Here is a 112251-nt window from a genome sequence, read left to right as displayed (position 1 = left end):
CGGCCATGCAGGACAGATTACTTGCTGGTGATCCCCGTAAACTGGTCGGAGTTAAGGAGGGTCGATCGCCCATGGGTAGTGCCGACGAGCGCCGCTTTCAGGTGCTGCGCGCGATCGTCGCCGACTTTGTCGCCACCAAAGAACCGATCGGTTCGAAGTCGCTGGTCGACCGTCACAACCTGGGCGTCTCGTCCGCGACCGTCCGCAACGACATGGCCGTGCTCGAGGCCGAGGGCTACATCACCCAGCCGCACACCAGCTCCGGCCGGGTGCCGACGGAGAAGGGCTACCGCGAGTTCGTCGACCGCCTCGACGACGTCAAGCCGATGTCCATCGCCGAGCGACGCGCCATTCAGGGATTCCTGGAGTCGGGGGTCGACCTCGACGACGTGCTGCGCCGGGCGGTGCGACTGCTCGCCCAGCTGACCCGGCAGGTCGCCGTCGTCCAATATCCGACGCTGTCGACCTCGACCGTGCGGCACCTCGAAGTGATCGCGCTGACCCCGGCCCGGCTCCTGATGGTGGTGATCACCGACACCGGCCGGGTGGACCAGCGGGTCGTCGAACTCGGCGACGTCATCGACGACCACCAGCTGTCCCAGCTGCGCGAAATGCTCGGCGCGGCGCTGGACGGCAAGAAGCTGTCCGCTGCGTCGGTGGCGGTCGCGGACCTGGCGTCTCAGCTGGACGGCAGGGGCGGGCAGTCCAAGAGCCTCAGCGACGCCGTCGGCCGCTCGGCGACGGTGCTGCTGGAGTCGCTGGTCGAGCACACCGAGGAGCGGTTGCTGCTGGGCGGCACCGCCAATCTGACCCGCAACACCGCCGACTTCGGTGGCTCGCTGCGCTCCATCCTCGAAGCGCTCGAGGAGCAGGTCGTAGTGCTGCGGTTGCTGGCCGCGCAACAGGACGTCGGCAAGGTCACCGTTCGCATCGGCCACGAGACCGAGGCCGAGCAGATGATGGGCACCTCGGTGGTCTCGACCACCTACGGCACGCTCGACACCGTCTACGGCGGCATGGGTGTGCTGGGGCCCACTCGAATGGACTATCCGGGAACGATGGCTAGTGTCGCTGCCGTTGCTCTCTACATCGGCGAAGTGCTGGGTACACGATGAGCCCGCACACCAGGCACAATTCATAAGACGGCCGTTGCGAACGGCAAATCTGGGAAGGTCAAGCGTGGCACGCGACTATTACGGTCTGCTCGGCGTGGGCAAGAACGCGAGCGATACGGAGCTCAAGCGCGCGTATCGCAAGCTGGCCCGCGAGCTGCACCCCGACGTCAACCCCGACGAGGGCGCGCAGGCGAAGTTCAAGGAGATCAGCGTCGCCTACGAGGTGCTCTCCGACCCGGAGAAGCGGCGCATCGTCGACCTCGGCGGTGATCCGCTGGAGAACGCGGCCGCCGGCGGTGGCGGTTTCGGCGGTTTCGGCGGCCTGGGTGACGTTTTCGAGGCGTTCTTCGGGGGCGGCACGACGTCCCGGGGACCGGTCGGCCGGGTTCGCCCAGGTTCGGACTCGCTGCTGCGGATGCGGCTGGATCTGACCGAGTGCGCGACCGGGGTCAGCAAGCAGGTCACCGTCGACACCGCGGTGCTGTGCGACCGCTGCCAGGGCAAGGGCACCAACGGCAACTCGACGCCGGTGTCCTGCGACACCTGCGGCGGACGTGGCGAGGTGCAGACCGTGCAGCGGTCGCTGCTGGGTCAGGTGCTGACGGCGCGACCATGTCCGACCTGCCGTGGCGTCGGCGAGGTCATCCCCGATCCCTGCCACCAGTGCGGCGGCGACGGACGGGTGCAGGCCCGCCGCGAGATCACCGTGAAGATCCCCGCGGGCGTCGGCGACGGCATGCGGGTGCGGCTGGCCGCCCAGGGCGAAGTGGGCCCCGGCGGCGGCCCGGCCGGCGACTTGTACGTCGAGATTCACGAGCAGTCGCACGACATCTTCGTGCGCGACGGTGACGACCTGCACTGCACGATCTCGGTGCCGATGGTCGACGCGGCGCTCGGGACGACCGTGACCGTGGACGCGATCCTCGACGGCCTCACCGAGATCACCATCCCGGCGGGCACCCAGCCGAGTTCGGTGACCACCCGGCGCGGGCACGGCATGCCGCACCTGCGCTCCGGCGTTCGCGGCGACTTGCACGTGCATGTCGAGGTCGTGGTTCCCGATCGGCTCGACCACTCCGACGCCGACCTGCTGCGCGAGTTCAAGAGCCGCCGCACCCGCGACGTCACCGAGGTGAGGTCGACCCACACCACTGGCAACCACAACGGCGGCGGCTTGTTCAGCCGGCTGCGCGAAACATTCACCGGGCGCTAATTGCCCGGCCTGTTCTACATCGACGAATTGCCCGCCGGCGGTGAGCTGGCCGTGGTCGACGGCGACGAGGGTTTCCACGCCGCCACCGTGCGCCGCATCCGGGTGGGCGAAGAACTGATCCTCGGTGACGGCGCCGGCAGCGTCGGCCGCTGCGTGGTCGAGGAGACCGACCGCGACGGGCTGCGCGCCCGCGTGGTCGAGCGCTGGCAGGTGCCGCCCGCCCGGCCGCCGGTGACCGTTGTTCAGGCGCTACCCAAATCAGACCGCTCGGAGTTGGCGATCGAGTTGGCCACCGAGGCCGGCGTCGACGCGCTGGTGGCGTGGCGGGCGGCGCGGTGCGTGGCCCGCTGGGACGGCGCCCGGGCCGCCAAAGGGCTACGGCGTTGGCGGGCGGTGGCCCGCGCCGCCGCGCAGCAGTCGCGGCGCGCCCACATTCCGACCGTCGACGGGCTGCTGAGCACCGCCGACCTGGTTGCGCGGATCGGCGAGGCGGCGGCGTCGGGTGGCGTAGCACTGGCGCTGCACGAGTCGGCCGAGCGCCCGCTGACCGAGCTGAACCTGGGGGAGGCGACGTCGGTGCTGCTGGTCGTCGGCCCCGAGGGTGGCATCGCTCCCGACGAGCTCACGGCCTTCGTCGAGGCCGGCGCCGCGGCCGTGCGGCTCGGCCCGACCGTGCTGCGTACCTCGACCGCGGCGGCCGTTGCGCTGGGTGCGCTGGGCGTGCTGACACCGCGCTGGGCGAGCCCCGACAACGGTTGACTCACAACCGCTTCCGCAGGGCAGCGACGCCGTCGCCACTGAGCCGGGCGAGTGCCCACGGCCGACCGGCCAACACGGACGCCAGGTGGGCGGCGGCGCCGGCCACGCTGGGTCCGCCGTGTCCATGGCGCCAATCCACGTCGGTGGCGTGCAGCGCGAGACCGCGGGCGCGCGCCGCCGCGGGCACGAACGGATTGGGCACGCGCACTTGGGTTTCCAGGACCTCGGTGAGCGCTTCCGGGCCGACGGTGGGCTCCAGTCCGAGCGGCAACAGGATGTCCAGCTCGTGGATCACGTGGTCGCCGAGCAACAGTCGCGGCGGAAACACCCGGCCGATTCCGCGTGGTTGCTCGATCAACGCGGCGAAGTCGTCGATCAGTGCCGCCGGTGACCGTCGCGCGGCCACACCGCGGGCCAGCGCGGCGTTGCAGCGGTCGAACGAGCCGCGGTGCCTGATCAGGTCTGCGGCGAGCGTGCCGGGTGACACCTGACAGCCCACGATCAGATGGCCCAGCACGTCGCGGTTGCTCCATTCGGCGCACAGGCTCTGGCGCGACCAGTCGCGATCCGACAACGCGCGGGCGACCTCGAGGAACCGAAGGTCGTTGTCACGCAGCCTTTCACGCGTGGTCGACATCGAGATGCCTACGCAGGAATGCGGTCTGGTCGGTCAACAACTGATCGAGCAGCGGCGGGTGGTACACCTCGAAATGGTCGCCGTCGTAGTGGCGTGCCTCGCCGCGCGGCGCGCTGCGCGCGACGTCCTCGGCGTGCCGGGGGTCCATCAGTGTTTCCCGCTGCGACACGCACACCAGCAGCGGTGCGGCGATCGCGTGCGCCGAGCGTTTGGCGCTCGTGACGGCGATGCCCACGGCGTTGGCCGCGGCAACGCGGTTGTCGAAGCTGCCACCCGGGTCGACCGTCGAGTTCCAGCCGTCCTGCGCGCCGGCCACCGTCACGGCGGCGAGGCTTCCCGGAGGTCCGACGATCGGCACATAGCGGCGTCCGCGCCGCAGTCCGGCGCGGATGGCGTCGTCGAGGATCGCCGGCGTCAGCCTGACCATCGCGGCCGGGCCGAGTCGGCGGAGGGTGGCGGGGCCCGACACGATCGGGCATTGCACGACCACCGCCGCGAGGTCCGTCCGGGTTGCCGCCACCCGCAGCACGTGCATTGCGCCCAGGCTGGTTCCCCAAAGCGCCACCCGGTCGCGGTCGACGTTCGGCAGCGTCCGTGCGAAGTCGATCGCCGCGACGATGTCCCTGCGGTGGCGGCGCAGGCTGAGCCGCTGACGGGGGAGGCCATCCGATTCGCCGAGATTGCGGTAGTCGAAGCTGAGCGTCGCGATCCCGGCCGCGGCGAAGTGCTGCTCGTAGCGGCCGAGTGCCATGGTGTGGTTGGCGCCGAAGCCGTGGGCGAGCACGGTGGCGGGGTGTGGTCCCGGACCGCTTGGCAGCGTCAGCCAGGCCGCGCATCGCTGGCCGGCTGAACCGAACGAGGTCGGGGTTGTCGTGAGATGTGGCATGTCGTCTCCTAGATACGTACGATGTACGTGTTCTAGCTGACGTACGCTGTACGTGTCAAGCGCTGGGAAGGGAAGTCGTGCGGGCTCGGTTCACCGTCGGGGAGATCGCGGACCACGCCTTGGCGATTGTCGATCGCGACGGCTTGGGCGGGTTGAGCATGCGGACCCTGGCCCGCGCGCTGGGCACCGGGCCGATGACGCTCTACAACTACGTCGAGGATCGCGGCCAACTCGAGGCGCTGGTCGCGGAGGCGGTCATCGCCGGGGTGGAACTGCCTGAGCCGTCGCACGATTGGGCCGAGGACGTGCGCGCCGTCGCGACCGCCATCTGGGAGGCCGTGCGCCGGCACCCCAACGTCGTGCCGCTGGTGCTGACCCGGCGAACGATGTCGGCGACGAGTTATGCGCCGGCGGAGCGACTGGTCGAGGCGCTGACCCGCGGTGGGCTCGAGGGCGTCGACCTGCTGGCGGCCTTCCGCGCGGTCCTTGCGCTGGTCATGGGCAGCGCCCAGGTGGAGTTGGCCGGCCCGCTGGCCGGGCCGCATCGCGACGTCGAACAGGCGGCGGTGGCGGCGACGATCGGCCGGCTCGCCGGCGACGAGCACCCACGGCTGGCAACGCTCGCGCAGACCAGTCAGCGGTCCACCGCGATCGACGACTTCCGTCGCGCCCTCGACATGCTGCTGGCGGGCGTGGGGAACCGCTAAGCATTGGGTTCGTTCACCCACCGGCGGTAGACTCGGCCCCTAACCCGCTGGCTACACCGCAGAAAGCAGGCTTCAGAACACACGTGACGCCCCGCGAAACCAACGCTGCCGGCCCGTCCACGTCCTCGGTTCGCAGCAGCATCGACGTTCCGCCCGACCTCGTCATGGGCCTGCTCGGCTCGGCCGACGGCAACCTGCGCGCCCTCGAACGCCTCCTCGCCGCCGACCTGCACGTGCGAGGCAACGCGGTGACCATCACCGGTCAGCCCGCCGACGTCGCCCTCGGCGAACGCGTGGTCTCCGAGCTCGTCGCGATCGTCGCCGGCGGCCAAGCGCTCACCCCGGAGGGCGTGCGGCACAGCGTCGCCATGCTCGTCGGCACCGGCAACGAGTCGCCGGCGGAAGTGCTGACGCTGGACATCCTGTCGCGCCGCGGCAAGACGATCCGGCCCAAGACGCTCAACCAGAAGCGCTACGTCGACGCGATCGACGACCACACCATCGTGTTCGGCATCGGCCCCGCCGGCACCGGCAAGACCTACCTGGCGATGGCGAAGGCCGTCAACGCGCTGCAGACCAAGCAGGTCACCCGCATCATCTTGACCCGGCCGGCCGTAGAAGCCGGTGAGCGCCTTGGCTTTCTGCCCGGGACGCTGAGCGAGAAGATCGACCCGTACCTGCGTCCGCTCTACGACGCGCTACACGACATGATGGACCCGGACCTGATTCCGAAGCTGATGCAGTCGGGCATCATCGAGGTCGCGCCGCTGGCGTACATGCGAGGTAGAACGTTGAATGACGCGTTCATCATTCTCGACGAGGCACAGAACACGACCGCCGAGCAGATGAAGATGTTCCTCACCCGGCTCGGGTTCGGCTCGAAAATCGTTGTCACCGGCGACATTACGCAGGTCGACCTGCCGGGCAACAGCCGTTCGGGCCTGCGCGCCGCGGTCGACATCCTCGACGGCATCGACGACATCCACATCTCGGAGTTGACCAGCGCCGACGTGGTGCGGCATCGGTTGGTCGGCGAGATCGTCGACGCCTACGCGCGTCACGAACAGCCCGGGTTGACGATGAACCGGGCCGCGCGGCGCGGCACCGGCCGCCGGTGACGCGCCCGTGACACGCGCCGGCGACGATGCAGAGCGCAGCGATGAGGAGGAGCGGCGCTAATGACAATCGAGGTTGCCAACGAATCCGGATTCGACGTGTCCGAATCCGAATTGATCAGCGTCGCAAAGTTTGTCATCACGCAGATGGAGGTCAACCCGGCCGCCGAGTTGTCCATGGTGCTGCTGGACACCGCGGCGATGGCCGACCTGCACATGCGCTGGATGGACCTGCCGGGGCCGACGGACGTGATGAGCTTCCCGATGGACGAGCTCGAACCCGGCGGGCGCCCGGACGCGCCGGAGCCCGGCCCGGCCATGCTCGGCGACATCGTGCTGTGCCCGGAGTTCGCCGCCGAGCAGGCAGCCGCCGCCGGGCATTCGCTCGGACATGAGTTGGCGCTGTTGACGATTCACGGCGTGCTGCACTTACTCGGTTACGACCACGCCGAGCCGGACGAGGAAAAAGAGATGTTCGGGCTGCAGCGTCGCCTACTCGAGGAATGGGTCGCCGACCAGGTGCAGGTCTACCGCCAGCAGCGGCAGCAGGATCGCGATGAGCGATTGCTCGACAAATCAAGGTATTTCGACAATTGAACAACTCCGCTTCGCTGCTCGGCGCGATCCTGCTGATCTCCCTGGGTAGCGTGTTCGCGGCCATCGACGCGGCGATCAGCACGGTGTCGATGGCGCGGGTGCAGGAGATGGTTCGCGACGAGCGGCCCGGCGCGGTGCGGCTGGCCAAGGTGATGACCGACCGGCCCCGTTACATCAACCTCGTCGTGCTGCTGCGCATCGTCTGCGAGATCAGCGCGACGGTGCTGCTGGCGCAGTTCTTCTACCGGCAGGTGAGCCGCGACTGGGGATTGTTCTACGCCGCGGTGGTCATGGTGGTGACCAGTTTCGTGGTCATCGGTGTCGGTCCGCGCACCCTCGGTCGCCAGAACGCCTATTCGATCTCGCTGGTGTCGGCGCTTCCGCTGCAAGCGATTTCGGTGCTGCTGACGCCGATCAGCCGCGTGCTGGTGGTGCTCGGAAACATGCTGACACCCGGCCGCGGCTTCCGCAACGGCCCATTCGCCTCCGAGATCGAGTTGCGTGAGGTCGTGGATTTGGCGCAGCAACGCGGCGTGGTCGCCGCCGACGAGCGGCGGATGATCCAGTCGGTGTTCGAGCTCGGCGATACGCCGGCCCGCGAGGTGATGGTGCCGCGCACCGAGATGATCTGGATCGAGAGCGACAAATCCGCCGCCGAGGCGACGTCAGTGGCGGTGCGCAGCGGGCACTCCCGCATCCCGGTCATCGGGGAGAACGTCGACGACATAGTCGGCGTCGTGTACCTGAAAGACTGTGTGCAACAGGCGTATTACTCGTCGGCGAACGGCCGCGACACCGCCGTCGCCGACGTGATGCGACCGGCGGTGTTCGTCCCGGACTCCAAGCCGCTGGATGAGTTACTGCGCGAAATGCAGCGCGATCGCAACCACATGACGCTGCTCGTCGACGAATACGGCGCGATCGCCGGCCTGGTGACCATCGAGGACGTGCTGGAGGAGATCGTCGGCGAGATCGCCGACGAGTACGACGCCGCCGAAGTTGCACCAGTGGAAGACTTGGGCGACAACCGATTCCGGGTATCGGCCCGGCTGCCGATCGAAGACGTCGGCGAACTGTACGACGTGGAATTCGAGGAGGATCTCGACGTGGATACGGTCGGCGGACTGCTGGCTCTGGAACTGGGCCGGGTTCCGCTGCCCGGCTCCGAGGTCGAGTCGCACGGTCTGCTGCTGCACGCGGAGGGCGGACCCGACCACCGTGGCCGGGTCCGGATCGGCACTGTCCTGGTGAGCCGGGTCGAGACCATCGGGGCCGGGCGTGACTGAATTCCATTCCGGCTTCGTCTGTTTCGTCGGCCGGCCCAACACCGGCAAGTCCACGCTGACCAATGCTCTCGTCGGGTCGAAGGTGGCGATCACCTCGAACCGTCCGCAAACCACCCGGCACACCATCCGCGGCATCGTGCACCGCGACGACTTCCAGATCATCCTGGTCGACACCCCGGGGCTGCACAGGCCGCGCACCCTGCTCGGCAAGCGGCTCAACGACCTGGTCCGCGACACCTACAGCGAGGTCGACGCGATCGGCTTGTGCATTCCGGCCGACGAGGCGATCGGCCCGGGGGACCGCTGGATCGTCGAGCAGATCCGATCTACCGCTCCCCGAACGACATTGGTGGCGATCGTCACCAAGATCGACACGGTTTCCAAGGACAAGCTGGCCGCGCAGTTGTTCGCGGTCAGCGAGCTGGTGGGCGCCGCCGCCGAGGTCGTCCCGGTCTCCGCGACCACCGGTGAACAGGTCGACGTGTTGACCAGCGTGCTGGCCGCCGCGCTGCCCGAAGGCCCGCCGTACTACCCGGACGGCGAACTCACCGACGAGCCCGAGGAAACCCTGATGGCCGAGTTCATCCGGGAGGCCGCCCTGGAAGGCGTGCGCGACGAACTACCGCACTCGCTGGCCGTGGTGATCGACGAGGTCATTCCGCGTGAGGGACGCGACGATCTGATTGACGTGCATGCCCTGCTCTACGTCGAGCGGGACAGCCAGAAGGGCATCGTGATCGGCAAGGGCGGAGCCCGGTTGCGGGAAGTGGGCACCGTCGCCCGCGGCCAGATCGAGAAGCTGCTCGGCACCAAGGTGTACCTGGAGCTGCGGGTCAAGGTCGCCAAGAACTGGCAACGCGACCCGAAACAGCTTGGGCGACTCGGCTTTTAGCTGCTTACCGCTTCGGTCTCGGCGTCCCACCAGACGGCGGGCTGCTTGGCCGCCCAGCCGCCGAGCGCCTCGAGTTCGGCGGCCAGCGACACCAGCAGCGGTTCGCTGTTGGCCGGTCCCATCAGCTGCACGCCGATCGGCAGGCCCTCGGAGGTGAAGCCCGCCGGCACGTTGATCGACGGCCAGCCCAACACGTTCCACGGCCACGTCACCGGGCAGGCGGCAATCATCGCGCGGTCGGTGCCGAAGCCGCCGAGCTTGTCGAAGGCGTCCACGCGTGGGGGAGGCAGCGCGGTCGTCGGCGCCACCACCACGTCGACGATGCGGAAGATCGAGCCCACCCGGCGCTGGTTGGCGGCCTCGCTTGCCCGCGCGGCGCGCAGGATCTGCTGCGACAGCAGCCGGCCCATCCGCATGTTGGACAGCGTCCGGTGGTCGAATTCGACGCCATCACCCAGCCGCTCGGCCCAGTCCAGCAGTCCGGAAGTGGAGCGCGACAAGAAGTTCCACGACAACCGCAACCCGTAGTCGGGATTGCCGTCGACCACGGTGTGGCCCAGCAGCCCGAGCTGATCGCCGACCGAGTCCAGGGCCGACTCGATCTCCGGGTCCAGCCGCGCCGGAAACGCGGTGAACGGAAAGCGGGTCGACAACGCGATGCGGAGGGAACCAGGCGCGATGCCGACGTGGTCGGACACCGTCACCGGTGGCGGCTTGTGCAGATCGCCCTCGACGTTGCCGGACGCGGCGTCGAGCACCAGGGCCGCGTCGGCGACCGTGCGGGCCAGCACACCGTTGACCGTGATGCCGTTGAACGCCTCGCGTAGCGGCCACGTCGAGATGCGACCACGCTGGGGCTTGATGCCGACGAGATGGTTCCACGCCGCCGGAATGCGCACACTGCCCGCGCCGTCGGAGCCGATCGCGGCGGTCACCAGACCGGCGGCCACGGCGGCAGCGCTGCCGCCCGACGAGCCGCCCGGTGTGTGCCGCCGTGACCACGGATTGCGGGTATGGCCAAAGCCCGGGCCGCTGGTGAACGGCCACTGACCCAACTCGCAGGTGTTGGTCTTGCCGACGATCACCGCGCCCGCGGCTTTGAGCCGTCGCACCACCTCGGCGTCCTGGGTCGCAGGCGCGACATAGCCAGACGTGCCGAAGTAGGTGGCGACGCCCGCTATGTCAGTGTCGTCCTTGACCGCGATCGGCACGCCCAGCAACGGCAAGTCGTCGCCGTCGGCGCGTCGCCGGTCGGCCGCCGCGGCGTCGGCCAGCGCCGATTCGGTGAGCACCACGCGAAAGGCGTTCAGCGTCGACTGACTCGCTTCGATGGCGCGCAGCGACCGGCGTACCAGCTCGTCAGAGGTCACTTCGCCGCTGGCCAACTGGTACAGCTGGTCGGTCAGCGTGGGAAAGCGGCGATCGTGGGAGTTACTCATCGGTACCGACATTATCGGCGCGCGTCCGGGGCGCCGTCGCAACCTGGTGCCAAACTGATACCCATGCGGCTGTACCGGGACCGGGCGGTCGTGCTGCGCCAGCACAAGCTCGGCGAAGCCGACCGGATTGTCACCTTGCTCACCCGCGACCACGGGCTGGTTCGCGCGGTGGCCAAGGGCGTTCGCCGCACCCGCAGCAAGTTCGGCGCGCGGCTCGAGCCGTTCGCGCACATCGACGTCCAGCTGCACCCGGGCCGCAACCTCGACATCGTCACGCAGGTGGTCTCGCTCGACGCGTTCGCCACCGACATCGTCAGCGACTACGGCCGCTACACCAGCGCGTGCGCGATGCTCGAGACCGCCGAGCGGCTCGCCGGTGAGGAGCACGCGCCCGTTCCGGAGCTGCACCGCCTCACGGTCGGGGCGCTGCGGGCGGTCGCCGACGGCAGCCGGCCCCGCGAGTTGGTGCTGGACGCATACCTGCTGCGGGCCATGAGCATTGCCGGCTGGGCGCCCGCGCTGACCGAATGCGCGCGCTGCGCCACGCCCGGCCCGCACCGGGCCTTCCACGTCGCCGCGGGCGGCAGCGTGTGCAGCTACTGCCGCCCGGCCGGTGCGACGACGCCGCCGTTGGGTGTGCTGGATCTGATGGCCGCGCTGCGCGACGGCGACTGGGAAGCCGCGGAGGTGGTGGCGCCGTCGGCCCGCAGCCACGTCAGCGGATTGGTGGCCGCTCACCTGCAATGGCATCTGGAACGGCAGTTGCGCACGTTGCCGTTGGTCGAGCGGATCCGACGGGTGGACGTGATCGACCAGAGTCTGCTCGACCGACGGGTCGCCCTGGTCAGGCAGGATGTGGCGCATGAGGGCTGAGCGCAGACGGAAGTCCGACTTCCCGCAGCTCGCCCCGGCACCCGACGACTACCCGGTGTTCCCGGACACCTCAAAATGGCCGGTGGATTTCCCGGTGCTGCCACCCGCGCCGGGTGGCGGACCGCGCCGGCCGCCGCAGCACATCTCCAAGGCGGTCGCACCGGCTATCCCGGCGGATCAGCTACCCAATCATGTCGCGATCGTGATGGACGGCAACGGGCGCTGGGCCACCCAACGCGGTCTGCCCCGGGTCGAGGGCCACAAGATGGGCGAGGCCGTCGTCATCGACATCGTCTGCGGTGCAATCGAACTGGGCATCAAGTGGCTGAGCCTGTATGCGTTCTCCACCGAGAATTGGAAGCGGTCGCCCGACGAGGTCCGTTTCCTGATGGGCTTCAACCGCGACGTGGTGAGCCGTCGCCGGGTGAACCTCAACGAGATGGGCGTGAAGATCCGCTGGGTCGGATCGCGACCGCGGTTGTGGCGCAGCGTCATTCACGAACTGGCGCTCGCCGAGGAACTGACCCTCAAGAACGACGTCATCACCGTGAACTATTGCGTCAACTACGGTGGCCGCACCGAAATCGCCGAAGCAGCACGAGAAATCGCGCGTGCTGCGGCCGCGGGCAAGCTGAACCCGGACCGGGTCAACGAGGCGACCATCGCCCGGCATCTGCAGCGCCCGGACATTCCCGATGTGGACCTGCTGCTGCGCACCTCCGGGGAGCAGCGCACCAGTAATTTCATGCTCTGGCAGGCCGCCTACGCGGAGTACGTTTTTCAGGACACCCTTTGGCCTGACTACGACCGCCGCAACCTGTGGGCGGCCTGCGAGGAGTATGCGTTGCGGAATCGACGATTCGGAACGGCGTGATGCCGTCGCTGCAAGAGCGTCTGCTCGCGGTGCTGTCCGAGGTGCTGCCCGTCGACGCGGAAACAGACGGCGCGTTGACCGTCCACCATGGCGGGACGATTGCCTCGCTGCGGGTGGTGCCCATCAACGACGACCTGGAATTGGTGTCGCTGACGCAGATGGTGGCATGGGATCTGGTGTCGAACAAGAAGATCCGTGACACCGTCGCGGAGCAGGCACGCGGCACACTGCTGGGATCGGTCAACCTGGTCGCGAAGGCCAAGTCCGCCGACGTGATACTGCGCTACAACTTTCCCGGGAACGGGCTCAACGACGAAGGCCTGCGCACGCTGGTCCTGATGGTGCTCGACAAGGGTGCCGAAATCCGCGGGGCGGTCACCGCGTGACCGCGAGGATCGTGGCTGTGGTGATTGCCGTGCTGATGATGGCGGGCTGTAGCGGATCGCCCTCGAAGGGCGTTGCCGTTCGGGCGCCTTCGAGCCAGCGCGAAGCACCGGCACCGCCGGCACCGGCGCCCCGGCTGGAAGGGCCTTACTCTGTCGTCGCGGGTGAATCGGGCACGCCGCCCGACACCTGGGTTTTCACGTCGTGCGGCGACGGCTGTGCCCAGGTCGAAATGGGCGGGTCCGGGTCCAGCCAGCGGGCGACGGCGCGCTATGTCGAGAAGAACTGGGCCATGGACGTGCATTCCACCCGGGCGCTCCAATGTGGCGACGGCACATTTGTGCCGGGGACGGCGCACTACAGCTGGAATCCCGACACTCTCAAGGGTCGGTACTGGTCGACCGCCGACAGCAGCAGTCCATGTGGGTACGAGCAGTCGCTCGACACCTATCCCGTGCCGCTGACCCTGACATGGGCCGGCCCGCCACGAGCCGGCGCTTAACTGCAGTCCGAGCAGGTGCCGTAGATCTCGATGGTGTGACTGACGTCGGAAAAGCCGTGCTTGCTGGCGATATCGGCCGCCCACGTCTCGACCTCGCGGTCGCCCACCTCGACGGTCGCCCCGCAACTGCGGCACACCAGGTGATGGTGATGGTGGTCCGAGCAGCGCCGATACACCGATTCGCCGGTGTCGTTGCGCAACGTGTCGAGTAGCCCGGCGGTGGCCATCGACTGCAGCGTGCGATACACCGTGGTGAGGCCGATGTTCTCGCCACGCTGACGCAGCTCGTCGTGCAACTCCTGCGCAGAGCGAAACTCGTCGAGGGTGTCCAGCAGGCCCGCGATCGCCGCGCGCTGCCGGGTCGCCCGCACGCCCGCGCCCGAACCGGTGGTGGTCACTTGTCCTCCCCGGCGTGCGCAACGGCGTCGACCACGATGTGCGCCAGGTGGTGGTCGGCCAGGCCGTAGAGCACCTCGCGCCCGGACCGCTCACCGGCGACCACGCCCGCGGCCTTGAGGATCTTCAGATGCTGGCTCACCAGCGGCTGCGGGACGCCGAGCGCGTCGACCAGCTCATGCACGCAGCGCTGGGACACGTTCAACTGCAGCACGATTGCGATGCGCACCGGCGCGGCCAGCGCGCGCAGCAGCTCGCCGGCAGCGTCCAGGATCTCTCGCGGCGGCGGCGCCGGCAGTTCCGCCGAGTCGCCGTGCTGGTGCTCGCCGACGAGTTCGTCGCCGTCGGCTGCGGTGGAGGGGGAGACAGACATGCTGCCTCCACTGTCACATGCACAACCACGCATGTCAAAGAGCGCCGGGTGGATCGCTACGATGACGGATCGTCCCGCCATTTAAATCAACACCGTCTCAACAACAGGAGTCCTCACCTCGTGGCGTCCGTCATCGACACCGTCGTCAACCTCGCCAAACGGCGAGGCCTGGTCTATCCCGCCGGCGAAATCTACGGCGGAACCAAATCGGCGTGGGACTACGGACCGCTGGGTGTTGAGCTCAAAGAGAACATCAAGCGGCAGTGGTGGCGCTCGGTCGTGACCGGCCGTGACGACGTCGTCGGCCTGGACTCCTCGATCATCCTGCCGCGCGCGGTGTGGGTGGCCTCGGGCCACGTCGAGGTCTTCAACGACCCGCTCGTCGAGTGCCTGAACTGCCACAAGCGCCACCGGCAGGACCACATGCAGGAGGCCTACGCCCTGAAGAAGGGCGGCGATCCGGATTCAGTGTCGATGAGTGAGATCGTCTGCCCCGACTGCGGCACCAAGGGCCGGTGGACCGAGCCGCGCGACTTCAACATGATGCTCAAGACGTATCTCGGCCCGATCGAGACCGAAGAGGGTCTGCACTACCTGCGGCCGGAAACCGCGCAGGGCATCTTCGTGAACTTCGCCAACGTGGTGACGACGTCGCGGCGCAAGCCGCCGTTCGGTATCGGCCAGATCGGCAAGAGCTTTCGCAACGAGATCACCCCGGGCAACTTCATCTTCCGCACCCGCGAGTTCGAGCAGATGGAGATGGAGTTCTTCGTCGAGCCGTCGACGGCCAAGGAGTGGCACCAGTACTGGATCGACACCCGCAAGGAGTGGTACGTCGACCTCGGCATCGACCCGGAGAACCTGCGGCTCTACGAGCACGCCCCGGAGAAGCTGTCGCACTACTCCGACCGCACCGTCGACATCGAGTACAAGTTCGGCTTCTCCGGCAACCCGTGGGGGGAGCTCGAAGGCATCGCCAACCGCACCGACTTCGACTTGTCCACGCACTCAAAGCATTCCGGCGTCGACCTGTCGTACTACGACCAGGCCAACGACACCCGCTACACGCCGTACGTGATCGAGCCCGCAGCCGGGCTGACCCGGTCGTTCATGGCGTTCCTGGTCGACGCGTACCACGAGGACGAGGCGCCGAACGCCAAGGGCGGCGTGGACAAGCGGACGGTCCTGCGCCTCGACCCGCGACTGGCGCCGATCAAGGCCGCGGTGCTGCCGCTCTCGCGCCACGCCGACCTCAGCCCCAAGGCCCGCGACCTCGCGCAGGAGTTGCGCAAGTCCTGGAATGTCGACTTCGACGACGCCGGCGCGATCGGCCGGCGCTACCGCCGCCAGGACGAGGTGGGCACTCCGTACTGCGTCACGCTGGACTTCGACTCGCTCGAAGACCACGCCGTCACGATCCGGGAACGCGATGCCATGACCCAGGAGCGGGTGGCCATCGGCGGGGTCGTCGACTACCTGAGCAGCCGACTTCGGGGCTGTTGAACCGATTTTTCCGGAATTCTGGACTTATTGCTCATTCGTTTAATACCATCGTTAAGTCGACGCGGCGGCTCACTAGGGCGTGGTGGGCTGCCGCGTCCACCATTTCGGGGCTGAGGCGGTTGCTCAGAACCGGCCGCCGCCACCCATGAAGCCGCCGTCGGACGAACCCGAGCCGCCGAATGAGGTTGGGCCCCAGCCTCCGCCGCCCCAACCGCCACCGAATCCGCCGCGCATGGCGTCACCGAGCATGTCGCCGATGATGATGCCGCCCATCATCGCGCCGGTCTGATCGCCGCCCCCATAGCGCGAGGTGTAAGCCATCTGCGCCGACTGGACGTCGGACTCGGCCAGCGACTGAGCTTGAGCCGCCAGCGACGCGGCGCTGTTGGCGTGGGTGATCGCCGCGTTGAGGTCGGTCTCCTTGGCGTCCTGAGCCGCGTCGATCTGGCGGCTCGCCTCGGCCAGCCGGGTGCGCGCCTCGGGCCCGATGCTGCCGCGGCGGTTGTCGATGTACTCCGACACCGCATGCACCCGCGACTGAGCCGTGAACAGCGCCTGCTCCAGCGTCCGGGTGAGCCGCTCGGCGGTCGCCTGCTCCTCGGCGACGGTGGCCAGCAGCCGATCCAGGTCCGCGTTGGCCTTGGTCAGCGCAGTGAAGGTCGCGAGCGGGTCGGCGGACCCGCCGGCCTGCGCCGCGTCGAGCGCCCGCGATGCCGCGTTGCGGGCGCCGGCGAGATCACGCAGGTGCGGCGCCTTGGATTTCTGCGCGCTCTGCAATGTGTTGCCCGCGTGCTCGATGCCGGCTTTGATGTCGGCGATCAGCGAGGGCAGGGTGGCGACGGCGTGCCGGATGTCGTTGGCGGCGCTGTCGACCGCGTCGAGCAGCGAACGGGCTTGTCCCAGAGACGATTCCGCGGCGTGTACCGCGTCGACGAGGGCGCTCTGTTCGCCGCTGACCGGTTTGGCCGCCTTCTCGCGGGCCCGGGTGAGGCTCTGCTCGGCGAACGCCAGCCGGTCCTTGGCGGTGGCAACGTTGGTGGCCACCGAAGCCAGTGCGGCGGAGTCGAATTCGTTGTGCAGCTCGGTCATCCGCTGACCGGCCGGTTCGATGCGGGCGGTCAGGTCGACCACCTGCTGGGTCAGTGCGTCAAGCCGTGACGGCGCGTTGACCACCAGATCGCGCATCTCCTCGAAGTCCTCGCGCTGCGACTCCAGCTCCCGGTCGGCCCGCGCGGCGGAGACGATCACTTCCGTGAGCAGTTCGCGACGGCGTTGCCGGGTCTCGGGAATGGCGTCGTCAAGTTGCTGGCGCACGGTGAATGCCTGAGCCAGAGCGGCTTTGGCGGCGTCGACGGCCTGAGTGAAGGGCTGGGTGCGTTGCTCGCCGAACTCCTCGATGGTCAGCGCCAACTCGTTGGCACTGGTGCGCACCGCGTTGTCGACGTCGACCACCTTCCACCGCGACAGGTCGTCGAGTGCGCCCAGGGACAGGCTCGCCAACGCCGCAGGGTCGGTGGCATCGACCCGTTTGGCCGCGGCGAGTTCGGCGGCCCGCCGCCGACGGCGCCGCCAGCGGATCACCACGTACAGCACAATTACCGCGAACAGAATGACGCCCAGCCCGATCAGCAGCGGCGCCGAATTCGCCGGCCGCGGACCCTTGTCGAGACCGTTGGCCGCCGCGACCGCGGCGCCGCTCCAGTCGCCGCGTCGCAACGCGGGCTCGATCTGGTTGCGTCGCAAGTCGTCGACCTGTTCAGCGTCGATCGTCTTGACCCTCTTGGGAATCCGGAACGCGTATGAGTGGTCGACGGTCGCCACCGCCAGGATCGCGTCGAAGTCACCGAGATCGCTGGCGGAGCGGGTGCTGTCCGCCCAGCTGACGGCGGGCTGGCCGGAAAAGGTGTCGACGAACACCACCCACAGCTGAATGCGCTTATCGGAGTACAGCTTGCCGCTGGCCGATTCGATCGCGGCGCGACCGGCGGGGTTGAGGGCGCCGACGTTGTCGGTGATGTAGCCCGACAGTCGCAGCGGCGGCTGGGCGACGGCGGACGGCGCGACGACGAGGGCGGTGATCAGCATCGCCGTGAACACGGCGACCGAGCGGCGGAGGGTGCTCACGGGAGACAATCTAGCCCCGCGACGACACCGTTCCCAGAGCAATCGGTTTCACTGGCAGACTGTGCGTCGATGACGCAGCAAGACCCCTACGACGACCTCGACCGCGAACGGGTCGTGCCCGAGGCGCCGAAGACCGCGGGCTTGCCGGGCACCGGAGGCCAACTCCGCACGGACTTTGCCCGCGACCGCGCCCGCGTGCTGCACTGCGCCGCGCTGCGCCGGCTCGCGGACAAGACACAGGTGGTCGGGCCGCGCGAGGGCGACACCCCGCGCACGCGGCTGACTCACTCACTCGAGGTCGCCCAGATCGGACGCGGGATGGCGATCGGTCTGGGCTGCGATCCTGACCTGGTCGACATGGCCGGCCTGGCCCACGACATCGGGCACCCGCCCTACGGGCACAACGGCGAGCAGGCCCTCGATGAATTCGCCACGGAGTACGGCGGCTTCGAAGGCAACGCGCAGAACTTCCGCATCCTGACCAGTCTGGAGCCGAAAGTCATTGACCGGCAAGGACATAGCGCGGGATTGAACCTGACCCGGGCGGCCCTGGACGCGGTCACCAAATATCCGTGGCCCCGCGAGCAGCATCGCCGCAAGTTCGGCTTCTACGACGCCGACCGCGCCACCGCCGACTGGATGCGCGACGGCGCGCCTGCGGAACAGCCCTGCCTGGAAGCCCAGGTGATGGACTGGGCCGACGACGTGGCCTATTCGGTCCACGACGTCGAGGACGGCGTGGTCTCCGGCCGGATCGACCTCCGGGTGCTGGCCGACGACGACGAAGCCGCGGCGCTGGCCCATCTCGGGGAGCGTGATTTCGCCGGCGTGCGCGCCGACGACCTGTCCGCCGCCGCGCTTCGCCTGGCGGAGCTGCCGATGGTCGCTGCCGTCGGCAAGTACGACGCGACGCTGACGGCGGCGGTCTCGCTGAAACGGATGACTAGCGAGATGGTCGGCCGGTTCGCGTCGGCGGCGATCGCGGCCACCCGCGCCGAGGCCGGACCCGGGCCGCTGGCCCGCTATCAGGCGACCCTGTCGGTGCCCGAGGTGGTGCGCGCCGAGGTGGCCCTGCTGAAAACCCTTGCGCTGCAGTTCATCATGTCCGACCCGCGGCACCAGGAGGTGCAGGCTCGGCAACGGGAATGCATCCATCGGGTGGCCCGGGCGCTGCTGGCCGGCGCGCCCGGCACCCTCGACCCGATCTTCGTGCCGGCCTTCAATGCGGCCGCAGACGACGGCGGGCGGCTGCGGGTGATCGTCGACCAGATCGCGTCGTACACCGAGGGGCGGCTCGAGCGCATCGCAGCGGCCCAGGGATAGACCGGCGGACTACGCTCGATCCTCATGGTCAAGCCTTCGCTCGCACTCGCCGCACTGTCCGTCATCGCGCTCAGTGGTTGTAGCCCGCATCAGGACCCGTCCACCGCGACATCGTCGAGTGCCCCGGCGCCGATCACCCATTCCTCGAGCGCACCGGCGCCCGGCGGCCAGACCCTCAGCGCGCAACTGCACACCGCGGACGGCAAGGAGGTGGCCACCGCCACCTTCGACTTCGCCAACGGCTACGCCACCGTCACCGTCAAGACGACCGCCGAGCACATCCTGGCGCCGGGTTTCCACAAGATGCACATCCACGACGTCGGCAAGTGCGAGCCCAACTCGAGCGACCCGATGGAACCGGGCAAGACCGGCGACTTCTTGTCTGCGGGCATGCACTTCCAGGCGCCGGGCCACACTGGCGAGCCGATGAGCGGCGACCTGACCTCGCTCGAGGTGCGGCAGGACGGCTCGGCCTACCTGGTGACCACCACCGACGCGTTCACCCGCGACGACCTGCTGGCCGGCAACAAGACCTCGATCCTGCTGCACGGACCCGAGGGCAGCCCCGACGCCGAGAAGCGGTTCGCCTGCGGAGTGATCGGCACCGGCTAACCGGGGACCGCTCTACACTGGCCCGATGGCCGGCCGCATCTCCGATCGCGATATCGCCGCCATCCGCGAACGCGTCCGCATCGAGGACGTCGTCGGCGACTACGTCCAACTGCGCAGGGCCGGCGCGGATTCGATGAAGGGGCTCTGCCCGTTCCACGACGAGAAGTCGCCGTCGTTCCACGTGCGGCCCAACCACGGCCACTTCCACTGCTTCGGCTGCGGCGAGGGCGGCGACGTGTACGCCTTTGTGCAGAAGATCGAGCACGTCAGCTTCGTCGAGGCCGTCGAGGTGCTGGCCGACCGGATCGGGCACACGATCACCTACACCGGCGCCGCGGCCACCAACGTGCAGCGCGACCGCGGAAGTCGCAGCCGGCTGATCGCGGCCAACGCCGAGGCGCAGGCGTTCTACGCGGCCGCGCTGGAGTCGCCGGAGGCGCAGCAGGCCCGCACCTACCTCAAGGAGCGAAACTTCGACGGCGACGCCGCCCGCCGCTTCGGCTGCGGGTTTGCCCCGTCGGGCTGGGACACCCTGACAAAGCACTTGCTGCGCAAAGGTTTTGAGTTCAAGGAGCTCGAGGCCGCGGGCCTGTCGCGCGAAGGCCGTCGTGGTCCGATGGACCGCTTCCACCGGCGGCTGCTGTGGCCCATCCGATCGTCGGCCGGCGAGGTGATCGGGTTCGGCGCGCGTCGGTTGTTCGACGACGACCAGATGGAAGCCAAGTACGTCAACACGCCAGAGACGTTGCTGTACAAGAAGTCGTCGGTGTTGTTCGGCATCGACCTGGCCAAGCGCGACATCGCCAAGGGGCACCAGGCCGTCGTCGTGGAGGGCTACACCGACGTGATGGCGATGCATCTGGCCGGGGTCACCACCGCGGTGGCATCCTGTGGTACCGCGTTCGGCGAGGAGCACCTCTCGATGCTGCGCCGACTCATGATGGACGACAACTTCTTTCGCGGCGAGCTCATCTACGTCTTCGACGGTGACGAGGCAGGCAAGGCGGCCGCGCTCAAGGCGTTCTCCGGCGAGCAGCAGTTGGCCGGCCAGTCGTTCGTCGCGGTCGCGGCCGACGGTATGGACCCGTGCGACCTGCGGCTGAAATCCGGTGACGGCTCGCTGCGCGATCTGGTGGCGCGACGAACTCCGTTGTTCGAGTTCGCGATTCGGACCACGCTGAGCGACATCGATCTGGACAACGCCGAGGGCCGGGTCTCGGCGCTGCGGCGGTGCGTGCCGATCGTCGCGCAGATCAAGGACCCGACGCTGCGGGACGAGTACGCCCGACAACTCGCGGGCTGGGTCGGCTGGGACGACGTCGCGCAGGTCATCGGCCGGGTGCGCGAAGAAGCGAAAAGCCCGACGGCGCAAGGGCGTAACAAGCCCCGTCGCCCCGCCGCGCAGGCTGATCCCGGTGCCAAACCGGCTGTGCCGCGGCCCAATCCGAAGGACCCCACGCTGTGGCCGCAGCGGGAGGCGCTCAAGTCCGCGCTGCAGTACCCGGCGCTGGCGGGGCCGGTGTTCGACCAGCTCACCGTCGAGAGCTTCACCCATCCCGGCTACGCCGCGGTGTGTACCGCGATCGAGGCGGCCGGTGGCACCGCGACCGGTATCGGCGGCGCGGAGTGGCTGGACGCGGTGCGGCAGAAGGCACCGTCGCCCGCGGCGGCCGGGCTGGTCAACGAACTCGGCGTCGAGACCATCCGGGTCGAGGACGACGAGAAGTTGCCGCGCTATATCGCCGGCGTGCTGGCCCGCCTGCAGGAAGTCTGGATCGGCCGGCAGATCGCCGACGTGAAATCCAGGCTGCAGCGGATGTCACCGGTGGAGCAGGGCGATGAGTACCACGCGCTGTTCGGCGACCTGGTGGCGATGGAGGCCTACCGGCGCAGCCTGCTCGAGCAGGCCAGCGGCGACGACCTCACCGCCTAGGAGCGATGCTGTTCGCGCTCGATCACGCTCGTCTTGTCGTCGATCTCGGTCAGGGTCACCATCCGCGAGTCGGGCGAGACCTTGTTCGCGATTCTGCGGCGGCTTCCGTCGATCACCGACTTGGCGGCGGGGCTACTGGTCAGCGCTCGGTAGGTGCCGACGATCTGCTCGTAGCGACGCCGACCGGCCTTGGTGCCCAACACATAGCCCAGTCCCAGCGCGACGACGTAGCGGATCAAAACGGTCCCTTCTTCAGGATCGGTCGGTGTGCGTCCATCCTGCCCCATGACGGCGAATGGCCGCCGCCCGGCGGGCGAACGGTCTGGTTGGGCGTGCGGACAGCGGTACGCTAGAGTCATCACTCGGTCCGCGCCGTGTTCGCGGGCACCAAGCAGTCCCCTGTAGCTCAATTGGCAGAGCATTCGGCTGTTAACCGGAGGGTTGGTGGTTCGAGTCCACCCGGGGGAGCAAGCCTTTCTAGTGGCCCATTCCGCCGAAAAGTCCCTTGCTCTGCGACTTGTCCTGGGCGCTGGACCGGGTGAGGTAATCGGGACAGTAGGCGCTGGATGCCAGCGCCGCGAACTTCATCGCACCGCCGGAGTTCAGACCCGGGTTGAGCATGCTCAGCTTGCTGACGACGTCTTGTTCGGACGTGCCCGAGTTCATCAGATCGCAGGCCATCCGGCCGGCTGCGATAGCAGCCGAGCCGTCCCGAAACGTCATGCCCGCCTTGGTGAGCGAGTCGACGAACCGGGCATCCGCGGCGGGGTCCGGCGGAATCGTGGTGTTGGACTGGTCGGGCGGATCGGCAACTGCCGGCGCGGCACATCCGATGGCAATGGCGGTACTGGCCAGGGCAAAAAGCAATCGCATCGATTCATTCTCTTCCAGATCGGCAGGGTTGTCCTGTTGAGTCGTCGGGCCGAGGGGTTGGATGGGGCTTGTGACGACTGCGGACACCACCGTCGGGTGGGACGACGGCGCGATTCGGGCCATCGATCAGCGCGCGCTGCCGCACGATCTGCGCTGGTTACGGCTCGCAACCGTCGACGACCTGGTCGACGCCATCACGACCCTGGCCATCCGCGGCGCCCCGGCGCTCGGGGTGGCCGGCGCCTTGGGGGTGGCGCTGGCGGCCTTCACCCACGCCGATGACGCCGAGAAGGCGACGGCAGAGGCCCGGCGCATCGCCTCGGCCCGGCCCACCGCGGTCAACCTGGCCTGGGGCGTCGACCGGGCGCTGGCCGCGCTGCCGGCCGGCCCGGACGCCGTGCTGGCCGAAGCCCAGCGGATGCTGGCCGAAGACGGGGCGGCCAACCGGCGATCCGCCGCCCATACCGCCGACCTGGTGTCGCTGTTGTGCCCGGACCGCCCGCTGCGGGTGCTCACGCACTGCAACAGTGGTCGACTGGCCGCCACCACCGTCGGCACGGCGCTGGGCGCGGTGATGGAACTGAATGCCCGCGGCAAGATCGCCGAGGTGTTGGTCGACGAGACCCGGCCACTCCTCCAGGGTGCCCGGCTGACCACCTGGGAACTGGCCGAGGCCGGCATCCCGTACCGGCTGATCATTGATTCCGCCGCGGCTTGGGCGATGGCCACCGAAGAGGTCGACTGTGTCATGGTCGGCGCCGACCGCATCGCCGCCGACGGCTCGGTCGCGAACAAGATCGGCACCTACCCACTGGCGATCGCCGCGCGCCGGCACGGGATTCCGGTCATCGTCGTCGCGCCCGAGTCGACCCGCGATCCGACTACCGCGACCGGACTCGACATCGTCGTCGAGCAGCGCGCTGCCGACGAGATCACCCATGTCGGCGGCGTCGCCACCGCTCCGCACGGCTCTGCGGTGTTCAATCCCGCGTTCGACGTCACGCCGCCCGACCTCATCACGGCCATCGTGACCGAGAACGGTGTGATCGGCGAGGTCAATACCGCTGCGGGACAACGGATAACCAGGAACTTCTTGAACTCACGGTGATTTCAAATTGCTGGTGGAGGCCGCCGCCGGGAAACTTGAATCCATGATCTTCACGCAGCACTACCTGGACTGCCTGTCGCAAGGCTCGTACCTGATCGGCGACGAGAGCACCGGCCGTGCGGTCGTGGTCGATCCGCGCCGCGACACCGACGTCTACCTGGCCGAGGCCGCCGAGCACGGTCTGACGATAGAGCGGGTCATCGAGACGCACATCCACGCCGACTTTCTGACCGGCCATCTGGAACTCGCCGAGGCCACCGGCGCGACGATCAGCTATGGAGACAAAGCCACGGTGGACTTTCCTGTCGACCCGCTGCACGACGGTCAGCGAATCTCGTTGGGCGAGGTCACGTTAGAGGTCCGTGCGACACCCGGCCACACGCCGGAGTCGATCTCGGTCGTGGTCTATGAATACCCCGACGACGAGGTGCCCTACGGAGTGCTCACCGGCGACACGCTGTTCGTCGGTGACGTGGGGCGCCCGGATCTGCTTTCCGGCGAGGGCCTTTCGTCGGAGGAACTGGCGCGCGAGCTGTACACCTCGCTACACGAGCAGCTCTTGACGCTGCCCGACGCGACCCGGGTCTTCCCCGCGCACGGCGCCGGATCGGCATGCGGCAAGCAAATGTCGAGCGAGACCAGTTCGACGATCGGTGAACAGCGCCGCGACAACTACGCACTGCAATTCTCCGACGTCGACGAGTTCGTCGCTTCGATCACCGAGGGTCAAGCGCCGCAACCGCGCTACTTCGAGTACGACTCGGTGCGCAACCGCGAGCAGCGCCCGTTGCTCGATGACAGTGCGCCGCCGCTGCTGAGCGTCGACGAGGTCCGCAGGTATGCCGCGGCCGGGGCGGTCCTGCTCGACACCCGCGAGGCGGCGGAATACACCCGAGGTCACATGAGCGGCGCCGTCAACATCGGACTCGATGGCCGCTTCGCCGAAGGCGCGGGCCAGGTCTTCCCGCCCGATCGCGACATCGTCCTGGTCGGCGACGCGTCGCTGGCCCAGGAATCTCGAATCCGGCTGGCGCGGGTCGGTTTCGACCGGGTGGTCGGCCAATTGGAAGACCTGCCAGGCATTTTCACGCACTCGCCGCACCTGGTCGAGACTGCGGCACGATTCACGCCCGAGCAGTTGGCCGAATTGGGCAACGACGAACCCGACCTGCAGATCGTCGACGTCCGCAACCCGGGGGAGACCGAGGACGGCGTAGTGCCCGGCGCACAGGAGATTCCGCTGCCCACGTTGACCGAGTCGCTCGACAACCTCGATCCCTCTGCGCCGGTTATCACCTACTGCGCCAGCGGATACCGCTCGCTGATCGCGGCCAGCCTGCTGCGCGCCGCGGGTTTCCAGAACGTGGGAGACCTGCTTGGTGGCTACAGCGCCTGGGACGACGCGGGCCTAGTGATCAGATAGAGAAGTCTTCGCCGTGCCACACGCCGGCTTCGGGCGGACGGATGATGCCCTCGGTCTGCGGCGTGTCGGCCTCTTCTTCGAGCTTGGCCACCCGGGTGAGAAGTGACTGCAGGCTGACGCCGACGAGGTCGGGCATCATCGAGTCGTCCCCGGTGCCCGGCTTGGCGCGGCTGATGGCCTGCCCTGGTACGCCGATGACCACGGCGCCGGACGGAACCTCTTTGACAACAACGGCATTCGCGCCGATGCGGCTGTCGTCGCCGACTTTGATGGCGCCGAGAATCTTGGCGCCCGCGCCGATCGTCACGCGGTCGCCGATCGTGGGATGCCGCTTGCCGGTGTCTTTTCCACTGCCGCCGAGTGTGACGCCGTGGTAGATCGTCACGTCGTCGCCCACCTCGGCGGTCTCACCGATGACCACACCGGTGGCGTGGTCGATGAACAGCCCGGTGCCCAGCGTCGCCCCCGGGTGGACGTCGACACCGGTGAAGATCCGGGTGACCTCGCCAAGCGTGCGGGCGGCCACCTTCGCGCCGCGACCCCACAGCCAATGGCTGACTCGGTGGCCCCAAATGGCATGCACCCCTGGGTAAGCGAAGACGACTTGCAGCGTGCTGGGGTTCGCGGGATCGCGTTCCCTCGCCGCCCGAATGTCGTCCCGGAACGCGTCGAGCATCGCTAGTCCGCCAGTTCGGAGAACAGCACTGTGCTCAAATACCGTTCGCCGTTGGAGGGCAGGATCACCACGACCAGCTTGCCTTTGTTCTCCGGCCGGCGAGCGACTTCCAACGCCGCCACCACGGCCGCACCCGAGGAGATACCGACCAGTAGTCCTTCTTCGGAGGCCAGCCGGCGGGCCATGGCCAGGGCGTGCTCGTTGCCGACCTGGATGACCTCGTCGACCACGCTCTCGTCGTAGACCGGCGGGACGAACCCGGCGCCGATGCCCTGAATCGGGTGCGGCCCCTTCTGACCGCCGGACAGCACCGGCGATGCCGACGGCTCGACGGCGATGAACTGCGCCTCCGGCTTGCGCTCCTTGATCACCTGCGCGACACCGCTGATCGTGCCGCCAGTACCGACGCCCGACACGAAAAAGTCGACCTTGCCGTCGGTTTGGCTCCACACCTCTTCGGCGGTGGTGGCGCGGTGGACCGCCGGATTGGCCGGATTCTCGAACTGCTGCGGGATGAAGTACCGCTGATCGCTCTTGGCCAGTTCCTCGGCCTTGGCGATAGCACCGGGCATGCCCTCTTTGCCTGGAGTCAAGACGAGCTCGGCGCCGTACGCGCGCAACAGAATTCGCCGCTCGACGCTCATGGTGTCCGGCATGGTCAGCACGAGCTTGTAGCCGCGCGCCGCCGCCACCATCGCCAGCGCGATACCGGTGTTGCCGCTGGTCGGTTCCAGGATGATGGTGTCGGGTTTGATCAACCCCGCTTCTTCGGCGGCGTCCAGCATCGCGACCCCGATGCGGTCTTTGACGCTGCCCCCGGGATTGAAGTACTCCAGCTTGGCCACGACATCGGCCACCGCACCTTCGGTGACCCGACGGAGGCGGACCAGCGGCGTGTGTCCGACTAGCTGCGTGACGTCTTCGGCAATGCTCATTGAGATTCGCTCCAACGGTCGCGGATCAAAGTTCGTCGGCCTCCCAGCTTATGTCGAACTCTATGGCTGTCTCGGTGGGGATGGCTAGCGCGACCGGGGTGAAGCGGTGCGCCGCCGGGTCCAACGCCACGCCGGTCAGCACACGTCCGTGCAGATCGGCGGGAGTTTTGGCGGTCAGGGTCACGCCCGAGGAACCCGGAACCCGGCGCACGTAGAAGTCGGTGTGCGGCGCGACCGATTCGACGGGGAATCCGTCCGCGCAGACCAGGTGATGATCCTCCGGGGCGGTGAGCGAGAGTCGCGTCGTCACCTGGAATGGACCGATCAGATCGGCATCGGCGACGGCGTCACTATCGACGAGTGCTGGCTCGCCACCGGTCTGTTGGGCCGCCCGGGCCGCCGCCGCCGACCCGGCGAGCAGGTAGTTGTACAGGTGCACAACCTTGTCGGAGTTGCGGTAGTGCCGCGAGCCCGTCAGCCAGAAGCTGACGTGGTCGATGCGCGGGGCGCCGGCCTCGGACGTGGCGATCAGCCGGTAGTAGCGGTAGCCGCGTCCGCCGCGGCCGTGGCTGCTGGCCGACAGCGTGCTGCCCTCGCCCAGCGTCCGCTGGTAGCGGCCGGCTTCGGCTCCGGTCGTCAGAAGAGAACCCGAAACATCATGCCAGACAAGCCCGTTCGATGATTTTTGCAGGCGGAGCTCCGCGCTGGAGCGCGACCAGACCGAGTAGCCGCCCAGCTGCGGCTCACCGTCGAATTCGAACGTCGTGACCCCGGCCGCGCGCCGCACGGCGACCGGCACGTTGAGCGGACGGGTCTCCAGGGCTAGCCCGTTGGTCAGGAACCAGATCGCGGCCTGGGTGGCGGCGATCGCCTCGTGCTCGCTGATGTTGGCCGCCCCGATCGGGTAGCCGGCCTCGCGCACCCGGCGGCTGAGCTCGCCGATGGGCAACAGCGGGTAGGAATGCCGCAGGATCCAGTCGACCTCAGCTTCTTTGCCCGACACTCGTAGGTGGGGGAGTTCCGACCAGGTGCCCGGCTCGTACCGCGACGGGTAGTTCGGCGCGACGCCGGTGAAGTCCAGGGAGTAAGCCGGCACGTTGGGGTTGAGCCGGATCAGATCGGTGCGCGCCGAGGTGCCGTCGGTGAACAGGACCTTTTCCACGGTGTGGGAGTAGGTGCCACCGCGGTAGCGGGTCAGACGCGACAGTTCGGTGGCCGGCCGGACCGAGGTGCGGCGGGCGGTCGCTATCCGTTCCGCTGTGCGGTGGTGGGAGAACAGAATCGTCATTGTTGCCAGAGCTTCCTGAAAGACTTTGTTGCGGTGCGCAATGCGATTCCTCCGAACAAGCGGAGGTCATCGACCCGGGGGAAGCGCGAAGATTTCTACAGCGTCAGAAGGGCGTCAGGAAATCAACGACAACAACAGCAACAACAGTGCACGACGAAGCAGCGCGAGGGGATGAAGCGCAGCGGTGCGGGGTGTTGCATAGCACCACTATAGGTGATGTGTCGCAGGCAGGTTTGTTTCGCTCAGCCAGGCTGTAAACCTGGTCGGTCGGTTTTACACTTGCCTAGGCTCGGCGGTCGGGTGATCGCACCCCGGTCGGCGACGATCTCCACTCACGTCCGCTGCAGAATTCGGCCACGCACGGAAGGACCACGATGACGTCCGCTCAGAATGAGTCTCAGGCACTCGGCGATCTCGCCGCCAGGCAGCTTGCCAATGCCACCAAGACCGTTCCCCAGCTCTCTACGGTCACCCCGCGGTGGTTGCTCCACCTGCTCAGCTGGGTGCCGGTCGAGGCCGGTATCTACCGGGTCAACCGGGTGGTCAACCCCGATCAGGTCGCGATTCACGCCGAGGAGGGCTCGGGTGTCGAGGGTCCGCTGCCCGAGACCTACGTCGACTACGAGACCAGCCCGCGCGAGTACACGCTGCGCACGATCTCGACCCTGCTCGACATCCACACCCGGGTGTCCGACCTCTACTCCAGCCCGCACGACCAGGTCGCCCAGCAGCTACGGCTGACCATCGAGACGATCAAGGAGCGCCAGGAGTTCGAGCTGGTCAACAGCCCCGAATACGGTCTCCTCGCCCAGGCGACGCCCGAGCAGACGATCCAGACGCTGACCGGACCGCCCACCCCCGACGACCTCGACGCGCTGATCACCAAGGTGTGGAAGACGCCGAGCTTCATCCTGACCCACCCGCTGGGCGTGGCGGCATTCGGCCGCGAGGCCACCCGTCGCGGTGTGCCCCCGGTGGTCGTCAGCCTGTTCGGCGCGCAGTTCATCACGTGGCGCGGCATCCCGATCATCCCGTCGGACAAGGTGCCGGTGGAGAAGGGCAAGACCAAGTTCATCCTGGTCCGCACCGGTGAGGAGCGCCAAGGCGTGGTCGGTCTGTTCCAGCCGGGCCTGGTCGGCGAGCAGGCGCCGGGCCTGTCGGTGCGGTTCACCGGCATCAACGAGTCGGCGATCGCCCGCTATCTGGTGACGCTGTACACCTCCCTGGCCGTGCTGACCGACGACGCGCTGGCCGTCCTCGATGGCGTCGCCGTGGACCGCTTCCATGAGTACAAGTGAGCACCGCGCGGTAGACGCCGAAAGCGACTTGCCACTCAGCTCCGCGGAACTGTCGGCGCTGGCCAGCCAGCTGTACGCGGCCAGCATCCGGCCGGCTTTTGACACCCCGCCGCAATCGGCGCCCGTCGCCCCGCGGGGCAGCGCGCCCGACACCACGACGGCTGCCGCGGCAGGTCAGACGGCGGCCGGCTCCGCGGATCGGTATCCGGTGCCGGTTCCGCTGCTCGGCGTCTCCGACGTCTACCTTCCGGCCCCGACGTCGCCGGAGCCGGAGCCCCCGCCGCAGGCGGTTCCGGTGGCCCCGCGGGGCAACGTGCCGGACCTCACCGCGTTCGCGGTGCCCACCACGGGCATCGTCCCGACGCTGCCGGGCGTACTGGCGGGTGGCGTGCCTTCGGTTCCGGTCGCTCCGCGCGGTTCGGCGCCGTCCTGGCCGACCGGCGCGCCGTCGGTTCCGGATTTGGGGTTGCTCACCGGTGTGCCCGGCACGTCGGATGCGCCGATCGGCCTGCCCTCCGATGAGGGCAGTTACCAATTTCTCACCGCCAATGACCAGGTCCCGCAGCTCACTGACGACCACGAGATTTTCGACGTCAACGCGGTGCGGGCGGACTTCCCCATCCTCAAGGAAGTGATCAACGGCAAGCCGCTGATCTGGTTCGACAACGCCGCCACCACGCAGAAGCCGCAGGTGGTCATCGACCGTCTGGTGAAGTTCTACTCGCACGAGAACTCGAACATCCACCGCGCCGCACACGAGTTGGCGGCCCGGGCTACCGACGCCTACGAGGAGGCGCGCGACACCATCGCCGACTTCATCGGGGCGCCGAGTTCGGAGAACATCGTGTTCACCCGCGGCACCACCGAGGCGATCAACTTGGTGGCGCACGCATGGGGGAGTAAGCACCTGCAGCCGGGTGACGAGATAGTCATCACCCACCTGGAGCATCACGCGAACATCGTTCCGTGGCAGCTGATTTCGCAGAAGACCGGGGCGATCCTGAAGGTTGCCCCGATCGACGACGCGGGCAATCTGCTGCTGAGCGAGTTCGAACACCTGCTGGGCCCCCGGACCAAACTGGTTGCGGCCAGCCAGGTTTCGAATGCCCTGGGCACCGTGGTGCCGGTCGACAAGATCGTCGAGCTGGGTCACCGCTACGGCGCGCGGGTGCTGATCGATGGTGCTCAGTCGATACAGCACATCCCCACCGACGTCGCGGCGCTCGGTGCGGATTTCTACGTATTCTCCGGTCACAAGATCTACGGGCCCACCGGAATCGGTGCGCTGTACGGGACTGAGGAAGCGCTGACCGAGACGCCGCCGTGGCAGGGCGGTGGTCACATGATCGCCGACGTCACCCTGGAGCGGTCGCTGTATCAGGGTCCGCCGATCAAGTTCGAGGCCGGCACCGGCAACATCGCCGATGCCGTCGGGCTCACCGAGGCACTGCGTTACGTGCAGCGGCTGGGCATCGAGCGCATCGCGGCCTACGAGCATGAACTGCTCGAGTACGCGACGCCGCGGCTCGCAGACATCCCCGGGGTACGTCTGGTCGGCACCGCAGAGGAGAAGGCCAGCGTGCTGTCGTTCGTGCTGGCCGGCCACGAACCGCTCGAGGTGGGCAAGGCGCTGAACGCCGAGGGGATCGCGGTCCGCGCGGGGCACCACTGCGCGCAACCCGCCCTGCGGCGGCTGGGTCTGGAGGCGACGGTGCGGCCGTCGTTCTCCTTCTACAACACCCACGACGAGATCGACGTCTTCCTGCGGGCGGTGCGACGGATCGCCGAGGGCGGCACAAACGTCGGCTGATTCCGTTCCGACCGGCCCGGCACTGTTCATCAGGTGCCGGGCCTGTCGGCATCAGGGGCGTCTTACCAGCTCAAAGCGGCTTTTCCGGCATATGAGCCTGCCGGTCTCACATTTCTTCTGATTGATTCGAAATCTCCCCCACGGAGCCGAATATCCGTAAGTTTCCGTCGTGGTCTATGCGTGCAGTCGGTCCACGGCATCGCCGTCGTGCACCTGCACGCGCGCGCACCCACTGACAGCCGGGTGACCCGAAACTTTCCCGAAGCCAGAGGAGCGCGATGAGTTGCATCGAGAGTCTGCGAATCGAGCAAACTCGATGAGCTTCACAATCATCGCGGATGCAATGGTTGACGTGCGCTCATCGACCCCCGTCAATGAGGCAATGGTCGTCGAGCAAACTGAGGCGTGGTTCACGTCACAGCGGCGGATCGGGTAAGTCGTTGGCGCAACGATCTCCAGGACCGACGGTAGCGGGCCTCGACTGGTCAAGGCCGGCTTCGGCGATGGGCGACTTCGTCGTACTCGCCGGCGAGACGTTCGCGGCTATGTTCCGCCGACCGTTCGCCGTCCGCGAGCTGATCGACCAGATCTGGTTCGTGGCGCGAGTATCCATCGTTCCCACCCTGGTGCTGTCGGTTCCGTACACCGTGCTGATCGTGTTCACGCTGAACATCGTGCTGATCGAGGTCGGGGCGGGTGACCTGTCCGGCGCCGGGGCCGCGCTGGCCTCGGTGACCCAGGTGGGACCGGTCGTGACGGCGATCGTGGTGTCGGGCGCCGGCGCCACCGCCATGTGCGCGGACCTCGGTGCGAGGACCATCCGCGAGGAGATCGACGCGATGAAGGTCATCGGCGTCAACCCGATCCATGCCCTGGTGGTGCCGCGGGTCATCGCCGCGACTTTCGTTGCGCTGCTGCTGTATTCGGCGGTGGCGGTGGTCGGCCTGACGGGCAGCTACTTCTTCGTCGTCTACGTGCAGCACGTCACCCCGGGAGCGTTCATCTTCGGGATGACCCTGCTGACCGGCCTGCCACAGGTGATCGTGTCGCTCGTCAAGGCGCTGCTGTTCGGCCTCTCGGCCGGTCTGATCGCCTGCTACAAAGGGCTTTCCGTTGGCGGCGGACCGATCGCGGTGGGGAACGCCGTCAACGAGACCGTGGTGTTCGCCTTCATGGCGCTGTTCCTGATCAACATCCTGTGCACCGCGTTCGGCGTGAAGGTGTCGCCATGACCACCACGGAAGACGAGCGCTACATTCCGGGGGCCGACATCGCCGGGCGCGTCGTCGATTCCATCCGGACCCTGGGGGCGCAGACCGCGTTCGTCGGCAACGCGCTCGGCTCCACCGTCGACGCGGTCCGGCGCTATCCGGGCGAGGTGCTGCGGCTGATCGCCGTCCTGGGCATGGGCACCGGCGCGCTCGCCGTCATCGGCGGCACGGTGGTCATCGTCGGATTCCTGACCCTGACCACCGGCGCGCTGATCGCAGTGCAGGGCTACAACACCCTGTCGAACGTCGGAATCGAAGCTCTCACAGGGTTTTTGGGTGCGTTCCTCAACGTCCGCTTCATCGTGCCTGCGACCGCCGGGGTAGCGCTGGCCGCGACCATCGGCGCCGGCGCGACCGCGCAGCTCGGGGCCATGCGCATCAACGAGGAGATCGACGCGCTGGAGGCGATGGCCATCCGCCCGATCACCTACCTGGCGTCCACCCGCATCGTTGCCGGGGTCGCCGCGGTCATCCCGATCTACACCACCGCCATGCTGATGGGATTCCTGGCGACGCGATTCGGAACGACCGTTGTCTACGGGCAGTCGCGCGGCGTGTACGACCACTACTTCACGTCGTTCCTGCATCCCACCGATCTGCTCTGGTCGTTCACCGAGGCGCTGTCGATGGCGGCGGTGGTGATGGCGATCCACACGTACTACGGCTACAACGCGACCGGCGGGCCTGCCGGGGTGGGCGAAGCGGTGGGTCGCGCCGTGCGTTCTTCCATTACCGCAGGGGTTTTCATTCTCTTGACCATCACGCTGTCGGTGTACGGGCAGTCCGGCAACTTTCACCTGTCGGGGTGATGGGATGAGTCAGCACACCCGGCGGCGCCGGGGGATAGACCCCATCGTGTGGGCGCCCGTACTCGTGCTGTTCGTCGTCGTCGTCAGCACGCTGACCGCGATGGCGTTCGAGGGAACGCTGAAAACGACCGTGCCGCTCACCGTCATCTCCGACCGCGCGGGCCTGGTCATGGAGGACGACGCGAAGGTCAAGCTGCGCGGCGTGCAGATCGGCGAGGTCTCGCGGGTCGAGTCCTACGCGGATTCGGCCGGCACCAACCTGTCGAAGCTGAAGCTGAAGATCTACCCGAACGAATTTCGCTTCCTGCCCAGCAACACCGAGGCGGAGATCAAGTCCAGCACCGCCTTCGGCGCCAAATACGTCGACCTGATCGTCCCCGACTCCGGACCAAGCCACCGTGAACTGGCCAAAGGCGCTGTGCTGCACAGTCGCAACGTGACCGTCGAGGTCAACTCCGTGTTCGAGAACCTGCAGTCGATCGTTCACGCCATCGATCCGGCGAAGCTGAACGGCGTGCTCTCCGCACTCGCCGAGGGTTTCCGCGGCAAGGGCGAGCGCATCGGCGAGGCGATCAGCGGTGGCAATCAATTCCTTAGTGCGATCAACCCGAAGCAGGCCACCATCCGGAAGGACTGGCAGCTGTTCGGTAAGACCGCCGCGGCGTATTCGGTTGCGGCGCAGGATATCTTGTCTACTCTCGATGCCTTCACGACCACCAGCGTCACGATCACCAAGAACAAGAAGGCGCTCAACGACGTGCTGTTGGACGCGATCGGCTTCTCGAACGCCGGGATCAACACGATCGGCCGCAACGAACGCAACCTGGTCGACTCCATCAACCTCATCGCGCCGACCTTCGAGCTGCTGAACAAGTACTCGCCGACCTACAAGTGCACGTTCGAGGGCGCGGTCTGGTACCTGGAGAACGGTGGCCGGGCCGCGATGGGTGGTAATGGTAAGTCGCTCAACATCGATGGCGGCCTACTGTTTGGCGACGACCCGTACCGCTACCCCGACAACCTGCCTCGCGTGCAGGCCAAGGGTGGACCGGGCGGCAGGCCGAGCTGTGGTTCGCTGCCCGATGCGAGCGCCAACTTCCCGGTGAAGTACCTGGTGACCGACACCGGATTCGGTACCGGCCTGGACGTCCGGCCGAACTCCGGAATCGGATTCCCCGGTTACGTCAATTACTTCCCGGTCACCAAGGGCACTCCGCAGCCGCCGCTGATCCGCTATCCGGGCGGTCCGGCCCCGGGGCTGCCGCCGGCGTACCCGGGCCAGCCGCCCTCCGGTGCACCCGACTATGCCGGGGCCGCGACGCCACCGGCGCCACCCGGGTCCTAGATCACCATGACCGTATCGAAAAGTAAGGAACCGCAATGAGAACCAACACCGGCGCCATCGCGCGTGTGGTGGCGTTCACCGTTGTCTCCCTTGCCTTCGTGTTCATCCTGGTGACGGTCTTCGGCCAGTTCCGCTTCGACTCCCACACCTCCTACAGCGCGGTCTTTTCGAATGTCTCCGGGCTCAAGGGCGGCAACTTCGTGCGCATCGCCGGCGTCGAGGTGGGCAAGGTCAGCGACCTCAAACTGCAGAAGGACGGCACCGTCCGCGTCGACTTCGCCATCGACAAGGGGCTGCGGCTCACCGAGGGCACCAAGGCATCGGTGAAGTACGAAAACCTGATCGGCGACCGGTATCTCGCGCTCGAAGACGGCCCCGGCCCGCCCCGACGGCTGCCGGAGAAGGCCACCATCCCGCTGGCCCGCACGTCACCCGCGCTCGACGTCGACGCCCTGATCGGCGGCTTCCGTCCGTTGTTCCGCGCGCTAGACCCCGACCAGGTGAACGCGCTGTCCGGCCAACTGCTGCGGGTGTTCCAGGGCGAGGGCGCCACCATCTCGTCAGTGCTCGGCGAAACCTCGGCCCTGACAACCACATTGGCCAACCGCGACAAGCTGATCGGCGATGTGATCAACAACCTCAACGTCGTGCTGCACACCTTCGGCACCCGCGACAAGCAGTTCTCCGACGGCCTGGACAAGCTCTCGCAACTCGTCGGCGCCCTGTCGGAGCGCAAGAACGACATCACCAAGGACGTGGCCTACATCAACGCCGCGACCGGGTCGGTCGCCGACCTGCTGACACAGGCGCGGCAACCGATCAAAGACACCGTGGTGCAGACGGATCGGGTCTCGGGACAGATCGAATCCGACCACACCTACTTCGACGACATCGTCCGGACGCTTCCCGAGGTCTACCAGGTGCTGTCCCGACAGGGTCTCTACGGCGACTACTTCGGCTTCTACATCTGCGATGTCGTCATCAAGCTCAACGGCCGCAACGGACAACCCACGTTCGTCAAGCTGGTGAGCCAGGTAACGGGGCGGTGCTTGCCGAAAAAATGACCTCGATCAAAGAACGCTTCCAGGCGCTGAACGCGAAACGGCGCAACATCAAGCCGCTCGCCGAGCGCAACCGGACCACCGTCGGTCTCGTCGGCATCGCCATCGTCGTCGCGCTGGTCGCCGCCGTCTTCTCCTACGAGAAGATCCCGTTCCTCACCGGAAAGTCCGGCTACTCCGCGTATTTCACCGAAGCAGGTGGTATCAAGCCGGACAGCGACGTGCGGGTGTCGGGTCTGTCGGTCGGCAGGGTGTCCAGCGTCAAGCTGGACGGCACCAAAGTGCTGGTCAGTTTCACCGTCGATGACGACGTCGCGCTGGGTAACCGCACCGAGGCGTCGATCAAGACCGAGACCGTGCTCGGCACCAAGATGCTCGAGATCACCCCGCGCGGCGACGGCAAGCTGCAGGGAGCGATCCCGGTGGAACGCACCCGCTCGCCGTACGATCTGCCAGATGCGTTGGGGGACTTGACCAGTACCGTCAGCGCGCTGGACACCGCGAAGCTGTCGTCGGCGCTGACCACGCTGGCGAACACCTTCAAGGACACGCCACCCGATCTGAAGGCTGCGCTGGAAGGTGTCGCGCAGTTCTCCAGCACGCTGGACAACCGGGACGCGAAGCTGCGCAGCCTGCTCACCAACGCCTACAAGGTCGTGGGCGTGCTGGGCAAGCGCAGCGACCAGATCGCCAACCTGGTGATCAACGCCAACGCGTTGCTGGCCGAGCTGCTGACGCAGCGCAACGCGGTCGACGCGCTGATGACCAACGTCGGGGCGGCGACACGGGAGATCTCGGCGGTCGTCGGCGACAACCGGACGCAACTCAAGCCCGCGCTGGACAAGCTGAACAGCGTGCTCGGGGTCTTGGACGACCGCAAGAAGGAATTGCAGCGCACCCTGTATCTGATTCCCAAGTACGCCATGTCATTTGGCGAGGTGCTCGGCTCGGGGCCGTTCTTCAAGGCCTCGCTGCCGAACCTGACGCTGGGGCAGTTCGCGCAGCCGTTCACCGACGCCGCGTTCTCCGATCTCGGGCTCGATCCGGCCACACTGCTGCCGTCGCAGCTCACCGATCCGGGCAACGGGCAGCCCGGAATTCCGCTGCTGCCGGTGCCATATCCGCGAACCGGGCAGGGCGGCGAGCCACGGCGGTCGATCCCAGACGCGATCACCGGCAATCCGGGCGACAGGCCCTGCAGTGTGCCGGGCCGGCCGGGCGCGCCCGGCTGCTATCCGCTCCGGCCGGAGCCGCCGGCGCCGCCGCCCGGTGGACCGCCGCCCGGGCCGCCGGCCGAGCTCAAGCCGCCGCCCAGGCAGACGCCGGTGTATCAGCCTGCGCCCAATGAAGTGCCTGCGAACGGGGGTCGCTGATGGCATTCGCGAAAGTCCGCGCGCGCCTTGACAACGGCGCCGCCTGGGTAGAGAGCCACCGACGCGTCACGAGGATCGGGACGGGCGTCAGCCTGCTGCTGATCCTGGCCGTCGGGATCAGCATGATGGTGTCGCCGTGGTGGAAGCAGGTGACTCGCAACACCTATATCGCCTACTTCCCGAATACCAACGGTGTCTACACCGGCGACGAGATCCGCATTCTGGGCGTCGCGGTCGGCACGATCGAGAAGATCGAACCGCAACCTCAGGCGGCCAAAGTCACGTTCACCGTCGACTCGCAGTACTCGCTGCCGGCCGACGTCAAGGCCGCGATCCTGTCGCCGTCGCTGGTCACCTCGCGCGCGATCCAACTCGTCCCGGTCTATTCGGGCGGCCCGAAACTGGCCGACGGCGCGACCATTCCGCAGGAGCGGACGGCGGTGCCGGTCGAATGGGACGACCTGCGAAAGCAATTGGAGAAGCTGACCGATTCGCTGCAGCCGACGACCGAGGGCGGGACCAGCGCGCTGGGCCAGTTCGTCAACACCTCGGCCGCGAACCTGCGTGGCGAGGGCGAGACCGCGCGGGACACCGTCATCAAGCTCTCGCAGGCGGTGTCGGCGCTCGGTGACCACAGCACGGACATCTTCAGCACGCTGCGTAACCTGGAGACGTTCGTCGCGGCGCTGACATCGAGCAGCGACCTGCTCGCATCGTTCAACAAGAACCTGGCCACCATCACCACGGTGATGTCCAATACGCCCAACGAGTGGGGTCAGGCCATCGCCGGGCTGGACGGCGCGGTCAATGACCTGCGGCCGTTCGTCGCCGAGAACCGCGAGGCCATCGGTACGACCTTCGACCACCTCAACGAGATCACCACGGCGCTGAACGACAGTCGCCGCGACATCAAGCAGACCCTGCACGTCGCGCCCAACGTGTTCCAGAACTTCCTGAACATCTACCAGCCGGCGCAGAGCGCGGTGACCGGGATTCTGGCGCTGTCGAACTTCGCCGATACCGTCCAATCCATCTGCGGCTCCATCGAATCCGATGGCCGCGTCGGTGCAAAGCAGTCCGCGCGGCTGTGCGAGCAGTACCTGTCTCCGATCATCAAGAATCGCCAGTACAACTTCCTGCCGATCGGTCTCAACCCATTCGTCGGGGCGTCGGCGCGTCCGAACGAGATCACTTACAGCGAGGACAAGCTCAACCCGCACATCCCGCCGCCCGGCGCGCCCCCAGGCCCGGCCCCGGACGCGCCGCCACCGGTGTCGCCGCAGGCACTGCCGGGTGGCGCGGTACCGCCGGGACCGATCGCGGTCCGTTCCACCGATCCGCAGGCGGGCCTGCCGGGTCTGATGGTTCCCGCCGCCGCGCCACCGGGAGGTACGCCATGAGGCGCATCGCCGTTGCGGCGGTGGTCATCTCGTCGATGCTGCTGACGTCGGGCTGCGGCGGTTGGCGCGGTCTCAACTCGCTGCCCCTGCCCGGAACCGCGGGACAGGGCAAGGGCGCCTACACCATTCAGGCGCAGCTGCCCGACGTCGTCGTCATTCAGCCGAACACCCGCGTGCGGGTGGCCGACGTCAACATCGGCAACGTCACCAAGATCGAGGTCCAGGACTGGCACGCGCTGGTGACAATGCGCATCGACGGCAGCGTCCACCTGCCCGAGAACAGCACCGCAAAGGTAGGCCAGACCAGCCTGCTGGGTTCCATGCACATCGAGTTGGCGCCACCCATCGGCGAGGCGCCGCGGGGTCAGCTGAAAAACGGCTCGGTGATCCCGCTGGCGAAGGCCGCCACCTATCCCACCACGGAGCAGACCCTCGCCTCGGTGGCGATCCTGCTCAACGGCGGCGGGCTGGGTCATATCCAAGAGCTCACCAGGACTTTCGCCACGGCGCTGAATGGCCGCGAGAAAGAGATGCGCAACCTGCTGACCCAGTTGGACATCTTCGTCACCGAGACGAAGAAACAGACCGACGACATCATCGAGGCCATCGACAACGTGAACCAACTTGCCGGTCAGGTGGCGGAGAAGGATGCGACTGTCGATAAGGCTTTGACGACGATCCCGCAGGCACTGGGCGTGCTCTCGGATACCCGCAAAGTGCTGGTGGACGCGATCGACAAGGTCGGCCAGTTCAGCGCCGTCGCGGCGTCCACGATCCAGCAATCGAAGAAGTCGCTCGTCGACAACTTCCGTAACCTCGCACCGGCGCTGCGAGAATTGGCCAACGCCGGGCCGGCGCTTACCCGCGGTCTGGACTTCCTCACCACGCTGCCATGGGTGAAAAGCACTGTGCCCAACTGGTTCCGAGGTGACTTCGCCAACATCTCACTGGTCGTCGACCTGACCTTGAGCCGGCTGGACAGCGGCTTCTTCACCGGATCGCGGTGGGAAGGAAACCTGACCGAACTCGAAATGCAGTGGGGCCGCACGATCGGCCAGATGCCCAGCCCGTACACGGCGGTCAACCCGCTGATCGCGCCGTACCACTGGGGGGGTTACTGAGATGGCCCGCTCGAATTCGCTGCGTCTGTCCCGCAGAATCTGGACCCAGTTGGGGATCCTGGCGTCGATCACCGTGCTGTCCATCGGCGTGATGGCATTCGGCTTCATCAAAGTGCCTGCGCTGCTTGGGGTTGGCCGCTACACGGTGAGGGTCGACCTGCCCGCGTCGGGCGGGCTGTATCCGACCTCTGTGGTGAACTATCGGGGCAGCGAGATCGGCAGCGTCAAGTCGGTCGACGTCACGCAGAACGGGGTGCAGGCCGTCCTCTCGCTGAAGTCCGACATCGCGGTTCCGCGCGACCTGACCGCGGCGGTGCACAGTCGCTCGGCGGTCGGTGAGCAGTTTCTGGAGTTGACCCCGCGGTCCGGCACTGTCAGCGACATGGGTCCGAAGCTGCGGGACGGCGACGTGATCGCCGTTGGCAGAACGCAGATTCCGGTCGACATCGGCTTGCTGTTGGACACCACCAACAAGGCACTCGTCGCCATCCCGCAGGACAACCTGCACACCGTCGTCGAGGAAGCGTCGAAGGCCGTCGCCGGTTTGGGACCGGAGCTGTCGCGCCTGATCGACGGGGGCACCGCACTGGCGATCGACGCCGGCAAGACCACCGACTCGTTCTCCCGGCTGATCGACGAATTCCCCCCGGTGGCGAGTTCGCAAGTGCGGACGTCGGATTCGATCGCGACGTGGGCGAAGCGGGTCAACGCGATCACAAGTCAGGTGAAGGAGCAGGACGGCAGGCTCGCGGACTTGCTCAACACCGCCGGGCCGGCGCTCGACGAAGGCACCGCGCTGTTCGACCGGTTGGCACCGACGCTGCCGGTGCTGCTGTCCAACCTGGTCAGCCTGGGCCAGATCACGGTGAACTACCGCAACGACCTCGAGCAGCTGCTGGTGATGTTCCCGCAGGGCACGGCGGTGATGTCGTCGATCATCGTGCCGGACCGGGTTGCCAAGATGGATTACAAGGGCATCTATCTCGACTTCAACCTGAACCTCAACTCGCCGCCGCCGTGCAACGCCGGTTTTCTGCCGGTGCAGCAGCAACGGGTACCGGTGCGGGAGGACTATCCCGACCGCACCAACGGCGAGTTGTACTGCCGCATCCCGCAGAACTCCGACATGAACGTCCGCGGTGTGCGCAACGTGCCGTGTGAGACCAAGCCGGGCAAGCGCGCCCCGACGGTCGAGATGTGTGAGAGCGACGAGCAGTACGTCCCGCTGAACGACGGCCTGTTCTGGAAGGGCGACCCGAACGCGACGCTGAGTGGTCAAAGCGTCCCGCAGTATCCGAAGGGTGGGGCGCCGTACTCACCGGGGGAGCACTGGCATCCACCCGTCGACCCCGCCGCGCCGAAGCCCGTACAAGCGATTCCCTACGACCCGCTGACCGGTAACTACGTCGGGCCGGACGGAAAGCATTACAGCGACTCCGATTTGGCCGCCGGAATGAAAGGCAAGACATGGCAGAGCATGATGGTGCCGCCGACGAAACCGAAACCGTAGAGGCCGGCGTCGAGGAGATCGACGCTGAGGACATCGACGCCGGAAGCCCCGACGAGGCGCCCAAAAGGTCGGTGCGCGAATGGTTTTCCGGCACCCGCGGTGTGGTCGTCGTCAGCGTGGCGGTGATCGTCGCGCTGCTCGGCGCGGGCGGCTGGTTGGGATACCTGGCGTACGCCGACCAGCAGACACAGGCGCGGCGCAGCCTCTATCTTCAGGTCGCGCGGCAGACCGCGATCAACCTCACGACGATCGACCACGCGCACGTGGAGAACGACATCAATCGCGTCCTGGACGGGGTGACGGGCGCCTTCCACGAGGAGTACCAGACCCGCTCGAAGCCGTTCGTCGAAGTCGTCAAGAAGGTGCAGTCGAAAACGGAGGGCACGATCGCGGAGGCCGGTTTGGTGTCCTACGCGCCCGACCAGGCGGAGGCGCTGATCGCGATATCGGTGAAGACATCGCTGGCCGGAGCGCCGCAGGACCAGGAGCCCCATCGCTGGAGGATGCGACTCACTGTCGAGAAGGCAGGCGATAGCGCGAAGGTGTCGAAAGTGGAGTTCGTGCCATGAGCCGAACGCCTTTGATGCAGAAGGAGGACTCGGCGATGTCTGACGACAGTGACCCGTCTGACGACGATGCCGCCCGGCGCGGCGACCTGGCCGACGCCGACGAAGCCGCCGACGACGCAGATCTGACCGATGACGACGAAGCGCTCGCCGAGGAACCCGAGGGTGACAAGTCGAGCCGCGGCCGCTTGTCCCGGACTCCTGTGCTGTTCATTCTGCTGCCCGCCGTGGCGGTGCTGCTCGGCGCCGCGGTCGGATATCTGACCTGGCGCGACTACGCGGCTCAAGAAGCCCGCGCGTCGATCGACCAGTCCATCCGGGCGGCGTCGGAGACCACGGTGGCGATCCTGTCGTACAAGCCCGAGACCGTCGACGAAGATTTGAAGTCGGCCGGGGACCGGCTCGCCGAGCCCTTCCGGCAGGAATACACGCAACTCGTGAAGGACGTCGTCGCCCCCGGAGCCAAGGAGCAGCACATCACCGCGGTAGCCACGGTGCCGTTCGCGGCGTCCATCTCGGCGTCCCGAAACCACGCTGCGGTACTGGTTTTCGTCGACCAGACCACCACCATCGGCAACGACCCGCCCACCCAGAGCACGTCGAGTGTGCGCGTCACGCTGGAGAAGGTCGACGGCCGGTGGCTCATTTCGCAGTTCGACCCGGTGTGACCGAAGGACAAGTGAGGCACAGATGATCCGTATGTCGAGGATGCTGCGGCACCTGTCGGTCGTGACCGTGACTTTCGGATGGCTTGCGGTGACGGCTATTTCGGGATCGACGGGCGTCACCAAGGCGGCAGGTTTCGAGACGCTCCAGGTGCCGTCCGCATCGATGGGCCGCAGCATCCCGGTGGCCTTCCTGGCCGGTGGTCCGCACGCGGCGTATCTGCTCGACGGCTTCAACGCCGCTCCCGATGTCAGCAACTGGGCAACCGCGGGCAACGGGTTCAACACCCTTGCCGGCAAGGGCATCTCGGTGGTCGCACCGGCCGGCGGCGCCTACAGCATGTACACCAACTGGGAGCAGGACGGCAGTAAGCAGTGGGAGACATTCCTGTCGCAGGAGCTGCCCGACTGGCTGGCCGCCAACAAAGGGTTGGCGCCCGGCGGGCACGGCGTCGTCGGTGTCTCACAGGGCGGGTATGCGGCAACGGCGCTGGTCACCTTCCATCCCGACCGATTCCGTTATGCCGGTTCGTTTTCCGGATTCCTGACTCCCGAACGCACTGGCGTCGACGGGACGGTCAGGGCCGCCCTTCTGCAAGGCGGCGCCGATAGCGGTGCCATGTGGGGGGCGCCGCAACTGGGCCGCTGGAAGTGGCACTCGCCCAACCAGAACATTCAGCAACTGGTCGACAACGACGCCCGCCTGTGGATCTACAGCCCGGGCAGCGGCGCGCCCAGCGATCCCGGCGCAATGGGCGGCACCGGCGACGTCTCCCAGGGCACCAACGCGCAGTTCTACTCCCACTTCCGAGACGTCGGCGGTACCAACGCCCACTTCGACCTCGGTCGCGGCGGCGGAGACGACTGGCCGAGCTGGTCGCGTCAGTTGAGCGCGATGTCCGCCGACCTCGCGGCCAACATCCGATAGGGGGAATGGTGTGACCAACAAGCGAATTCGCCTCCTGACGCCCGTGATCGCCGCGCTGCCGTTGGCTGCGGGTCCGAGCGTGGTCGCATCGGCGGCGCCCGGCGTTCCCGGCAACAACGACCGGCTCAACAACGGCATCGTCGTCAATGTCGACACCATCAAGGCGCAGCACGGCTGCACTACCAAGCTGAAGAAGAACCCGCAGTTGGAGGCGGCCGCGCAGCGGCACACCGTCGACGTACTGAACAACCGCAACCTCGACGCCGACGTCGGCTCGGACGGGTCGTCGGTAGCGGACCGAGCGCGGGGCGCGGGATACAACGGCGTCGTGGCCGAGACCGTGGCGATCAACAACTCGCTGGCCATCAATGACCTTGACGTGATTGGTAACTGGTACTACCGGCCGGACTACATGGCGATCATGTCGAATTGCGACAACACCCAGATCGGGGTGTGGTCGGAGAACAGTCTCGACCGCAGCGTGCTGGTCGCAGTCTACGGGCAGCCGGACCGATGACTCGCAGAGTTTGGCCGCTCGCCGTCGTCCTCAGTGCCGTGATCGCTTGCGTCGCAACGCCTGTCGCGCGGGCCGTCCCGGCTCCCGACATCGAGTTCATCTACGACACCACGGTGCGCAAGCAGTACAGCTTCGCGAACACGACCGAAGCGATCGACTATGCCCACGGGATCTGCAACAAGATCACCGGTGGAGCCGGTTACGGCCAGGTCATCGGTGACGTGAAACGCGATGTGTTGCCGAACGATGAGTACTCGGCGAATTACCTGATCTCGAACGCCGTGAACATCTACTGCCCGGCGCAACTGTGGCAATTGCGGAACTCGGCGGGCACCTATGTGCCGCCGCCTGGGTGAGTCAGTTGCCGGTGTCGGCGTTACCGAGGTCGGGACCGTAGTACGGGGGTGGGTAGTGGCCACGCAGCAGCCACGCGAATCCCGCGATGCCGTACTCCAGCTCATCGCTGGCGTCGTAGTCCGGGTTGGGGTTCATGGGGGTGAGCCTATCTCGTGAGGGCGCGGATCATCGGGCATACCGGCTTCACCCGGTGGTCCGGGCCAGACTTGCGGTGATTTTAACGATTGCCGTCCGGACCGGACGCGAGCTGCGACAACACCGTCTCGGTGTCCGTTGTGGCCCCGCGGTTGTACGGCAGCCTCGACAGGGCGTTACCCATCGCGCAGGTGTTGGAGACTGCGGCGAAGGTCAGCCCGCCACCGATTGCGGCGGCCAGCCACTTCAGCTTGGGAATGGCGACACTGCCGAGCACGGCGGACAGCACGATCGAGCCGGCGACCAGGCGGACTTGGCGCTCCAGGTCCCAACGCTGCACGCCGCGCTGGACATCGAAACCCTGGCCTTCCCAGTCGGCGATGCCCTTCTCCAGGACGGTTCCGTTCCCGACGCCCGCGCGCTGCAACAGCTGCTGTGCCTGGGTGGCGCGCTGGCCGGAACGGCACACCAGCACGATGTCGCGGTCGCGGTCGAGCGTCTCGGCGACCGTCGGGGCGTGTTCGTTCAACAGGTCCAGCGGCACGTTGAGGGAGCCGTCGATGTGAGAGGTCTCGAACTCGGCGGGGGTACGTACGTCGAGAATCCACAGCGGAGCCTCCGAGACGATGCGTTCACGCAGTTCAGACGAGGTGATGGCGGCAGTCATAAGCCCAGGGTTACCCCGCGCCGCCGCCGAACAGAGCGTTTGGCTCGTCGTGAGTCTTGCGCGTACTACCCGTGTGTCAGCGCGGAGTCGGTCGCGCCGGTCTCGTCGGTGTCGGCCCCCGGCACCTCTACCGGGTGCAGCATGTCCGCGTAGCGCAGCGACTCGGGAATTCCGAACCCGTCGACCAAGGTCTCGGCGTGCGGCCGTAGCAGCCGGCACCGGTCGTTGATGGCACGGGTGACCGCTTTGGCGCGCTCGGTGGACAGGAACCGGTGCTCGACGTACCAGGCCTTATCGTCCTCGATCACCGTCAGGGCGTACAGGTCGCAGACGAGCTCGAGAACCTCACGGGCCTCGTCATTTTCGCACCCGTCGATGCCCGCGACGAAGGCCTCGAGCACCACCCGGTCGATGTGCGCCTTCGCGGCGTGCAGCACATGGTCCTGCACCGAGTTGAACGCGTCGAACTCCGACATCTCCTTCGACTTGGCCTGCAGGCGCCGGGCCACCGACGCGATCATGTATTCCTCACGCTCCTCGAACATCTGGACCTGGGTGCCCCGGTTGAACAGGCTGCCCTCTTCCTCGTTGTCCTGCCGGGCGTCGATGACGGTCTGGATGATCGTCTCTGCCGCAGTGCGTTTGAGCACGCGTTCGCCGGCGAAGTTGGCCGCGAAACGCACCCATTCCACCGGACTCATGCCTTTGATGTCGTCGGCGTAGGCGGTCAGCAGTTCCTTGGCCACCAACTGAGTCAGCACATGGTTGTCACCCTCGAAGGTGGTGAACACGTCGGTGTCGGCGCGCAATGCAATGAGCCGGTTGTCCGCCAAATAGCCTGCGCCCCCGCATGCTTCGCGTGCCTCCTGGATGGCCGTGGAGGCGTGCCAGGTGTTCGCGGCCTTCAGGCCCGCGGCGCGCGACTCCAACTCGCGCTGCTCCTCGGCGTCCGGTGACTCGGTCGTCTGCAAGTCGTGGGTCTTGGACACCAGTTCGTTCTGGGCGAACTGCAGCGCGTACGACTTGGCGATCAATGGGAACAGCCGACGCTGGTGCACCAGGTAGTCCATGATCAGCACTTCGCCGTCGTCATCGGGTGCGGTGAACTGCTTGCGCTGCAACGCATACCGGGTCGCGATGTCCAGAGCCACCCGCGCCGCGTTGCCCGCGCTGCCGCCGACGGTCACCCGGCCGCGGATCAGCGTGCCGATCATCGTGAAGAACCTGCGGTTCGGGTTCTCGATGTCGGAGGAGTAGGTGCCGTCGGCGTCGACGTCGCCGTACTTGTTGAGCAGGTTGACCCGCGGAACGCGGACGTGGTCGAACACGATGCGACCGTTGTCCACGCCGGGCAGGCCGCCCTTGTAATGACAGTCCGAGGTGGTCACGCCCGGCAAGTCGTTGCCTTCGGCGTCACGGATCGGTACCAGCAGGCAGTGCACGCCGTGATTGACCTGCTCGCCCTTCTCGGTGGTGATCAGCTGCGCGAAAACCGCTGCGACGGTGGCGGTCTCGGCGGCACCGCCGATGTAGTCCTTGCGCGCGTTGGGGGTTTCGGAGTGGACGACGAATTCCTCGGTTTCGGCGTCGTAGGTCGCCGTCGTCTCGAGGGACTGTACGTCGCTGCCGTGGCCGGTCTCGGTCATGGCGAAGCAGCCGCGCAGTTCGAGGCTGATGATCTTCTTGACGTAGGCCTCGTGGTGGCGCTCGGTGCCGAGGTTCTCGACGGCCCCGCCGAACAGGCCCCACTGCACGCCCGCCTTGACCATCAGCGACAGGTCGGACATCGCGAGCATCTCGATCATCGTCACGGCGGCCCCGACGTTGCCGTTGCCGCCGTGCTCCTTGCGGAAACTATCCTCGGCCGCGCCCTCGGCGGCCATGATGCTCATCTGCTCGGCCACCTTGGTCCGCGCGATCACCGTGTTCGGTGTGTAGTGCGGGCGGAAGACGTCGTCGGCCAGTCGCTGGCGCATCTCGTTCTTCACGTCGCGAAAGCGTCCGTCGAGCGAGTTGCGCAAATGTTCCGCAATGGTGGTCATACCCGACGGTAACCGATGACAATTGGGTCGCCGAGGTCTACGGGCCGCTCCCGTTAACCAACGGTGTTTATAGTTCGTCGCGCGGTCGCCGTTATGCGGCCCGGGAAAGGTGCGCCATGGGCGGGACATCCCGCGCTTTCAGCAAGGAAGGCGCGGTCGACCATGACGTCGTCGCCGCCGCCTTGCACCCAAAGTTCACCGTGGCGACCGGACCCGAGCAGACCTCCTCGCACACCTGGCTGGACACCTTCGACTGGCGGCTGCACGCCGCGGGACTCTCGCTGCAGTTCGCCGACGGTGGGCCGCTGGTGCTGCAGTTGCCCGACGGCACCCGGCTGCAGGCTCCGCTGGCCGGCCTGAAGTGGCCCGCTCAGGCGCATGAGTTGCCGGCGGGGCCACTCCGCGAGGCGTTGACGCCGCTCATCGCCCCGCGGGCGCTGGCGCCGGTCGTCACCGTGCGCTCGGCGTCGCAGGAAGCGCGGGTGCTGGATGCCGAGGACAAGACCGTTGCGCGCCTGCTGACCGAAAGCGTCGACGACGGCACCAGCCAGTTGCGGATCCAGCCGTTGCGCGGATACGACGCCGACGGCGACCGGATCGCGCGCCTGCTGGCCAAGGTCGAGGGGTTCACCGCGGTCTCGACGACGCCGTACGACCTCGCGCTGACGCACGCCGCCCGCAGCCCGGCCAACGGAGGCAATGCGGTCGCGCCGCTGCAGTCGGAAACCCTTGCAGTCGTTGCCATTGCGCAGATGTTGAGTGGGTTCGCAGCCGTCATCGACGAGAACGTGCCCGGAACCATCGCGTCCGTCGACATCGAGTTCCTGCACGACCTGCGGGTCGCGGTGCGCCGTACCCGCTCGATCCTCAAGCTCGTCGGAGACGTGCTGCCCGCTCAGCTCGCCGAGCGATTCGCCCCCGATTTCAAATGGCTCGGCGATCTCACCACCCCGGTCCGCGATCTCGACGTCTACCTGTTCGACTTCGATGTCATGGCTGCCAGGCTGACGTCGGCGAGCCCCGGCGACCTCGACCCGTTCCGGTCTTTCCTGGTCAAGCACCGCACCGCGGAACGACGCAAGCTGGTGCGCGGGCTGCGCTCGAAGCGCTTCCACGACCTGCTCGGCGACTGGCGCGCCGAGTTGGACGAGGTGTCGGCGAACGCCGAGGGCGGCCCGACGGTCGCGGGGCTGGCCCGCCGCCGACTCCGGCAGGCCTACCGCAACGCGGCACGGCGCGGGAAGCGGATCAGCGAGGACTCGCCCAGCGACGACGTCCACGCGCTGCGCAAGCGCTGCAAGGAGCTGCGCTACCTGCTCGAGGTGTTCAAGCCGGTCTGCGACAGCACGCCGCATCGGGCGCTGCTCAAAGAGCTGAAGTCGCTGCAGGACATCCTGGGTGACTTCCAGGACGGCGAAGTACAGCGCGAGGCGGTGCATGAGTTCGCCGCGGCGATGATGGAGCAGGGCGCGGCACCGCCCACCACGCTGCTGGCGATGGGGGAGATGGCCGCGCAACTCGACGCGCACCAACTCAACGCCCGCGCCGCGCTGGCGAGCCGGCTGCAACCGTTCCTGGCCGACGAGAACCGTTCCCGCGTCAAGGCTTTGGTGCGTCGATGAGGGTTTACGCGACGTACAACATCAAGGGCGGCGTCGGGAAGACGTCGGCGGCGGTGAACCTGGCGCACCTCGCGGCTCTCGACGGGCACAACGTCCTGCTCTGGGATCTGGACCCGCAGGGCGCCGCGACCTACATGTTCCGGGTGCGGCCCAAGGTCAAGGGCGGCGGTAGGGCGCTGGTGGAGGGGTCGCGAACGCTCGACGACGCGATCAAGGCCACCGACTTCGACGGCCTCGACCTGGTGCCAGCCGACTTTCGGTACCGCAACCTCGATGTGCAGCTCGACGACATGAAGCGGCCGACGAGGCGGATCCGGGAACTGTTGCAGCCGTTGGAGAGTCAGTACGACGTCGTTTTCCTCGATTGCCCGCCGAGCATCTCGTTGCTGTCGGAGAACGTCCTGCACGCCGTCGACACGCTGTTGGTGCCGATGATTCCGGCGACGCTGTCGGTCCGCACGTTCGACCAATTGACCGGCTTCGTCAGCGAATTCGAGGGCCGCCAGCCGCGGGTGCGGGCATTCTTCTCGATGGTGGACCGTCGCAAGCGATTGCACTGCGACCTGGTGCAGCACCTGTCGACCGAACGGACGGGCATCATGCGCACCGCCATCCCCGCGCTGTCGGTCATCGAGCAGATGGCCGAACATCGCTCTCCGGTGACCGCGTTCGCGCCGACCAGTCCGGCGTCACACTGCTACAAGACGCTGTGGGCGGAGATCAACGGCGGCTGATGCCGGCGCGACGGCCGTCGCAGCCGCCAGCGCAGTGCCCCGGCGGCGAGGACACCGAATCCGATCAACACGCCCATGTCCAGCAGCCACTGCCCGGACGAGTGCCTCCACGAATCATCGGCCTCGGCAAGCGGATTGACCGCATGCACGTCGACGGTCGACGCAACGGCGGCGAAGCCCCAGCGCGACGGTACCAGCGCGGCAATCTGCTCGAGCGGTAGCCGGTCGGCGATCGGGAACAGCGCACCGGCAAAGACCAGCGACACCAGGACGATCAGGACCGCAATCAGCACGATCTGCTCGTAGACGGTCGCCGGTGACGACAGCGCGAGCGCGACCAACGCGGTCACGACGGTGATTGCGCTCAGTGCGAGGAACAACTCGACGGTTGCCGCAAACGCACTGTGGCCGAGCAGCGACCCGCCGTGCGTGGGCGCCTTGTGCCCGACGGTCGCGACGGTGGTGATGATCGCGATCTGGACCGTGGCGGTGAGGCTGTAGACCATGACCTTGCCGGCCAGGAAGGCCGACGCCGACAGGCCGTGCGCCTGCTCACGCCGGAAGATGCGCTGCTCGCCGAAGAGGTCGCGAACGCCAAGCGCGGTGCCCATCACGACGGCGCCGAAGACCAGCACGGCCAGCATGGACAGGGCCTGGTCGGGATTGTTGCCGTAGCGGCTGGCCGGGCCCAGGCCGGCATCGCCCGGTATCAGCAGGGTGATGGCCCCGAAGAGCACCGGCAGGATCGCCAGGAAGATGAAGTAGCGCTGATCGCCGAGCATCACCCACGCCTGCCGACGGGTCGATACGGTGATCTGCCGCAACATGTTTCGGCGCACCGCGGGAGCGGCCGGGGAGTCGGTCGGCGGTGGCGGCTCCGGCGGTGGCGGCTCCTGCAGGCGGGCCAGGTACTCGTCGTGCGCGCCGTAGGGGTCGTTGCGGGCACGCTTGACGATCGCCGCCCAGTCGGTGGTGCCCAACTGCGGCCCGATCTGGGCAGGCGGGCCGGCGAACACCGGGATGCCGGTCGGGGTGAGGAGCACTACCTGGTCGCATACGTCGAGATCGGTCGGCGCGGTTGTCGCCTCCAGCACGACCCGACCTTCGTCGGCCACCAGTCGGAGCAGGGCCGTGATGCGTTGCGCAGCTTCCGGTTCGAGGTCGGCCGTCGGCTCGTCGAACACGATCAGCGCCGGGTCGGTGAGCAATTCCACGGCCAGGGATGCCCGCTTGCGCTGCTCGGCGTCCAGCGTGCCCGCCTTGGCCGTGCGGAGCCCGGTCAGCTCGACCTTGTCCAGCACCGATCGGATGGTCGCGCGGCGCTGGTCCGCGGAAGTCTCTGGCGGCAAACGTAATTCGGCCGCGTACTGCAGCGCCTGCTCGACGGTGAGTTGCGGGCGTAGCAGGTCGTGCCGCGGCACGACTCCGACATGCGGGCGAACGTCGTCGGCGGCGACTTCGTGGCCGTCGAAGTCGACCTCGCCCACGCTCGGTTGCACCGTGCCGGCGAGCACGTCGACCAGCGCGGAGGTGCTGGCCTCGGACAACCCGATCACCGACGTGACCGTGCCGGGTTGCGCGCTGAACGACAGGTCGGCCAGCGCCTGCTCGCCGTCGACGCTCAGCCGGACCCGGCGGGCCTCCAGCGGGCCGGCGATCGTCGTGGGCCGCGGAGTCTCGGCCGGCGCCTCGGCCGTGGGCCGCTTCGCCGGACGTGCAGCCGCTGCGAAAATCCGGCCGAGTTTTCGCCGCCAATGCACGCTCGGCTGTTTGGCCTCGCTCGGGGCCGGGGCCGGGGCCGGGGCCGGGACCGGGACCGGCGGCGGAGGTGCGGCAACCGGCGCTTGAGCGGGCAGTGGCGGAGGAGGGGAGGCGGGGGCGGTGCCCACTGCGCCGGGGGTGGCAGCGGCGCCGGCCGGGGCGCGGGCGGCGGTGGAGGTGGCGGCGGGAAATGCACGACGGGTCGCGGCGGCGGGGGCGGTGGCAGCGGGCGCTGCATCGGCGGAGGTGGCGGCGGAGGGGCAAGGGATGGCGGAGGCGGGACCCGCGCGGGCGGGGGCGCAGCAGTCGGGGCGGGCAACTGGAACACCAGTCGCGGCCCATGCTCCGGATCGCCGAGCGTGACCGCACGGCCGTGATGAATGAAGACCGTCGACATCCGGACCCCGTCGACGTACATCCCGGCGGGGCTGCGGTCGACCGCGATCCATTGCGTGCCGTTGAAATGCAGCACCACCAGGGGAGCGACGGCTCCGTTGAATCCCTTCAGGCGTACGTCCGCGCCGCTGTCGACTCCGACGGTGACGTCGCGGTCGGACGCGAATGCGTACTTACGCGGGCCGAGCCATACGACCAGGGGGGTGCCGAACATAGCTGAGAACACATCCACCCCCTTGCTCGCCCGTTGTCTTGAGTCGAGCCTTCATTATCCAGCCACCGTCGCGCGCCGAGAATCCGCGCAGGCCAGACAACCCCAGGAGTGTGTTACTAGCGAGGTCCGCCGGGCCGCCGGACAGGCGCCGAGTCGTCGAGCAGACGGCGGAGCACGGTGACGGCCTCTGCCAGCGTCTGGCGGTCGGCCTCGCCGAGGTCGGCGAGTTGCGGCTCGATCGCGCTAGCCCGGTCGGCGCGGACGCGGTTCAGCGTCCGCATCCCCTCCGCCGTGATCTTGATCCGCACCGCGCGGGCATCGCCGGGGTCGACCGTGCGGGTGACCAGGCCGGCGTCCTCGAGGCGTCGCACCTGCGTGGTCATCGTCGGCTGCGAGCAGTGGTCGACTGCGGCCAGGTCGCAGATGCGGGCCTCGCCGTGGGCGTCGATCGTCGAGAGCAGGCGCGCCTGCGCGGCCGGCAGTTGCATCTGAATGCGTTGCGTGGCGTAGCGATTGAGCCGCGCCACGACGGCGAGCAGATCCGCGCCAAGTCCGGCGACAGCCTCCTCGGCGGCGGCGCGCTCAGTGGTTGCGGATGGCGTCATGCGTATATAGTTGCATAGCTAGGCTATCTAGGGCACGAACCGGCCAATTTCAGTCTTGTTAACTCAATCCCACCCCCTTTGTTTGCTCGCGGGCGCAGCCGGTGAGTGCTGGCAGAATTGATGCAATGAACGCGACTCGCCCTGCGTCCGGGACCCCTACGTCCCGCTCGCTGCGTCCCGGCGAGCTCGCGCAGGCATCCGTGATGGCCGCGTTGTGTGCGGCCACAGCGATCATCTCGATCGTCGTGCCGTTTGCCGGCGCCCTGTCACTGCTGGGCACGGTTCCGATGGGATTGCTGGCCTACCGGTACCGCATCCGTGTGCTGGTCGCTGCGACCGTCGCCGCCGGCCTGATTGCGTTCCTGATCGCCGGCCTCGGCGGCCTGATCACCGTCGGCAACAGCGCCTACGTCGGCGGATTGACCGGAGTGGTGAAGCGTCGGGGCCGTGGGACCGGAACCGTCGTCGTGGTGTCGGTGCTCGCCGGCGCGGTCTTCAACGTGTTCGCGGTGGCGGCGCTGGCGCTGCTGTCGCGGTTGCGGCACCTGATCTTCGATGCGATCACCGCGAACGTCGACGGCTTCGCAACCGTGCTGAGATCGCTCGGGCAGTTCGCGCGTTCCCACCCGTTCCCGCAAAGCGAGCGCATCGGCAAGAACCTCGAAACCGCGGCCCACTCCATGCAGTGGCTGTTGGCGGAGGCGCTGCATTACTGGCCCTGGCTGATCTTCATCAACGGGATCTTCTCGATCGTCGTCGTGTCGCTGATCGGCTGGTGGGCGCTGTCGCGCGTGCTGGACCGGATGCGTGGCATTCCCGACGTGCACAAGCTGGATGCGCCGGTCGACAGCGCCCCGGTCGGCCCGGTCCCGGTGCGCTTGAATCAGGTGCGATTCCGTTACCCCAACACCGACCACGACGCGTTGCGGCCGGTCAACCTTGAGGTCAAGGCGGGCGAGCACCTGGCGATCACCGGGGCCAACGGTTCCGGCAAGACGACCCTGATGCTGGTTCTGGCGGGCCGCGAGCCGACGTCGGGCACCATCGATCGGCCCGGTTCCGTGGGCCTGGGGCGCATCGGCGGTACCGCGGTCGTCATGCAGCATCCCGAGAGTCAGGTGCTGGGCACCCGGGTCGCCGACGACGTGGTGTGGGGTCTGCCGCCGGGTACCAAAACCGATGTGGCCGAACTACTTCGCGAAGTCGGACTGGACTCGCACGCCGAACGCGACACGGGCAGCCTGTCCGGCGGTGAGCTGCAGCGGCTGGCCGTCGCGGCCGCGCTGGCGCGCGAACCGGCGCTGCTGATCGCCGACGAGGTCACCAGCATGGTCGACCAGGAGGGTCGCGACGCCTTGCTCGGTGTGCTGTCCGGGCTGAAGCGCCAACATCGCACCTCCGTCGTGCACATCACCCACTACAACAACGAAGCCGAATCCGCGGACAGCACCATCAATCTCAGCGAATCGGGCGACAACACCAACATGGTCGAGACCATCGCGGCGCCCGTCGTCGTCTCGGCCGCTGCCCAGGCGTCCGGACCGGCGATCCTCGAAGTCAGCGGCGTCAGCCACGAATACAACAGCGGCACACCGTGGGCCAAGGCCGCACTGCGCGACGTGACGTTCGCGGTGCACCAGGGCGACGGCCTGTTGATCCATGGCGGCAACGGCTCCGGAAAGTCGACGCTCGCCTGGATCCTCGCCGGGCTGACCGTGCCGACCGCCGGCACCTGTCTGGTCGGCGGACGTCCCGCCCATGAACAGGTCGGTGCCGTCGCGCTGTCTTTCCAGGCGGCGCGACTGCAGCTGATGCGCAGCCGGGTCGACCTGGAAGTGGCTTCGGCAGCGGGCTTTTCACCCAAGGACCACGACCGGGTCGCACAGGCGTTGGCCGTCGTCGGGCTGGACAGCGGGCTGGGCAAGCGCCGCATCGACCAACTCAGCGGCGGGCAGATGCGCCGGGTTGTGCTGGCCGGTCTGCTCGCCCGCTCGCCGCGGGCGCTGATTCTCGACGAGCCGCTTGCGGGCCTGGACGCCGAGACGCAACGCGGATTGGTGCGACTGCTCGAGGAGTTGCGGCGCGAGCAGGGGTTGACCGTCGTGGTGATCTCCCATGACTTCGCCGGGCTCGAGGAGCTCTGCCCGCACACGCTGGATCTGCGCGACGGCGTGCTGCATGCGGTGTCGACGGCGGCGGAAGGAGTGTCGTGACCACCACGCCGCCCGACGCGCGACCCGAGCGCCGGCCATCGCGCTCGGTGGTGCTGCTACGTCCGGTGCCGGGAACCTCGGTAATCCACGACCTGTGGGCCGGCACCAAACTGCTTGCCGTGCTGGGTATCTCGATCTTGTTGACGTTCTATCCGGGCTGGATCGCGATCGGTCTGGTGGCGGCCCTGGTGCTGACGGCGGCCCGACTCGCGCACATTCCTCGCGGTGCGCTGCCGAATGTGCCGCACTGGTTGTGGATTCTGTTGCTGCTCGGTGGCGTCTCCGCGGCGTTCGCCGGTGGCAGCCCGGTGGTTCATCTGGCCGGATCGTCAGTCTGGCTCGGGGGACTGTTGAACTTCCTGCGGATCACCACGTTGTCCTTCGTGCTGCTGGGCCTGGGAGCGATGGTGTCCTGGACCACCAATGTTGCCGAAATCGCACCTGCGGTAGCAGCTTTGGGCCGCCCGCTGCGTTGGTTGCGGGTTCCCGTCGACGAGTGGGCGGTCACGATCGCGTTGGCGCTGCGGGCCTTCCCGATGTTGGTCGACGAGTTCTCGGTGCTCTACGCCGCGCGCCGACTGCGGCCGAAACGTAAGGCGGACACCCGTCGGGCGCGCCGCCGGGGGCGGGCACGCGAGGCAGTCGATCTGATCGCGGCGGCGCTCACGGTGACGTTGCGGCGCGCCGACGAGATGGGCGACGCCATCACCGCGCGCGGTGGCATCGGCCAGATTTCCGCGGTGCCGTCGCGGCCGAAGCAGGCCGACTGGGTCGCTCTGGCGATCACGGTCGCGGTGTGTGCCGCGGCTGTCGCGCTCGAGATTCGTACCGGTATCACCGTTGGGCGGCGGCGTTAGCTGAGTCCTGCGCGCGGCGCAGCGTGGTCGCGACGTCGCTGCGGCCCAGGAACATCTCGTCGAAATACGGCTTGAGTACCTGGTTTCCGGCGGCGAAGCCGGCACCGCCCGGCGCGGCGATCCGCGGGCCATCCAGGACCCGGAAGAACGGCCGTACGTCGATGCCCTTGCTCAACCAGTAGTCGAAATACACCCGCTGCGCGGACGTGACCGCGGGGATTGCGCTGCCCAGACGGCCGATGTACTGGTTGCCCTCGGTGCTGCCCAGCCAGGCCAGCACCTGCTTGACCGCCTCGGGGTGTGCCGACGCCGAATTCCCGGCCGCCGCAATGCCGTTGGTGACGCTGACGCGGCCCCTGGGCCCGATCGGCAACATGGCGAGGCCCCAATGGAAGTTGGCCTGCCGCGAGATTATCGCCAGGTTGTAAGTCCCGGACTGGAAGAGCGCCATCTTGCCGGCCAGGAACTGGTTGCGGGAGAAGTCGCCGTTGTCGTTGGTCTCCGACGCCGGTGGCGCGACGTGGTCGCGGTTGATCAGGCCGACCAGGTAGGTGAACGCCTCGACCGCGGCCGGGTTGTCGAAGGCGAAGCGGTCGCCGTCCTGGTACTGACCACCGGCCGAGCCGATGTAGTTCAGGTAGATGCCCTGCGCGTCGTTGGCGGCGTTGTAGCCCCACTGCCGCACCCGGCCGGGATCGAAACCCGGTGTGCCGCCGGGGTGTCCGTCAGCGTCGACCGTGAGGTGGTTCAGCAGCGGCCGAAGCGTGTCGTCGCCCGGTCCCCAGTGCAGTGCGGCGAGGTCGGCGGCGTCGACCCCGGCGGCGGCCAGCAGGTCGGCGTTGTAATACACCGCGACGCCGGCGTCGGTGAGTTGCGGTACACCCCAGAGCTTTTCGTTGCGGGTGAATTGTTGGACAACGGACGGCTCCCACGCCTGCGCTGCTTTCGGGCCGAAGGTCTTGCCGATGTCGAGCAGGCGACCGCTGTCGGCGTAGCCGGCCAGGTAGGCATTCGAAACCCAGAAGATGTCGTCGGCGCTGCCACCTGCGACGTCGGTGCGCAACGTGGTGAAGTAGTTCGAGTACGACACGACATTGGTGTGCACCTCGATGCCGGGATGCGTTCGGCCGAAGGCCGCGAACGACTGTCGATACGCGGCGGCGACCTGCTCATCCCACAGTCGCACCGTGACCACAGTTTTGCCGCCGACCGGTCGCGACGTCACGTCGAGCACCACCACGGCCAACACCAGCAGCGCGGCGATCAGCACGACGCCGAGGGCGAACAGCGTGGAGAACCGCGGTCTGAACGTCCTGCCGCGAAACTGAAGCGAGGGTTGCGCTTCCGCGGAATTTACAGCCCGGGGTTCTGTTTCGCGGTCGCGCGGGCTCACTTCAGCCCCGTCACGACGATCGAGCGGACGATGTGACGCTGGAAGATCACGAACAGCACGAGCAGCGGCACGATCGCCACCACCGTCGCGGCCATCACCAGCGTCCACTGCGAGTTGTACCGCGACTGCAGCGCTGCCGTCGCGACCGTCAGCACCTGCCACTTCGGCCCGCTGGTGATCACCAGCGGCCACATGAAGTGATGCCACTGCGAGACCACGGTGATCAGCATCAGGGTCACCAGCACCGGCTTGCTCGACGGAATCACCACGTGCACGATCACGTCGAGTGTCCGGGCGCCGTCGAGGTAGGCAGCGTTGATCAGGTCGGCGGGGATCGCGCGAAAGTACTGCCGCAGCAGGAAGATCGCGTACGGCGAGCCGAACATGAACGGCAACACCAACGCCCAGAACGTGTTTCGCATGCCCAGTTGCGCCATCATCAGGTATAGCGGCACGACGGTCACGCTGCCCGGCACCATCAGCGTCGCCAGATACACCCAGAACAGCGCGTCGCGGCCGGGAAAGTGCAACCGCGCGAACGCATACGCGGCCAGCACCGACGAGCTCACCTGTCCGAGCAGGATGATCGCCGTCATCAACGCAGTCACGGCCAGCGCGCGGCCGAACCCAGCGCCACCGAGGTCGCCGTAATTCGACAGCGTCGGCGGACGCGGCAGCGACAGGGGGGTGCCCGTCGCGAACTGATGCGCCGACGTGAACGACGTCAGCAGGCCAAGCACGAACGGCGCCAACGTGATCAACGCGCCGACCAGCAGGCCGGCGTAGACCAAGAGTGCGGCGGGCCTCTTAGGTGAGGTCATAGCTGACCCGCTTGCTGAAGTAGAGGTGCTGCATCACCGTGATGCCGACCAGGATGACGAACAACACGACCGCCATCACCGAGGCCCGTCCGATCGACGCGGCGCCGAATGCCTCGGCGTAGATGCGGTGGGCGACCAGGTCGGTGCGATCCTGCGGGCCGCCGCCGGTCAGCGCGTACACGGTGTCGAAAACCTGTGCGGCACTGATGACTCCGGTGACCAAGACGAAGAACAGTGTCGGGCGCAGCATGGGCAGCGTGATGCGCCAGAACCGTTGCCAGCCGGTGGCGCCGTCGGTGCGGGCGGCGGCGTGGATCTCGGCGGGGATGGCCAGGATGCCGGCGAGGAAGAACAGCGCGACGTAGCCGACGTTGGTCCACACCACGACCGCCGACACCACCGGCAGCGCCAGACCGGGATCGGTGAGCCACTCGATGCGATGGCCGAGCAGCGTGCTGACTGCACCGTCGGTCGGCGCGAGGATCCAGCGCCACAGCACCGCGATCGCCAGCGGCACGCAGATCCAGGGCAGCACGAACAGCGTCCGGAACAGGCCGCTGCCCGGCAGTTCGCGCGCCAGCAGCGCGCCGACGGTCAAGCCGAGCACGGTCTGGATCGGGACCACGATCGCCACGAACGCGCATGTCACCAGGAGGGAATTGCCGAACGTCCGGTCCGTCAGCACCGAGCGCCAATTCTGGCCTCCGACATACTCGATCGGCCCGAGCAGGTCCCAGCGATGCAGGCTCAGCCATACCACCACCAGGATCGGCAGTAACAGGAACGCGACAACGCCGAACAGGCTGGGCGCCAGCAAGGCGTAACCCAGCGCCGCCGATTGTCGCGGGCGCGTCCCCATAAGGGTATTAAAGCCGGTCGATACGGTAGGAGTCGTGACACCGAACCGGGGGATCGATGCCGACTTTCTCGGCCTGCCCCGCCACGAACTTGCCGACGCCGCGCTCGCCGCGGCCACCGCGGCCGGAGCCAGCCACGCCGACCTGCGCATTCACCGATTAATGAACGAGGTCGTCCAACTGCGCGACGGCGAACTCGAGACCGCGGTGCTCAACCGCGACATCGGCCTGGCCGTGCGCGTGGTCGTAGACGGCACCTGGGGCTTCGCATCGCACGCCGAGCTTTCGCCCGACGTTGCCGCCGAGACGGCGCGACGCGCGGTGGCGGTGGCCCGCACGTTGGCCGCGCTGAACACCGATCGCGTGGAGTTGGCGGCCGAGCCGGTCTATGCCGACGCGACCTGGGTGTCGAGCTATCGGGTCGATCCGTTCGCAGTGCCGCTCGCCGACAAGCTCACCGTGCTCGACGAGTACTCCGGCCGGCTGCTGGCCGCCGACGGCATCAACCACGTCTCGGCGAGCCTGATGTCGGTCAAGGAGCAGACCTTCTACGCCGACACCGCGGGCTCGTCGATCACCCAGCAGCGGGTCCGGATCCAGCCGCGGTTCGAGGCCATCACCGTCAACAACGGGTTTGACTCGATGCGCACGCTGGCGCCGCCTATGGGCCGCGGCTGGGAGGCGCTGACCGACGACGACGTGTGGAACTGGGGCGACGAGCTTGCGCAGCTGCCGTCGCAACTGGCGGAGAAGGTCAAGGCGCCCAGCGTCACCGCCGGGCCGACCGACCTGGTGATCGACCCGACCAACCTGTGGCTCACCATTCACGAATCCATCGGCCACGCAACCGAATACGACCGCGCCATCGGCTACGAGGCCGCCTATGCGGGCACGTCGTTCGCCACCCCCGACAAGCTCGGCGCACTGCAGTACGGATCGCCGATCATGAATGTGACCGCCGACCGCACCGTCGAATTCGGCTTGGCCAGCATCGGTTACGACGACGACGGCGTGGCCGCCCAGAGCTGGGATCTGGTACGCGACGGGGTATTCGTCGGCTATCAATTGGACCGGGTGTTCGCGCCGCGACTGGGCCAGGTGCGGTCCAACGGCTGCGCGTACGCCGACTCGCCACATCACGTGCCGATCCAGCGGATGGCCAACGTGTCGCTGCAGCCCGGTCCCGAAGACCTCAGCACCGACGACCTGATCGCCCGGGTCGACGACGGGATCTACATAGTCGGCGACCGGTCGTGGTCAATCGACATGCAGCGCTACAACTTTCAGTTCACCGGGCAGCGGTTCTACCGCATCCGCGACGGCCGGCTCGACGGTCAGGTGCGTGACGTTGCGTACCAGGCCACTACGACGGACTTCTGGAACTCGATGGAATCCGTTGGTGGACAGTCGACCTGGCGGCTCGGCGGGGCGTTCAACTGCGGCAAGGCCCAACCCGGCCAGGTGGCCGCCGTCAGTCACGGCTGCCCGTCGGCGTTGTTCCGCGGAGTCAACGTGCTCAACACGCGGACGGAGGGCGGCCTGTGATTCCCACGCAACAGGTCATCGACATCGCGCTGAAGACGGCTACCGAGTTGGGGGGCGCCACCGAGACCATCGTGCTGGTCAGCGACCGCTCGGCGGCGTCGCTGCGGTGGGCCAACAATTCGATGACCACCAACGGCGCGTCGACAGCGCGTCAGACCACGGTGATCTCGATTGCGCGACTTGGTGATACGGCCCGAGTCGGATCGCTCACCTCAGCGGAAGTGGAGCCGTCGGCAATCCGGGAGTTGGTCGCCGCGTCGCAGGCGGCGGCCACCGCGGCGCCCGAGGCACGCGATGCCGCGCCCCTGCTGAGCGGCAACACCGCACCCGGCAACTGGGATGAGCCGTCGCCCTGGACGGGCCCCGAGGTGTTCGCCGGCGTCGCCGAATCGCTGGCGCGCGGATTTCGCGGCACCGATCAGCTATACGGCTTCGCGCAGCACACCGTGGACACCACGTTTCTGGCGACCTCGACCGGGTTGCGGCGCCGCTACACCCAGCCGGCTGGCTCGGTCGAGATCAACGCCAAACGGGACGGTGCGAGCGCGTGGGTCGGCGTCGGGACACCGGATTTCGTTGGGGTGTCGGCGGATTCGATGTTGGAGGAGCTGTCGATGCGGCTCGGCTGGGCAGCCCGGCGCGTCGCATTGCCCGCGGGGCGCTACGAGACGATCCTGCCGCCGTCCGCGGTCGCGGACATGATGGTCTACCTCGGCTGGTCGATGACGGGACGCGGCGCACAGGAGGGACGCAACGCGCTGAGCGCGCCCACCGGTGGGACACGGGTGGGGGAGAAGCTGACTGACCTGCCGCTGACGCTGTACTCCGATCCCGCGGCGCCCGGACTGGACTGCGCGCCGTTCGTCACGGCCACCAGTTCGTCGGAGACGCAATCGATCTTCGACAACGGCATGAACATCGGGCGCATCGACTGGATCCGGGACGGCGCGATCAACGCGCTGGCCTACCCGCGGGCCGCGGCCGAGGAGTTCGGAGCGCCGGTCGCCGTCGCCGCCGAGAACATCGTGATGACCGGCGACAGCACCGAACTCGCCGACATGATCGCGCAGACCGAGCGCGGTCTACTGCTGTCGACGCTCTGGTACATGCGCGAGGTCGATCCGACAACCATGCTGCTGACCGGGCTGACCCGCGACGGCGTCTACCTCGTCGAGGACGGCGAGGTGACCGGCGCGGTCAACAACTTCCGCTTCAACGAGAGTCCGTTGGATCTGTTGCGGCGCGCGACGCAGGCCGGGATCAGCGAGCGAACGCTACCGCGGGAGTGGGGCGACTGGGTGACACGGGCGGCGATGCCGCCGTTGCGGATTCCGGACTTTCACATGTCGTCGGTGAGCCAAGCGACATAAGTTCACTCTTTGTGCCTAATTTGCGTTTGTGAGGCGCGAACCCTGGGTACTGTGATGCCGATCACATGACCGACCGGGGGGGTCCTGATGTCCAAGGTTTGCCTTGCACGTGCCGTAGGTGTCGCGTTCGCCGCCGCGGCGGCAGCGCTGTGCAGTTCGTCCGTCGAAGCGCGTGCGGACATCGACGCCGGGGCGGGGTTTCTCGACGGGTCGACCCTCGCGATCATCATGGGGCCCACCTACATACCCGACCCGACGTTCTTCCCGGGATACATTCCCGGTGCTGTCACGGAATACCTTCAGCCGCTGGGCTTTTCGGACAGCGGCACGGTGATCCCGTTGATCACCGAGGAGTCGCCGAACTTCGGGCCGTCCATCGCCTCCGGCGTGGACACTTTGGTGCATGCCATTGAAACCCAGTACGACGCCGGCGCATTCTCGGCCGACGACCCGCTCACGGTGTTCGGCTACAGCCAGTCCGCCGTCGTCGCATCGATGGCCGAAGAAGAGCTTCACGCGTACGGTATTCCGCTGACGGACCTACGTTTCGTCTTGATCGGTGACGCCGCCGCCGACCCGCCGTCGGGACCCACCGGCCTCCTCGACACCTGGGGTGCCACGCCGTTCGGGCAGTGGCTCAACGATTTGCTCGGCTGGTCGAACCTGAACGGCGTCACCACACCCAGTGATCTGTATCCGACCGACGTCTTCACCGTCGCCAACGATTTCTTCGCCGACACCGCGACGCCCGCAGACTTCATGGCGGATCCGCTAGGGGCCCTGTGGCACGACTTCATCGGATTTTTCGAGCACGGCGTTTACCTCGGCGGGTTGGCCGAATCCGAAATCCTGTCCGTGATCGACGCCGGTGGCATCGCTGACGGCGCGACGACGTACTTCAATCTGGCGGACCCGGTGGATCTCTTCAAGTCGCTGTTCGACGTCACGCTCGGGAGCTTCGGCATCGTCGTTCCGTAGCTGTCGACGGCGCCCGGGCGACATAATCGGCGTGTGGTGCATGACGATCTGACGCGATTGGTGGCGCTCTCCCCGGGCGATGGTCGGGTGACCGCGCTCGTTCGGCAGGTGTGCGGCCGGACGCTCGGGCTGCCGGCGCTGCCGTCTGAGGCCGATCCAGCTGACGATCGGGTGGTCGCCGAGTTCGCCGAGCAATTCAGCGTCGACGTCTCCGCTGTTGGTGGCGGACAGCGCTCGAAGCTATGGAAAGCATTGGGCGACAGCACCTTCAGCGTCGTCGTGCAGATGTATATCGCCGACTTCGTGCCGCGGGTGCGGGCGGGCCTGGAGGCTTTAGGTGTTGGCGGTGAATATCTCGGCTGGGTCGCGGGCCCGGTCGCGTGGGACGACGCTACCGACCCGTCCGACATCGTGTTCAACACGTTCTTGCCGACGGTGGCCCGGCTGCGCGCGCTCGATGCGTTGACGGCGGAGGTGGTGCGGTTGCGCGGCGCGACCCAGCACAACTGCCGGCTGTGCAAGTCGTTGCGCGAGACGACGGCGCTGGACGTCGGCGGCACCGAGACGCTGTACGAAGACATCGAGCGGTTCGAGGAGTCGACGCAGTTGACCGATCGGCACAAGGCGGCGCTGCGGTATGCGGACGCGCTGATCTGGTCGCCGGCGTCGATCGCTGGGGATGTCGCCGCCGGGGTGCGCGCGCACTTCTCCGACGCCGAGGCGGTCGAGTTGACCCTCGACGTGATGCGCAATGCCAGCAACAAGATCGCCGTGGCCCTGGGCGGCGACGCGCCGCGGGTCGAGCACGGCACGGAGCAATATCTGCTCGACGCCGACGGCCAGACGGTGTACAGCTGACGCCTGGCGCTAATCTCTACGTTGATCAGGGGCGGTAGCTCAGTTGGTTAGAGCCGCGGACTCATAATCCGTTGGTCGCGGGTTCGAGCCCCGCCCGCCCTACTCGATATCGCCTGGTAGACGCATTTTTGTCAACTGTCGAGCGCGCTGGTCACCGCGATTTGCCGGCGTCTTACCGGCGCATGGCGCGTATGAAGAGCGCTAGCTAATCCGGTCGCGGCGACACGCGGTTTAATTGCTCCCTTCACAACGAGCGATGTCCGAGGGACGCCATAGGCTTGGCGGATGGCGCGACAAAGGCTCTCCCACCGATTGAAGGGCGTTACACCTGACGGCCCGTTCGAAGGCGTCCCTGCCCATCTGCGCCATGTGGTTGGGATCTGGTTCCGGTCCGTGACTGGGCAAATCACTGATCGGCCGTATCGCGCGGCCGAGATGCGAGAGCTTGCTGTTCGTTTTCGACTCAACTTGCCCGCGAATTTCGAACTCCATCAGCTCACAGATCTTTTTGACAAAATGCTGGATAGCGAAGAGTTCGATTTGGACTTGCTGGATGCGACGCTGGACGTGTTGGGGCCAAATGCGAATGACTGGGAGAAGCTTCAGCATCACCTATCAATCGGAGCGTCGGCGTGGAGAGTTGCTGACGACCATATTTCGCTGACACGCGTTGTGGCAGATGAAGTGCAGGCAACCCTGGAAGCCGCGACTTCGGTGGCTGACGACGCTGCGGCTGAACTTAGAGAAGCTTGGGCGAATGCATTCGGCCGCAATGGCGACCCCTCCGACGCGTGGGATCACGCGATCAAGGCCGTCGAGGACGTGCTTGTCCCATCAGTGCTTCCGAACCAGCAGAACGCGACGCTCGGATCGGTCTTGGGGCACCTTCGGAGCCAGGGTGGGCTGTGGGAGATGATTTTGCCTGGCCAGGATCGGTCGAATGGCGTCGGTCCACTTGTAGCGATGCTGGAACTCATATGGCCGAACCATGACCGACACGGTGGCGCGGGGCCTAGGCGGGCGCCAACGCCTCAAGAAGCTCGCGCCGTCGTTACTCTCGCTGCAACCATCGTTCAGTGGCACCGAGAAGGCTGGGTTGTTCGGCGGCGATAGCAGTCGCGAAAGTTTAAGCGGCAGTCAAGCAATAGTTATTTCCTGCGCTTCTTGCGCGGTGCAGCTTTGCTCTTCGCACGGCGACCGACCTTGGTGGCACCCTTTGCGCGGGCCTGCTTCGCGAACTTCGACCGCGCTCCGGCCTGCTTCTTGGTGGCCATCGTGTCCTCTCTTTGGCTCTACCGCGCGATGCGGTTGCCGGGGCAGCCCCGGACCTCGTTGCGGGGGCGGCGGTGTTGCCGGGGCCGACCGACGCCGTACGACGGCGGGTCTAATCGCGGCGCGCGGGGCATGTACTGGCCGAGTTCGGACGGCGGCTCACCGTTCGCGTGCGGTGGCACGAGCCCTTCGCCCCACGACAGTTCGGTGTCGCCGGTCTCGTGTTGGTAGTTGAGCGGGTTGCGGGGACGGCGTTGTGGCTCAGGTCGCCACGGCGACGGCTCGCGCCACGGCTCGGGAGCTGACGCGGCCATGCCTAGATCGCAATCGTCCTCGGCGCGGTGTACGAGTTGCTGGTCGTGATCTGGCAGACCACAGCCGCGCCCCGGTGCCGCGTGCCCACGCCGAAGCCGCGCGCAAAGAAGCTCTCTTGCAACGGGTATGGGCCCCGGCCCGCTATTTGGCGGAGCCCACGATATGCCTCGGTCACGTGTTCCCGGAAGCCAATAGGGTTGACGGAGTTGTTCGGTCCGCCGGTGGCGAGCACGGCCACGTAGCCGCGAGGCACGTAGTAGCTCTGAATCAGCAGCGCGTTGCCGTAGCTGCCCCAAACCTCCAGGCCGCTGTACTCGCTGGCCGGCACAGCGCCGTGCACACTTTCGTCTGAAATCCAGGCCGGCATCAATGAACTGGGCACGAAATCCTACTTCGGCAGCGGGCCGCCCGACCGGTAGGAGATACCGGCGCGCCACGCGGTCATCGTCGCTGCTTCTACGTCTTGTGGGTTGGCGAGGATGACCATTGTTGCGCCGCTTGGTGTTCCGAACCCGTGTTCAGTGATATGCGCAATCATCAACTCGATGTCTTGCGAGTCGATGACGGTCGATCCGCTGGTGAGGTAGTGCGTGTGGTCACCTGCAAAGGTCTGACCCAGGTACGGCGGCGGGACCATACCGTCGGCATTCCACAACCGTAGCAAGTCTGGCCCCACTCGTTCAGTTGCGTTGCCGGAGTGAACAAACGGTTGAGCACCGTACCGGTGGTGAGCTTGTTGTCGGCCTCGAACACGCGGGTAACACCCGCGCGGCGACGAGCAGGCAGCGCCGCTGTGGCCGAATCGGGCGCTCGGCGGGGCGCGTAGGCGCGGGTGTAGAGCCATTGCGCCGCTTGACTTCTCGGAGCCGTGCGACATGGGCGCCTACTACCGGAACCTGCTTAAGCCCGCCTTGGAAGCGGTTGGGTTGCCCGCGAGCCGGCCAGCCACGCTCAGCGACGACGGCGCGGAAGTGCCCGCGGTAGAGGGCGTTCGGCTCCACGACCTACGCCACACGTTCGCGGCTCTACAGCTGTCGGCGGGCGTCCACTTCATGCAGGTCAGCCAGTGGCTCGGCCACGCGACCTATTCGCTGACGCTCGACGTGTATGGCGACTACATACCGGAGACGGACGGCGGTGCACTTAACTCGCTGCCAGAACCCAATGGTCGTCTCTACAGGACGTCTGGCAACGTAGTTAGTTTCACTGAGAGGCAGGCAAATTAGAAAGGAGGCTCGTCGTCCGCAGCTGGTGGATGAATTGTCGCCTTGATGATAGAAATTACGTCGACGAACTCGACGTCATTCGATTGCGGGTCAGGCTTAACTGTCAACGTCGTATCAGGCAACTCACCTTGAATGTCAGTGAGTTTCCCTTCAATTATTTTGCCGTTTCTCATTATAACGGTGATCGATTGGCCCCAAGCCGCCCGAAGCGCGTCGTACAGGTCACGCAAGTCCTTGTTGGATCTGGAAGGCGTCGCCGTGATGGTGCGTCGTCTGCTTTCAAAACTCTTTAGGCCACCATCGAGTACGCCTGGTCGCAGTCGGGCAAGCTCGTCGAAAATGCGCTCCGAAGTGTATAACTGGTCCTGACCTAGGCGCTCCATCATTCGCACTCGCTCAAGGATCTCCGCCATGAGGTCGACGTCGTCGCGCTTCCGCTGTTTCGTACTTGGCTGTCCACCAATCAATTTGATGACTTCGGTTATCTTCTCCTTCAGCGCGGGCCACTCGCGCTCAAAGGTGGCGTCGAGAATTTCAGTCGGCAGACTTCGGTCGCAGTTCTCGTTAATGCTGTTGATCAGACGACGAACGTCCTCCTTATCCGCTGCTGAGGTGAGTTGAAACTCGGAGAGCGGACCGGTCACATCGCTCGGCGCGAGGTCAATCAGGAGCGGACGGACGCGCGAATCCGTCGCTTTTGCGAGAGCGCCCGCCTCGAAGTTGAGCCATGGGGCATCTTGGTTCTCGCTAGTTACACAAACGATGGCCTCGCTCGTGGTTTCTAACCGCTTGGCTATCTCAGGACTCCAGCGAGCACCCTTGGCAATGCTGTTCGTCGACATGAACGGATCTAGTTCTTGGATGACCTGGCGCAACCAAGTCTGAAGGAAGGCGGCCAGCACTTGCGCGGGCCTGCCGGACCAGCTGACGAAAATATGCATTGAAGCTCCTGAGGACGGGCTGACTCATTGGCCCCCGCCTTCGCCTTGGGGTGTGCGCCTCAGCTTAGGAGAGGCTGATCTTCGCTCCGCCCGAGAAAGCCGAGTCATGCACTGTAATTCCCGCAACCTGAGTGCCCGGGGGTACGTCGAACGCCACCTTCGCCGTCAGGTCGAAACCGGGGTTGAGATCAATGACCATTGAGTCTCCGGAGTCCGAGTTCAACGCCGAGTCGGCCGTTGAGTCAGAGGCGTATTCCCTGCCGGCAGTGTCGAAAAGCTTCTGGTTGTTCGAAAAGAACGACTGAGGCTGGTTGCCGGTGTTCTTGACCGTCATTGTCACGATCACGAACTCGCCTCGCGCCGTTGCCGTTCCAGCTGTAGGCGCCCTCTGTACGTTGGTGACGGTGAACGCGAACTTTCCGTCACGAACTTCCTGCCCAATGCCGTTGGCCGGCGCGCTCTCAGACGGGTGAGAGCCACTGCTAGGTTCGTTGCTTTTAGACGCGCTCTCGATCGACGAACCGATCGAGCCGATGATGGCAACGCAACCGCCGAAGAACAGCACGACGACGGCGAGCAAGATCCACGGCCACTTCTTGCGCTTCTGCTGCGGTTGTTGGTAGTAACTAGGCGGTGGGGGATAGTAGCCACCCGGTTGCTGCCCGCCAAGCGGCGGCTGCGGCGGCTCAGTTGGCTCGTCAGGCACGTTGCATTCCCCCGGGTCGAATCTCGGCAATCGGCTTGCGCAGACTACCGAACGCGATCCGGCTGTGACCGACTTTGGCCATACCTGCGGCCGGGGTGTCGCTAGCTAACTCGCTCGTCCCGGCGACCGGGGGCGCATTTAGGCCGTACCGGACCCGTACTGCGCCCGTACCGGCAACGCTCAAAGATGGTGTTATGCAGGCGATATGGGTCGATTGAGCTAACCATCCGCGCTGGTCGTTGCGGCGCTGTAAAGGGACTCATAATCCGTTGGTCGCGGGTTCGAGCCCCGCCCGCCCTACCGAATGTCCAGGACTCTCAGTCCAGGTCGGCGAGAGCCTTACGGGCGGCGTCCAATTCGGCTTCCAGCGCCGCGACCTTGGCGGCCTGCTGCGATCGTGCCTCTTCGATGACCTCGTCGATCGGGGTTGATAGATCTTCGTGCAGTTCCTTCGCAGCCCGGGAGACAGCGGCGGCCGCGACGGCGAGATCGCGCGCCAGATAACTGGTGCCCTGCTTGAGTTCCGCACGCCATTCGCCGTCGGCGGTGCCGGTGACGGTCAGCGTCAACTCGAGGGTCTTCGCCTTCTTGCCGGCGGCCTTCTTGGCCGGTGCCTTCCGCGGCTTCTCGTCTGCCGTCGGTACAGCGGCGGGCGCTGGCTCGCCGACCGGCGCGGTGCGCTCGGCGTCCGATTCCCACGTGTTGGGAATGTCGAAATCGGCGTGTGAGGCTTCCGTTGCGAGGGTTTCTGCAGTCATCATTGAGTCGTTCTCCTCCTGAGTATCTGCCGCGGTGAACGGTTCTGACGGTCGGACAAAATTAGAACATATGTTCGATACACGATCAAATCCGACGGCCGTGTCGATCGGCGCGATCTCCACGAGAAGCGTTGTGCCACTCCGTATTTAGGCTCTGCAGTTCGATCAACCGTGCGGCGCGGCGTGTCTAGCGACCGGGCTTACCACGCAAATCTCATAGCGGATTCAAAGAAGGACAATTCGTGCGGTCAGACGACCCGAGCTAGAGCCGGCAACGCGATGTCACCGGGTCGTGCCGACGCCTCGGTTGGTGCGGCTGACGCTTAGCGATCTCGGCCATTTCTGCACGTTAAGCACCGTCCCTACGCCGCGGGACGCCACCGACATACGGCCGGTGACGGTCCGGGTGCCGTGACACCATTGCCGCAAACGCGGAGTTTGCTCGCGGCAACCGACCCGGCTAGGCGCGAGGTGACGTGCGATCAGTGGCATCTCCGCGCCACAACAGCGCGCAACGAGAACGACCGGCGGTTAGTGTCGTCCTGCTGAGCACGTGCTGAGCAGTCGCGGGGAGGTTCAGTGCAGGGCACGCAATTCGGGCGCTACCAACTTCAGACGTTGCTGGGTCGCGGCGGCATGGGGGAGGTGTGGCGGGCCCATGACACCGCCACCCATCGAGTCGTCGCGCTGAAGGTGTTGCCCGCGCACCTGGCCGACGACAACGTCTTTCAGGAGCGGTTCCGCCGCGAGGCGCAAGTGGCTGCCGCGCTGAACGAACCGCACATCGTGCCGATCCACAACTACGGCGAAATCGACGGGCGCCTCTATGTGGACATGCGCCTGATCGAGGGCCGCGATCTGGAGTCGGTGTTGAATGCCGGTCCGCTGGAGCCGAGGCGCGCGATCAAAATCGTCGACCAGGTCGCCTCGGCACTGCAGGCCGCCCATGCCGCCGGACTCGTCCACCGCGACGTCAAGCCGTCCAACGTCTTGGTGACCAACTCGGACTTCGCCTATCTGATCGACTTCGGGATCGCGCGGACCATCGGCGAAACCGGCTTGACGGCAACGGGTTCGGCGATCGGCACCTGGGCCTACATGGCGCCCGAGCGATTCGGCACCGGCCGGCCCGACGCCCGCTCGGACGTCTACGCGCTCACCTGCGTGCTGCACCAGACCCTGACCGGCGAGCGCCCCTTCCCCGGCGACAGCGTCGAACAACAGGTCGCGGGTCACCTGTCGACTCCGCCGCCGCGACCGTCGGTCGTCAAAAGCGGCCTACCGCACGCGATTGACGACGTCATCGCCCGTGGCATGGCGAAGGATCCAAACGAGCGGTTCGCCACGGCCAACGAGTTGAGCGACGCGGCACATACGGCCATCGAGGCGGCACCGCCATTTCAGGCTGAGCCACCGACGCAGCAGGCCGAGGTGGCGTCCGCGTTCGCCGCGACCCAGCAGCGCACGCCCGGTTACACCACTCCAGCGGCGGGCGCGCAGGTGCACGGCTTGATGTCGGCAAAGCCCAGTCGCCGTTCGTTGTTGCGGCCGCGCGTCGTCGTGCCCGCCGTGGCGGTCGTCGCGGCGTTGGTGGCCGGAGCGGTATGGGTGTCTGTGCAGGACGGGCGCCCCGCGCCTCCCACCCGCACGCATCCGGCGGCTTCTCGCGCACCGACCGGACCTCGGTTCGACGGCGTTTACATCGCCAATTTCTCGGCGCAAAAGAGCTTTTCGGGCAAGGCGCAAAAGGGCAACGTTCCGAGCCAGAAGTGGCTGCTGCGCTCCTCGTGCAGTGGCAATCGTTGTATCGCAACGGCATCAGAGGTGGGGCCGGGTGGCTACACCCCGTCACTCATCTTCGACTATGTCGACGGCCGGTGGCTGGCCGTGGCCGAGGGAGACTCCGCGAATGAGTGTTCCGGCGGCGATCCGAGTCCTCGATGGGTTGTCGTCTCGGTGAAGGGCAACAGCGACACGCTCACCGGCACCTACAGCACGGACGGTGAGACGGGCTGCGGGCGGCGATCGACAGTCACGTTCACCCGCAGCGGCGATGCGCACCAAAGCCTGGTCGAGGACCCGTCCAAACTTCCAGCGCGGGTGGCGTCGCCGGCGTCGGCACTGCGCGGTCGCTACCACTCCGAGACTACGAATCCTGGTGGAAGTCAGCACGATTACATCGCTGCAACCGATTGCCTCCGATCGGGCAAACGCTGTCTGTCTTCCTTCACCGATTCCAAGGACGGATCGTCGCGGCATTTCAACTTCGCCGACGACAAGTGGACCCGGCACTCGACCTCGGACACGAAGTGCAAGAACGGGACTCCGCAACACAACGAGTGGGCGATCGAGGGTGGACTTCCGCAGCCGCCACAGGATCCGATCGCGGTATGGAAGATCGGTGAGCACCTTGAAATGACGGGCGGCTGCTCCGGCTCTCGGGACTACGAGTCGACTTTCACCCGCACGGGCGACTGAACCGCCGAACGTACAGCGAGTTCACAGCCTGATCAAAGGACCTGGCTGAGGTTCTCCTTTAGCGTTGGGTAACCCCTTCAGCATCAGGAGGCTCACGTGAGCAACTACCTCGTGACTATCGAGTTCGACGACGGAGCACGCGCGATCACGCAGTACACCTCACCCACTGACGTGAGAACCAAACTGGCGGAGGTCGTTCGGGATCTGACGGACGAGGACGGCATGGAGCACTTCCGCAGCGTGACCGTCACGCAAGCCGCTGCTTAGCCTCCCAGCGGCGCGGACAGCAATGCCAGGGCGCCGGCGGTGGCCTCGTCCGCCGTGCTCTGCCGGCCGGTCGCGCGGGCGGTGACGAAAGCCCCTTCGACGACGGCGATCAGGGCGGCGGCCGTTTGCTTCGGGTCCAGTTGGGGCAGTAGCGAACCGTCGAGCTGCCCGTCTCGAACCGCTTGCTCCACCACAGATTCCAATTCGACAAACACCGACCCCAGGCTTTCCCGCAGCTCTGCCTCCGCCAAAATGCCTGCGTCGTAAGCGAAGCCGCCGACTCGGCAACCATCGAGCGCCTCGTTCGCCGATCCGAGAAACGCGGCTAATCGATCCCGTCCCGTCGGTTGCCCGTCCATAGCCGCGCGCACCGCGTCCAGCACGTCGCGGCCATTCGCCTCGACGACTTCGCGACCGAGTTCGGGCTTGGTGGGGAAGTGGTGATAGAAGCTGCCCTGGCTCACCCCGGAGTCGGCCATAACCTGCCGCGGACTGGTCGTCGAGTAGCCGTGATGCCAGAACATCCGCTTCGCCGAGTCGACGATCTTCTGCCTGCTATCCATCTCGCGAATGGTACCAGCAAACAAACCTACCTCTAGGGTTGCCAACATACCTGGAGGTAGGTATGTTGACTGAACGTCGCCGAAATATTCGAGAAGGAGTCCTGCCATGACCACCGCGCCATCCGTTCCCGCCGTGCACTACAAAGTCGAGAATCTCGACGGATTCGAGCTGTTCTATCGTGAGGCCGGCCCGGCCGACGCCCCGGTTGTGCTACTGCTGCACGGCTTTCCGACGTCGTCGCACATGTTCAGAAACCTGATCCCGTACCTCGCGGACCGTTTCCACGTCATCGCCCCGGACCTGCCCGGCTTCGGACAGAGCGCCGCCCCGGATCACACGGAGTTCTCCTACACGTTCGACTCGGCCGCACAACTGGTGCAGAAGCTGCTGACCAAGCTCGGTATCAGCAGGTACGCGGTTAACGTCTTCGACTACGGCGCCCCGACCGCATGGCGGCTCGCACTCGCTGACCCCGACGCCGTCACCGCCCTGGTCGTGCAGAACGGCAACGCCTATGACGAAGGCCTCGACAACGACTTCTGGGCCCCCATCAAGGACTACTGGGCCGACCCGAGCGCGGCGAACCGCGATGCGCTGCGCAAGCTCGTCACCGCCGACCTGACCAAGTTCCAGTACACCGACGGCATGGCCAACCCCGGGCGCATCTCGCCCGACAACTGGGTGATCGATCAGGCGCTGCTGGACCGCCCGGGCAACGACGAGATCCAGATGGACTACTTCCTGGACTATGGGACCAATCCCGCGCTCTACCCGGCGGTGCAGCAGTGGCTGCGCGACAGGCAGCCACCCACGCTGATCGTCTGGGGCGCAAACGATGTGATCTTCCCGGCCGACGGCGCCCACCCATACAAGCGTGACGTGCAGGAGATCGAGTTCCACCTCTTCGACAGCGGGCACTTCCTGCTCGAGGACCGCCCCGACGAGGTCTTCCCGCTGATCTACGACTTCTTGACGCGAAAGCTCGGCTAGCCCGAAAGGCGTTGTCCCTAGGCGCGGCGCTTCGACATCCGCGCCGGGGGCAGCACTTCGCCCTGACAGCCGCGTCGACAGGTTGCCGTCTGAGCTACCGGCGGCAGGGGGCGGCCTCCCTGAGCGAACGCTCGCTTGACGAGGACGTCCACTGGGCCGCCGCACAGGTCGCACACGTCTTCTTCGATCCAAAAACTTGCCGACATGGCTGCTGGCTCCCGCTTGCTGGCCTGTTTGTTCAGGTTACAACCGCCAGATACGCATCGTGCGAAAGGAACTCGGCGCGGCGTGCTCTGACAACCTTGCTGAACGGTCAGGACAGTTGGGCGGTGAACGAGTAACTGGCGTCGGCCGTCTGCGCATCGATTCGTAGATCGTATTTTCCCGGTGCAAGTGTCAGCGGCCCGATCGGCTGGCAGCCGTCCAGAATGCCGCGCCCACCAGAACCCCCGTCTGCGTCGAGGACTTGCCAGACGAAGCCAGGCATCTGGGTGCATCCGGCGGCCGGAGTAAACGTCCATTGCTGGCCGGGGCTCACGGTGAAGCCGATGTGGTGGCGGGTCGCGGCGACAACCCGGCCGGCATTGATCCCCGTTGTGCTCAACTCCTGGCGCTGATCTCCGGGCGTTGGTTGCCAGTTGATCCGGTACTGGCCCTCGCCGCTGATCACCAGCTGGTAGGCCGCCGTCGTGGCGAACGCGACGCGTCCGAGGTTCGTGCAACCGTCGACGCGACCGACCGGATCCGCGAGCGATCCGGACGAGTCGACCGCCTTGACGCCGTAGGTGAGTCCTTTGCCGCTGGGCGTGCATTCGCTCCGGATATCGGCGACGTCGCCGGCGTTCGCGTTGAACGTGTACGCGACTTCCTTTGCGGCGTTGACGGTTCCGCTCACGGTTTTGCCGGAGCCGAAGTCGTTCGCGCTGGACTGCGGCAAACCGCCCGCCTGGCCGGCGACCAGCTTGACCGACACGTCCTGGGCGACGACCGCCGCCATCTGAGCCAGCACCGGATTGCCGGTGACCGTGAGGTCCAGGACGCAGGCGCTGAGCAGGCCGGCGGGAACCGATCCGGCGCCCTGGCAGATCGAGCGAGCCTGGGTGGTGTCGCCGAGTTGCGGTTCGCCGGCGGGAAACGCGCGGTCCGTGAAGGTATCGGTCGATTCACCGGTTGCGTACGGAAATAGGCTGTCTGCCTGACTGATTCGCCATGCGTCGCCGAATTCGGACCGGATGTCGGCCTGGCTCGCATCGGGCGCGATGCGGCGACCGTCCGGGCGGGTCAGGTCGTCGGCGGGGTCGGCGTTGAAGTTGCCCAGGAGACCTTGCGGCTGAGCGACTTTCGCCGACACGGACGGGTCGAAGGAAATACGAAGGCCCCACCAGCCCGCATCGTTGACGCGAAGCTCCGAACCCTCCGCCCACCGCAGGACGTAAGCGCGCCCAGTGGAGTCGGTCGCCGCGGCGGCTGAGAGGGTCAGCCCGCCGCCGAGATCCCGCAGTGCGCCGTCATCGAGCGTGATCGTCTCGGTCTTGCCTTGCGCGAAGGAGCTGATGGTCAAGACGCCTTTACTGCTGACGAACGCCACCCGTCGGTCGCTGCTGCCGGCGGCCACCCCCGACACCAGTGCCGCCACCTTGGACTCGGGAACCGCAGTGGTGCGGACTTGCACGCGGGGCGCGGCGGGGTCGGCTGAGTGAAACGCGGTGAATTCGCCGACCTGCTGCAAGTCGTACAGGAGCCCGTCGGTCGTGGCGAGGTGCGGATCGCCAAAGACCGAATTGGTCGATTTCTTCTTGGATCCGCCCGGCGGGTGGTTCTTCTTGCAGTCGTCAAAGGTGCCGGGTCCGAACGGCGTGCCGTGATAACTCAGTTGCGGCGGCAGACCGAAAGATGCCCGGTAGGCATTCTGCGCGGCGACGGCGCGCCACTCCGCCTTGGCAATTCCCTTGCCGGGGCCGGTACCTTTCGCGCTGCAGCTGTCGTCGAGAAAGGAGTCCGGGAGTTTGTCGACGTCGTCGGCGGCGTGCTGCAACTCGTGGTAGAGCGCCTCGCACGGCGTCGAGGTGACGCCGTCTTTGGTGATGTCGTGGGTCGGATCCCAGAAGATCTGGATGCCGTCCGCGTCGTCGCGGGTCCCGGTTCCCGCGCCGTTGGTCGGCACGCGCGTGGTGATGATCTTGACCGGGGGCGTGCCGGGACCGTTCAATCGGCCCCACAGGCCGGAGGGGTCATGGCCTGCCGCATACAGCTTGCCGCACAACGCAATTCCGTTAGCCGATCCGGTATCCGCGATGATGTCGGCCCGCGAGCGCTGCGGGAGGGCCAGCGAGCCGATCGCGACGCACACGGCTAGCGCGGTGGCGAGTCGGCGAATCACTTCGTCACCTGGAACTCGGCGGTGGCGGACGTGCCCGCGACCGGACACATCGGCGGAAGGTCGGGCCGTTGTACGCCGGTGACGGCCACGAGTTGCGCTGTCACGCGGTATTTACCGGGCTGGTCCAGGAGCCAGCCGACGAGTCGGGCGTCGTCGGTGGCGGTCTGCCGTGACGTGCGAAGAATGGGCGATCCGTGCGACGAGATTTCGACGTCCAGCGGTACCGAGATCGACTCGCCCGGTGCGACGCTGCGCAGGCTCTGGGCGACCACTTCCGCCAGTCCGCCCAACAGGGATTCGCGGCCTGGTCGTCCGATCACCGCCACCCCGTCGCGCTGCACGGACACCACTTCCACCGAACCGTCGGCGATCGACGGCAGCGAGCAGGCCTGAGTTCCGTTGTTGCGCAATGCGATCGTCAGCTTCGGCGCGGTGTCGACCGGATAACTCGGCTGGGCCGCCCGGAGTTCGGCGCCGACCGGCGAAGGGGCGGGCGGCGTCGCATTGCGGTGGCATCCCGCGACAACGGACGCGACGGCGAGCACCGCACAGATCTGTCGGCTTCCGGCCACGGGGCACCTCCTGCGCAAATGCTAGGTGTTCGCGGCCCTACGGCGGTCGGTTTCCAACGTCAGGGCGGACCGGCAGGCCCCGGCTGGCAGCGCGGGCACCACCACGTGCGTCGGCGCTCGGGGTCGTTGGAGATCTCGGCAACCACCTGAACCGTTGTGCCGCAACGCAGACACGGTCGGTCTGCGCGGCCGGACACCCAGTGCTGCTCACTCTTGCGCTTGATGCCGGTCGTCACCTGCATCGCGCCGGGAACGGTGGCCGAGTGGCGCAGCGCTCGTGCGCCGAGCTCGAGCAGCGCGGGAATGTCGACCGACTCGACGGGAGTCCACGGATTGTGTCCACGCAGAAAACAGATCTCGTTGGCCCAGAGATTCCCGAAGCCTGCGACGCAGCGCTGATCGAGCAGCGCGGCGACCAACGGCCGGTCGGGTTCGGCAGCCAGCCGGCGGGCGGCCTCGTCGATGTCCCAGTCGTCGCGCAGCGGGTCCGGCCCGAGATGGCCGACGACGTCGTGTTCGTCGCGGGTGCGCAGCAATTCGACGACAGGGATCTTGACGCCGTATGCCGCCGGGCCGTCGGTCCGCAGCACCACCCGCACGTCGAGCATCACCGCTTTGGGCAGCCAACGTCCGGCGTCCGACACGGTCCACGAACCCTGCATCAGCAGATGCGTATGCAATGTCAGGTCGTCCGAGAAGCGGGTCAGCAGATGCTTGCCGTGCGTGACGTGCTCGAGCACGGTCAGGCCGGCCAGGTCTGCCGTCGCGTGGGCAGGCACCCGCAACTCGCCTTGGGTCAGCACGCGGCCGCGCAGTGCGGCGTTCAGGCGTCTTGCCAGTGCGTAGACGGTATCGCCTTCGGGCATACATCCCATCGTCCACGACAAGGAATCAAAATCGGACCTAATACTTCTGGCCCGTTGCGGGTATCTATACCGGCAGCGCGCCGCCAGCCCATCAGGCGCTGCTGCTCAACAAGGAGGCTTCGATGACGGAGAAGTACACGACCACCGATGGCGGCGCCCCCGCGCCCAGCGACAAGCAATCGCTGACCGTCGGGCCGGACGGCCCGATCCTGCTGCAGGATCATTACCTGATCGAGCAGATGGCGCAGTTCAATCGGGAGCGCATCCCGGAGCGCCAGCCGCACGCCAAGGGCGGCGGAGCGTTTGGTCACTTCGAGGTGACCAACGACGTCAGCAAGTACACCAAGGCGGCCGTCTTTCAACCCGGCACCAAGACCGACACGCTGATCCGGTTCTCGACCGTCGCCGGCGAGCGCGGCAGTCCAGACACCTGGCGCGACCCGCGCGGATTCTCGTTGAAGTTCTATACGTCCGAGGGCAACTGGGACATGGTCGGCAACAACACGCCGGTGTTCTTCATGCGCGACCCGATGAAGTTCCAGCACTTCATTCGCAGCCAAAAGCGGATGCAGGCAACCAATTTGCGTGACCACAACATGCAGTGGGACTTCTGGACGCTGACGCCGGAGTCGGCGCACCAGGTGACGTGGCTGATGGGCGACCGCGGCATCCCCAAGAGCTGGCGACAGATGAACGGCTACAGCAGCCACACCTACAGCTGGATCAACGCGAGCGACGAGATCTTCTGGGTGAAGTACCACTTCATCAGCGACCAGGGCGTCGACTTCCTGACCCAAGAGGAAGGTGACCAACTCGCCGGCGAGGACGGCGACTACCACCAGCGTGACCTCTATGACGCGATCGAGGCCGGCAACTTTCCGAGTTGGACGCTGAAGATGCAGATCATGCCGTTCGATGAGGCAAAGACGTACCGATTCAACCCGTTCGACCTGACCAAGGTCTGGCCGCACGGCGACTACCCGCTGATCGACGTCGGCAAGTTGACGCTCGACCGCAACGTCACCGATTACCACACCGAGATCGAGCAGGCCGCGTTCGAGCCGAACAACATCGTGCCCGGCACGGGTCTGAGCCCCGACAAGATGCTGTTGGCCCGCGGCTTTTCCTACGCCGACGCGCACCGCGCCCGGTTGGGCACGAACTACAAGCAGATCCCGGTCAACTCGCCGCAGGTGGAGGTCAACAGCTACTCCAAGGACGGCGCGATGCGGATCAACAACGTCACCGACCCCGTCTACGCGCCGAACTCCTACGGCGGTCCGCACGCCGACCCAGCGCGGGCCTCCGAGATCCGTTGGCAGGCTGACGGTGAACTGATTCGCGCCGCGTACACGCTGCGGCCCGAGGACGACGATTGGGGACAGGCCGGCACGCTGGTGCGCGAAGTCCTCGACGACGATGCGCGAGACCGGTTGGTGCACAACATCGTCGGACACCTCTCCAAGGGCGTCAAGGAGCCGGTGCTGTCGCGGGCGTTCGAGTATTGGAACAACGTCGATCCCGACCTCGGGAAGAAGATCGAAGAGGAGTTTCGCTCGGACTAGCGCTGTTCGCCGGACGACGCTGCCAGTTGCTCGGCGGTGGGGCTCGGCCGGTCGTAGGCACTGTCGATCAGCGGTCGCTGCTGAGCATCGAGGTCGTCGGCGTCGGATCCGAACATCCGCTTCATTCCGTTGAGCGGTAAGCGCTGCGTCGGGATCAATATCGCGGTGATGTTGCCGCGCGTCGTCACCACGTTGGCCGGGTCGTCGAGATGGGCGTTGACGTAGTCGTGAATGGTGGCCGCGCCCATCTGGGCGTTCTGCAGGGCCAACTTGTAGTGCGGCGAGTCTTTCCGGGTGGGCGAGTCGCTCCAGCCGTCGTACTGACGGGCGACCAGGATGACGTGGTTCGCGATGTCCGGCGGAATGCCCTCGCCCTTCGACACCAGCTCGTCGTTGCGCGCGAACGTGTCGCCCAGCAAGACGAACCGAACGCCCGCCGGCGGTGTGTTGTGTGCCAGGTACAGCGAAATGACCTGTGCGCCAAGGCTGAAGCCGGCCACTGTGTCACCGGGATGCATTGCGGTGCCGACCAGCGCCGCCACGCCCTTGTCATTGTGTAAACCGTCCGCCGGGTAGGGCACTTTCGCGCATGGGCACAGGCTGCCGCCCAGCTGCTTCTGCGTGACCGAGAAGTTCATCGGCCCGATCGAGTCGTAGTCGAACGGCTCGACGGTGTAGGTCACGCCATCGGCATGAGCGATGACCGGGGCGACGACGGTGTTGCACCCCGTGGCCGCGATGACGCTCGCCAACGCCGCCAAGCGTTGTGCCAACTTCGTCATTGCACTCGGTCCGCTCGTAGAGAATCGTCCACTGTGAGGGCAAACTACCCTCGACCACGCCCAAACGGTGGCACAACGTGAGCACATGGAGGATGCGATGGCAGGTCGGTTGACGGGCAAGGTCGCCGTCGTCAGCGGTGGAGCGCGCGGCATGGGCGCCTCGCACGTGGCGGCGCTGGTCGCCGAGGGCGCCAAGGTGGTGTTCGGCGACATCCTCGACTCCGAAGGTGAGGCTGTCGCCAAAGACGTTGGGGCAGAAGCGCGTTACGTGCATCTCGACGTCACGCAGGCCGACGACTGGCAGCGGGTGGTCGCCACCGCGATCGACGAATTCGGTGGCGTCGACATCCTGGTCAACAACGCCGGCATCATCAACGTCGGCATCATCGAGGAATACGACCTGTCGGAGTGGCAACGCATTCTCGACATCAACCTCACCGGCGTGTTCCTCGGTATCCGCGCCGTCACCCCCACGATGAAGGCCGCCGGGCGAGGATCGATCATCAACATCTCCTCCATCGAGGGCATGGCCGGGACCATCGCCTGTCACGGCTACACCGCCACCAAGTTCGCCGTGCGCGGCCTGACGAAGTCCACCGCTCTCGAATTGGGGCCCAGCGGAATTCGGGTGAACTCGATCCACCCCGGGCTGATCAAGACGCCGATGACCGAATGGGTGCCCGACGACATCTTCCAGACCGCCCTGGGCCGCGCGGCGGAGCCCCGGGAGGTGTCCAGCCTGGTGATCTACCTGGCCAGCGACGAGTCGAGCTATTCGACAGGATCGGAATTCGTGGTCGACGGCGGTTGCACGGCGGGGCTGGGACACAAGGATTTCTCCGCCGTCGACACCGGACAGCAGCCCGAATGGGTCACCTAGGCTCCAAATAGGTTGCCAGCGCGTTGGTTAACCCTCGGCGCGCCTCGTCGAGGTCGGCGTACGAGCCGAGCTGACGCTCGGACACCAGGCCCCGCATTGCACCGGGAATCAGCGCCGCCACCTCCCGCACGCGCTGCGGGTCGACGCCCAGGCCGGCGAAGGCGCGCTGACAGGTCTCCTGCCAACTCTTGCCCCACGAGAACAACTCGGCCGCCGTGCGCGGAAACAACCGCTCCAGTTCGTCGGGCTCACGGGGGAGAGCGGCCCGCAGATTTTCGATCGCACGCGAATCCTGCGACGCCAGGCCGTGATACAGCGTGTCGATGATCGCGGCGACCCGCTCGCGTAGCGGCGCTTCGGGCTCGGCACTGGTGAACGCGGCCATCGTCGCATCCCGTTTCTCCGCGGTGCGATGCAGCACCGCCGCCCAGAATCCGTCGACGTCGCCGAACTGATATTGCACGGCGCCCCAGGTGGCGCCGCTCTCCTTGGCGATGCGACTGGCCGACACGGCACCCGGATCGCCGGAGGCCAGTGAGCGCACCGCGGCGTCCAGCATCGCCTCGCGGGTCGCGAGTCCGCGCTTGTTGCTGCGACGCTGCTGCTGCACCTCGGCGGGAGCCATGAACTGGATGGTAGCGCATTTTCATAGCACCCTCTATGATCTCGCTCATGGCCAAACCGCCACTGCCGATGAAGCCGACCGGCTGGTTTCAGGTCGCCTGGTCTGACGAGATCGGTGTCGGCGACGTTCACAAGATGACGTACTTCGGCCAGGAAATGGTCGCGTGGCGGGCCGAATCCGGGGCGCTGACCGTGATGAACGCCTACTGCGAACACCTCGGCGCGCACCTGGGCTTCGGCGGGACCGTCGTCGGCGAAATTCTGCAATGCCCCTTTCATGGCTGGCAGTGGAGCCGCGAGGGTCGCAACGTCTGCATCCCGTACCAAGACCGGCCCAACCGGGGTCGGCGGATCAAGACCTATCCGGTCGTCGAACGCAACGAGTCGGTCTACATCTGGCACGACGTCGAGGGCCGTGAACCGTACTTCGAGGCACCCGACATCTTCGCCGGCTTCGACGACGGCAGCAGTGCGGCCGACTACTACCCCCAGCAGCGGTTGTACCGCGAGCGACTCGAGATGCATCCGCAGTACGTGCTCGAAAACGGCGTCGACTTCGCGCATTTCAAGTATGTGCACAAGACGCCGATCGTGCCGGTCTTCACCCGCCACGACTTCGCCGCGCCGGTTTCCTTCGTCGACTTCACCATCACCTTCGAAGGCGACGACAACCAGAAGATCGAAGACATCGACAGCCGCGTCGAGGCGATCAACGGTGGACTGGGTATCGCGGTGACGAAAAGCTACGGAATGATCGACAACCGCACCATCTCGGCGATCACCCCGGTGGACGAGTCCACCTCCGACGTCCGGTTCATGGTCCACATCGGCCGCACACCCGGCAAGGACACCGAACGCGCCGAAACCAAAGCCCGTGAATTCGGGCAGGAAGTGATCCGCCAGTTCGAGCAGGACGTCGAAATCTGGCGCCATCAACGCTATTCGGACCCGCCCGCCCTGGCGACCGCCGAATACGAGGGCTTCACCGCCATCCGCACGTGGGCCAAACAGTTCTATCCCGACGGCATCGGTGGCAGCGCCGCCGAGGTCTACACCGCATCCCAGAAAGGCTGACCCGAATGACCGCACCGCTACGCGTGTTCCAAGTGGCCACCGGCAACGTCGGTTCGGAGATGATCAAACGCATTGCGTTACGACCGGACCTGGAATTGATTGGGGTGCACTGCTATTCGCCGGACAAGGTCGGCAAGGACACCGGCGAACTGGCCGGCATCGCACCGAACGGAGTCAAGGCCACCGGCAGCGTCGACGAGATCATCGCCGCCAAGCCGGACGTGATGACCTTTCACGGCGTCTTTCCCGACGAAGACCTGTACGTGAAAGTCCTTGAGGCCGGCATCAATATCGTCACCACCGCGGACTGGATCACGGGCTGGCACCGCGACACCAATCATCCGCACCCGTCCGGCAAGCCGGTGAGCAAGCTGCTGGCCGAGGCATGCGAGAAGGGCGGTGCCAGCTTCTACGGCACCGGGATGAATCCGGGGCTGAATCAGATTCTGGGCGTGGTGTGTTCGGCCGACGTCGCCGAGATCGAGAATGTCACCACCATCGAGTCGGTGGACGTGTCGTGTCACCACTCCAAGGACACCTGGATCGAGGTCGGCTACGGGTTACCCGTGGAGGACCCGTCGATCCCGTCCAAATTAGAGAAATACACGCGGGTGTTCGCCGACAGCGTGCTGATGATGGCCGACTGCTTCGACCTGACGCTGGACGAGGTGAAATTCAGCTACGAGTTGGGCGCCTGCACCAAGGACGTCGACCTGGGCTGGTACACGCTGCCCAAGGGATCGTTGGGCGGCAACTACATCAAATATCAGGGCATGGTCGACGGCGTGCCGCGCGTCGAGACCCATCTGGAATGGCAGATGACCCCACACACGGACCCGAGCTGGCACATCAAGGGCTGCTACATCACGCAGATCATGGGAGACCCGTGCGTTTACAACAAGCACATGATCTTCCCCAAACCCGGTGTCGACTTGTCCGACCCGGCGAACTTTGCGTCCATCGGGATGACGGTCACCGGCATGCCGGCATTGGCCGCCATCGCTGGCGTCGTTGCGGCGCCGCCCGGCCTGTTGACCAGCGCTGACCTGCCCCTACGCGGGTTCGCCGGTCGATTCAAGCGATGAGCGCCCAGCCCTGACACCACCCTGACGGCGAACGACGCCGCGGCCATCAGAGTTTGACAGCGACGTAACATTCCCGGAACCGATCGTCCCTAGTGTCAGCGACACCGAGCTGACCAATCTGGCGATAGGGACTCCATTGAGCGGCAATGCTGTACGCCTGCAGGCAATTACCAACGTCGAGGCGTACGTGCCTCCTGCGATCAGCTTCGACCCCGGCGAAGAGCCGGGTGAAATCTTCGGCTCGAACGTCTTCACCAAGGCCGAGATGCAGGCCCGCCTGCCCAAGGGGACCTACAAGTCCGTCGTCGCCACCATCGACAAGGGTGCCAAGCTCGACCCCGCCGTCGCCGACGCCGTCGCGGTGGCCATGAAGGACTGGGCGCTGGAAAAGGGCGCCACCCATTACGCGCACGTGTTCTACCCGATGACCGGGTTCACCGCCGAGAAGCACGACAGCTTCCTCGAACCGGTCTCCGACGGCCAGAGCCTCGCCGAATTCGCCGGCAAGACCCTGATCCAGGGCGAGCCCGACGCGTCCAGCTTCCCGTCCGGCGGGCTGCGCAGCACCTTCGAGGCCCGCGGCTACACCGGCTGGGACGCCACCAGCCCCGCCTACATCCTGGATAACCCGAACGGCAAGACGCTCTGTATTCCAACGATTTTCGTGTCGATGACCGGTGAGGCGCTGGACTACAAGACACCGCTGCTGCGCAGCCAGCAGGCGATGGGCGCCCAAGCCGAGCGCATCCTGAAGTTGTTCGGCCACAAGGACCTCAACCACGTCGTCTCGTTCTGCGGTCCCGAGCAGGAGTACTTCCTGATCGACCGGCACTTCTTCCTGTCCCGGCCCGATTTGATCAACGCCGGTCGCACCCTGTTCGGCGCGAAGCCGCCCAAGGGCCAGGAATTCGACGACCACTACTTCGGCGCCGTGCCGGAGCGGGTACTCGGCTTCATGATGGACACCGAGCGTGAGCTGTTCAAGCTCGGCATCCCGGCCAAGACCCGGCACAACGAGGTGGCGCCCGGCCAGTTCGAAATCGCACCGATGTTCGAGCGCGCCAACATCGCGTCCGATCACCAGCAGCTGTTGATGACGGTGTTCAAGACGATCGCCAAAAAGCACGGCATGGAGTGCCTGTTCCACGAGAAGCCGTTCGCCGGCGTCAACGGATCGGGCAAGCACGTCAACTTCTCGATGGGCAACGCCGAGCTGGGTTCGCTGCTGGTGCCCGGCGATACCCCGCACGAGAACGCGCAGTTCCTGGTGTTCTGCGCCGCGGTGATTCGCGCCGTGCACAAATTCGGTGGGCTGCTTCGGGTTTCGGTAGCCTCGGCGACCAACGACCACCGTCTCGGCGCCAACGAGGCGCCGCCGGCGATCATCTCGATCTTCCTCGGCGAGCAGCTCGCCGACGTGTTCGAGCAGATCGCCAAGGGGGCGGCCACATCGTCAAAGGGCAAGGGCACCATGATCATCGGTGTCGACACGCTGCCCAACCTGCCCACGGACGCGGGTGACCGCAACCGCACCAGCCCCTTTGCGTTCACCGGCAACCGGTTCGAGTTCCGGGCTCCCGGCTCCGGTCAGACGGTCGCGGTGCCGATGATCGTGCTCAACTCGATCATGGCCGATTCGTTCGATTACATGGCCACGATCCTCGAGCAGGCGGCAGCCGACGGTGAGGATTTCGACACCGCAGTGCAGAAACTGCTCACCGAGGTGATCACCGAGCACGGCGCGGTCGTGTTCAACGGCGACGGCTACAGCGACAACTGGCAGATCGAGGCCGCCGAGCGCGGACTGCCCAACCTCAAGACCACCCTGGACGCCATCCCGGAGCTGATCAAGCCGGATGCGATCGAGCTGTTCGAAAAGTACGGCGTGTTCAACGAGCGCGAGTTGCACAGCCGCTACGAGGTGCGCTTGGAGCAGTACGCGCTGACCATCGGGGTTGAGGCCAAGCTGGCGCTGGAGATCGGCAGCACGATCATCCTGCCCGCCGCGATCCGCTACCAGACCGAGCTCGCGCAGAACGTGCTTGCTTTGAAGGCGGCCGGCGTGCCACCGAGCATGACTGCGCTGGAAGCGGTTTCGGGTCAATTGGCCGAGCTGGAGTCCGGGCTCGCGGAGCTGAAGGCGGCATTGGCCGATCACTCCGCGGAGTCGGCGCTCGACGAGGCCAAGCACGCCCAGGAGAAACTGCTGCCGGCGATGACGGCGATCCGCACGGCGGCCGACGCTTTGGAAGGCGTTGTCGCCGACGATCTGTGGCCATTGCCCACTTACCAGGAAATGCTGTACATCCTCTGAGGCACCCAATCCCGTCGACCTATACTCTGGACTCGAAGTCTGTGCCCTGGTTGAGTCCGCAGCCGATGGCGAATTGCGAAGAATTTCGTGGGACATCGGTCGACGGCAACCCATTGTCTCGGCGCGCAAATGTTGCGACAACGAAAGGGCGGTACAACCATGCCCTCATGGCAGGACCAGACCGACGGCGGCGAGGCCACGACCACGACGCTCGCCAACCGCGAAGTCGGCGCGCAGATCGACGTCCAGGTCACTGCTGCCACGACGCTCGAATTCCAGGTCGCGGTGGCGCGACTGCCGGGCCTCGACGTTCGTGAGTCGCTCTCAATAACGTTCAACGGCAAGCAACTTCAGCCGCGCGAGATCATCGGGCCACACGACACCCGCATCCATTCGATCGAGGTCGGGGAGGGCTCGGTCAGCCTGTCCTATCAGGCGACGGTCTCCGGCGAAGCCGAACCCGCACCGGTCCGGGACATCGACGTGATCACCTACCTGCGGCCCAGCCGCTACGCCGAGGCCGACAAATTCTTCGGGTTCGCGGCCACCGAGTTCGGGCAGTACACCGACTCGGCGACGCTGCTGGAGAAAGTCGCCGCCTGGGTCGGGTCGAGACTGCAATATGTGCCGGGATCCAGCGATCCGATCGACGGCGCCGCCGACACGCTGCTGGCCGGCGCGGGAGTGTGTCGCGACTACGCGCACCTGGTCGTCGCGTTGCTGCGGGCGGTCAATGTGCCGGCCCGACTGGTGGCGGTCTATGCGCCGGGCTGCGATCCGATGGACTTCCACGCCGTGGCGGAGGCGCTGATCGAAGGGGAATGGCGGGTGGTCGATGCGACGTGTCTGGCGCCGCGCCAGTCGATGGTGCGCATCGCCACCGGCCGTGACGCCGCCGACACCGCGTTCCTGGACAACCACTCCGGCTCAATCATGTTGAACAACATCATGATAACGGCCTACGTCGACGGCGAGCTGCCGATCGACTCGATCGACCACCTGGTGAGCCTGAGCTAGCGCAGGTGTAGCCGTTCGCGGATCGAGTCGGCGAGAAAGCGTTTGCCGGACACCGGTCGGAAGTTGCGGGCGGCGTCCGTCAGCGCCGCGTGCGACTCCGCGCTCAACTCGATTTCGGCTGCGGCGACATTGAATTCGAGCTGCTCGACGCTGGACGCGCCGGGGATGGCGACCACGCCGGGCAGGTTGATCAGCCACGCCAGTGCCACCTGCGCGGGCTTGGCGTCGACGTCCTTGGCGACGTCGCGCAGCGTCTGCAGCAACGGCTCGATGCGGCGCAGGTTCTCGGTGCCGAACAACCTGTTGGCCGCGCGCACACCGCCGGGCCGGTTGTCCACGCCGTACTTCCCGCCCAGCAGTCCCTGTGCGAGCGGGCTGTAGGCGATCACGATGCGATCCTCCTGCTCGGCGAACGGCACCATGGCCTTCAGCGCTTGCGGATGGGCCAGCGAGAAATGCACCTGGTTGCTGATCACCGGCCGGCCGAGCGCGGCATCCGCCTGCTTCCACCGGGCCAGCGAGTAGTTCGAGACCCCGGCCGCTCCGATCGCGCCGCTGTCGAGCAGGTCGCGCATGCCCGGCATGATCACCGAGTCGGGCACCACCGGGTTGGGCTGGTGGATCTGGTAGAGCGGGATGCGCTCGAGTTGCAGGCGGCGGGCGCTGGCGCGCTCGCGTTGCTTCACGATCGCGGGAAACGGGGCGACCGGGAAGATCTTGCTGGCCACCGCGACCTGGTCGCGCTCGTCGCCAAGAGCGTCGCCGAGGATCCGCTCACTCTTGCCGAGTCCGTAGACCTCGGCGGTGTCGAAGAAGGTGACGCCCAAAGCCCTTGCACGGCGGACGATGTCACGCGCGGGCCCGGATGCGTAGCTGTCGCCGTAGCCCCACTCGCGAGAGCCGAATTGCCAGGTGCCCAGTCCGATCCGGCTGACTCTGCCGACGCCGCGGACGTCCAGATACTTCATCTAGCCCACGGTACTGAGGCCGCCGGGTTCAGGAGACGGCGTGGTGCTTCTGCAGGACGGCCATGACCTCGCTGCTGCGGACGACCTCCTCGTGCGCGCACAATTCGCGCAGCTCGTCGACCACGGTCTGCAGGTCGTCGAGGCGTTCCGACGCCTGCGACAACGTGGCAAGCCAGTTGTCGTAGTCGCGCTCGTCCTTGGTGATTTCGGAAACCGTCAAAGTGGTCATGTCGCTGCCCCAACTCATCCGTGCGCGCGAGGCGCACCTCTAGTGATTGAGATTTACTTAGCCCTGCCCGAACGTGTCTAAACTCACAATCTACGCGCGTCCAACTATCCGGACGGCCAAGCCCCGGCCTCGAATTCGGCACGAATGCACAACGGTCGGATGCCGGCCGATACGCTGTGGCTGCAGCGCGCACGTTACAAGAGAGGGCGAAAATGTCACGGACAGTGGTCGTCGGGGCGTCGAGTGGGCTCGGCCGGTGTATCGGCATCGGACTGGCGCAACGCGGCGGAAAGATCGCGCTCATGGCGCGGCGGCGGGCCCGGATCGATGCCGCGGCCGAGGAGGCCGGGCCGGGTGCGGTCGCCATCGAATGCGATGTCACCGACGAGCAGTCCTGCCGGTCGGCATTCGATCAGGCCGCCGAGTCGATGGGTGGCATCGACAACCTCATCTACACGCCCGCGATCAGCCCGCTGGTGCGGATGGTCGACACCGGCGCCGACACCTGGCGGCGCATCTTCGACACCAACGTGATCGGCGCATCGCTGGCCACCGCGGCGGCGATCCCGCACCTGACCGCCACCGCGGGCAAGGCCGTCTTCCTGTCCTCCGATGCCGGCAGCTTCGGGCCGCCGTGGCCGGGACTCGGCGCCTACGGCGTGAGCAAGGCCGCGCTGGAGCGCCTCGTCGACGCTTGGCGCGCCGAGCACCCCGACATCGGATTCACCTCGCTCATCGTCGGGGAGTGCGCGGGCGGCGAAGGCGACGCGGCCACCGGCATGAACGCCGGGTGGGACATGGACCTGGCGATGAAGGCCTATCCGCTGTGGATGTCGGGTGGTTGCATGCCCGGCAAGCTGATGCCGGTCGAGGACCTGATCGAGGTGGTGCAGACGATCCTGCAAACCAACTCCTCGACTTCGATGCCGGTCGTCGTCGCGCGGGGCGCCTCCGCCAGCCAGGTCGCATTCCCCGACACGAATTAGCCCAGGCCGCAATGTCAATCGGCACTGCGGCCATCGCTCGTCCTCTACAGTTGCGCTGAGAATCACGAGCGAAGGAGACGCGGATGGCGTGGTACATGGCCCTCCAGGGCCCACACCACACAGCCCACCAGTCGATGGTCTACGAACTCCAGGACGGAGTGGACGTGGACAAGATCGCGCAGGAGATGGTGAGCTCGGCGACCCTGGACCGCGTCGTGGCCGTGCCCGCGGTGCTGACCGCCAACAAGCGCCGGCACCAGAAGGTGACGGTCTACGTTCGGCCGTCCGCGTGGGGGCTGTGGTCGTTCTACGAGTTGTCCGAGGAAGACCGCCGCGAGATGGCGAAGAACAACCCGGTGGTCAACGCCTTGGCGCAGGCCGCGCAGCAGCGCGCCGCGGCGCAGGGCCGGCAGCCGACCGGCGGGCCGATGACAGTCCAGGTCAATCCGCTGACTGGCCAGGTGGGCCCAGCCGGCACCGGTTAGGTCGTTCTCAGGCGGTGTGCTGAGAACCGCCGGGGTCGTCGTCGCTGGCGGCGCCGCCGAGCGTGCTCAGCATTCCGACCGCCGCGCGTTGCCAGGTGAACATCTCCGCGCGTTGACGCGCGCCCGCACGTCGATGCTGTTCGGGTCGACTGACGACGGTGCTGACCGCGTCGGCGATGGCCTGCGGGTTGTTGTCGGCCAGCGCGCCGCTGTCGGGGGTGATGATCTCGCCGAGGGCCGACGTCCGCGACACCACCGCGGGCGTCCCGCAGGCCAGTGATTCCAGCGCGGCCAGCCCGAACGTCTCGTGCGGCCCGGGGGCCAGCGCGACATCCGCCGACGCCAGCAACTCGGCCACACTGCGCCGTTCGGAGACGAACCCGGTGAAGTCGACCGGCAACCGCGCCGCCTGGCGCTGCAACCGGGCGCGCAACGGGCCGTCGCCGACCACCACCAGTCGTGCGGCGACGCCGGCGTCGCACAGGGCGGCCACCGCGTCGATGCTGCGGTCGGCCCGCTTCTCCACCGACAACCGTCCGCAGTGCACCAGCAGGATCTCGCCCGGGGTGGCCCAGCGCTGACGGATCAGTGCCGACCGGCGCGACGGGTGAAAGGTCTCCAGGTCGACGCCGAGCGGAATGGTCACGGTGTTGGTCGCGCCGATGCGGTCGAACTCCTCGCGTGCGAAACCCGTCGTGCAGACCACGGTGTCGTAGTCCGCTGCGGTCCGCCGGTTGGCGAAGTCGGCGAACCGGCGCGCCGTACGGCGCGGAAGTATCTGCGCGGCAAGACGATCGAGGCGTTCGTGGGAGATCATCACCGTCGTCGCGCCGTGGTTGCGGCCCCAGCGTCCCAGCGACCGCAGCGTCAGCCGATCCGACACCTCCAGGGTGTCCGGCCGCAGATCCTCCAGCAGCGTTCGCACCGGCCCGGGCAACACGGCACGGTAGCCACCGGTGAACGGAATCAGCTTGGCGGGCACGATGATTCGTTCGACACCGGTCGACAGTCGCGTGTGTTCGGCGTGCCGGCCCGGAACGATGAGGACGACCTGATGACCGGCGGCACAGTACTCCGCACCCAACCGATCCACGGCCGTGCGCAGCCCACCGGAGCGTGGCCCGTAGAAGTTGGCGACCTGAACAACACGCATACGCCAAAGCACACGCGGTGCTCGTGTGCGGTCAACGATCTGACACTGACTTCTCGCTGAACAGGCCGTGAACACCGCAGATCTCGAGAGGCCGACGTGGGTCAGGCGGTGCCGGGTCGCAGGCGGAACACCCTGATCTCACGCGGCGCGCACTTGTGTCGGTACCGCTCGTAGCCGGCATAGAAGTCGGTGGCCGCGGCCCACGCCGACGCGCGGGCCTCCCCGGTCAGCAACTCGGCCCGGTAGGGCGCGGGCGCCGCCATGAATTCGACCGTGCACTCCGGGTGGGCCAGCAGGTTGGCCGTCCACGCCGGATGCGTGGCGCGGCCGTAGTTGGAGCCGATCGCCAGCAGCCCGTCGGCATCGGGCAGCAACGCGAGCGGATGGGTGCGGACCTGTCCCGACTTGGCTCCGGTGGTGGTGACAAGCCCGACCTTGTCGATGCCCGCCGAGCTCATGCGGCCGTGGGTCAGCGGGATGAGGACGGTGTCGATCTGCGGCGCGAGGTGAAGCAGGAATTGATAGCCGACCGGACTCATCAGCGCCCTCTCCAGCAGCGCCTCGTCGATGCGCAGGCGCCGACCGCGTAGCGGGCTCTCCCTCCGAAGGGGCACGCATCGACGGTACTCATTTCGGTTTCACCCGAGGAGCTTTCAGCACGATTCGGGCGTCGGGCGACTGGGTATGACGCTCTCAGTGCGGGGTAGGGTCGATCGGGCCGGGAACGAGGGGACGGACACGAGGAGATGCGCGATGTGGCGGCCACGCTGGCAGTGGCCGGAGTCGGGCTGCTCGTCGCGGGATGCGGCAGCAGCAACCAGAGCAACCAGTCCACGACGACGACGATCACGTCGTTGATCCCGCGGCCGGTCGTCGAGCGGGAACTCGAGTCGTTACTGCTCACGCCCGCGCAGGTGAACCCGCTGATGGGGGCCGCCGAGATGGCGGTGATCCGCAGTCACGACGCGATGGGCGACGACAGCGCCACCATGCGGCCGCCCGAGTGCCTGGCTCTCGACGGGTCGGCGCAGGCCCCGGTGTACGCCAACAGCGGCTTCACCGGCATGCGCGATCAGGAGCTCAACGACGGCGACAACTTCACCCACTACGCCGAGCAGGCGGTGGTGTTGTTCCCGACGGTCAAACAGGCGCACGTCTTCTTCGTCGGTTCCCTGCTGCGCTGGCCGGCCTGCCACCAGTACACCCACACGCAGACCCGGACGGTGTGGGACGTCAGTCCGATATCGGCCGACAACGACGTGCTGAGCGCGACTTCGACGCAGCAAGAGGCGAAGACCGGCGGCTGGGCGTGCGGGCGCGCGCTGGCGGTGCGCAACAACGTCGTCGTCGACGTCAACACCTGCAGCGCCAAGCCGGCGAACTCGGCGATCGACATCGCCAACCAGATCGCGGCGAAAGTTGCTTCGCGCTAACCCGTTTGGTCAGTCGGGTCCGGACGGGCCCAGTAGCCGCGCTTCTTCGAGGTCCATCGACTCCTGCAGTTCGAGCAGCACGATGTCGTCGATGCGACGCTGGTCGCGCAGTTCGGTGATGGCGCGGCGTTTGTGCTCGAGCACGCCGAGCCGCACCTGACGGATCATGTCGCTCTTGGCCTCGGCGTCGTCGCGGGTGGAGCCGTCGTCGCTGGCCCTGACCAGCGCGGCGTGCTTCTGGTACTCCGCGTGCATCCGGTCCTGAATGGCGTCGGGGATGCCGAGTTCGGCGGCGACCACCGGCAGCGCGTCCAGCGCGGCCTGCGCACCCGCGCAGCGGCCCAGTCGCAGTTCGTCGGCGTGGGCCACGTCCTCGGGGATCTTCGCCCAGCGCACGATGCTGGGTAGGGTGCTGCCCTGCACGATCACGGTGGTGAGGATGACGAACGAGACCACGAACACGATCAGGTTGCGGTCCGGGAAGGGCGCACCGCTATGGGTGGTCAGCGGGACCGCCAAGGCGGCGGCCAGCGAGACGGCGCCGCGGAATCCGGCCCACCCCGACACCATCCGCTGACGCCAGTCGATACGGCGCTCGCGCTGCGCCTCGCGCCGGTCGATGAAGCGGACCAGCCAGGTGGTGGCCTCGCCCCAGACCAGGCGAGTCGCCACGACGACGAACGTGACGGCGACCGCCATGGCTATCGCGTGCTGGATACCGCCGTCGATCCGGCTGACACCCCGAATCGCGCTGGGCAGCTGGACTCCGACGAACACCCACAGCGCGCCGTTGACCAGGAACGTCGCGATGTCCCAGAATGCGAACGACACCAACCGCGACCGCGCCCGGATCACCCGCGGCGACGCGTAGGCCAGCATCAGCGCCGACACCAGCACGGCGACCACCCCGCTGCAGTCGAACGCGTAGGCGAGCAGGAACGCCGCGAACGGCGTCAGCAGGCTCAGCGCCGCTTCCTCCTGGGGAGCGTCGAGCCGCGTCCGGACCAGCGTCACCGCACCGCCGATCACCAGGCCGGCGGCGACACCGCCGAGGTAGGAGATCACGAAGCGAACGGTCAGGTCGATCGGACCCACGGGCGCACCACCCATCGCGACCGACACCGCGACGCCGAACAGCACCAGCGCGGTGCCGTCGTTGATTACGCTCTCGGTCTTCAGGACGGTGAGGTTGCGACGCGGCAGCCGCTTCGCCAGACCGGCGACGGCGGCAGCATCGGTCGGGGAGAGCACGGCTCCGAGCACCGACGCGGCGTGCGACTCCATCCCGAACGCCCGGGCCGTCCACGTCACCGCGATCGCACTGGCAATCACCAGCCCGATGCTGAGCAGCACGATCACCCGCATGTTCGCGCGAATCTCGCGGATGCTGGTGTTCAGGCTTTCCCAGTACAAGATCGCCGGCAGGAAGATCAGCAGCACGATCTCGCCGTCGAGTCGCACGTGGCCGAATTGCGGGACCAGGCCGAGCAATGCGCCGAGGCCGATGAGCAACACCGGCGGGCCCACCCGGAAACGCCGGCCCACCACCGTGCCCACGATGACGACGGCGAACAACGCGACGATGACGACGAGGCCGAACATCAGGACATCATCCTGTACGGCACGGACGCATGAGCGCCCCGGATCGGAATCAGCGCGGCGGGGTCCACGCGATCGGCAGCGTCTTGATGCCGTGAATGAACGGCGACAGCAACCGCGCCGGCTCGTCGGTGGCGACCACGTCGGGAATCTGGCGGTGCAGTTCCTCGAACATCACCCGGATTTCGCGGCGGGCCAGGTTGGCACCCAGACAGAAGTGCGCGCCGCCGCCGCCGAAGCCGACGTGCGGGTTCGGGTCGCGGGTGACGTCGAACTTCCACGGCTCGGCGAACTTCGACTCGTCGCGGTTCGCCGAGCAGTACCACAGCGTGGCCTTGTCGCCGGATTTCATTGTGGTGCCGTGCATCTCGAAGTCGCGGGTCAGCGTGCGCCGCATGTAGACCACGGGCGAGGCCCACCGGACGACCTCCTCGACGGCCGTGTGCGACAGCGCGTCGAACTCGGACCACCACGTCCGCCGCTGCTCGGGGTAGCGGGTTAGCGCGACCAATCCGTGGCTGATCGCGTTGCGGGTGGTCTCGTTGCCCGCCACCGCCAGCAGGATGAAGAACGACGCCACCTCGGCCGAGGTCAGGCGCTCGCCGTCGACCTCCGCCTGCACCAGGCTGGTGGTCAGATCGTCGTGGTGGTTGACCCGACGGTCCTCGGCCAGCGCGGTGGCGTAGGCGCCGATGTCCATCGACACATGCAGGAAGTCGTCGAACTCGGTGGTCAGGTCCGGGTCGCCGAAGCCGAGGATGACGTTGGTCCAGTGAAAGATCTTCTGGTGGTCCTCGTCGGGAATGCCCATCATGTCGCAGATGACCTGCAGGGGCAGCGGTCCGGCCAGTTCGGCGACGGCCTCGCCGGTGCCGTCGGGGTGGTGGGCGATCAGGTCGGCGACCAGGCGGCGCGCCCGCTCACGCACCGAATTCTCAATGCGCGCAACCACTTTCGGGGTGAAGGCCCGGCTGACGATCGACCGCAGCCGTTGGTGGCGCGGGTCGTCGAGCACGATCATCGAGCCGAAGTACTCCGAGACCTCCGGGGTCTGGTCGTTGATGGTGATGTTCGGGCTGGAGCTGAAGATGTCGGGATGGCGGCTGGCGAAGAACACGTCGTCGAGTCCGGTCAGCGCCCAGTGCCCGCCGCCCTGCTGGAAACCCTCCTGCGCGGGCTCGTCCCAGAACGAGATCGGTGCCTCCCGACGCAGCGTGGCGAATGCGCCGTCACGCTTGTCGTCATCGAGGCCCCAGAAGTCCCAGTCACCGAGATTGATGTCGGCCAACGCGAGTTCGGGCGGTGCCGTGCCGTTTTCGCGCGTCGCGAGGCTCACGGCCGTCGCCTCGTCAGTTCGAACAGACGGTGCGGGCCGGCGCTCCGTTGGCGGTCGCCTGGTTGACGACCTTGCCGTCGATCTTGATCGTGCACGTGATCGAGCCGGGGCTCTGCGCGCTGATCACAGCCACCGGGTTGCCGACGAAGGAGAACTGACCCTTCCACGGCAGCGGCACATGCGTCTGCTGCACCTGACCCACCACCCCGGTGTCGGTCTGGTACGAGATGTAGTCCGCGACAGGGGAGCTGCCGGTCAACTCGTACGTCACCTGGGTCGGCGGGTCCGCGTGCGCCGCTCCGCCCAGGCCGACGGTGGCCACGAACGCAGTCAGGGTCGCAACGAAGATCGACTTGCTGGTCATGGTCATACATCGTGTCCCGCCGGGCAGCCGCGTGGGTTGGTTTTCGGGCCATTTCCCAAAACCAAGTTCCCAAGTGTCGAGTTACGAGATGCCGCGGTCGAACCGATGGCCAAGAATTGTCGTGTCATCGGGGAAGGGAGCTGTCGATGTCGGAATCACCCGGGCGGCGTGACGTATTGCGCGGCGTCGCAGCGGCGGGCGCCTTCCTCGCGGTCGATGCGGCCGCGTTGCTGACGGCGTTCAACCGGATCGGCCCGAAGCGGTTGACGCCGCAGGCTTTTCTGGACGCGTTCAACAACGCGTTCGGCCGGCATCACGGGTACCGCACCAACCACGCCAAGGGTGTGTCCGTGGGCGGTTGGTTCGAGAGCAACGGCAACGCCAGCGAGTTGTCGACGGCCGCGGTGTTCGCGCCCGGCCGGACGCCGGTGATCGGCCGGTTCTCGGCCGCCGGCGGCAATCCGCACACCGCCGACTCGGCCGCCGCAGGACGCGGGCTCGGCCTGGCGTTCGGCTTTCCCGGCGCCCGCCAATGGCGCACTGCGATGCTCAATCTGCCGGTCTTTCCGGACCCGTCGCCGCAGAGCATGTACGACCGGCTGGTGGCAACGGCCACCGTCCCGGGCACCGGCAAGCCGGACCCGAATGCGATGACGCGGTTCTATGCGGACCATCCGCCGGCGGCGCGCGCCATGTCGATCCTCAAGCAGCACAAGCCGACACCCGGATTCGCCGACAGCACCTTCAGCGGGCTGGTCACCTTCTACGTCGTCAACGCCTCCGGTGCGCGAACGCCGGTGCGCTGGTCGCTGACTCCGCTGCAGCAGGCGCTGCCCCCGGCGTCCGGTCCCGATGCCCTGTTCGACCCGCTGGCCCGGCAGTTGCGGGCCGGGCCGCTGCGCTGGCGGCTGATCCTCACGGTCGGCACGCCCGATGATCCGACCGACGACGCGACGATCCCGTGGCCGGTCGGTCGGCGCACCGTCGACGCCGGACTGCTGACGCTCGATTCGGTGCAGGCCGACGCCACCGGCAACGCGCGCGACATCAACTTCGATCCGCTGGTGCTGCCGCCGGGCATCGAACCGTCCGACGATCCGCTGCTGAGTGCGCGCTCCGCCGTGTACGCCGCGTCCTATCGCCGTCGCACCGGGGAGGACACGCTGTGACCGCGGTGCAGCGATTCAGTGCGCTGAGCCGGGTGTTGCATTGGCTCACAGCGGCTTTGGTGTTCGCCGCATTGTCGATCGGGTTCGTGATGGTCAACTCGCTGGGTTCGTACGCGGAATTGATCGCGGTGCACAAGACGGTCGGGGCGCTCGTTTTGCTGGTGATGGTCGTGCGCGTCGTCAACCGATGGACCCACCATCCGCCGGCCTGGCCGCCGACGATCGGTGCGCTGGAAGGCCGGCTCGTCGGCCTGTCCGAGAAGCTGCTCTACCTGTTGCTGGTGCTGCAGCCGCTGATCGGTTGGGCGATGCTGTCCGCAGCCGGCGGGCCGATCGTGCTGTTCGGCCACGTCCACCTGCCGCGGATCGCTCCGTTCGACGCGCAGGTGTATTGGGTTCTGCGCCAAGCACACTCGGTGATCGCCTACACGCTGATGGTGGTGATCGCCGCACACATCTCGGCGGTGCTGCTGCACACGCTGACGCTGCGTGACCGGCTGATCGAACGGATGACTTTCCGGTTTCGGAGTAAGGCCGACCGCAGCCACGCCTAGGGTGAACCGCATGGCTAAGCGCGTAGTGGTGTGGGGTACCGGCTTCGTCGGCAAGATGGTGATCGCCGAAATCGTCAAACATCCGGAGTTCGAACTCGTCGGCGTCGGCGTCAGCAACCCCCAGAAGGTCGGCCACGACGTCGGTGAAATCTGCGGCCTGTCCGGTCCGATCGGTTTGCAGGCCACCGACGACGTCGACGCGCTGATCGCGTGCAAGCCCGATGCACTGGTGCACTACGGCCCGACTGCGGCACACGCCGACGCCAACATCGCCTTGATGACGCGGTTCCTGCGGGCCGGCATCGACGTCTGCTCGACCGCGATGACGCCATGGGTGTGGCCGACGATGCATCTCAACCCGCCCAACTGGATTCAGCCGATCACCGAGGCGTGCGAACTGGGTGGGTCGTCGTGCTTCACCACCGGCATCGACCCGGGGTTCGCCAACGACCTGTTCCCGATGACGTTGATGGGCCTGTGTTCGGAGGTGCGCACGGTCCGTGCCTCGGAGTTGTTGGACTACACCAACTACGAGGGCGACTACGAGGTCGAGATGGGCATCGGGCGCGAGCCGGAATTCCGCCCGATGCTGGAGAACCGCGAGGTGCTGATCTTCGCGTGGGGCGCCACCGTGCCGATGATCGCCCACGCCGCGGGCATCATGCTCGACGAGATCACCACGACCTGGGACAAGTGGGTCACCCCCGAGGAGCGCAAGACGGCCAAGGGCGTGATCCCGGCGGGCAATGTCGCCGCGGTCCGGTTCACCATCAACGGCGTCTACAAGGGCGAGACCCGGATTCAGCTCGAGCACGTCAACCGCATCGGCCTGGACGCGGCGCCGGATTGGCCCGCGGGCACCAAGGACGACGTCTACCGCGTCGACATCGAAGGCACGCCGAGCATCTCGCAGGAGACGGCGTTCCGCTTCACCGACGGGTCGGGGCGCGACGCGGCCGCGGCCGGTTGCCTGTCCACCGGATTACGGGCGCTCAACGCCGTCCCGGCCGTCAACGACCTGCCGCCGGGGTGGGTCACCGCGCTGGATCTGCCGCTGATCGCCGGGGCCGGCACGATCCGCTAGCCGATGCGGCTACCAGGCCACATCTGCGGAGCCGATAAGTTGGTGCGTAATGCGCACGAAGAGACGACATGGCTGACGGCGAACGCGTCGCGTTAGGCCTCTCGGTGGGGGCCACCAACCTGGCGGCGGTGACCGCCGACCGGTCGGTGACCCGCAAGCCGGTGCTGACGCTGTTCCGGCAGCGCCCGCCCGAGGTGGGCGTGCCGTCGGAGAACCCGAAGCTGAACGAGCCGGGGCTGGTCATCACCGACTTCGTCGACCGGGTGGGGGACCCGGCCGGCATCGCAGCCGCCGACAACACGACGCACCGCAGCGAGACCCTGATCGCCGACGCCCTACGCGCGTTGGCCTACACGGCGACCGACGGGCGAACGCTGCCGGACGCGGTGGCCGTCACCCATCCGGCGCACTGGGACCCGGCCGCGGTGAACTCGGTGCGGGTCGCGTTGAGCCGGGTGTCGGAATGGTCGCGCGGCCGACTGGTCCTGCTGCCGGACTCCGCGGCGGCGTTGTACGCGTTGCACGCCAGCCCCGGGATACCCGACAGCGGGATCATCGCGGTGTGCGACTTCGGCGGGTCTGGCACCACGGTGAGCCTGGTCGACGCCGCGGACGGCTATCAGGCGGTCGCACCCGCGGTCCGGCACACCGAGTTCGCCGGCGACCGGATCGACCAGGCGCTGCTGACGCACGTGATCAACGATCTCTCGACGGGCGGATCGTTCGACACGTCGGCCACGTCGGCGATCGGTTCGCTCAAGCAACTGCGGACCGCGTGTCGCTTCGCCAAGGAACGTCTCTCCTCGGCGAACGCGACCGCGTTGACCGCCGACGTGCCTGGCTACAGCGGACAGATCGAGATCACCCGCGGCGACCTCGAGGACGCGATCCGGCAGCCGCTGGACAGCTTTGTCGGCTTCTTCCATGATGTGTTGCAGCGCAACGGAATTCGCCTGGAGGATCTCGCCGCGGTCGCCTCGGTGGGTGGGGGCGCCGCCATTCCGTTCGTGACGAGGACGCTGTCGGAGCAGTCGGGCGCGCTGGTTATTTCAGCACCGCGGCCGCATTTGACCGCCGCGGTCGGTGCGGCGTTGCGCGCCGCGCACGGGCCGGGTGACGGGTCGACCGCTCTGGCGCCGACCGCGCTCGGATCGGTGAGTGACGCGACGACCATCTCGGAGGTGCCGGTCGAGCCCGCGGGTGCGCCCGCGCTGGCCTGGTCGGAGGCGGACGACGACTCCGGGATCATGCCGATTCGGCCGGGCGAGTACGACGACGTCGCGCGCGACAGCGCGCCACCGTCGCCACGACCACGACCTCGGGCGGCCCTGGCCGAGGAACCCGAGGTGTTCGGACCCGTTCGCGACGCCTGGTACCGGCGGCCACTGGTGGTCGCGGTCGGCACGGCGCTGGCCGTGCTGGCCGTCGGCGCCGGGGTGATGATCACGCTGCGGCACACCTCGGGCAACGCTCCGTCGACGCCGTCGTCGAGCGTCAGCACGACGGCCGTGCCGTCGTCGGGGGAGAGCACCGCGAGCGAGGAGCCGAGCACCAACCCGCCGTCGTCGGCCGCACCCGAAACCACGCCGCCGTCGAGCAGCCAGACGCCAACGACGACTACGACTACCGAGTCGCCGACGTCAACCACCACGACCACGACGACGACAACGACGACCAGTGAACGGCCGCGCTGGCCGGACCGCCCGCGGTGGCCTCGCGGCCCGGGCGGCGACGGCCGATTCCCCGAGCCGGGGCAGGGCGGGCGCTAGCTGGCGTCCTTGGCCTGCTCCTCGCCGGCGTCTTCGTCGGGCTTGCCGGCACCGTCTTCCTGCTGCTTGTCCTTGCCGAATTTTGGATTGCCGTCGTCATCGAGCCATTCGTTGACCGCGACCCCGGTGATCGTGTTGTCGGTGCCAGGCAGGACGGCCGTCGGGCGTTCGTCGTCGTAGGCCTGCGTCATCTGCTCGACTTTTTCTTTGCCCTCGTCGCTCAGATCGTCGGCGCTGGGCGTGTGCTGCTCTTCATCGGTGGACTGTTGTGCTTTGTCGTCGTCCTCGTCGCTCATGACTCTCCGTCCTATGCTGCGCACCTTCTTGGCGCTGTGCGGGGGGCTACCCGATGCCGCGAGGTCCAAACGACTCCGCGGCGGACGGTCTCTGCGACACTGCGTGGGTGAGCAGCGGACCGGTCAGGAAGATCGTGCGAATTTCGGCGCTCCTGCTGATGGTCGGATCGGTCATCGGCTTCGTGGCGACACTGCTGCTCGGCGCTTTCGTCTACGACAAATACGATGCCTACGGCGAGGTGCGAATCCCCGGTAGCGGCAAGGTGCATCTGCCCGCCGGGCGCACCACGATCAGCTTCCACACCGTGATCCTCAGCCGTGCTTACGACAACGGGCTACCGATCCCGCACTTGAGCTTCGACATCGATCCGCCGCCGGGTGTGGCCAACCCGAAAGTCACCGAAAACATCGGCGGCTCAACGTCGGTCAACAACAACATCCACCGCCGCGTCTGGTTCGCCGACATCCCCGCCGACGGCGACTACATCATCACGACCAGCGGCGAGGTGAACGGATACATCAGTCCGCGACTGGCTTTTGGCCGCGACAGCGATTCCAACGATGCCTGGCTCGGCATTACCGCGGGCCTCTTCGTCATCGGTTTGGCCACGTTGATCACGTCCTCGATGTGGCGGTCGCGCGTCACCCGGGTCGAGTCTCCGGCCTGGCAGGTCGGCCCGCCGGTGCCCACGCCGGAGCTGGACGATCCCGCCGCGGGCGCCGACGGGTCAATCGTCATCCACTCCGGCGAGGGAGTGAAGATCGAGCAGTTGAAAACGCTTGCCGCGCTGCGTGACTCCGGCGCGCTGACCGAGAAGGAATTCCAGGCCGAGAAGCGCCGGGTGCTCAAAGGCGACTAGTGGCCGCGGGCCACCCATTCGTCGTAGTGCACGATCTCGTCGCCGATGTTGGTGGTGTCGCCGTGACCGGTGTAGACGACGGTATCGCCGGGCAGGCTGCCGAGGCGGCCCGAGATCGAGGCCAGGATCGTCGGAAAGTCGGAGAACGACCGTCCGGTCGCACCGGGTCCGCCGGAGAACAGCGTGTCGCCGCTGAACACCGCGCCCAGGTCCGGGGCGTACCAGCAGACCGAACCGGGGGAATGGCCCGGGGTGTGCAGGGCATGCAGTTCGAGTCCGCCGACGCTGACCGTCTCGTCGTCGGCGACGGTACGAAAATCTTTGTCCGGATGCGTCATTCGCCACAGCATGTCGTCGGCGGGATGCAGCAGCACCGGAGCGTCGAGGGTGTCGCCGAGTTCGGGGGCGACGGTCACGTGGTCGTTGTGGCCGTGCGTGCAGATCACCGCGACCACATTGCGGCCCTTGACCGCATCGAGGATCGGCCCCGCGGTATGCGCGGCGTCGAACACCACCACATCGGAGTCGTCGCCGACCAGCCAGATGTTGTTGTCGACTTCCCAACTGCCGCCGTCGAGTTCGAAGGTTCCGTGGGTGACGATTCGTTCGATGTTGGCCATTACAGGATCACCACCGAACGCAGCACCTTGCCGTCGTGCATCTTGTGGAAGGCCTCTTCGACGTCGTCGAGGGCGATGCGTTCGGAGACGAACTTCTCCAGGGGAAGACGGCCCTGCAGATAAAGATCGACGAGGGTGGGGAAGTCGCGTTCGGGTAGGCAATCGCCGTACCACGACGACTTCAGCGATCCGCCGTGGGAGAAGAAGTCGACGAGCGGCATCTCCAGTGTCATGTCGGGCGTCGGAACACCCACCAGCACAACGGTTCCGGCGAGGTCGCGGGCGTAGAACGCCTGCTTCCAGGTCTCCGGCCGCCCCACCGCATCGATGACCACGTTGGCGCCGAAACCGTCGGTGAGGTCCTGGACGGTCTTGATGACGTCGAGTTCACGGGCGTTGACGGTGTGGGTGGCCCCGAACTTGCGGGCCCACTCCAGCTTGGTGTCGTCGGTGTCGATCGCGATGATCCGTTTGGCGCCGACGAGGGCCGCGCCGGCGATCGCCGCGTCGCCGACGCCGCCGCAGCCGATGACCGCGACGGTGTCGTCACGGGTGACCGCGCCGGTGTTGATCGCCGCGCCGAGGCCGGCCATCACGCCGCAGCCGAGCAGGCCGGCGACCGCCGGGTCGGCGTCGGGATTGACCTTGGTGCATTGCCCGGCGGCCACCAGTGTCTTGTCGGCGAAGGCGCCGATGCCCAGCGCTGGGGTGAGCTCGGTGCCGTCGGTGAGCGTCATCTTCTGCTCGGCGTTGAAAGTGTCGAAGCACAGGTGCGGGCGACCGCGCTTGCAGGCCCGGCATTGGCCGCAGACGGCCCGCCAGTTCAGCACGACGAAATCGCCTGGCTCGACGGCGGTTACGCCGGGGCCTACGGATTCGACGGTGCCGGCGGCCTCGTGGCCGAGCAGGAAGGGGTACTCGTCGTTGATGCCGCCCTCGCGGTAGGTCAGGTCGGTGTGGCAGACCCCGCACGCGGTGATGTCGACGACGACCTCACCGGGCCCCGGGTCGGGGATCACGATGTCGACCACCTCGACGGGGTCGCCCTTCTTCCGCGAGATCACTCCACGCACTGTCTGGCTCATGGGCTTCAACCTAGCGCTAGGTAGGCTCTGCGCGATGCCCGCACTCGACCTACTCGGCGACTGGCCGGTGCCGAATGCGGCCGCCGCGGTGGTCGGGGCCGACGGAGTGTTGGCCACCCACGGCGACACCGCACGGGAGTTCGTCCTCGCGTCGGTGACGAAGCCTCTGGTGGCCCGCGCGGCACAGGTCGCCATCGAGGAAGGCGCGGTCGAGCTGGACACCGAGGCCGGCCCGCCCGGATCGACCGTCCGGCATCTTCTCGCGCACGCCTCGGGGTTGGCGATGCTCGACGGGAAGGTGCTGGCCCGGCCCGGCACCCGGCGGATGTATTCGAACTTCGGGTTCGCCGTGCTCGCTCAGACCGTGCAGGAAGCGGCGGGCATCGAGTTCGGCCGCTACCTCAGCGAGGCGGTGCTGGAACCGCTCGGGATGGCCGCCACTCGCCTCGACGGGGGCGCGCGGACCGCGGGCTACGGCGCGATCTCGACGGTCGCCGATATCGCCGCGTTCGCCGCCGACCTGCTCGCGCCGGCCACGGTGTCGCCGCAGATGCACGCCGACGCGACCGCGGTCCAATTTCCCGGCCTGAACGGTGTCCTGCCTGGCTACGGCGTGCAACGACCGAACGACTGGGGCCTGGGTTTCGAGATCCGCGACGCGAAGACCCCGCACTGGACGGGGGCGCGGAATTCGCCCGGCACCTTCGGCCATTTCGGTCAGTCTGGCACCCTGATCTGGGCAGATCCGGTTGCCGGGTTGGCGCTGGTGGTCCTCACCGACCGCGATTTCGGGGACTGGGCACTCCCGCTGTGGCCGGCCATTTCTGACAATGTGCTGAGCACCTACAACTCGCACTAGCGCAACATGGGCCTCACAAGGCACAATAGACACGCAAGGCACATAAATCGTTATTTTGCTCGTCGGAATCACCAGGTCGTTGGGGAAGACGTCCCTCGTGGAGCCGAAGGAGCAACAAGATGCGTGCGTCGAACCAGTTCGCTGATGTGACGACAGGCGTGGTCTACGTCCATGCCTCGCCCGCCGCGGTATGCCCGCATGTGGAGTGGGCATTGTCGTCGACGCTGGCATCGAAAGCCAATCTCAGGTGGACCCCGCAACCGGCCATGCCGGGACAGCTGCGTGCGGTCGTCAACTGGGTCGGGCCGGTGGGCACCGGCGCCCGGTTGGCCAGCGCCCTGCGCTCCTGGACGGTGTTGCGGTTCGAGGTGACCGAAGACCCCAGTACCGGCGTCGACGGGCACCGGTTCTGCCACACGCCCCAACTGGGCCTGTGGAACGGCCCGATGAGCGCCAACGGTGACGTGATGATCGGCGAGATGCGGCTGCGCTCGATGATGGCCGCCGGCGCCGACGCGCTGGCCGCCGAGCTGGATTCGGCGCTCGGCACCGCGTGGGACGAGGCGCTCGAGGCCTATCGTGACGGGGGCGAGGGCGCCGAGGTGTCGTGGCTCAACCGCGGGGTCGGGTAGTGGTGATCGCAAGCGCGGTAGTTACGCGCGCAGCGGGTCACCACAATCGCTAAGCCGTCGCAACACTCTCAGCGCGCCCGGCACCGCCGAGATCTGCGCGGGCAGCGCGCACGCGAAATCGCCGTCGGCGTAGGCGTTGATGCCCGGTGAGTCGACGTCGACGGTCCGGACCCGCGCGGTGGTCACCTCGTCCAGGTGGATATGGGTGCCCTTGTAGACGGTGGGGAACAGCCGGATCAGCCGCGTCCGCGACGCGGAATTGACCATGGTGATGTCGAGCAGTCCGTCGGTTGGATCCGCGTTGGGGCACACCAGCATTCCGCCGCCATAGCTGCGGGTGTTACCGAAGGCCGTGAGCGTGAGGTCGGCGACGATCTCGTCGCGGCCGTCGAGCACGAGCCGGAACGGCAACAGTCGCAACTGCGACAGCTCGGCGAGCATCGCGAGGTTGTAGCGCATTCGCCCGCGCGGCCAGCGCATCCGGTTGGCCCGGTCGGTGACCAGCGAGTCGAATCCCGCAGCGGCCACGGTGCCGAAATACTTGACGGCCCCGCCGCGGTCCTCGATCTTGCCCAGATCGATCGTCTCGGTCCAGCCGTCGGCGACGATGTCCGCGGCGGCCGCCGGATCCTTTGTCGGCAGGCCGAATTCGCGCGCGTGATCGTTGCCGGTGCCGGCTGGAACGATACCGAGCGGAATATCGCTGTGCGCCAAGGCCTGCAGCGCGTCGGTGATCACCCCGTCGCCGCCGACGACCACCAATGCATCGGTCCCCGTGTCGACCGCCTCGTCCAGCAGACGGCGGGCGTGGTCGGCGTCTTTGCCGACGATGGCAGTGACGTCGATGCCGCGCTGCTGTAGCCGGGTGATCGCCTTCTCGGCGGCGTGCGGCGCGTTGCCGTGCCCCGACGCCGGATTGGTCAGCACGGTCACCCGGCCAATCTGGCGCTCGGTCACGGGATCAGCTTGCCCGGGTTGAGGATTCCCGCGGGATCGAGTGTCGCCTTGACCGCGCGCAACACCTGCACACCCAGGTCGCCGACCTCGTCGGCCATCCACGGCCGGTGGTCGGCGCCGACCGCGTGGTGATGGGTGATAGTCGCGCCGGTCGCGACGATCGCGTTGCTCGCGGCGGTCTTGGCCGCGCGCCACTGCTCGATCGGGTTGCCGCGCTGACCCGCGACGACGGTGAAGTACAGCGAGGCGCCGGTGGCATACACATGCGAAATGTGGCACAGCACCAACGCCGGCGTGCCGGTTTCGGCGAGCGCGGTGGTCAGCGCCTCGGTGACGGCGGCCTTGAGCGCCGGGACGTTCGACCAGTCGGTGGCCGTCTCGAGGGTCTCGCACAGCGCGCCGTTGGCCAGCAGGGCGTCGCGCAGGTACGGCGCGCCGAAACGTCCACGCTCCCAAGCCTTGGCGGGTTCCTCGCCGAGCGACGTACCGCCGTGGGCGGCCATCAGTGCCCGGGTTTCGGCGTGCCGACTGTCGGCATGCTCGGGCGTGCCCTCGAAGACGGTGATCGCCAGACATCCGCCGGTGATCTGCGAGTCGCCGATTGACTCGGTGGTGGCCAGGTTGACCCCGGTCTCGGCCTCGTCGGACAGCCGGATCACCGTCGGCCCGGCGCCGGCCTGCGTCACGGCGCGCAACGCCGTTGCGCCAGTGGCGAAGTCGGGAAACGACCAGGCCTCGTAGCGGGTGGCCTGCGGCGTGGGGTGGACGCGCACCCGCACCCGGGTGATGACGCCGAATACGCCCTCCGACCCGATGACCAACTCCCGTAGATCCGGGCCGGCCGCCGACTGTGGGGCGCGGCCGAGGTCCAGCGTCCCGGCGGGCGTGATGACCCGCAGGCCGCGGATCATGTCGTCGAAGCGGCCATAGCCGGCCGAGTCCTGCCCGGACGAGCGGGTCGCGGCGTAGCCGCCCAGGCTGGCGAACTCGAAACTCTGCGGGAAGTGGCCCAGCGAAAAGTCGTGCACTCCAAGCAGTTTCTCGGCCATCGGTCCGGTGACGCCGGCGCCGAACACGGCCTCGCCGGACACGTCGTCGAAGTCCAGCAGTTGGTCGAAGCGCCGCAGATCCAGCGACACCGCCGCGGCGAATGCCCCGCGGATCGGGTCGAGGCCGCCGACCACACTGGTGCCGCCGCCGAACGGGACGACGGCGATGCCGTGCTGCGAGCAGTACTGCAGGATCGCGGCCACCTCCTCGTCGGTACCTGGCAGCAGCACCGCGTCGGGAGCGTCCTGCTCGCCGGGGTCTTTGCGCCGCAACAGGTCCAGCGTGGACTTGCCACCGGCCCGTAGCAGACGATCCCGGTCGTCGACCCGGCAATGGTCTTGCCCGACGATCGCGGCCAGGGCATCGCGATCGTCGGGCGTCAACGCCGATGGTCGAAGGCGCACCTGGTCGGCCTGTAGTTCGGCCTCCGTTGACCCGGTGACACCCAGGGCTTGGGCCAGCAATGCACGGATGCCCTCCGACAGCGGCTTGGCGTGCTCGGGATCGCCCCAGGCATTCCACTTCATCGGGGGTAGCAAGTCGGCAGACATGCGTTACAGTATTACACATGCTGTCAATCAGTAACGCATCGGTGGACGACCGCATCCTGGCGTCCGCCGCCAGTTGCGTCGTCGATTTCGGCGTCGAGAGGGTGACGCTGGCCGAGGTCGCCCGGCGGGCTGGGGTGAGCCGTCCGACGGTGTATCGCCGCTGGCCAGATACCCGATCGGTATTGGCCGCGTTGTTGACCAGCCACATCACCGAGACCGTGGCCGAGGTGCCGGTGCGGGGCCGCGGACGCCCCGCGATCGTCGAGCGGGTGGTGGCGGTGGCCGAGCGGTTGCGGGGCGACGCGCTGGTGATGGCGGTGCTGAGCTCGGAACTCGCACTGGTCTACATCTCGCAGCGGCTGGGCAGCAGCCAGCAGATGCTGATCGACGCGCTGGCCAAGGATCTGCGGTCGGCACAGTACGACGGCAGCGTGCGCGCCGGCGACGCGCGGCAGATGGCGGCGATGGTCCTGCTGATCACGCAGTCGACCATCCAGTCGGCCCAGATCGTCCGGCCGATCCTCGACGCCGACGCTCTCGCCGAAGAGCTGGCCTACTCGTTGAACGGATACCTGGCGTGATGTCGGCCGCGCTCAACGCCGCCCGCCGGACCGCCGACCTGACCGCACTGGCGGACGGCGCTCCCACCGACGTGGTCGTGATCGGGGGTGGGATCACCGGCGTCGGCATCGCGCTGGACGCGGCGTCGCGGGGGCTACGAGTCGTGTTGGTAGAGAAGCATGATCTGGCCTTCGGGACCAGCCGGTGGAGCTCCAAACTGGTGCACGGCGGACTGCGCTACCTGGCCACCGGCAACGTCGGAATCGCCCGGCGCAGCGCCGTCGAGCGCGGAATCCTGATGACCCGCAACGCCCCTCACCTGGTTCGGGCCATGCCTCAGCTGGTTCCACTGCTGCCATCGATGAGTCGGACGAACCGGGCGCTGGTCCGCGCCGGGTTTCTCGCCGGCGACGTGCTGCGCAAGACGGCGGGCACGCCCGCATCCGTTTTGCCCGGATCGCAACGGGTTTCGGCGGGTCGGGCGATCGACCTTGCGCCGGTGGTGCGGCGTGACGGACTCGACGGCGGCCTGCTTGCCTACGACGGACAGCTGATCGACGACGCCCGCCTGGTCACAGCCGTCGCGCGGACTGCGGCCCAGCGCGGCGCTCGAATTCTCACCTACACCAGCGCATCTCATGCCACCGGTACCTCGGTGCGGCTGACCGACGAGCGTACCGGCGAATCATTCGACATCGCCGCCCGGGCCGTCATCAACGCCACCGGGGTGTGGGCGGGCGAGATCGATGGCTCGCTGAAGTTGCGGCCGAGCCGCGGTACCCACCTGGTCTTCGACGCCGATACCTTCGGCAACCCCACTGCGGCGCTGACGATTCCGATCCCCGGTGAACTCAACCGTTTCGTTTTCGCGATGCCCGAACAACTCGGCCGCATCTACCTCGGGCTGACCGACGAAGAGTCGCCGGGGCCGATTCCCGATGTGCCGCAACCCACGCCGGGCGAGATCACCTTCCTGCTCGACGTGGTGAACACCGCGCTGGGCATCACGCTGGACACCGACGACATCGTCGGCTCGTACGCGGGGCTGCGGCCGCTGATCGACACGGGCGCCGGAAGCACGGCCGACGTCTCCCGCGACCACGCCGTCGTCGAATCATCGTCCGGCGTCGTCAGCGTCATCGGCGGCAAGCTCACCGAATACCGGCACATGGCGCAGGATGTGCTCGACCGCGCCGTTGCGTTGCGCGGCCTCGATGCGGGGCCGTGCCAGACCCGCGACCTGCCGTTGGTCGGCGCACCGACGAACCCGGGATCGGAGACGGCCCCGATGGCCGGCCTCCCCGAATCGCTGGTGCTGCGCTACGGCGCCGAGGCGGCCAACGTGCTGGCCGCCGCCACCTGCGAACGGCCCGCCGACCCGGCGGCCGACGGAATCGACGTCACCCGAGCCGAATTCGAATACGCCATCACCCACGAGGGCGCGCTGACCGTCGATGACATCGTCGACCGGCGTACCCGCATCGGCCTGGTCGCCGCCGATCGCGAGCGCGTCACCGGCGTCGCGGAGGAGATGCTGGCGAGGTAGCGGTCAGGACCGCATCCCTTGCCGCGGAAGCGGTGTGCGGCTGCCACATCGCCTGGACGGGGACCAACACGGGCTCCTCGAGATCGAGAACGCGCACCGCGCCGTCGGCCGCCGAACCCGGGGCCGAGGTGACGAATGCGACGCCGTCGTCGGTCAGCGGCGCGACTTCGGGCGGGCAGCCCTGTACCCGGCTGATCCGATATCGCGGCTCGAAACCCGCACGCCGACAGACATTTACCAGAAAGTCGCTGTAGTAGGAGGCGCCGGGCGGTGCCCACAGCACGATGGTCTCGTCCGCGAGGTCGGCGACCGACAGCGTGGTGCGATCGGCGAGGCGATGATCACCGCGGATGGCGATCCGCAGCGTGTCGTAGCGTGCGATCCCGGTTGCGAGCGACTCCTGCGGGACCACCCCGCGCCGCAGTCCGAGATCGACGGAGCCGTCGCGCACCGCGGCCACTAGTTGATCCGGAAAGAGTTGCAGCACTGTAAAAGACGTGTCCGGCAGGGCGGCGATCGCCGGTGCCAGCATCGTGTAGACGTCGACGTTGCTGATCGCCGGGGAGTGGCCCACGACGAATTCGTCGGGGTGCTCACCGGCTGCGGCACGGGTGTGCGCCGCGATGGTCCGCGCGGCGGCGAGCAACGTGCGACCCTCTTCGAGCAGGATCTGTCCGGCCGGGGTCGGTGTGATGCGGCGGCCGGCCCGCAGCAACAGCGTTGCGCCGACCTGCTTCTCGAGCTGCTGCACCGAACTGCTCAGCGCCTGCTGGGACAGGTGCAACTGCGCGGCCGCGCGGGTGAAGCCGGACGCGTCGACGACCGCGATGAAATGTCGCAGGCGGCGCAGGTCGGAGAGCCCGTCATCGACCGGGGAGTCACGCATCCGCTGACTCTATCCACAAACAATGCTTGTCAAAACCTCGGCAATCACTGTTTCTTATTTGTGCCTAGATCGCTTACGTTCGTGGCGACACTCAGAGAGGACTGCAATGACCAACCTCAGCGGAAAGTCGGCGATCGTGGCCGCCGGAGCGAAGAACCTGGGCGGGCTGATCAGCACGAGCCTGGCCGACAAGGGCGTCAACGTCGCGGTGCACTACAACAGCACATCGACCGAGGCCGACGCCGACAAGACCGTCGCCGCCGTAGAAACCGCGGGCGTCAAGGCGATCAAGGTCCAGGGCGACCTGACCACGCCGGCGAACGTCGCCGCGTTGTTCGACGCCGCGGTCGACGCCTTCGGTGGGGTCGACATCGCGATCAACACCGTCGGCAAGGTGCTGCGCAAACCGATCGTCGACACCACCGAGGCCGAGTACGACTCGATGTTCGACATCAACTCCAAGGCCGCGTACTTCTTCCTGCAGCAGGCGGGCAAGCGACTCAACGACGGGGGATCGGTGGTCACCATCGTCACCGCGCTGCTGGCCGCCTACACCGACGGCTACTCCACCTACGCCGGTGCGAAAAGCCCAGTCGAACACTTCACCCGTGCTGCGTCGAAAGAGTTTGGCGTGCGCGGCATTTCGGTGAACAACGTGGCACCCGGCCCAATGGACACGCCGTTCTTCTACGGCGAGGAGACCCCGGAGCGGGTCTCATTCCACAAGTCGCAGGCGATGGACAACCGGCTCACGCTCATCGAGGACATCGCGCCGTTGGTCGTGTTCCTGGCCGGCGACGGCCACTGGGTGACCGGGCAGACCATCTTCGCCAACGGCGGCTACACCACGCGGTGAGGCCTACAGCGGAATGTTCTTGTGCCGCCCGCGCCGGGCCGGTGCCTCGGCGAGCGCCTCGGTGACCTTGCCACGGGTGTGGGCGGGGTCGATCTTTTCGTCGACGACACCGATTTCGATGGCGTTGTCGACACCACCGGCGATCCGCTCGTGCTCGGCGGCGAGCTCCTCGTGCAGCGCGTCGCGCTCGTGGTCGGCGGCGGCGGCCAGCTTCTTCTTGTGCAGGATGCCGACGGCCGCCTTCGCGCCCATCACGGCGACCTCGGCGTCCGGCCAGGCGAACACCTTGGTGGCGCCCAACGACCGCGAGTTCATCGCAATGTAGGCCCCGCCGTAGATCTTTCGCGTTACCAGCGTGACGCGCGGAACGGTGGCCTCACCGAAGGCGTGCAGCAGCTTGGCGCCGCGTCGCACGACGCCGCCCCATTCCTGGTCGACGCCCGGCAGGTAGCCGGGCACGTCGACGATCACGATCAGCGGGATGCCGAAGGCGTCGCACAGACGCACGAAACGTGCTGCCTTCTCGGCGCTTTCGGAGTTCAGGCAGCCGCCGAGGCGCAGCGGGTTGTTGGCGAGCACACCGACCGAGCGGCCCGACAAGCGGCCGAGGCCGACCACCATCGACGGCGCCCACTTGGCCTGGAACTCGTCGAACGGAACATCGTGGTCGAGCAGCGCGGTCACCAGCGGGTGCACGTCGTAGGCGCGGCGCGGCGACTCCGGCAGCAGCGCATGCAGGTCGGTCTCGTCGGCCTCGGCCTTGCTGCGGTCGAAATGTCCCTGCTGGCAGAACAATCCGATCAAGCGGCGGCCGCGCTCGTATGCGTCGTCCTCGCCGTCGGCGACGATGTGGCACACGCCGGATTTCTTGTGGTGGGTGTCGGGGCCACCGAGGGAGGCCATGTCGACGTCTTCGCCGGTGACGCTGCGAACCACGTCGGGTCCGGTGACGAACACGCGGCCCTCGGGCGCCATGATGACGACGTCGGTCAGCGCCGGCCCGTAAGCCGCACCGCCGGCGGCGAATCCGACGACCACCGAGATCTGCGGGACGTAACCCGACGCCCGGATCATCGCCTCGAACACCAGCCCGACGGCGTGCAGCGCCTTGACGCCCTCGGCCAGTCGTGCACCGCCGGAGTGCCAGATGCCCACGATCGGGCTCTGCTCCTCGATCGCGGTGTCGTAGGCGTTGACGATGTGGGTGCAGCCCTCGAGCCCCATCGCGCCACCCATCACGGTGCCGTCGGTGGCAAATGCGATGGTGCGCACGCCGTTGACGGTTCCGCCCGCGGCCAGCACGCCGGAACGGTCGCGCTCGTGCAGCAGCTCGATGCTGCCGTTGTCGAAGAACCTGCTCAGCCGCAACAACGGGTCGCGCGGGTCGAGCGATTCGTCGATTGCCTCGGGGGCCAGTGTCGTCATCGCGGGTCTCCTCGTCTCATTGCTGTTCGCGGATCCGGGGTCAGTAACGGCCAAAGGTCAGCGCCACGTTGTGTCCGCCGAAGCCGAACGAATTGTTGACGGCGTACTTGAAGTCGCCCCGTCGCGGTTCGCCCGCCACCACATCGAGGTCGACCTCGGGGTCGAGGTTCTTCAGGTTCAGCGTCGGCGGGATGACTTGGTCGCGCAGCGCCTGCACGGTCAGGATCGACTCCACCGCGCCGACCGCGCCGACCGAGTGGCCCAGCGCGCCCTTGGGGGCGTACACCGCCGCGTTGCCGCCGCCGGCGCCGAGCGCGCGGTTGATCGCCTTGGACTCGGCCACGTCGCCGACGGAGGTTCCGGTGGCGTGGGCGTTGACGTGGTCGATGTCGGACGGCTGGAGCCCGGCGAGCTCGATCGACCGGGTGATGGCGTGCCCGGCCCGCTCGCCGTTGGGGTCCGGCGCCACCATGTGGAAACCGTCAGAAGTGACGCTCGCGCCCATCAGCCGCGCCAAAATGTTTGCGCCGCGGGCCTTTGCGTGTTCCTCGGTCTCGATGACCATCAGCGCGCCCGCCTCACCGAAGACAAAGCCGTTGCGGTCCTTGTCGAACGGGCGGCAGGCGCCGGCGGGGTCGTCGTTACTGGTGGACAACACGATGCGCATCTGGGCGAAGCCCGCGATCGGCACCGCTTCGATCTTGGTCTCGACGCCGCCGCAGATCGCGATGTCGGCTTCGCCGAGCACGATCTGCTGCCAGGCGCGGGCGATGCCCTCCGACCCGGACGCGCAGGCCGAGATCGAGGTCATCACACCGGCTTTGGCCTGGTGTTGCAGCCCGACCGAGGCGGCCGCGGCGTTGGGCATGTACATCTGCACGACCAGCGGTGAGACCGCGCGCAGACCCTTCTCGCGCATGCCGTCGTAGGCGAAGATCAGCTCCTCGCTGGACCCGATACCGGTGCCGACCGACACCGCCAACCGATTGGTGTCCACCTCCGGCGAACCGGCGTTCTCCCACACCCGCCGGTTCAGCACGGTGGCCATTTTCTGCAGGTAACCCATGCGCCGCGCCTCGACGCGGTTCAACTGAGTGTCGAACTCCTCGAGAAGGTGACCGCCGATGCGGACCGGCAGGTCGTACTCCTCGACGAACGGGTCGTCGAGGGTACGGATCCCGCTTTGTCCGTCCAGCAGCATCTTCCACGTGTTTTCGGCATCCGTTGCCACGGCAGTCGTCATCGCGACGCCGGTGACGACGACGTTGGGGAAACCGTTCCCCGTAGCCAACTTTGACGATGTGGTCATGGGCCCTA

At 67.1% G+C, this 112251-nt stretch carries 111 protein-coding genes, 2 tRNA genes and 1 pseudogene; 67 read left to right on the top strand and 47 right to left on the bottom strand.

The window, feature by feature from the left end:
- Window positions 1–71: 71 nt before the first annotated feature.
- The 3 genes from hrcA to PT015_RS08035 all read left to right on the top strand — a co-directional run bounded on the left by hrcA (window position 72) and on the right by PT015_RS08035 (window position 3087).
- Entirely contained in the window at window positions 72–1115 is a 1044-nt protein-coding gene (gene hrcA, locus PT015_RS08045) for a heat-inducible transcriptional repressor HrcA (RefSeq protein WP_285190107.1), read from the top strand.
- Window positions 1116–1179: 64 nt separating this feature from the next.
- A complete protein-coding gene (gene dnaJ, locus PT015_RS08040) occupies window positions 1180–2328 on the top strand; it encodes a molecular chaperone DnaJ (RefSeq protein WP_285190106.1) in 1149 nt (382 codons plus the stop codon).
- Entirely contained in the window at window positions 2329–3087 is a 759-nt protein-coding gene (locus PT015_RS08035) for a 16S rRNA (uracil(1498)-N(3))-methyltransferase (protein ID WP_285190105.1), read from the top strand.
- A 1-nt stretch (window position 3088) separates the two neighbouring features.
- Here the strand turns inward: PT015_RS08035 and PT015_RS08030 are convergent, their stop codons facing one another.
- Entirely contained in the window at window positions 3089–3724 is a 636-nt protein-coding gene (locus PT015_RS08030) for a maleylpyruvate isomerase family mycothiol-dependent enzyme (RefSeq protein WP_285190104.1), read from the bottom strand.
- A complete protein-coding gene (locus PT015_RS08025; RefSeq protein WP_285190103.1) occupies window positions 3708–4610 on the bottom strand; it encodes an alpha/beta hydrolase in 903 nt (300 codons plus the stop codon). Before PT015_RS08025 ends, PT015_RS08030 begins: the two co-directional genes overlap by 17 nt.
- Before the next feature lie 77 nt (window positions 4611–4687).
- Between PT015_RS08025 and PT015_RS08020 the strand changes: the two genes are divergently transcribed.
- The 5 genes from PT015_RS08020 (at window position 4688) to era (ending at window position 9207) form a co-directional block, all read left to right on the top strand.
- Window positions 4688–5317 (top strand): TetR/AcrR family transcriptional regulator, encoded by a 630-nt coding sequence (locus PT015_RS08020; RefSeq protein ID WP_285190102.1) that lies wholly within the window; start codon window positions 4688–4690, stop codon window positions 5315–5317.
- 83 nt (window positions 5318–5400) lie between these two features.
- The gene (locus PT015_RS08015) at window positions 5401–6435 is read left to right on the top strand and encodes a PhoH family protein (protein ID WP_285190101.1); all 1035 of its coding nucleotides are present in this window, start codon (window positions 5401–5403) and stop codon (window positions 6433–6435) included.
- A 60-nt stretch (window positions 6436–6495) separates the two neighbouring features.
- Window positions 6496–7029 carry an rRNA maturation RNase YbeY gene (gene ybeY / locus PT015_RS08010; RefSeq protein ID WP_285190100.1) on the top strand — a complete coding sequence of 178 codons (534 nt, stop codon included), beginning with the start codon at window positions 6496–6498 and terminating at the stop codon, window positions 7027–7029.
- A complete protein-coding gene (locus PT015_RS08005; RefSeq protein ID WP_285190099.1) occupies window positions 7026–8315 on the top strand; it encodes a hemolysin family protein in 1290 nt (429 codons plus the stop codon). The genes ybeY and PT015_RS08005 overlap by 4 nt, the downstream gene beginning before the upstream one ends.
- Window positions 8308–9207, top strand: coding sequence for a GTPase Era (era, locus tag PT015_RS08000; protein WP_285190098.1), 900 nt, complete (start codon window positions 8308–8310; stop codon window positions 9205–9207). The genes PT015_RS08005 and era overlap by 8 nt, the downstream gene beginning before the upstream one ends.
- On the opposite strand, the gene PT015_RS07995 is transcribed toward era, so the two are convergent.
- On the bottom strand, window positions 9204–10646 hold the full coding sequence (locus PT015_RS07995) for an amidase (RefSeq protein ID WP_285190097.1): 1443 nt from the start codon (window positions 10644–10646) through the stop codon (window positions 9204–9206). The two genes, era and PT015_RS07995, sit on opposite strands and share 4 nt — an antisense overlap.
- A 63-nt stretch (window positions 10647–10709) precedes the next feature.
- On the opposite strand from PT015_RS07995, the gene recO reads away from it, so the two are divergent.
- Genes recO through PT015_RS07975 form a run of 4 tightly spaced genes read left to right on the top strand, consistent with a single transcriptional unit; the run spans window position 10710 to window position 13279 of the window.
- Window positions 10710–11519, top strand: coding sequence for a DNA repair protein RecO (gene recO / locus PT015_RS07990; RefSeq protein ID WP_285190096.1), 810 nt, complete (start codon window positions 10710–10712; stop codon window positions 11517–11519).
- The gene (locus tag PT015_RS07985) at window positions 11509–12393 is read left to right on the top strand and encodes a decaprenyl diphosphate synthase (RefSeq protein WP_285190095.1); all 885 of its coding nucleotides are present in this window, start codon (window positions 11509–11511) and stop codon (window positions 12391–12393) included. The genes recO and PT015_RS07985 overlap by 11 nt, the downstream gene beginning before the upstream one ends.
- On the top strand, window positions 12393–12779 hold the full coding sequence (locus PT015_RS07980) for a hypothetical protein (RefSeq protein WP_285190094.1): 387 nt from the start codon (window positions 12393–12395) through the stop codon (window positions 12777–12779). The genes PT015_RS07985 and PT015_RS07980 overlap by 1 nt, the downstream gene beginning before the upstream one ends.
- Window positions 12780–12796: 17 nt before the next feature.
- On the top strand, window positions 12797–13279 hold the full coding sequence (locus tag PT015_RS07975; protein ID WP_285190093.1) for a hypothetical protein: 483 nt from the start codon (window positions 12797–12799) through the stop codon (window positions 13277–13279).
- On the opposite strand, the gene PT015_RS07970 is transcribed toward PT015_RS07975, so the two are convergent.
- A complete protein-coding gene (locus tag PT015_RS07970; RefSeq protein WP_285190092.1) occupies window positions 13276–13677 on the bottom strand; it encodes a Fur family transcriptional regulator in 402 nt (133 codons plus the stop codon). The genes PT015_RS07975 and PT015_RS07970 overlap by 4 nt on opposite strands.
- The gene (locus PT015_RS07965; protein WP_285190091.1) at window positions 13674–14048 is read right to left on the bottom strand and encodes an ArsR/SmtB family transcription factor; all 375 of its coding nucleotides are present in this window, start codon (window positions 14046–14048) and stop codon (window positions 13674–13676) included. The genes PT015_RS07970 and PT015_RS07965 overlap by 4 nt, the downstream gene beginning before the upstream one ends.
- A 120-nt stretch (window positions 14049–14168) precedes the next feature.
- Here PT015_RS07965 and PT015_RS07960 point away from each other — a divergent pair, with 120 nt between their 5' ends.
- On the top strand, window positions 14169–15551 hold the full coding sequence (locus PT015_RS07960) for a glycine--tRNA ligase (protein WP_285190090.1): 1383 nt from the start codon (window positions 14169–14171) through the stop codon (window positions 15549–15551).
- A 123-nt stretch (window positions 15552–15674) separates the two neighbouring features.
- On the opposite strand, the gene PT015_RS07955 is transcribed toward PT015_RS07960, so the two are convergent.
- On the bottom strand, window positions 15675–17636 hold the full coding sequence (locus PT015_RS07955) for a TPM domain-containing protein (protein ID WP_285190991.1): 1962 nt from the start codon (window positions 17634–17636) through the stop codon (window positions 15675–15677).
- Between the two features lie 108 nt (window positions 17637–17744).
- On the opposite strand from PT015_RS07955, the gene PT015_RS07950 reads away from it, so the two are divergent.
- From PT015_RS07950 to dnaG, 3 genes are read left to right on the top strand one after another with little or no spacing between them, the layout of a single operon-like run.
- On the top strand, window positions 17745–18998 hold the full coding sequence (locus PT015_RS07950; RefSeq protein ID WP_285190089.1) for a deoxyguanosinetriphosphate triphosphohydrolase: 1254 nt from the start codon (window positions 17745–17747) through the stop codon (window positions 18996–18998).
- A 24-nt stretch (window positions 18999–19022) separates the two neighbouring features.
- Window positions 19023–19610, top strand: coding sequence for a superoxide dismutase family protein (locus PT015_RS07945; RefSeq protein ID WP_285190088.1), 588 nt, complete (start codon window positions 19023–19025; stop codon window positions 19608–19610).
- A gap of 25 nt (window positions 19611–19635) precedes the next feature.
- Window positions 19636–21543, top strand: coding sequence for a DNA primase (gene dnaG / locus PT015_RS07940; protein WP_285190087.1), 1908 nt, complete (start codon window positions 19636–19638; stop codon window positions 21541–21543).
- Here the strand turns inward: dnaG and PT015_RS07935 are convergent.
- Window positions 21540–21830, bottom strand: a complete 291-nt coding sequence (locus tag PT015_RS07935) for a hypothetical protein (RefSeq protein WP_285190086.1) — start codon at window positions 21828–21830, stop codon at window positions 21540–21542. The two genes, dnaG and PT015_RS07935, sit on opposite strands and share 4 nt — an antisense overlap.
- Before the next feature lie 108 nt (window positions 21831–21938).
- Between PT015_RS07935 and PT015_RS07930 the strand changes: the two genes are divergently transcribed.
- Window positions 21939–22011: transfer RNA gene (locus PT015_RS07930), tRNA-Asn, on the top strand.
- A gap of 9 nt (window positions 22012–22020) precedes the next feature.
- On the opposite strand, the gene PT015_RS07925 is transcribed toward PT015_RS07930, so the two are convergent.
- Window positions 22021–22416, bottom strand: a complete 396-nt coding sequence (locus PT015_RS07925) for a DUF732 domain-containing protein (protein ID WP_285190085.1) — start codon at window positions 22414–22416, stop codon at window positions 22021–22023.
- 70 nt (window positions 22417–22486) lie between these two features.
- Between PT015_RS07925 and mtnA the strand changes: the two genes are divergently transcribed.
- Together mtnA and PT015_RS07915 are read left to right on the top strand one after the other, a co-directional pair.
- On the top strand, window positions 22487–23524 hold the full coding sequence (gene mtnA, locus PT015_RS07920) for an S-methyl-5-thioribose-1-phosphate isomerase (RefSeq protein ID WP_285190084.1): 1038 nt from the start codon (window positions 22487–22489) through the stop codon (window positions 23522–23524).
- A gap of 43 nt (window positions 23525–23567) precedes the next feature.
- A complete protein-coding gene (locus tag PT015_RS07915) occupies window positions 23568–24947 on the top strand; it encodes an MBL fold metallo-hydrolase (RefSeq protein ID WP_285190083.1) in 1380 nt (459 codons plus the stop codon).
- On the opposite strand, the gene cysE is transcribed toward PT015_RS07915, so the two are convergent.
- From cysE to PT015_RS07900, 3 genes are read right to left on the bottom strand one after another with little or no spacing between them, the layout of a single operon-like run.
- The gene (gene cysE, locus PT015_RS07910; RefSeq protein ID WP_285190082.1) at window positions 24940–25623 is read right to left on the bottom strand and encodes a serine O-acetyltransferase; all 684 of its coding nucleotides are present in this window, start codon (window positions 25621–25623) and stop codon (window positions 24940–24942) included. The genes PT015_RS07915 and cysE overlap by 8 nt on opposite strands.
- A gap of 2 nt (window positions 25624–25625) precedes the next feature.
- Window positions 25626–26558, bottom strand: a complete 933-nt coding sequence (gene cysK / locus PT015_RS07905) for a cysteine synthase A (protein WP_285190081.1) — start codon at window positions 26556–26558, stop codon at window positions 25626–25628.
- 25 nt (window positions 26559–26583) lie between these two features.
- A complete protein-coding gene (locus tag PT015_RS07900; protein ID WP_285190080.1) occupies window positions 26584–27846 on the bottom strand; it encodes a TQXA domain-containing protein in 1263 nt (420 codons plus the stop codon).
- A 374-nt stretch (window positions 27847–28220) separates the two neighbouring features.
- Between PT015_RS07900 and PT015_RS07895 the strand changes: the two genes are divergently transcribed.
- From PT015_RS07895 to PT015_RS07825, 15 genes are all read left to right on the top strand, one after another.
- Window positions 28221–29144: a family 2A encapsulin nanocompartment shell protein gene (locus PT015_RS07895; protein ID WP_285190079.1), complete on the top strand. Its 924-nt coding sequence runs from the start codon at window positions 28221–28223 to the stop codon at window positions 29142–29144.
- Window positions 29131–30954, top strand: coding sequence for a family 2A encapsulin nanocompartment cargo protein cysteine desulfurase (locus PT015_RS07890; RefSeq protein ID WP_285190078.1), 1824 nt, complete (start codon window positions 29131–29133; stop codon window positions 30952–30954). The genes PT015_RS07895 and PT015_RS07890 overlap by 14 nt, the downstream gene beginning before the upstream one ends.
- Window positions 30955–31457: 503 nt before the next feature.
- A complete protein-coding gene (locus PT015_RS07885) occupies window positions 31458–32186 on the top strand; it encodes an MlaE family ABC transporter permease (RefSeq protein ID WP_285190077.1) in 729 nt (242 codons plus the stop codon).
- Window positions 32183–33034, top strand: coding sequence for an ABC transporter permease (locus PT015_RS07880; RefSeq protein WP_285190076.1), 852 nt, complete (start codon window positions 32183–32185; stop codon window positions 33032–33034). Before PT015_RS07885 ends, PT015_RS07880 begins: the two co-directional genes overlap by 4 nt.
- Window positions 33035–33038: 4 nt before the next feature.
- Entirely contained in the window at window positions 33039–34379 is a 1341-nt protein-coding gene (locus tag PT015_RS07875; RefSeq protein WP_285190075.1) for an MCE family protein, read from the top strand.
- Window positions 34380–34414: 35 nt separating this feature from the next.
- Window positions 34415–35443 carry an MCE family protein gene (locus PT015_RS07870; protein WP_285190074.1) on the top strand — a complete coding sequence of 343 codons (1029 nt, stop codon included), beginning with the start codon at window positions 34415–34417 and terminating at the stop codon, window positions 35441–35443.
- On the top strand, window positions 35440–36813 hold the full coding sequence (locus PT015_RS07865) for an MCE family protein (RefSeq protein ID WP_285190073.1): 1374 nt from the start codon (window positions 35440–35442) through the stop codon (window positions 36811–36813). The genes PT015_RS07870 and PT015_RS07865 overlap by 4 nt, the downstream gene beginning before the upstream one ends.
- A complete protein-coding gene (locus tag PT015_RS07860) occupies window positions 36813–38213 on the top strand; it encodes an MCE family protein (RefSeq protein ID WP_285190072.1) in 1401 nt (466 codons plus the stop codon). Before PT015_RS07865 ends, PT015_RS07860 begins: the two co-directional genes overlap by 1 nt.
- On the top strand, window positions 38210–39334 hold the full coding sequence (locus PT015_RS07855; RefSeq protein ID WP_285190071.1) for an MCE family protein: 1125 nt from the start codon (window positions 38210–38212) through the stop codon (window positions 39332–39334). Before PT015_RS07860 ends, PT015_RS07855 begins: the two co-directional genes overlap by 4 nt.
- 1 nt (window position 39335) lies before the next feature.
- Window positions 39336–40844 (top strand): MCE family protein, encoded by a 1509-nt coding sequence (locus tag PT015_RS07850; protein ID WP_285190070.1) that lies wholly within the window; start codon window positions 39336–39338, stop codon window positions 40842–40844.
- Window positions 40802–41413, top strand: coding sequence for an Mce protein (locus PT015_RS07845; RefSeq protein WP_285190069.1), 612 nt, complete (start codon window positions 40802–40804; stop codon window positions 41411–41413). The genes PT015_RS07850 and PT015_RS07845 overlap by 43 nt, the downstream gene beginning before the upstream one ends.
- A 35-nt stretch (window positions 41414–41448) precedes the next feature.
- Window positions 41449–42078, top strand: coding sequence for a hypothetical protein (locus PT015_RS07840; protein WP_285190068.1), 630 nt, complete (start codon window positions 41449–41451; stop codon window positions 42076–42078).
- A 22-nt stretch (window positions 42079–42100) separates the two neighbouring features.
- Window positions 42101–43003, top strand: a complete 903-nt coding sequence (locus PT015_RS07835) for an alpha/beta hydrolase family protein (RefSeq protein WP_285190067.1) — start codon at window positions 42101–42103, stop codon at window positions 43001–43003.
- A 10-nt stretch (window positions 43004–43013) separates the two neighbouring features.
- On the top strand, window positions 43014–43520 hold the full coding sequence (locus PT015_RS07830) for a CAP domain-containing protein (RefSeq protein WP_285190066.1): 507 nt from the start codon (window positions 43014–43016) through the stop codon (window positions 43518–43520).
- On the top strand, window positions 43517–43876 hold the full coding sequence (locus PT015_RS07825) for a DUF732 domain-containing protein (RefSeq protein WP_285190064.1): 360 nt from the start codon (window positions 43517–43519) through the stop codon (window positions 43874–43876). Before PT015_RS07830 ends, PT015_RS07825 begins: the two co-directional genes overlap by 4 nt.
- A 1-nt stretch (window position 43877) precedes the next feature.
- Here the strand turns inward: PT015_RS07825 and PT015_RS07820 are convergent.
- The 3 genes and pseudogenes from PT015_RS07820 to PT015_RS07810 form a co-directional block, all read right to left on the bottom strand.
- Window positions 43878–44015, bottom strand: a pseudogene (locus PT015_RS07820) (hypothetical protein); the annotation flags it as partial.
- Between the two features lie 79 nt (window positions 44016–44094).
- Window positions 44095–44679, bottom strand: coding sequence for a rhodanese-like domain-containing protein (locus tag PT015_RS07815; protein WP_285190063.1), 585 nt, complete (start codon window positions 44677–44679; stop codon window positions 44095–44097).
- A gap of 65 nt (window positions 44680–44744) precedes the next feature.
- The gene (locus tag PT015_RS07810; RefSeq protein WP_285190062.1) at window positions 44745–46721 is read right to left on the bottom strand and encodes an acyl-CoA dehydrogenase family protein; all 1977 of its coding nucleotides are present in this window, start codon (window positions 46719–46721) and stop codon (window positions 44745–44747) included.
- Window positions 46722–46837: 116 nt separating this feature from the next.
- On the opposite strand from PT015_RS07810, the gene PT015_RS07805 reads away from it, so the two are divergent.
- Both PT015_RS07805 and PT015_RS07800 read left to right on the top strand, forming a co-directional pair.
- Window positions 46838–48343 carry a CHAD domain-containing protein gene (locus PT015_RS07805; protein WP_285190061.1) on the top strand — a complete coding sequence of 502 codons (1506 nt, stop codon included), beginning with the start codon at window positions 46838–46840 and terminating at the stop codon, window positions 48341–48343.
- Window positions 48340–49077, top strand: coding sequence for a ParA family protein (locus tag PT015_RS07800; protein WP_285190060.1), 738 nt, complete (start codon window positions 48340–48342; stop codon window positions 49075–49077). Before PT015_RS07805 ends, PT015_RS07800 begins: the two co-directional genes overlap by 4 nt.
- Here PT015_RS07800 and PT015_RS07795 read toward each other — a convergent pair.
- Together PT015_RS07795 and PT015_RS07790 are read right to left on the bottom strand one after the other, a co-directional pair.
- Complete coding sequence (locus tag PT015_RS07795) at window positions 49041–50837, bottom strand: ATP-binding cassette domain-containing protein (RefSeq protein ID WP_285190059.1); 1797 nt, start codon at window positions 50835–50837, stop codon at window positions 49041–49043. The two genes, PT015_RS07800 and PT015_RS07795, sit on opposite strands and share 37 nt — an antisense overlap.
- Before the next feature lie 727 nt (window positions 50838–51564).
- Window positions 51565–52053: a MarR family winged helix-turn-helix transcriptional regulator gene (locus PT015_RS07790; protein WP_285190058.1), complete on the bottom strand. Its 489-nt coding sequence runs from the start codon at window positions 52051–52053 to the stop codon at window positions 51565–51567.
- A gap of 125 nt (window positions 52054–52178) precedes the next feature.
- On the opposite strand from PT015_RS07790, the gene PT015_RS07785 reads away from it, so the two are divergent.
- Window positions 52179–54266 carry an ABC transporter ATP-binding protein gene (locus PT015_RS07785; RefSeq protein ID WP_285190057.1) on the top strand — a complete coding sequence of 696 codons (2088 nt, stop codon included), beginning with the start codon at window positions 52179–52181 and terminating at the stop codon, window positions 54264–54266.
- Window positions 54263–55123 (top strand): energy-coupling factor transporter transmembrane component T family protein, encoded by an 861-nt coding sequence (locus PT015_RS07780; protein ID WP_285190056.1) that lies wholly within the window; start codon window positions 54263–54265, stop codon window positions 55121–55123. The genes PT015_RS07785 and PT015_RS07780 overlap by 4 nt, the downstream gene beginning before the upstream one ends.
- Here PT015_RS07780 and PT015_RS07775 read toward each other — a convergent pair.
- The 3 genes from PT015_RS07775 to PT015_RS07765 all read right to left on the bottom strand — a co-directional run bounded on the left by PT015_RS07775 (window position 55101) and on the right by PT015_RS07765 (window position 58196).
- Window positions 55101–56393 (bottom strand): ABC transporter substrate-binding protein, encoded by a 1293-nt coding sequence (locus PT015_RS07775; protein ID WP_285190055.1) that lies wholly within the window; start codon window positions 56391–56393, stop codon window positions 55101–55103. The genes PT015_RS07780 and PT015_RS07775 overlap by 23 nt on opposite strands.
- A 119-nt stretch (window positions 56394–56512) precedes the next feature.
- Complete coding sequence (locus PT015_RS07770) at window positions 56513–57337, bottom strand: carbohydrate ABC transporter permease (RefSeq protein ID WP_285190054.1); 825 nt, start codon at window positions 57335–57337, stop codon at window positions 56513–56515.
- A complete protein-coding gene (locus PT015_RS07765) occupies window positions 57324–58196 on the bottom strand; it encodes a carbohydrate ABC transporter permease (protein WP_285190053.1) in 873 nt (290 codons plus the stop codon). Before PT015_RS07765 ends, PT015_RS07770 begins: the two co-directional genes overlap by 14 nt.
- Window positions 58197–58230: 34 nt before the next feature.
- Here PT015_RS07765 and PT015_RS07760 point away from each other — a divergent pair, with 34 nt between their 5' ends.
- From PT015_RS07760 to PT015_RS07735, 6 genes are all read left to right on the top strand, one after another.
- A complete protein-coding gene (locus PT015_RS07760) occupies window positions 58231–59739 on the top strand; it encodes a TldD/PmbA family protein (protein ID WP_285190052.1) in 1509 nt (502 codons plus the stop codon).
- Window positions 59736–61109, top strand: coding sequence for a metallopeptidase TldD-related protein (locus PT015_RS07755; protein WP_285190051.1), 1374 nt, complete (start codon window positions 59736–59738; stop codon window positions 61107–61109). The genes PT015_RS07760 and PT015_RS07755 overlap by 4 nt, the downstream gene beginning before the upstream one ends.
- An 87-nt stretch (window positions 61110–61196) precedes the next feature.
- Window positions 61197–62087: a PE-PPE domain-containing protein gene (locus PT015_RS07750; protein ID WP_285190050.1), complete on the top strand. Its 891-nt coding sequence runs from the start codon at window positions 61197–61199 to the stop codon at window positions 62085–62087.
- A gap of 33 nt (window positions 62088–62120) precedes the next feature.
- On the top strand, window positions 62121–62945 hold the full coding sequence (locus tag PT015_RS07745) for a carboxymuconolactone decarboxylase family protein (RefSeq protein ID WP_285190049.1): 825 nt from the start codon (window positions 62121–62123) through the stop codon (window positions 62943–62945).
- Between the two features lie 28 nt (window positions 62946–62973).
- A tRNA-Ile gene (locus PT015_RS07740) sits at window positions 62974–63047 on the top strand.
- 291 nt (window positions 63048–63338) lie between these two features.
- On the top strand, window positions 63339–64058 hold the full coding sequence (locus PT015_RS07735) for a hypothetical protein (protein WP_285190048.1): 720 nt from the start codon (window positions 63339–63341) through the stop codon (window positions 64056–64058).
- Between the two features lie 35 nt (window positions 64059–64093).
- Here PT015_RS07735 and PT015_RS07730 read toward each other — a convergent pair whose 3' ends face one another.
- Genes PT015_RS07730 through PT015_RS07715 form a run of 4 tightly spaced genes read right to left on the bottom strand, consistent with a single transcriptional unit; the run spans window position 64094 to window position 65187 of the window.
- Window positions 64094–64219 (bottom strand): hypothetical protein, encoded by a 126-nt coding sequence (locus tag PT015_RS07730; RefSeq protein WP_285190047.1) that lies wholly within the window; start codon window positions 64217–64219, stop codon window positions 64094–64096.
- Between the two features lie 18 nt (window positions 64220–64237).
- Complete coding sequence (locus PT015_RS07725; RefSeq protein WP_285190045.1) at window positions 64238–64531, bottom strand: hypothetical protein; 294 nt, start codon at window positions 64529–64531, stop codon at window positions 64238–64240.
- 2 nt (window positions 64532–64533) lie between these two features.
- Window positions 64534–64914: a hypothetical protein gene (locus tag PT015_RS07720; protein ID WP_285190044.1), complete on the bottom strand. Its 381-nt coding sequence runs from the start codon at window positions 64912–64914 to the stop codon at window positions 64534–64536.
- A gap of 6 nt (window positions 64915–64920) precedes the next feature.
- Window positions 64921–65187, bottom strand: a complete 267-nt coding sequence (locus PT015_RS07715; protein ID WP_285190043.1) for a hypothetical protein — start codon at window positions 65185–65187, stop codon at window positions 64921–64923.
- 220 nt (window positions 65188–65407) lie between these two features.
- Between PT015_RS07715 and PT015_RS07710 the strand changes: the two genes are divergently transcribed.
- Window positions 65408–65758, top strand: a complete 351-nt coding sequence (locus PT015_RS07710; protein WP_313825840.1) for a hypothetical protein — start codon at window positions 65408–65410, stop codon at window positions 65756–65758.
- Here the strand turns inward: PT015_RS07710 and PT015_RS07705 are convergent.
- From PT015_RS07705 to PT015_RS07695, 3 genes are all read right to left on the bottom strand, one after another.
- Window positions 65755–66699: a TIR domain-containing protein gene (locus tag PT015_RS07705; protein WP_285190042.1), complete on the bottom strand. Its 945-nt coding sequence runs from the start codon at window positions 66697–66699 to the stop codon at window positions 65755–65757. The two genes, PT015_RS07710 and PT015_RS07705, sit on opposite strands and share 4 nt — an antisense overlap.
- Window positions 66700–66763: 64 nt before the next feature.
- Entirely contained in the window at window positions 66764–67279 is a 516-nt protein-coding gene (locus PT015_RS07700) for a DUF4352 domain-containing protein (protein ID WP_285190041.1), read from the bottom strand.
- Window positions 67280–67722: 443 nt separating this feature from the next.
- A complete protein-coding gene (locus PT015_RS07695) occupies window positions 67723–68163 on the bottom strand; it encodes a DUF6319 family protein (protein ID WP_313825839.1) in 441 nt (146 codons plus the stop codon).
- 579 nt (window positions 68164–68742) lie between these two features.
- On the opposite strand from PT015_RS07695, the gene PT015_RS07690 reads away from it, so the two are divergent.
- Window positions 68743–70641: a serine/threonine-protein kinase gene (locus PT015_RS07690; RefSeq protein WP_285190040.1), complete on the top strand. Its 1899-nt coding sequence runs from the start codon at window positions 68743–68745 to the stop codon at window positions 70639–70641.
- 96 nt (window positions 70642–70737) lie between these two features.
- Window positions 70738–70908, top strand: a complete 171-nt coding sequence (locus PT015_RS07685; protein ID WP_285190039.1) for a hypothetical protein — start codon at window positions 70738–70740, stop codon at window positions 70906–70908.
- Here the strand turns inward: PT015_RS07685 and PT015_RS07680 are convergent.
- On the bottom strand, window positions 70905–71471 hold the full coding sequence (locus PT015_RS07680; RefSeq protein ID WP_285190038.1) for a TetR/AcrR family transcriptional regulator: 567 nt from the start codon (window positions 71469–71471) through the stop codon (window positions 70905–70907). The genes PT015_RS07685 and PT015_RS07680 overlap by 4 nt on opposite strands.
- A gap of 106 nt (window positions 71472–71577) precedes the next feature.
- On the opposite strand from PT015_RS07680, the gene PT015_RS07675 reads away from it, so the two are divergent.
- On the top strand, window positions 71578–72462 hold the full coding sequence (locus PT015_RS07675) for an alpha/beta fold hydrolase (protein ID WP_285190037.1): 885 nt from the start codon (window positions 71578–71580) through the stop codon (window positions 72460–72462).
- Window positions 72463–72775: 313 nt separating this feature from the next.
- Here PT015_RS07675 and PT015_RS07670 read toward each other — a convergent pair whose 3' ends face one another.
- Genes PT015_RS07670 through PT015_RS07660 form a run of 3 tightly spaced genes read right to left on the bottom strand, consistent with a single transcriptional unit; the run spans window position 72776 to window position 76280 of the window.
- On the bottom strand, window positions 72776–74842 hold the full coding sequence (locus tag PT015_RS07670) for a VWD domain-containing protein (protein ID WP_285190036.1): 2067 nt from the start codon (window positions 74840–74842) through the stop codon (window positions 72776–72778).
- Window positions 74839–75414: a hypothetical protein gene (locus PT015_RS07665; RefSeq protein ID WP_285190035.1), complete on the bottom strand. Its 576-nt coding sequence runs from the start codon at window positions 75412–75414 to the stop codon at window positions 74839–74841. The genes PT015_RS07670 and PT015_RS07665 overlap by 4 nt, the downstream gene beginning before the upstream one ends.
- Window positions 75415–75473: 59 nt before the next feature.
- Window positions 75474–76280 (bottom strand): DNA-formamidopyrimidine glycosylase family protein, encoded by an 807-nt coding sequence (locus tag PT015_RS07660; protein WP_285190034.1) that lies wholly within the window; start codon window positions 76278–76280, stop codon window positions 75474–75476.
- A 122-nt stretch (window positions 76281–76402) separates the two neighbouring features.
- Here PT015_RS07660 and PT015_RS07655 point away from each other — a divergent pair, with 122 nt between their 5' ends.
- Window positions 76403–77845 (top strand): catalase, encoded by a 1443-nt coding sequence (locus tag PT015_RS07655; RefSeq protein ID WP_285190033.1) that lies wholly within the window; start codon window positions 76403–76405, stop codon window positions 77843–77845.
- Here the strand turns inward: PT015_RS07655 and PT015_RS07650 are convergent.
- A complete protein-coding gene (locus PT015_RS07650; protein ID WP_285190032.1) occupies window positions 77842–78627 on the bottom strand; it encodes a PE-PPE domain-containing protein in 786 nt (261 codons plus the stop codon). The genes PT015_RS07655 and PT015_RS07650 overlap by 4 nt on opposite strands.
- Window positions 78628–78724: 97 nt before the next feature.
- Here PT015_RS07650 and PT015_RS07645 point away from each other — a divergent pair, with 97 nt between their 5' ends.
- Entirely contained in the window at window positions 78725–79507 is a 783-nt protein-coding gene (locus tag PT015_RS07645) for a glucose 1-dehydrogenase (protein ID WP_285190031.1), read from the top strand.
- Here the strand turns inward: PT015_RS07645 and PT015_RS07640 are convergent.
- Window positions 79500–80066: a TetR/AcrR family transcriptional regulator gene (locus tag PT015_RS07640; RefSeq protein ID WP_285190989.1), complete on the bottom strand. Its 567-nt coding sequence runs from the start codon at window positions 80064–80066 to the stop codon at window positions 79500–79502. The two genes, PT015_RS07645 and PT015_RS07640, sit on opposite strands and share 8 nt — an antisense overlap.
- 113 nt (window positions 80067–80179) lie before the next feature.
- Between PT015_RS07640 and PT015_RS07635 the strand changes: the two genes are divergently transcribed.
- From PT015_RS07635 to PT015_RS07620, 4 genes are all read left to right on the top strand, one after another.
- Window positions 80180–81205: a Rieske 2Fe-2S domain-containing protein gene (locus tag PT015_RS07635; protein ID WP_285190030.1), complete on the top strand. Its 1026-nt coding sequence runs from the start codon at window positions 80180–80182 to the stop codon at window positions 81203–81205.
- A gap of 5 nt (window positions 81206–81210) precedes the next feature.
- Window positions 81211–82290 carry an NAD(P)H-dependent amine dehydrogenase family protein gene (locus PT015_RS07630; protein WP_285190029.1) on the top strand — a complete coding sequence of 360 codons (1080 nt, stop codon included), beginning with the start codon at window positions 81211–81213 and terminating at the stop codon, window positions 82288–82290.
- A gap of 136 nt (window positions 82291–82426) precedes the next feature.
- Window positions 82427–84604: a glutamine synthetase III family protein gene (locus PT015_RS07625; protein ID WP_285190028.1), complete on the top strand. Its 2178-nt coding sequence runs from the start codon at window positions 82427–82429 to the stop codon at window positions 84602–84604.
- 159 nt (window positions 84605–84763) lie between these two features.
- Window positions 84764–85621: a transglutaminase-like domain-containing protein gene (locus PT015_RS07620; RefSeq protein ID WP_285190027.1), complete on the top strand. Its 858-nt coding sequence runs from the start codon at window positions 84764–84766 to the stop codon at window positions 85619–85621.
- Here PT015_RS07620 and PT015_RS07615 read toward each other — a convergent pair.
- Window positions 85618–86589 carry an aldo/keto reductase gene (locus PT015_RS07615; RefSeq protein WP_285190026.1) on the bottom strand — a complete coding sequence of 324 codons (972 nt, stop codon included), beginning with the start codon at window positions 86587–86589 and terminating at the stop codon, window positions 85618–85620. The two genes, PT015_RS07620 and PT015_RS07615, sit on opposite strands and share 4 nt — an antisense overlap.
- A gap of 28 nt (window positions 86590–86617) precedes the next feature.
- A complete protein-coding gene (locus tag PT015_RS07610; RefSeq protein ID WP_285190025.1) occupies window positions 86618–86818 on the bottom strand; it encodes a hypothetical protein in 201 nt (66 codons plus the stop codon).
- A 224-nt stretch (window positions 86819–87042) separates the two neighbouring features.
- On the opposite strand from PT015_RS07610, the gene PT015_RS07605 reads away from it, so the two are divergent.
- Complete coding sequence (locus PT015_RS07605; protein ID WP_285190988.1) at window positions 87043–87804, top strand: SDR family oxidoreductase; 762 nt, start codon at window positions 87043–87045, stop codon at window positions 87802–87804.
- An 83-nt stretch (window positions 87805–87887) separates the two neighbouring features.
- A complete protein-coding gene (locus tag PT015_RS07600) occupies window positions 87888–88289 on the top strand; it encodes a hypothetical protein (RefSeq protein ID WP_285190024.1) in 402 nt (133 codons plus the stop codon).
- 7 nt (window positions 88290–88296) lie between these two features.
- Here PT015_RS07600 and PT015_RS07595 read toward each other — a convergent pair whose 3' ends face one another.
- Complete coding sequence (locus PT015_RS07595; RefSeq protein WP_285190023.1) at window positions 88297–89442, bottom strand: glycosyltransferase; 1146 nt, start codon at window positions 89440–89442, stop codon at window positions 88297–88299.
- Between the two features lie 101 nt (window positions 89443–89543).
- Complete coding sequence (locus PT015_RS07590) at window positions 89544–90056, bottom strand: nitroreductase family deazaflavin-dependent oxidoreductase (protein WP_285190022.1); 513 nt, start codon at window positions 90054–90056, stop codon at window positions 89544–89546.
- 132 nt (window positions 90057–90188) lie between these two features.
- Here PT015_RS07590 and PT015_RS07585 point away from each other — a divergent pair, with 132 nt between their 5' ends.
- Window positions 90189–90875, top strand: coding sequence for a sensor domain-containing protein (locus PT015_RS07585; protein ID WP_285190021.1), 687 nt, complete (start codon window positions 90189–90191; stop codon window positions 90873–90875).
- A gap of 9 nt (window positions 90876–90884) precedes the next feature.
- On the opposite strand, the gene PT015_RS07580 is transcribed toward PT015_RS07585, so the two are convergent.
- From PT015_RS07580 to PT015_RS07570, 3 genes are read right to left on the bottom strand one after another with little or no spacing between them, the layout of a single operon-like run.
- Window positions 90885–92477 (bottom strand): Na+/H+ antiporter, encoded by a 1593-nt coding sequence (locus tag PT015_RS07580; RefSeq protein ID WP_285190020.1) that lies wholly within the window; start codon window positions 92475–92477, stop codon window positions 90885–90887.
- 49 nt (window positions 92478–92526) lie between these two features.
- Complete coding sequence (locus PT015_RS07575) at window positions 92527–93810, bottom strand: cytochrome P450 (protein WP_285190019.1); 1284 nt, start codon at window positions 93808–93810, stop codon at window positions 92527–92529.
- A gap of 13 nt (window positions 93811–93823) precedes the next feature.
- Window positions 93824–94174, bottom strand: a complete 351-nt coding sequence (locus PT015_RS07570) for an MmpS family transport accessory protein (RefSeq protein ID WP_285190018.1) — start codon at window positions 94172–94174, stop codon at window positions 93824–93826.
- A gap of 146 nt (window positions 94175–94320) precedes the next feature.
- On the opposite strand from PT015_RS07570, the gene PT015_RS07565 reads away from it, so the two are divergent.
- From PT015_RS07565 to PT015_RS07550, 4 genes are all read left to right on the top strand, one after another.
- Window positions 94321–95343 carry a catalase family peroxidase gene (locus PT015_RS07565; protein WP_285190017.1) on the top strand — a complete coding sequence of 341 codons (1023 nt, stop codon included), beginning with the start codon at window positions 94321–94323 and terminating at the stop codon, window positions 95341–95343.
- Window positions 95340–95897 (top strand): cytochrome b, encoded by a 558-nt coding sequence (locus PT015_RS07560; protein ID WP_285190016.1) that lies wholly within the window; start codon window positions 95340–95342, stop codon window positions 95895–95897. Before PT015_RS07565 ends, PT015_RS07560 begins: the two co-directional genes overlap by 4 nt.
- Before the next feature lie 10 nt (window positions 95898–95907).
- Window positions 95908–96981 carry an NAD(P)H-dependent amine dehydrogenase family protein gene (locus tag PT015_RS07555; protein WP_285190015.1) on the top strand — a complete coding sequence of 358 codons (1074 nt, stop codon included), beginning with the start codon at window positions 95908–95910 and terminating at the stop codon, window positions 96979–96981.
- Between the two features lie 68 nt (window positions 96982–97049).
- Entirely contained in the window at window positions 97050–98750 is a 1701-nt protein-coding gene (locus PT015_RS07550; protein ID WP_285190014.1) for an Hsp70 family protein, read from the top strand.
- Here PT015_RS07550 and PT015_RS07545 read toward each other — a convergent pair.
- Window positions 98747–99046 (bottom strand): hypothetical protein, encoded by a 300-nt coding sequence (locus PT015_RS07545; RefSeq protein WP_285190013.1) that lies wholly within the window; start codon window positions 99044–99046, stop codon window positions 98747–98749. The two genes, PT015_RS07550 and PT015_RS07545, sit on opposite strands and share 4 nt — an antisense overlap.
- Before the next feature lie 107 nt (window positions 99047–99153).
- On the opposite strand from PT015_RS07545, the gene PT015_RS07540 reads away from it, so the two are divergent.
- Window positions 99154–99906 (top strand): SHOCT domain-containing protein, encoded by a 753-nt coding sequence (locus PT015_RS07540; protein ID WP_285190012.1) that lies wholly within the window; start codon window positions 99154–99156, stop codon window positions 99904–99906.
- Here the strand turns inward: PT015_RS07540 and PT015_RS07535 are convergent.
- Window positions 99903–100526, bottom strand: coding sequence for an MBL fold metallo-hydrolase (locus PT015_RS07535; RefSeq protein ID WP_285190011.1), 624 nt, complete (start codon window positions 100524–100526; stop codon window positions 99903–99905). The genes PT015_RS07540 and PT015_RS07535 overlap by 4 nt on opposite strands.
- Window positions 100526–101611, bottom strand: a complete 1086-nt coding sequence (locus PT015_RS07530; RefSeq protein WP_285190010.1) for an S-(hydroxymethyl)mycothiol dehydrogenase — start codon at window positions 101609–101611, stop codon at window positions 100526–100528. Before PT015_RS07530 ends, PT015_RS07535 begins: the two co-directional genes overlap by 1 nt.
- A 34-nt stretch (window positions 101612–101645) precedes the next feature.
- On the opposite strand from PT015_RS07530, the gene PT015_RS07525 reads away from it, so the two are divergent.
- Together PT015_RS07525 and PT015_RS07520 are read left to right on the top strand one after the other, a co-directional pair.
- Window positions 101646–102470 (top strand): serine hydrolase domain-containing protein, encoded by an 825-nt coding sequence (locus PT015_RS07525; protein WP_285190009.1) that lies wholly within the window; start codon window positions 101646–101648, stop codon window positions 102468–102470.
- Window positions 102471–102589: 119 nt separating this feature from the next.
- On the top strand, window positions 102590–103102 hold the full coding sequence (locus PT015_RS07520; protein WP_285190008.1) for a DUF3145 domain-containing protein: 513 nt from the start codon (window positions 102590–102592) through the stop codon (window positions 103100–103102).
- A gap of 21 nt (window positions 103103–103123) precedes the next feature.
- Here the strand turns inward: PT015_RS07520 and PT015_RS07515 are convergent, their stop codons facing one another.
- Together PT015_RS07515 and PT015_RS07510 are read right to left on the bottom strand one after the other, a co-directional pair.
- Entirely contained in the window at window positions 103124–104059 is a 936-nt protein-coding gene (locus tag PT015_RS07515; RefSeq protein ID WP_285190006.1) for a diacylglycerol kinase, read from the bottom strand.
- Window positions 104056–105636 carry an FAD-binding oxidoreductase gene (locus tag PT015_RS07510; protein WP_285190987.1) on the bottom strand — a complete coding sequence of 527 codons (1581 nt, stop codon included), beginning with the start codon at window positions 105634–105636 and terminating at the stop codon, window positions 104056–104058. The genes PT015_RS07515 and PT015_RS07510 overlap by 4 nt, the downstream gene beginning before the upstream one ends.
- 41 nt (window positions 105637–105677) lie before the next feature.
- On the opposite strand from PT015_RS07510, the gene PT015_RS07505 reads away from it, so the two are divergent.
- Both PT015_RS07505 and PT015_RS07500 read left to right on the top strand, forming a co-directional pair.
- On the top strand, window positions 105678–106241 hold the full coding sequence (locus PT015_RS07505) for a TetR/AcrR family transcriptional regulator (RefSeq protein WP_285190004.1): 564 nt from the start codon (window positions 105678–105680) through the stop codon (window positions 106239–106241).
- On the top strand, window positions 106241–107767 hold the full coding sequence (locus PT015_RS07500) for a glycerol-3-phosphate dehydrogenase/oxidase (RefSeq protein WP_285190986.1): 1527 nt from the start codon (window positions 106241–106243) through the stop codon (window positions 107765–107767). The genes PT015_RS07505 and PT015_RS07500 overlap by 1 nt, the downstream gene beginning before the upstream one ends.
- Here the strand turns inward: PT015_RS07500 and PT015_RS07495 are convergent.
- Window positions 107733–108653 carry a LysR family transcriptional regulator gene (locus PT015_RS07495; protein ID WP_285190002.1) on the bottom strand — a complete coding sequence of 307 codons (921 nt, stop codon included), beginning with the start codon at window positions 108651–108653 and terminating at the stop codon, window positions 107733–107735. The two genes, PT015_RS07500 and PT015_RS07495, sit on opposite strands and share 35 nt — an antisense overlap.
- A 106-nt stretch (window positions 108654–108759) precedes the next feature.
- Here PT015_RS07495 and PT015_RS07490 point away from each other — a divergent pair, with 106 nt between their 5' ends.
- Window positions 108760–109509 carry an SDR family oxidoreductase gene (locus PT015_RS07490; protein ID WP_285190001.1) on the top strand — a complete coding sequence of 250 codons (750 nt, stop codon included), beginning with the start codon at window positions 108760–108762 and terminating at the stop codon, window positions 109507–109509.
- A gap of 3 nt (window positions 109510–109512) precedes the next feature.
- On the opposite strand, the gene PT015_RS07485 is transcribed toward PT015_RS07490, so the two are convergent.
- Together PT015_RS07485 and kasB are read right to left on the bottom strand one after the other, a co-directional pair.
- Window positions 109513–110934, bottom strand: coding sequence for an acyl-CoA carboxylase subunit beta (locus PT015_RS07485; RefSeq protein ID WP_285189999.1), 1422 nt, complete (start codon window positions 110932–110934; stop codon window positions 109513–109515).
- Window positions 110935–110974: 40 nt separating this feature from the next.
- Window positions 110975–112243 carry a 3-oxoacyl-ACP synthase KasB gene (kasB, locus tag PT015_RS07480; protein WP_285189996.1) on the bottom strand — a complete coding sequence of 423 codons (1269 nt, stop codon included), beginning with the start codon at window positions 112241–112243 and terminating at the stop codon, window positions 110975–110977.
- Between the last annotated feature and the right edge of the window lie 8 nt (window positions 112244–112251).

The organism is Candidatus Mycobacterium wuenschmannii, assembly GCF_030252325.1.
GTDB lineage: Bacteria > Actinomycetota > Actinomycetes > Mycobacteriales > Mycobacteriaceae > Mycobacterium > Mycobacterium wuenschmannii.
The sequence above is the reverse complement of the archived record's forward strand: the minus strand, read 5'-3'. Positions and strand labels throughout refer to the sequence as shown.

What these genes read in the sequence shown, in the direction of transcription:
- hrcA (WP_285190107.1), top strand. Translation starts at nt 72, where the DNA reads ATGGGTAGTGCCGACGAGCGCCGCTTTCAGGTGCTGCGCGCGATCGTC.
- PT015_RS08030 (WP_285190104.1), bottom strand. Translation starts at nt 3,724, where the DNA reads ATGTCGACCACGCGTGAAAGGCTGCGTGACAACGACCTTCGGTTCCTC.
- PT015_RS08025 (WP_285190103.1), bottom strand. Translation starts at nt 4,610, where the DNA reads ATGCCACATCTCACGACAACCCCGACCTCGTTCGGTTCAGCCGGCCAG.
- ybeY (WP_285190100.1), top strand. Translation starts at nt 6,496, where the DNA reads ATGACAATCGAGGTTGCCAACGAATCCGGATTCGACGTGTCCGAATCC.
- PT015_RS07995 (WP_285190097.1), bottom strand. Translation starts at nt 10,646, where the DNA reads ATGAGTAACTCCCACGATCGCCGCTTTCCCACGCTGACCGACCAGCTG.
- recO (WP_285190096.1), top strand. Translation starts at nt 10,710, where the DNA reads ATGCGGCTGTACCGGGACCGGGCGGTCGTGCTGCGCCAGCACAAGCTC.
- PT015_RS07985 (WP_285190095.1), top strand. Translation starts at nt 11,509, where the DNA reads ATGAGGGCTGAGCGCAGACGGAAGTCCGACTTCCCGCAGCTCGCCCCG.
- PT015_RS07980 (WP_285190094.1), top strand. Translation starts at nt 12,393, where the DNA reads ATGCCGTCGCTGCAAGAGCGTCTGCTCGCGGTGCTGTCCGAGGTGCTG.
- PT015_RS07965 (WP_285190091.1), bottom strand. Translation starts at nt 14,048, where the DNA reads ATGTCTGTCTCCCCCTCCACCGCAGCCGACGGCGACGAACTCGTCGGC.
- PT015_RS07955 (WP_285190991.1), bottom strand. Translation starts at nt 17,636, where the DNA reads ATGCTGATCACCGCCCTCGTCGTCGCGCCGTCCGCCGTCGCCCAGCCG.
- PT015_RS07950 (WP_285190089.1), top strand. Translation starts at nt 17,745, where the DNA reads ATGACGCAGCAAGACCCCTACGACGACCTCGACCGCGAACGGGTCGTG.
- PT015_RS07945 (WP_285190088.1), top strand. Translation starts at nt 19,023, where the DNA reads ATGGTCAAGCCTTCGCTCGCACTCGCCGCACTGTCCGTCATCGCGCTC.
- dnaG (WP_285190087.1), top strand. Translation starts at nt 19,636, where the DNA reads ATGGCCGGCCGCATCTCCGATCGCGATATCGCCGCCATCCGCGAACGC.
- PT015_RS07935 (WP_285190086.1), bottom strand. Translation starts at nt 21,830, where the DNA reads ATGGGGCAGGATGGACGCACACCGACCGATCCTGAAGAAGGGACCGTT.
- PT015_RS07925 (WP_285190085.1), bottom strand. Translation starts at nt 22,416, where the DNA reads ATGCGATTGCTTTTTGCCCTGGCCAGTACCGCCATTGCCATCGGATGT.
- PT015_RS07915 (WP_285190083.1), top strand. Translation starts at nt 23,568, where the DNA reads ATGATCTTCACGCAGCACTACCTGGACTGCCTGTCGCAAGGCTCGTAC.
- cysE (WP_285190082.1), bottom strand. Translation starts at nt 25,623, where the DNA reads ATGCTCGACGCGTTCCGGGACGACATTCGGGCGGCGAGGGAACGCGAT.
- cysK (WP_285190081.1), bottom strand. Translation starts at nt 26,558, where the DNA reads ATGAGCATTGCCGAAGACGTCACGCAGCTAGTCGGACACACGCCGCTG.
- PT015_RS07900 (WP_285190080.1), bottom strand. Translation starts at nt 27,846, where the DNA reads ATGACGATTCTGTTCTCCCACCACCGCACAGCGGAACGGATAGCGACC.
- PT015_RS07895 (WP_285190079.1), top strand. Translation starts at nt 28,221, where the DNA reads ATGACGTCCGCTCAGAATGAGTCTCAGGCACTCGGCGATCTCGCCGCC.
- PT015_RS07890 (WP_285190078.1), top strand. Translation starts at nt 29,131, where the DNA reads ATGAGTACAAGTGAGCACCGCGCGGTAGACGCCGAAAGCGACTTGCCA.
- PT015_RS07885 (WP_285190077.1), top strand. Translation starts at nt 31,458, where the DNA reads ATGGGCGACTTCGTCGTACTCGCCGGCGAGACGTTCGCGGCTATGTTC.
- PT015_RS07880 (WP_285190076.1), top strand. Translation starts at nt 32,183, where the DNA reads ATGACCACCACGGAAGACGAGCGCTACATTCCGGGGGCCGACATCGCC.
- PT015_RS07875 (WP_285190075.1), top strand. Translation starts at nt 33,039, where the DNA reads ATGAGTCAGCACACCCGGCGGCGCCGGGGGATAGACCCCATCGTGTGG.
- PT015_RS07870 (WP_285190074.1), top strand. Translation starts at nt 34,415, where the DNA reads ATGAGAACCAACACCGGCGCCATCGCGCGTGTGGTGGCGTTCACCGTT.
- PT015_RS07865 (WP_285190073.1), top strand. Translation starts at nt 35,440, where the DNA reads ATGACCTCGATCAAAGAACGCTTCCAGGCGCTGAACGCGAAACGGCGC.
- PT015_RS07860 (WP_285190072.1), top strand. Translation starts at nt 36,813, where the DNA reads ATGGCATTCGCGAAAGTCCGCGCGCGCCTTGACAACGGCGCCGCCTGG.
- PT015_RS07855 (WP_285190071.1), top strand. Translation starts at nt 38,210, where the DNA reads ATGAGGCGCATCGCCGTTGCGGCGGTGGTCATCTCGTCGATGCTGCTG.
- PT015_RS07850 (WP_285190070.1), top strand. Translation starts at nt 39,336, where the DNA reads ATGGCCCGCTCGAATTCGCTGCGTCTGTCCCGCAGAATCTGGACCCAG.
- PT015_RS07845 (WP_285190069.1), top strand. Translation starts at nt 40,802, where the DNA reads ATGGCAGAGCATGATGGTGCCGCCGACGAAACCGAAACCGTAGAGGCC.
- PT015_RS07840 (WP_285190068.1), top strand. Translation starts at nt 41,449, where the DNA reads ATGTCTGACGACAGTGACCCGTCTGACGACGATGCCGCCCGGCGCGGC.
- PT015_RS07835 (WP_285190067.1), top strand. Translation starts at nt 42,101, where the DNA reads ATGATCCGTATGTCGAGGATGCTGCGGCACCTGTCGGTCGTGACCGTG.
- PT015_RS07825 (WP_285190064.1), top strand. Translation starts at nt 43,517, where the DNA reads ATGACTCGCAGAGTTTGGCCGCTCGCCGTCGTCCTCAGTGCCGTGATC.
- PT015_RS07815 (WP_285190063.1), bottom strand. Translation starts at nt 44,679, where the DNA reads ATGACTGCCGCCATCACCTCGTCTGAACTGCGTGAACGCATCGTCTCG.
- PT015_RS07810 (WP_285190062.1), bottom strand. Translation starts at nt 46,721, where the DNA reads ATGACCACCATTGCGGAACATTTGCGCAACTCGCTCGACGGACGCTTT.
- PT015_RS07805 (WP_285190061.1), top strand. Translation starts at nt 46,838, where the DNA reads ATGGGCGGGACATCCCGCGCTTTCAGCAAGGAAGGCGCGGTCGACCAT.
- PT015_RS07800 (WP_285190060.1), top strand. Translation starts at nt 48,340, where the DNA reads ATGAGGGTTTACGCGACGTACAACATCAAGGGCGGCGTCGGGAAGACG.
- PT015_RS07790 (WP_285190058.1), bottom strand. Translation starts at nt 52,053, where the DNA reads ATGACGCCATCCGCAACCACTGAGCGCGCCGCCGCCGAGGAGGCTGTC.
- PT015_RS07785 (WP_285190057.1), top strand. Translation starts at nt 52,179, where the DNA reads ATGAACGCGACTCGCCCTGCGTCCGGGACCCCTACGTCCCGCTCGCTG.
- PT015_RS07770 (WP_285190054.1), bottom strand. Translation starts at nt 57,337, where the DNA reads ATGACCTCACCTAAGAGGCCCGCCGCACTCTTGGTCTACGCCGGCCTG.
- PT015_RS07765 (WP_285190053.1), bottom strand. Translation starts at nt 58,196, where the DNA reads ATGGGGACGCGCCCGCGACAATCGGCGGCGCTGGGTTACGCCTTGCTG.
- PT015_RS07750 (WP_285190050.1), top strand. Translation starts at nt 61,197, where the DNA reads ATGTCCAAGGTTTGCCTTGCACGTGCCGTAGGTGTCGCGTTCGCCGCC.
- PT015_RS07730 (WP_285190047.1), bottom strand. Translation starts at nt 64,219, where the DNA reads ATGGCCACCAAGAAGCAGGCCGGAGCGCGGTCGAAGTTCGCGAAGCAG.
- PT015_RS07725 (WP_285190045.1), bottom strand. Translation starts at nt 64,531, where the DNA reads ATGGCCGCGTCAGCTCCCGAGCCGTGGCGCGAGCCGTCGCCGTGGCGA.
- PT015_RS07710 (WP_313825840.1), top strand. Translation starts at nt 65,408, where the DNA reads ATGGGCGCCTACTACCGGAACCTGCTTAAGCCCGCCTTGGAAGCGGTT.
- PT015_RS07705 (WP_285190042.1), bottom strand. Translation starts at nt 66,699, where the DNA reads ATGCATATTTTCGTCAGCTGGTCCGGCAGGCCCGCGCAAGTGCTGGCC.
- PT015_RS07695 (WP_313825839.1), bottom strand. Translation starts at nt 68,163, where the DNA reads ATGACTGCAGAAACCCTCGCAACGGAAGCCTCACACGCCGATTTCGAC.
- PT015_RS07680 (WP_285190038.1), bottom strand. Translation starts at nt 71,471, where the DNA reads ATGGATAGCAGGCAGAAGATCGTCGACTCGGCGAAGCGGATGTTCTGG.
- PT015_RS07675 (WP_285190037.1), top strand. Translation starts at nt 71,578, where the DNA reads ATGACCACCGCGCCATCCGTTCCCGCCGTGCACTACAAAGTCGAGAAT.
- PT015_RS07660 (WP_285190034.1), bottom strand. Translation starts at nt 76,280, where the DNA reads ATGCCCGAAGGCGATACCGTCTACGCACTGGCAAGACGCCTGAACGCC.
- PT015_RS07655 (WP_285190033.1), top strand. Translation starts at nt 76,403, where the DNA reads ATGACGGAGAAGTACACGACCACCGATGGCGGCGCCCCCGCGCCCAGC.
- PT015_RS07650 (WP_285190032.1), bottom strand. Translation starts at nt 78,627, where the DNA reads ATGACGAAGTTGGCACAACGCTTGGCGGCGTTGGCGAGCGTCATCGCG.
- PT015_RS07645 (WP_285190031.1), top strand. Translation starts at nt 78,725, where the DNA reads ATGGCAGGTCGGTTGACGGGCAAGGTCGCCGTCGTCAGCGGTGGAGCG.
- PT015_RS07640 (WP_285190989.1), bottom strand. Translation starts at nt 80,066, where the DNA reads ATGCTGGACGCCGCGGTGCGCTCACTGGCCTCCGGCGATCCGGGTGCC.
- PT015_RS07635 (WP_285190030.1), top strand. Translation starts at nt 80,180, where the DNA reads ATGGCCAAACCGCCACTGCCGATGAAGCCGACCGGCTGGTTTCAGGTC.
- PT015_RS07630 (WP_285190029.1), top strand. Translation starts at nt 81,211, where the DNA reads ATGACCGCACCGCTACGCGTGTTCCAAGTGGCCACCGGCAACGTCGGT.
- PT015_RS07620 (WP_285190027.1), top strand. Translation starts at nt 84,764, where the DNA reads ATGCCCTCATGGCAGGACCAGACCGACGGCGGCGAGGCCACGACCACG.
- PT015_RS07615 (WP_285190026.1), bottom strand. Translation starts at nt 86,589, where the DNA reads ATGAAGTATCTGGACGTCCGCGGCGTCGGCAGAGTCAGCCGGATCGGA.
- PT015_RS07610 (WP_285190025.1), bottom strand. Translation starts at nt 86,818, where the DNA reads ATGACCACTTTGACGGTTTCCGAAATCACCAAGGACGAGCGCGACTAC.
- PT015_RS07600 (WP_285190024.1), top strand. Translation starts at nt 87,888, where the DNA reads ATGGCGTGGTACATGGCCCTCCAGGGCCCACACCACACAGCCCACCAG.
- PT015_RS07595 (WP_285190023.1), bottom strand. Translation starts at nt 89,442, where the DNA reads ATGCGTGTTGTTCAGGTCGCCAACTTCTACGGGCCACGCTCCGGTGGG.
- PT015_RS07585 (WP_285190021.1), top strand. Translation starts at nt 90,189, where the DNA reads ATGCGCGATGTGGCGGCCACGCTGGCAGTGGCCGGAGTCGGGCTGCTC.
- PT015_RS07580 (WP_285190020.1), bottom strand. Translation starts at nt 92,477, where the DNA reads ATGTTCGGCCTCGTCGTCATCGTCGCGTTGTTCGCCGTCGTCATCGTG.
- PT015_RS07570 (WP_285190018.1), bottom strand. Translation starts at nt 94,174, where the DNA reads ATGACCAGCAAGTCGATCTTCGTTGCGACCCTGACTGCGTTCGTGGCC.
- PT015_RS07565 (WP_285190017.1), top strand. Translation starts at nt 94,321, where the DNA reads ATGTCGGAATCACCCGGGCGGCGTGACGTATTGCGCGGCGTCGCAGCG.
- PT015_RS07555 (WP_285190015.1), top strand. Translation starts at nt 95,908, where the DNA reads ATGGCTAAGCGCGTAGTGGTGTGGGGTACCGGCTTCGTCGGCAAGATG.
- PT015_RS07550 (WP_285190014.1), top strand. Translation starts at nt 97,050, where the DNA reads ATGGCTGACGGCGAACGCGTCGCGTTAGGCCTCTCGGTGGGGGCCACC.
- PT015_RS07545 (WP_285190013.1), bottom strand. Translation starts at nt 99,046, where the DNA reads ATGAGCGACGAGGACGACGACAAAGCACAACAGTCCACCGATGAAGAG.
- PT015_RS07535 (WP_285190011.1), bottom strand. Translation starts at nt 100,526, where the DNA reads ATGGCCAACATCGAACGAATCGTCACCCACGGAACCTTCGAACTCGAC.
- PT015_RS07530 (WP_285190010.1), bottom strand. Translation starts at nt 101,611, where the DNA reads ATGAGCCAGACAGTGCGTGGAGTGATCTCGCGGAAGAAGGGCGACCCC.
- PT015_RS07525 (WP_285190009.1), top strand. Translation starts at nt 101,646, where the DNA reads ATGCCCGCACTCGACCTACTCGGCGACTGGCCGGTGCCGAATGCGGCC.
- PT015_RS07520 (WP_285190008.1), top strand. Translation starts at nt 102,590, where the DNA reads ATGCGTGCGTCGAACCAGTTCGCTGATGTGACGACAGGCGTGGTCTAC.
- PT015_RS07510 (WP_285190987.1), bottom strand. Translation starts at nt 105,636, where the DNA reads ATGAAGTGGAATGCCTGGGGCGATCCCGAGCACGCCAAGCCGCTGTCG.
- PT015_RS07505 (WP_285190004.1), top strand. Translation starts at nt 105,678, where the DNA reads ATGCTGTCAATCAGTAACGCATCGGTGGACGACCGCATCCTGGCGTCC.
- PT015_RS07500 (WP_285190986.1), top strand. Translation starts at nt 106,241, where the DNA reads ATGTCGGCCGCGCTCAACGCCGCCCGCCGGACCGCCGACCTGACCGCA.
- PT015_RS07495 (WP_285190002.1), bottom strand. Translation starts at nt 108,653, where the DNA reads ATGCGTGACTCCCCGGTCGATGACGGGCTCTCCGACCTGCGCCGCCTG.
- PT015_RS07490 (WP_285190001.1), top strand. Translation starts at nt 108,760, where the DNA reads ATGACCAACCTCAGCGGAAAGTCGGCGATCGTGGCCGCCGGAGCGAAG.
- PT015_RS07485 (WP_285189999.1), bottom strand. Translation starts at nt 110,934, where the DNA reads ATGACGACACTGGCCCCCGAGGCAATCGACGAATCGCTCGACCCGCGC.
- kasB (WP_285189996.1), bottom strand. Translation starts at nt 112,243, where the DNA reads ATGACCACATCGTCAAAGTTGGCTACGGGGAACGGTTTCCCCAACGTC.